Source organism: Desulfobacterales bacterium (assembly GCA_034520365.1).
In the GTDB taxonomy this organism is placed as follows: Bacteria; Desulfobacterota; Desulfobacteria; order Desulfobacterales; family Desulfosalsimonadaceae; genus M55B175.
Genome location: JAXHNP010000007.1, coordinates 57,672 through 173,014, shown reverse-complemented (window position 1 = coordinate 173,014; position 115,343 = coordinate 57,672). Strand labels below are relative to the sequence as shown.

Sequence of the window (115,343 nt, the reverse complement as noted above, 5' to 3'; positions counted from 1 at the left end):
ATGTACGTGCCGCCGGGAACAAACTATTTCAAATTTATAGCTAATTTCGAACAGGGCCGGGAGGTCGGGCTGGCGATTCGATTCCGGTCGCCGCTTAAAGAAGACTACTCCAGTGTCAAGGCATTTGACAGTTACGACTGGCAAAGTACGCCCTCGTCTCTATCCGGATTTGAAGAAAATGACGTTCTGTTGAAAAATGGGGATAACACCCTTTTGATGGGCGGGAGTTTTTTCCCTGCGATTTCAGAAGGTGGCTGGATATACTTCCGGATTTTGAATTGTGAGGGTACAGCTACAATTCCGATGTTTAATAAAACTTTTTATGTCAATACAGCTTCTTATATGGACTGGTTCAACAACGCAAATTTTGATGAAAACGGCAACCCCGAGGGCGGTTATGTGCCGACCGATGATTTTCTGGAGGAAAATGACCTGGACAATTCCGGCAGGATTGACATGCCGGATGTTGTTTTAAAGCTCAAGGACCTTGACGGTGACGGTGCAAGCAACCCAGATGTCAAACAGATGCTTGATATTCTGTCAGGACAGTAGATAGATAGCCGGGGTGTTTGGGCTCTCTGGTGGATTGCATTAACATTTGATTGCGTTTTGTTCACCGGCGGCGGAACTTGGACGCTGTAATCACACCCCACATGCTTACCGCTTAAGGCCGTTTTGGCCTGGGCGGTATAAAAAGCGGCACAGCCGCTTTTTTTTATATCTATACTGCGGATTGATCATATTCATGCGAAACGCTTTAAAATTGTTAATAATACCGTTTTTTTCCATCGGCAGTTATCGGCATCTGCTGAGCTCTTTTGTCGTCCGGGACATTAAGGGGCGGTTTGTCGGCTCTTACGCCGGCAACCTCTGGGTGCTGATTAATCCGCTGGCTACCATTGTTACTTACCTGTTTATTTTTTCAATCGTGCTAAGAGTTCAGGTGAGCCCCGGGGAAACCGGCACCGGCAATTTTACGATTTATTTTTTAAGCGGGTTTTTTCCCTGGTTTATGTTTGCCGAAAGTCTGTCGCGCTCGGTCGTTGTGCTGCTTGAAAACGCCAACCTGATCACCAAGGTCTTTTTTCCGGTGGAGCTTTTGCCTGTGGGGGTGGTGATTTCATCCTTTTTGATAAATGGCGTGGGGTATCTATGTTTTTTGATTGTACTGGCTTTTTTGGGATATCTCGGGGGAACCTGGTTGCATCTGCTGTTGCTGCTTTTTCTTCAGACCCTGTTTACATGGGGACTGGCCAACCTGTTATCCGGGCTGTGCGTATTTATCCGGGACATGAAAGAAATTCTGGCCATCCTGCTGATGGTATGGTTCTATGCGTGCCCGATAGTTTATCCGGCCTCCATGCTGCCGGATGTCTTTCGCTCCGCCATGCAGTTTAACCCCATGTGGGGCTTTGTTGACCTGTACCGCGATGTGCTTTTAAAGCACCAGATGGATATGGGGCAGTTAGTATATGTAACGGCGGTTTCCCTGATTGCCTATTCGATTGGCACAACCTTTTTCATGCGGGCCAAAAATGCCTTTGGCGACGTGCTTTGACGGGATATATAGAAATGGCTGTTACGGCTGTTGTTGTCAATTATAAAACCGAGCGGCTTGTCGGCCAATTAATACGGCACCTTTACGCGTTTCCTGAAATCAGGTCCATAATTGTGGTGGATAATAGCGGCGCCATTGACCTTGCGGAGAAGCGGGCTGGCCCGAAAAACATCGAACTGATCCGCAATTCAGCCAATCTTGGATTTGCCAAAGGCGTTAACCAGGGACTCAAGCATGTAGAAACGGATTGGGTACTGGTCATTAATCCGGATGTTCGTTTGGATAATGCCTGCCTGCGCCATTTGCTGGATGCGGCAAATACATATGATGCAGTTTTGACCGGTCCCAGATTTTACTGGGATGACGATTATCTGTTTCGTCTGCCCCCTTCAACCGGTGATTTTATGGGAATGTATGGAGCGCTTAATGCGGCGTCCCATTTTGAAATCGATGCCAAACTGGCCGATTTTTATTGGCAGATTCGCCATGAGCGGTTCTGGGCGGCTACTGAGCCGTTTTTCGAGCCGTTTCTTTCCGGTGCCTGCCTGCTGGTGCAAATGCCCTGGATTCTGGCCAAGGGCGGCGTGCTTTTTGATGAACGGTTTTTTTTATATTATGAAGATACCGACCTTTGCGCCCAGGCGCTTTTAAATGATGAATCCCCGATCTGCGTGCCGGCAGCCAAAGCCATCCATTATTATAACCAGTCGCCCGCACCACCGCAGACCAAGATGGCTGCCATTAATAAATCTGGCGAACAATTTTATGAAAAATATTATTCGCACTACCGTGTGCAAACCATCCATGGTCCACCATCCCGCCCGCTTCAAATTGAAGATTTAGGGAAGCAAAAGACCCCGCCGAGGTTTGGGTTCGGCAAAGATTGCGACTGTGGTTATGCCTATTTTGAAATCGCCCTGAATTCCTTGTTTGTGCCGTTTATCCAGTGTGATTTGGCTTCAGACGATTTTTGTCTGCCTGAAACCGTATGGCAGCGGCTCGCCCCGGGAACCTATTACAGCCGGGTTAGAAACCCCCAAAAAAATCAGAATAGAATCTGGAAATGGGAAAAAGTCAACGCATAGCGGACGGCCGCTTTATCATTCGCCCTTATCAGGAGGTTGATCAACCAGGGGTGCTGGCTCTCTGGCGCGAAGTGTTTGGTCAGGAAATGCCGGCCTCCCTGTGGCATTGGAAATACACGGCCAATCCATACGGCCGCCGCATTATGCTCTGTGTCCAGGATACCGGTGAAATTGTGGCATATTTCGGCGGGATTCCCTATTCGGCCAACTGCAATGGCCGGCGGGTTGAGATCGTTCAACTAATGGACATCATGTCGCATCCGCAATACAGGGGGGGCGGTTTTTTTGTCCAAACGGCCCAGGCGTTTACTGAAAATTGTATGGGAATTGAGAAATATGCTTTTTGTTATGGATTGCCGGGGAAGCAGCATTTTGATATCGGGGAAAAATACCTTCAATACAGGCGCTTGCCAGAGGGGATGGCCTATGTGACTGCGTCCACGGATGATGCAGAATTTTTCTCAACCTGCAAACAGGCATCAGCCCTGACGTACAGCCAAATCGATGGGGCATTCGACAGATTGTGGGAAAAATGCCGCCCCTATTATCCAATGGCGGTGGTGCGGAATCAGCAGTTTGTTAAATGGCGTTTCTGTGAAAATTGCTTGAAGGACTATGAAATATGGGGGTATTACAACACACCGCAGACTGTTATGGAAGGCTATGCCGTGATCTGTAACGAGGGTGATCGGGCTGTTATTGTGGACTGGCTCTCAATGCCGAAGCCTGAGACTGTCAAAAGTTTTCTATCCTGCCTCAAGCAGGCATATAAAACAAAGGGGGTTAAGCATATGGTTACCTGGTTGCCGGCCCATCATGCGCTTGCCGACATATTTCTTGGCGCTGGTTTCACCAATGAACCAGAACCGTTTGGATTTATTCCCGCAGCATGCTGTTTTGCCCCGGAGATCTCCCCTGACTGGGTATTAAACAATCTTTATTATACCATGGCCGATGGCGATCTCTTCTGATAATCGCCGGATAAAAAAATCATTTTGGCATTTCGATGTTAGACATAGACGCACAGAATATATCAAAACAATACCGGCTCTATGCCAAGCCCGTGGATCGCCTAAAAGAATTGATCCTAAGGCGTCCTTTTCATAAAGCCTTTCATGCGCTGGATCGTATTTCTTTCAGCATAGATCGCGGCGAAGCTTTCGGTATAATAGGAAATAACGGGGCGGGCAAGAGCACGTTGCTTAAGATTCTGGCCGGAACCCTGCAGCCCTCGGAGGGCAGCCTTTCCATTAATGGCCGGGTAGCCGCCCTCTTAGAGTTGGGGGCGGGGTTCCATCCCGAATTTTCGGGTCGTCAGAATATTTATTTGAACGCGACCCTGCTGGGCCTGGAACACGAAGAAATCCAAGCCATTGAGGATGAAATTATCAGCTTCGCCGGTCTTGAAGAATTTATCGATCAGCCGGTCAAAACCTATTCTTCCGGGATGTATGTTCGGTTGGCTTTCTCCATTGCTACCAGCGTGGACCCCGATATTTTGATCATTGATGAGGCGTTAAGCGTCGGCGACCAGAATTTTCAGAAAAAATGTGTGGATCGCATAATGAGCTTTCGGCGGAAAAATAAAACCATTATTTTTTGCAGCCATAGCATGTATTTTGTATCTGAATTATGTGATCGTACCATGTGGTTAAATAGTGGTAAAATTCAAAGGATGGGCTTCACCGATCAAGTTGTGATTGCCTATGAAAAATGGTGCCAGCAGCAGGAGGCGCAAAAACTCGAGCATCAGCATGATGCCACCGCGCCGGTAAAGATCGATCGGGTTGAAGTCCAGAATTACAATGGGGAGATTGTTCAGAAGACAGCATGCGGTAAAGATGTTTGCGTGTCTGTGACCATTTCCAGCTCACGGCAAGTGCAGTGCCATGTGGGTATTGGATTTGAAAACCCTTCGGGAGAAGGCCTTTTTGTTGTTACCACGAAAGGGGACGGTTATCCCCCTATTTGGATCAACAGTTTTACTCAAGTAAAAATGGCTTTTCCGGATATCAAATTAGTTAACGGCACATATAAGGCGGTGGTATATCTTCTGGATGAATATGCGATGCATATTTACGACCGCAAGCTTTCGGCCGAGCTTGAAATTTATAAACGGCCGGAGGTATATGGTTGCTTTTACATGGAGCATCAGTGGGATTTAAATATATAAAGAATTGCCCGGAGGCGCATCATGTTATCTGAAGATGTGCTGGTACCATACCAGGAAACCGATCTGACCGGTAAACGGGTGCTCGTTTTGGCCCCGCATCCGGATGATGAAACACTGGGGTGTGGCGGAAGCTTGATTCGTCATGTGAAAGCCGGCGATTCGGTGAAAGTGGTTTTTTTGACTGATGGGGCAAAGGGTGATTTTTCCGGGCAAGATGAACCTGAAGCATATATGGCGGTAAGGCGGCAGGAGGCTATAGCTGCATGCAGCCGGCTTGGAATCGGAGACCGTGAATTTTGGTCTTTTGCGGACCGCTCGCTGGCAGAGACGCCCCGGGCATTGGAAAAACTCTCTTCTCTGTTTGCGGCCTGGCGCCCCGAATTGGTATATGCCCCCTCGCCGTTTGAGTTCCATCCGGACCATCGTGCCGCCGCATTTTTAGTGTTTGCGCTTAGTCTATGCTGCCGCTTTGATTTTGATATAGCTTTTTATGAAGTTAATCAGCCGCTGAAAGTCAATTGCCTGGTAGATATTACGGCTGTAGCTGAGGCAAAGTACGAAGCGATTGGCGTATATGAATCTCAGCTGCGGGAAAAAAATTTTTTGGATTTGACCCAGGGCTTAAACAGATTCCGGAGTATGACGCTTTCTGAATCTGCCGTTTATGCGGAGGCCTTTTATTTGGTCAATTCTTCTAAAATAGATCAAAATGGCCTTTTTTCCGTCTATGAACATGAGAATCAAGGGCTGTACGCTGAATGGCAGGAATACCTTCAGAACCAGCACGACAAATTTCACTTAGAGAAAAAACATACGCCGGATACAAACCCGCAGGTTAGCGTCATCATCCCCACGTATAATCGACCGAATGACTTGTATTATGCCGTGGAGAGCGTTTTGGCGCAAACTTTTCAGGACTTTGAAATTATAGTGGTAAACGATGGCGGCGAGGATGTGGCGCCGGTCATTGATGCCCTCAATACGGATGGCAAGATTCGTTGTTTGACCCATGAGCAAAGAAAAGATGTGGCCGCCGCCAGAAATACGGGCCTACGGGCGTCGCGCGGGCTTTATATCGCATACCTGGATGATGATGATATTTATTATCCGCAGCATCTGGAAATATTAGTCCATGCCCTGCAATATTCCGACTATCAATTTGCTTATACAGATGCAAACCAGGTGGTGATGAACTGGATTACAGATCGATATGTCCCCACTGAAAAGCGGGTGCGGTACAGTTATGATTTTGATCGGGATAAGTTGCTGATTAGCAATTATATCCCCACGCTAAATATTCTTCACCGCCGGGATTTGCTTGATAAAATCGGATATTTTGATGAACGCTTAGCCGTTCATGAAGATTGGGATATGTGGATTCGGGCCTCACTTGACCATGATTTTCAGCATGTGGCCAAAACCACAGCCGAATTTCGGGTAAAAAAAGGGCCCCAGCAATCCAAGTCAGAACAGAAAATCGCGTTTTCCGATACAATCAAAGTGATTCACAAGCGGTATGCGCATCTCGTGAAATCCCCGTCTGTTTCAAAGGCCCAGAAGCAGGCGCAGCAGGACTTGGATTTGGAACTCAGGGATGCTGAGAAATTTCTGATTATCAGGGATTATCAACGCCAGCATTTTTATCAATTTGCCCGGTTTCTTTGTGACGGCGGAAATGTTTTGGATGTCACCTGCGGCGATGGCAGCGGCTGTTACTTACTGACTTCGGCAGCGCGTTATGTTGTCGGCACGGATCTGGATAGTCTTTGGGTCAGCCGGGCCGGGGCTATGTATGTAAAAGACAATTTAAGATTCGTTTCAACCTTTTTGGACTCCCCGAATGACCAAGAAAAGGACTTTTATCAGCTGATTGCCTGTTTTGATTTTAATCAGTTTTGGCAGCAAAGCGGTGCGGGGGGATTAGATAAGATCCAAAACCGGCTTGATAAAAATGGTGTTTTAATCCTTTCCGTTCATCCCCCGCAATCATTCAGTCAGCGGGCCGGCCCCCACCAGGAGTTGGATTTTAACGGATGGCGGACTTTGCTGGCAGAGCGTTTTAAAAATGTGCGCGTTTGGGAGGAAAATGTTTATCCGGTATCTGTTTTATCTGCGCTTTTTGAAGATGCATCGGAAATAACGCAGAATACCTGGAATGCCGATATAAAGCGGAGTGCAGAAATTTCGGGCACCCCTTTCCAGGCAGGCTTTTTTTTGGTTATGGCATCTAATGGACCGCTTCCCCAAGAACCCGACAGCTATTTTTTGGTGGATTCATCCGCGTCGCTGTTTCAATTTTGGGAAGGTTTTATAGATCGACTTGAGGTGGCTAATGTCCAAAAAGAGTCGGAAATTGAGAAGCTATCGGCCGCGGAGGCGGATCGGAAAAATCATGTAAAAAATCTCGAAGCATTTGCGACTGACCAACAGGAACATGCGGCCAATCTTGAAAAAGAACTGACGGATCAACGTGCGCACGCCGGCAATTTGGAGAGGGAATTGGAAGATCAGCGGGCGCGTGCAAACAATTTGGAAAAGGAATTGGAAGATGGGCGCGCCTGCACAGCCAGCCTGGAAAAAGAACAAAACATTCAAAATGAAAAAATTCAGACACTGACTGCGGATCAGGCATCCAAACAAAAAACCATTGATATTTTAAACCAAAGCCTGAATGAATTCAAGGCGACCGATACTTATCAGAAAAATGAAATCGACCGGTTGACGGCAGTTGCAGAGGACAGGAGGCATCGCATCATTAGTCTGGAAGATATGGCGGCTGAGAAGGATGCGATCCTCGGTGATATAGAGACTGAATTGGCTATAATTCGACACTCATTTGCCTGGCGGCTGGTGGAGGGCTTCCGGCGCTGGGCCAATATTATTTTTCCGGATACTTCGAGGCGTCGAAAAGTTTATTTAAAATTTATTTCAGCCGGAAAGATTTATTTGGATAAAGGGGTTTTCGGGGTAATCCGGCATATCAAGCGAAAATACGGCGGGCGCAAGCGCCATCATGACTCGTTTTTCACAAAAGACGTGAATTCCCCGGATAACCAGAAAAACCAGGCCCCAAAGTCCTTGAATGCAGACCAGGAAATTTCTCCGGTTTCCTCTAAACGACTGCCTGATCAGGCGGCGGACCATGATGCTGATATGCAGATGGTGAAAGAGAAGATAGCCAATATTAAGCAGGAGTTATTAAATGAGGTGCTAAAAAATGGCTGATGTGTTGTATCGCCGGCAATAAGTGAAGGAGTTAACTGTTCAATCATGGGGTTGGAGAAACAAATTTCAGTGGTCATTGTCAATTTTAATGGCCTCCAATACTTGGAACGATGTTTGCAATCTTTAAGGGATATGGATTCGGGGCCATTTAATGTGGACATTATCATGGTTGATAACTGTTCAACAGATAATTCAATGGATTTTGTCGGATCCCGTTTTCCGGAGGTCAAAATTATTAAGAACGACCGCAATAATTTCGCTAAAGCCTTAAATTTAGGGATTCAGAAGGCTGAAGGGGATTTTGTGGCCCTGCTTAATAATGACATGACGGTTGAAAAAAATTGGCTGTTATCTGCCATGGAAATGTTCCTGCCGGATGAACATATCGGCGCCGTGCAGAGCAAAATCCGTTTTATGGAAAACGGACGAATCAACAGTGCGGGGGTGGAGGAGGTCGAAGATTTCTATTTCCGGGATATCGGGTTTGATGAAAAGGATTCGGGCCAATACGATCAAGTGCGGGAGCTTCAATATTTCTCAGGTGGCGCTGTCTTTCTCAGGATGGCGTGCATAGCCGATGTCGGCGATTTTGATGAAGATTTTATCATGTACTGTGAGGATGTAGACTATAGCATTCGATGCCGGCAAAACGGATGGAAAATTTTTTATGCCCCCAAAAGCGAAGTTCTTCATAAATACCAGGGCTCTGCCAGTTCGGCTCTCTGCGAATATTTTTGTTCCAGGAATCGGCTCTTTTGCATGGCCAAGCATATCCCGGAAAAATTGCCTGCCGGTATACGCCAATCCCATATCTTTCTAAAGGGTGAGAAGAAAAACCTTTATCGGGTAGTGCTGCAGGCAGCAAGAAAGCTGGTTATCTCGAATAAAGCGGCCATTTCTAACAGGGTGCTCGATCGCCTTAAGCAAATTGTCCAAGAGGTATATGGTCCGCTTAAGGCCTATCATTTTTTTTCCCGCTTGGAACTGCTGCTTCAATTTCGCAGCATTCGTATTGGTATCTATGATCATGCTTTTCATTTTGCCGGCGGGGGACAAAGATATGTGGCGACTATGGCTGAAATGCTTCAGGATACATTTGATATTACCTATATTGCCAATAAAGATATAAGTCTTGAAAAATACCGGGAATGGTTTGGTCTTAATTTGTCCGGCTGCCGCCTGAAAGTGTTGAAAATTCCATTTTTTGAGGCACGGGGCCGTTATTTTATTGATGAAGGCATGGTTATCAATGAAGAAACCAATCCTTTTGAGATAATCAGCAAAGAAAGCGTCGATTACGATATATTTATAAACGCCAATATGCTGGGTAAGGTGCGGCCGCTCTCCCCGTTGAGCGTCTTTGTTTGTCATTTTCCGGACCGAGACAGGGAGGCTTTTTTTCAGGTCGATAAATATGATTTTTTAATTAGCAATGGGGATTACACGGGGCTTTGGCTAAAAAAGCGATGGGGGCTGGCGCCCACGCACCGCATATACCCCCCGGTTGATATGTATAATGGCGATGTTTGCGAAACGGAAAAGGAAAAAATCATTTTATCCGTCGCCCGTTTTGAGGTGGGTGGCAGCAAAAAACAGATTGAAATGATAAATGCGTTCCTCGATTTGAAGGCGAAAAATCCGGAATTGCTGGATGGCTGGCGGCTTTGTCTGGCAGGCGGGAATTTTCCGAAAAATTCATATTATCAAGAGATAAAGAATAAAGTCCGCCAGTGCAAAGATATTGAATTGATGCCGGATGTGAGTCATCAGGTATTGAAGGATTTATACGCCCGCGCCTCGATCTTTTGGCATGCATGCGGGCTGAATGAGACCAGCCCGCATTTGATTGAGCATTTTGGAATGACCACAGTGGAGGCGATGCAAAACAAATGCGTGCCGGTGGTGTTTGATGGCGGCGGACAAAAAGAAATTATAAGGCACGGCCAAAATGGGTTTCGATTTCAAAATATTTTCCAATTACAACAGTATACGTTAGAACTTATAAAAGATGGGAAAAAGTATGAAAATATGGCTGCTGCAGCTTATACGCGTAGCCATGATTTTAATGCCAATAGTTTTGGCCAACAAATAGAATCCTTTTTTTCCGAGCTGGAATATGAATTGTGTGGAGTGGACAGTCTATAATCTCACTTCGTCGGCATTGCAGATTTCAAGTAATGAATTGCAGCTTTTGCATCGTATCTTGCTGGATGAAACGTAGGGGGGGCAATATCAAAAAATGAACTTGTGGCAAAGCAATCAAAAGGTTGGTTGATATGAAAATACTTATTACAGGCGGTGCAGGGTTTATTGGCTCTCATTTGGCAGATAAGCTAATAGAGATGGGCCACGAAGTATATGTGGTTGATGATTTAAGTTCCGGAAGCATGAAAAATATTCGTCATCACCAGGACAATCCCAATTTTCATTTCAACGCGGATACAATTTTTAATCAATCGCTGATGGAGAAGCTTATTGCTGAATGCGATCATATATATCATATGGCGGCCGCTGTAGGCGTCAAGTTAATTATGAATCGGCCTGTTGAAACCCTTGAAACCAACGTCAAGGGAACTGAAATGGTGCTTTCGATTGCCAATAAATATAAAAAAACGGTCCTGATCGCTTCAACAAGCGAGGTTTATGGCAAAATTATGGAGGATAATGGGGGATGTGCGCTTCATGAGGAGGCGGACCGGTTGATGGGCGCAACCACCAAAAGACGCTGGGCTTATGCCTGCTCAAAGGCTTTTGACGAGTTTTTGGCTTTGGCTTATTATGAAGAGAAAAAATTGCCGGTGGTGATTGCCCGTTTGTTTAATACCGTTGGCCCCCGGCAGAGCGGACAATATGGTATGGTGCTTCCCAGTTTTGTCCAAAAGGCACTGATTGGAAAGCCGATTATTATTTACGGGGACGGCCAGCAATCAAGAAGCTTTATCCATGTTTCTGATGTTGCTGAGGTGTTAATACAATTAATGAATGAAAAGAAGGCGTTGGGCAATGTGTACAATATTGGCAGCCAGAAAGAAATTACCATAGAGGCGCTTGCCCACAAAGTCAAAGAATTGACCAACAGTTCGTCCGCCATCGAGTATTTATCTTATGACCGGGCTTACGGGTCAGGCTTTGAAGACATGCAGCGCCGCCTGCCGGATATCTCTAAAATCCATGCGCTGCTGGGATTTAGACCGGAAAAAGACCTGTGTGCCATTATTAACAGCGTGATTGAATATTGTATTTAGCGGGATTATGCAGTTATTTGGGTTACATAGCATTGCTTTTGCACTCTCCTTCGGCCTGTCCGTTGTATTCACTCCCGTTATCAGGTGCTTAGCTGTGAAAGCGAATTGCGTGGCGAGTCCCCGGATGGATCGGTGGCACACGAAAAAGACGGGGCTTTTTGGCGGTGTTGCTATTTTTGTAAGCATGATGGGGGCCTGGCTTTTTTCCAGCTTTTATTTTTTTGATTTTTATTCTGTCGTTCAGCCTGTAGCCCCGATTGCATTTGCTGGAAGCGGGATTTTTTTATTAGGGCTATTCGATGATATTTTTGAGATTAATCCACAGTATAAGCTGATCGGGCAGGTGGTCATTGCTTCCGTATTGGTGCTTTTCGGGTTCCAGGTGCAATGGTTTGAATCCATGACAGCCAATCAGCTGGTGAGTGTTTTCTGGGTTGTGGGCGTTACAAACGCCTTTAATTTAATGGACAATATGGATGGTCTGGCTGCGGGCATCGCCATGATTTCTGGCTGCTTTTTCTTGCTATGGCTGATTCTTGAGCCATCCTTGGTTGCTCATAAGCAGGCACAGCAATTGTTTATTTTAACTTATCTTGGCGGCATCGCGGGTTTTTTAATCTACAATTTTCATCCGGCATCTATTTTCATGGGAGATGCGGGGAGTCTGTTTATCGGGTTTATCCTATCCAGCATGATGATTACCATTCAGCCGGGGGAAGCTTATCACAGCAGCATTTTCAATCAATTATCCGTTATTTTCATTCCCATGCTTATTTTGTTTGTGCCTATTCTGGATACAGGATTTGTTAGCTTTATGCGCAAGCTGAAGGCGCGCTCAATTTTCCAGGGCGGAACGGATCATTCTTCCCACAGGATGGTTGCCATTGGTCTGTCCGAGCCCCGTGCCGTGCTTGTGCTATACCTTTTTGCCTTTCTCTCGGGTGTGATCGCCCTTCTTATTATTCCCCTGAACATTTTTATCAGTGTTTTTATTATTGCTCTTTATCTGCTGCTGGTGTTGCTTTTCTGGGTTTATCTGGGCCATGTGGATGTCTATAAACAGAGGCAGGTTGAACAGACAGCTGAACGCTTTTCCAATCCGGGGGTCGGCGATTATGGTAAGACGCTTTTAGTTATCGTATTTGACCTGCTGTTGATTACCATGGCGTATTATGCGGCCTATCTGCTGCGGTTTGAAGGGGATATCGGTCCGGATTTTAATTTTTTTCTAAAATCCTTGCCGATCATGTTCGCCTGCCAGATTTCGGCGTTTTATCTTTTTGGTCAGTATCAGAATATATGGAAAGGCGCCCGCCTTGGTGATATGGTAATATATTTGAAAGGGGTTACGGCGGGCACTGTGGCGGCTATTCTGGTGCTGCTGTTTCTATACCGGTTTCAGTACTTTTCCCGCGCTGTGTTTGTCATTTATTGGGGAATTATGATGATACTCCTTACCTTTTCCCGCTTTTTTTTCAAATTATTGGATGAACGCGTTTCCAAAGCCAATGGTAAGGGCAAACCCATCTTGATTTATGGCGCCGGCATAGGCGGTCAGATGGCTGTAAGGGAAATCGAAAACAATAGCGCATTAGGCTTAACGATTAAGGGGTTTATTGACGACAATCCAAAGCTTAAAGGGAAAAAAATATACGGCTATCCGGTATATGGCGATATCCGGCATTTTAAGCACCTTGTCAATCATATGGGCATCCAAGAGGTGATTATTTCATTTAAGACAAACCGAAATGAACAAAAAAAAGAAATTTTGAAAATTTGTGAAGAATTGGGATGCAATCCTGAAGTCAAGCACCTTGAGATAATCATGATATAGGTTGCCATTCAAAATTTGAATTTGATATAATGAAGAATAATAAGCACTGATGTGATTTTTATGAGGTTCGCATCAATGGCGTTTACAGAAACCACAAACTTAAAAAACGTTATAAAAAAGCTATATCCAGACATAATCGATGTAGCTAAAATACATAAACGGGAGAGCCTTATATGTTTTCCAAATATCGAACTGTTTTAATATATGCGGTATTAAGCTTGATGCTGATGGTGCCGGCAGCCGTGCTGGCTGCCCCCCAGCAGTTGACAGTGGGTGCCGGCTGCGGGGAGGTAAGTGATGAATTAACGATTCCTGTGACTGTGGATGATCCGGAATCGCTGGCTGGCGCTGCTTTTACGCTGGAATATCCAAGTGACCTGGATGTCCGGGTGGATACCCAATTTTTTGAGGTTATCCAGTCCCATAAAATCAGTTCCGGCCTGATGGTTGCCGCTGCGAGTGCCAATGGCGCGTCAGCCGCCGATTCAAAAACCATAATGACCCTTAGGGTGAGTTTGGCCTCCGGGGCGGCCGACGGTTCATATCCTATTTCCATTGCGCCCTCGGAAATCAGCAATGCCAGTGCCGGCTATGATACAGCCAAGCGCATTGATCTGTTAACAAGCGGCGAAGCCTCGCCCGGGACGCTGATATCCCCTGCCGACTATGATGCCGGGGGCGCGGTTGTTGGTGGTGAAGTCACGTTCTGTGACCCCGAAAAAGACAGCGATCAGGACGGCTATAGCGATCTTGATGAATGCAGAAACGGGACTGATCCGGATGATCCGGGCGATCCGGGTGACTCAGCACATGATGGCTATGATCCCTGTACGGATGCTCAAGTGGAAAAGCAGGTGGTGAAACTTTCCCCGGATTCCGCCGAGGTGAAAGTGGAAGAGACGTTTAATATCACCGTTGATTATATTGATGATTCTCAAACCGGCGGCATTGATCTTTTGGTCCACTATGATGGATCCTTGGTGACATACGCCGACGGGACAGAAAACCCCATTCGCTTGAGCTTTGATGCGGCGAATTCGAGGGAGCTTTCTTTTGCCGCCCAACAGACCGGCAGTGCTGATTTTGAAGTGGAACGGGCTGAAACCAGCGCAACAAGCGATATCCCTTTTTGCAGTTTTGATACCACGGTGACGGTGCGGCCGGATTGCATAGACCTTGACGTAGAAGATTTCAGTGCGTCTCCAAACACGGATATTGAATCCGGTGAGCCAGTAACCATTTCCTGGGATGTCAAAAACGCCGACAGCGTCTCCATTCGCGAGGGGAAAATGGTTTCTACAACAATTGTCAGTAATGGGTCACCTAAAGGCCAGACTACGGTATATCCGTCTCAGAGCACCTATTATATATTAGAAGCCACTGCCGTAGACCAATGCGCGCCAGCCGTCGCAGAAGAGTATGTTAGTGTTACGTCAACCTGCAGTTCTCCGAATATCAGTTTTTCCGCTGAGCCGAAATCCATTTCCCAGGGTGGCAGCGCCACCCTTTCCTGGCGGATAAGCAATGCCGTGTCCGCACAGATCATCGGACTGGGGTCTGTCAGCAGCTCGGGTGGTTCAAAATCTGTGAAACCGACGCAGACAACGCGCTATACGCTGACGGCAGAGAGCAGTTGTGGCGCCACATCAAGCAAAGCGGTGACTGTTTATGTAAGCGATGGCACCTGCGGAACCCCGGAAATTTCGGATTTTTCTTCAAAGCAGGAGAAGCCCGGCCAGGTTGTTCTTTCCTGGGAAACCACCGGCGCGGACAGTGTAAATATTATTATTAACCGAACATATAAACTTGACGCGGGGTTGCCGCCTAACGGCACGATTAAACACTCAATAACTGAAAAAACAGAATATCAATTAATTGCAGTAAACAGCTGCGGGAATCGGGCCGAAAAATATATTGTCGTAGAACCGGGGGCTGGGGGCTCAAACGACAATGTGCCGGGAATTAAGGAGTTTTTGGCCAATGGAGAGAAAACGACCAACATAGTCTATGGCGAACGGGTAAAACTTTCCTGGGAAGTCAACAATGCCAATCGTGTTGAGATCGATAACGGTGTGGGTGAAGTGGACCCGGAGAGCGGTTTTGTATGGGTGACGCCGAAGGAAGAAACGACGCGTTACCGGTTGACCGCCCATAACCAGAACGGGGATGCTGTAAACGGGGTAACCATCCACCTGAGCTATCAGGAGGTACCCGGGATAAAGGAATTTTTGGCCAATGGCAAGGAAACAATAGATATAAGCTATGGCGAGCGGGTGAAGCTCTCCTGGGAGGTGAGGCGCGCCACCCGGGTCGAGATCGATAACGGCGTGGGTGAAGTGGACCCGGAAAGCGGTTTTGTCTGGGTGACGCCGACTGAGGAAACGACGCGTTATCGGTTGACCGCCTATAATCCTTATGATTCGGCGGTAAACGCGGTGACGGTTCGAATGAGCTATAAAGCGGTCCCCGGGATAAAAGATTTTTCAGCCAATAAGCAGGAGATAGATTATGGCGGGCGGGTGAAGCTTTCCTGGGAGGTGAAGCGCGCCACCCGGGTCGAGATCGATAACGGCGTGGGTGAAGTGGACCCGGAAAGCGGTTTTGTCTGGGTGACGCCGACTGAGGAAACGATGCGTTATCGGCTGACCGCCCACAATAGTTGGGGCTATGCGGTCAATGCGGTGACAATTAATGCCATCTGCAATCCACCGGGAATTACTGATTTTTCAACGGATTCACATTCTATTCGTTATGGTGAAAGCGCAACCTTATACTGGGAGGTGATCGGCGCTGAACGGGTTGAAATAGATAACGGGGTAGGTCAGGTAGATGACCCGGAAAGTGGCTCTGCAGAGGTTTCCCCTGAGCAGACCACCACTTATCTGTTGACGGCCACAAAAGCATGCGGGAGTGTTGCGGTTAATGCGGTAAAGGTTTCTGTTACCGGTTCCAAAGACAACCTGCCGCCGGAGCCCCCCGCCCTTGAGTCGCCTGGAGATAAAGAATTAAATGTTCCCGTATCGCCGGTTCTGGAAACTTCTTCGTTCAGCGATGAAGACGGGGACGATCATGTGAAAACGCGCTGGCAGATTGCTGAAGGAGAGCCCATTTTTGATGATCAGTATATGGTCTATGACGAAATTACCCATCAATACTTAACCCGTATTATTGTGCCCACGGATATGATTCTGGAGCCAAATACCGCTTATTACTGGCGGGCCATGCATTATGACGGCAGTTTATGGTCTCCTGCTTCCGAGGTGCATTCTTTTGTCACAACTGCAGAGGGACCTGAATATGAAAATGGCATCAGAATTGAAAATATAGTAAAAAATGATAGAGACATCCCGCTGGGTGTGGATTTTGTTGATGGAAGCGGCAATCCTGTCAATGAGGAAAATATTAAGGTTCTCAAATATCAGGCCGTGAATGAAGCATTGATTGGTATCAAGGCCCCGGAAGGTACTTTAGTCCAGAAGTGCGGGGTTGTTGATCCGGCGCAATATGCATCTGGTCAAGCGTCCTCATCAATGGAGTTTTTATACGGATTGATTGAATTTGCTCTGGATCTGCCGAACAGGGGGGACGAAGTCTCCATAGAGCTTCATTTTTCAGAGCCAATCCCTGAAAATGTCTCCTGGTTTACGTTTGATCCGAATAGGGGCGAATACTATGATTATCAACAATCCGTCGAGCAGGACGTGGTTTTATTCAGTGAGGACCGCATGTCGGTTACATTGAAATTTAAAGACGGGGGATACGGCGATCTGATCGATGAACCGGATGGCCGGATAATTGATCCCGGCGGATTGTCGGCCGCCGTTTCCAATGGCGGAGACAGTGGCAGCGGCGGCGGTGGCAGCAGCGGATGTTTTATTCGGGCGCTGCTTGGCCGCTAATATCTGTTAAGGTTTAGTATATTATATGAAAGGGCGTTTGCCCTCCCTTTACAAAGGGCGGGCAGCGCCTTTTTTTTGAGACTGCCGGCCATGTTAAAAAGCGGTATTAGTAAAAATTTTTTATTTGACGGCGTTTTTCTCTTTGCCCTGGGGGCAGCGGTTTTTTTTTTCTGCTCTCATATATTGAAGTTTTGGTGGCTAGCGGATGATCCGGCCATACTAAAACATGCGGTGCAATATAGTTTTTTTGAATATTTTTTTAATCCATCGGTGTGGCGGGAGCTCTCCATCTCTAATCTCACCCCATGGCTTACCCTTGCTTATGACATTGACTGGCATCTTTTCGGTTTGAAGCCGGAATCCTTTTATTTGCATCATCTCAGCTCCATTGTTCTTGGAATATTTGTTTTGTATGTGGGCTTAAGGCATTTTTTCCCCCCGTTTTTGGCTTTTCTTGCTTCTCTGCTTTTTTTATGCAGCTTGCCATTTTTTGATGTTTCGCAGCATTTGTATAAGCGCCATTATTTGGATGGACTGATATTTAGTTGCATCTCATTTATCTTTTTTGTCCATGCAATCAAAAAGGATAAAATGGAACTGGGCCTTCTGGCCGCCTTTTTTTATGCCCTTGCGCTTACCGCAAAAGAAATATATGCCCCCTTATGTTTGTTTTTTCTGATGATTCCCGAGGTTGATTTAAAACGCCGCATTCGGCATTTATTTCCTGTTGCGGCGGTGGCTATTGTTTATATTATTTGGCGCCGTTTGATGTTAGGGGAATTTTTGGGCGGATATGGACAGGCCGTTAGCCTGCCGTCTCTGCATGAATTTTTTATGTTTTTTCAAAACATATTCCTTGATTTAAATTATACTGAAGCAGCACAGTATGTTATTTTTATCGCTTTGATGTCGGCCGGCGGCGCTTGTTTTTTGAAATGTTCGTTTCAGTGGAAGCTTTTCTGGATATGCTGGGCGCTAATTGTTTTGCTGCCTGTTGCCCCTGTATTATCTTTATGTCATTCGCATTATATGTTGCTCCCCTATCTTTTTACTTCAGTTGCCGCCATCTCTGTTACCTATTGGATCACCGTTACATATGCGGACTCGAAATCGGCGCTTATGATATATGCGCTGCCCCTCATGCTTGTTATTATAAATATTGGGCTGGTTGTACCGCAGGCAGCGGCTGAAAAAAAGAATGCAATGGAGCGGATTTATGCGGAAGGGGAATTTGTGCTAAAGCGCGGCGCCCGGACAGATATTCTGCTGTCGCCGGCAATGCCCTTCTGGCATCATCACGGCCTGCTGTGGTTAAGAGAGGAAGTGCTGGGATCAGGGGCTGGCCCTGAGATTTTCGCGGATGAATGCTTTTTAAACTACAGTGCCAAGAATACACTGGGATATAATAGAAAAATTTATAAATACGATAGGGGGCTGTCTGAAGTAGCGCCTGTAAAGAGACTCAAAAAATGTGATATACGAAAAGAGGCCGATCTCTATGTAAGGTTTGCGCATAATGACAGATATAAATATTTATGGCAATTGGGCCCCTATGACGCAGGGTCATACAAGTTTTTGATCCGCAATCAAAAAACAGGCAGATTGGAAATAGTTTATCCGGTTGCTCAATCAGGCAGGTTAAAAGCCAGCTTCAATGATGAGAGCGTATATGAACTTATTGTAAAATATGCATCGAATCAAGGCTGGATGACCTATTCGGATGCGATCCCATTTAATTCCGGGAAAGAATTTAGCATTGAATGGTCAAGGTGATCACTTATAAAAGCAATAAACACTCAAATGATTTATTAACTAACTGTTTTTGTCAGAGCCAAAGGGAGTAGATATGCCGGATGCCCCGAATTTACCTGCATTAGCTGTTGTTTCTCCTTGTTATAACGAATCCGAAGTCATCAAAGACACGGTGAAGCAATTATCTGAATATCTTGATCATCTGATCAATCTTAAAATTGTATCTAAGGACAGCTTCTGTTGTTTTGTAGATGACGGCAGCAAGGATAATACCTGGGATATTATAAAGCATGAAAGCCAAACATATCAAAATGTAAGCTGTATCAAGCTTGCCGGCAATGTCGGCCAGCAAAAGGCATTAATGGCCGGGTTGTCTTATGTTGCTGATAAAATAGATTGTGCTGTTACTATTGATGCAGATCTGCAGGATGATATAAGTGTCATTGAGCAGATGGTCGGCAGTTTTAAAAATGGCTATGATATTGTTTATGGAGTAAAGGATTCGAGGCATGCAGATTCAATTTCAAAACGATATACGGCTCAAGCATATTATAAATTGTTAAAACTATGTGGTGTTAATATTATTTATAATCATGCCGATTTCAGATTGTTGAGTGCGAAAGCCATTCAAGCACTTGAAAAATATGAAGAGAGCCACGTTTTTTTGAGAGGCATTATCCCATCGCTCGGTTTTTCGAGTACGAGCATAACATATTCGATTAAAGAGCGAGCTGGCGGAAGGTCCAAATATAACTTAAAAAGAATGCTGGCATTGGCATGGGATGGGATTACCTCTTTTAGTGTCACCCCCTTGCGTTTTGTTATGCTTATCGGCTTATTCATTGCCATTCTGTCAACAGGGGTCGGTATATGGATTGTTTCTCTGACAATTTTTGCTGAAGATATGATTGTCCCTGGCTGGGCCTCTACGCTGCTGCCAATATTTTTTTTAGGCGGGATTCAAATTCTGGCCATTGGTATCATCGGGGAATATCTGGGCAAGATATACCTTGAGGTAAAAAAACGCCCGCGTTTTATTGTGGAGGAGATTGTTGATAGAGAGAAAGAAACCTGAAGAGTTTGATCAATTTGCCGACACGTATAATGATTTACTGGAAAAGCAGCTTTCTGTTTTAAATCGCGATATCGGTTATTTTGCTGAATATAAGATCGCAAAGGTTTTTTCCAAAACCGAGGCTTTCCCCCGAAAAATACTGGATTTCGGGTGTGGTACGGGGCGCAGCATTCCCTACTTAAAAAAATATTTTCCTGACTCAAAGATTAGCGGCTGTGATGTATCTGTAAAAAGTTTGCGCGCCGCTTCGAAAAATTTTCCTTATGCGGATTTTTATTTGGTTTCGGAATTGGCACTTCAAAAAAACCAGCCGAAATTCGACCTTGTATTGGCCGCTGGGATTCTGCATCATATCCCGATCAATGAGAGGCACCAAACGCTAAAAAAAATAGCCAGCTTAATGGATTTCAATGCAGATTTATTTATTTTTGAGCAGAATCCGTTGAATCCGGTTACAAAATATTTCGTAAATACGTGCCCGTTTGACGAAAACGCCAGCCTGTTAAAACGAAAAGACGCGCTTGATGGTATCGAACAATCAGGTATGGAGGTAAAGAGTTCAGGTTATACGCTTTTTTTTCCTGGTTTTTTAAAACCGTTGCGCCGGTTTGAGCCTTATTTAGAGTGGCTGCCGTTGGGCGGTCAATATTACATTCACGCCGTTAATAAGCCCTTGAGGGCGTAACTGGTTTTGAAATAAAGATTTCTTTATTTTATATAGCCCAGTTCTTTTAACTGGTTTAAAGTTTTTTCATCCAAATTTTCAATATTTACGTCTCCCCCTGTGCCGGCCCTCTCGTTTTGATCTTGATATCTTTTCAATTTTTGCAGGTAATAGCCGGCTATCAGCGGCCGCTCATTGAAGCAGTTGTTTTGCTCGGCCGGATCTTTCTGTAAATCGAACAATTCGTTGCCGTCCGGGGCTATAATCAATTTATAATTCAAATCTCTGATGCCGATCTGCCCGGTTCTTGCCAATGTTTCAAGGTAAATATGGTCCATATGGCCCTTTGCCGATTCCTCAAACAATGTCGGCAGAAGGCTGGTGCCTTTAAGTCTGTCTGTTGCGCGGATGTTGAATATATCCAAAAGAGTCGGTTTGATATCCACAATGCTGGCGATGTTCGGGATATTTTTACGCTCTGTCTGGATTTTTTCCGGTGTTGAGATAATAAACGGTATATGGAGCATATCGTCATAAATTGAGTCATTATGCGTAGTAAAACCGTGTTCCATAAATGCCTCACCGTGATCTGAGGTGAAGAAAATAATCGTTTTTTCTTTTAATTGCCTGGATTCCAGAAAATCAACGATTTTTTGCGCAATGGCATCAGCGAATAATATATTTGCGTCATACATGGCTTTTATGTGTTCTAATTGGCTTTGGCTGGCCTCTATTTCCTTATCTTGAATTTTTTGAAGCGTTTCAGAGCTGACTGATATCGGTGTATGATTTTCCTGATGAAAAGTTTGATACTTTTCAGGCGGTTCGTAAGGGGCGTGTGGCGGCATCAGATGCAGATATATGAATTTTTGTGCTGTCTGATCATTAGCGGACTGATAAATTGTTTCCAGAGCGTTCCGGATTTCATTTGCCTGATTGTTATACTTAAGATCGAAAAAAACATCTGTAAATCCGCGTTGAAGCCCCCATGTTTCTTTAAAATAGGTGTGGCCAGTGATAAGATAGGATGCCACATCATGATCAGACAAAATTTCCGGCAATGTTTGAACCACTGGACTAAGCCGGTTTTGGTGACGAATCAAACCGTGCTCGTCACAATAGGTCGAGGTCAGTAGGGTTGCAGTGGATGCCAGGGTATATGGCTGATTGGCAAAAAAATGGTCAAATACAATGCCTCTTTTAGATAATTGGGCCAGGAAGGGGGTTGTATCCCTGTTGTATCCGTATATATTAGAGTGCTTCGCATTAAATGCGTCAAAAACAATATAGATGACATCCAGATTTCGGATGCTTTTTTTGAATTTATTTAGCGGGGCTGTTTTCGTCGGCGTCTGTTCATCCAGGTCGTTTTCTGCTTTGTCAATTTTTAGCTTAGACCATAATACACCATTTTTCAGAGTTGATTCCGTCGGGGTCTGGGGTTGAGATGCATCATCCGCTATGCAGAATGAAAATTTGACTATCTGGCCGGCAAACGGTTCAAGAGATATTTTTTTGGAAGCCGAATCATTTTTTTTAACCGCCAGATCAATGCGTTTCGTCTCTTTGTCTCCGGATGAAATAAGAATTTTGCCCGTAACAGGGTTTTTCAGAGGCGCCGCCGCTACCTCAAGGTTACTACCGGCGGGGACGCGATAATAATAATTCATTACCGTATGGGGAGATTGAAGGATCTGATCTTCATTTTTTTGTAGTATTGCCGAATGATCCGGTATGCTCGGTGTTTTCAGCCGAATTTCATCAAAAGCCACCGAAAGTTTTCTGTCGTCATTGGAGTCGGTATGATCTGAAGGCTTTTCGGCATATTTGTATTGAAATCGCAGTTTGTTTTTTCCGGTAGTGACAGAGTCTGAAGGCAGTGAAACATGATACTGGTGCTTTGAGGGTTTCAGGGGGAGTTCAAGCAGATAGTCGCCATTTAAAGATATCTTGATGGTCTGTTGGGGGGTTTTCCCGGGCATAAAAGGCCGGCAGGAGATTATTAGGTCCATGTCTGCTTTTATCGGCGAAAGAAAGGTCAGATCGCTCTTTAAGCCTTTGGCCCAGCGTGCCTGTTCTGGGTCAGATATATGATGCCAGCCCTTTTCCAGCTGTCTCGTATCAAAAGATTTCAGATTAATGGTTTGATGGGGCAAGAGTTTTTCGGATAGGGCAAAGGCATTAATTAAATTTGTGTATGAGGGGTCTGGAATAGATGATTTTTCTTTGCGGGTCGTCTTTGCCGCATCTCCGGCGGCATTAATGTTTATGTCATTGGTGGTATTGTTGTTTGAGGTGTCGGAGCATCCGCCCAGTATCAAAAAACCCAGCAGGATAACGCCCACATATGCATATTGTTTCATTATGCCATCCTTTTTTGTCGTCTTATATGTTAATGATTTTAATCGCTTGTTAAGATATAAATTTAAATTATAGTATTTTTAAAAATCAGGGTCAATTTAGTTTTCAAACATTCAAGCATCCTGAAGGGTGTTGGGGATGGATACAAAGGGTAGTGGCGGGCCACCGTGCCCGCCTGAAAAGCTTAAATGGGATGAAAGAGAGCAGCAGTGATGCGTCCAGCAAATCAATTCGCCGCTGATAAAGTGTTGGCAGCGGTCATTGCCCGGCAAGGGGAGGATACGATTCAACCCCTTTTAGATACCTGCCTGTCAAAAACTGGCATATCGGTGCTTTTGATTGATAATGCCTCGCATGATGCTACATGCGAAAAAGCGCACAAAGCCAATATCGAAAACCTTGAATGTCGGGCTTTACCGACCAATATTGGCGTAGCTGCTGCGGCCAATATGGCCTTGGCAGCGGCTCTTGAAAGAAGATCGTGTTGGCTCTGGATGCTGGATCAAGACAGCCGTTGCACGCCCGGTTGTCTCGCCCGTTTACTGGAAACCGCTGAAGCTCTGAACCGAACCGACTCGCCTGTAGGCGCTGTGGCAGCCTGTGCGCGGAGCGCTAAATACCCAGAGCACGTGCATTGGCCCTATCGCTGGAATGGGGTAAGTTTCGAGGAACCTGCAGATATCGGAGAGGCGCTGGTCCAGCAAACACCGTGGAAGGTGGATTCCAGCCTGAGCTCAGGCACGCTTTATGCCGTTGAAGCTCTCAACAGGGTCGGAGGATTTCGAAGCGACTATTTTATCGATTTTGTGGAGCATGAGCTGCACTTGCGCCTTCGCGATGCGGGCTATAGTTTTTACTGGGATCCCGGTGCTGTAATTTACCATCAACTCGGCCAGTACCAAAAGCTCACGCCGCAAGGGCTATGGCTGGAACATGCTCCCGAGCGTTATTATTACATGGCGCGCAACATGATGGACGGGCTTTACCGCGCCGGCGGCCGTCCCGCCCGGCGGCATTTTCTTCGGCACACCTTACCCGGTCATATATTCCTGCAATTTCGCTGGGGCCGTCACCCGATAAGGGCCACGGCCTATGCGCTAAAAGGGTTGTATCATGCCTGGAGAAAGGAGTTTAAGCCTTTGCCCGCATCAATCCGCAAAAAAAATATTGGCCGATAGCGGGTTATGCATATCAAATCACAACCCTGAAAAGGGGCTTGATGATTAAAGCAAACAGGAGTGTCAGGATAAAATATAGAACAATGGCATCCATGCTGATCCAGAGGAAGGAATAGGAAGCGCGCTTATAATCAACGGTGATTTCTTTTAGCGCCGTATTATCCGGCAAAAAACCTTCAGCCGGGTATAAAAAGGCGTTGAGCCCATTTGATTGCACGCTTTTTGGCAGGAAACGGCGGGGTGGGGGGGTGCTGGCAATGCTTTTTTGGCCCAGTTTGTTTTTCAATGTATAGAACGCCACCGCTTCATTTGATTCGGCACTGGGAATAAGTTTGGCCCGCCAATAGGCTGTGTTTTTATCCGGTATACGCAGGACGGGCGTCATCAACTCAATGCCGGCGGTTGGGCGGCATTGGATGGAGTCAAGGGCCTTTGGCTGGTTGATGCGGGCGGATATAATAAACTCATTTCCTTTTTGAAGGGGCGCATAGCCGCATCTTTGGTTGATCTGTATGGTGATAATCAGCAATGGAATAATGATGATCACAAGGGGGGGGAGGGTGTATCGGATATATAGCAAATTATGCTTGAAAATGCCGCCCATGCTCGAGAGGATCATTAAAAGCTGGTCCTTGTACAGCCGGATTTGAAATAAATGCCCGAGGATTTTTCCTTTTTCTTTTTTAATGGCTGTTTGGTCGGACATCTTTTTGAAAATGACCAGAAATACGGCCGCACTGATCAAACTTAGCAAGGCGATCGTCGCGTATCGTTGCCCATAAGTTTGATTCATGCTGATCAGATCAAAAATGCGGTTTATCAGGTGCATCAGACTTTCCATTGGATTTTACGAAATATAGCCGAGTCCTTTTAACCGATCCAGGACTTCCTGGTCGCTGGGTGCATTTTCATCACCGGCGTAATTGATTTCCCGCTCCAGCATGTGGGCGACAAATTCATCTGCCGATGCATAACCGGCTTTTTCGGCGAGATTTTTAACTTTTTGGTAGAGGGCATCATCAATTTTTATTTTGGCCATCATTCAATCTCCTGCTTAAAACGTTTCAATTTGAACGGGTTTCGTTTTTTCAGCCTTTAAAAAGGCTGGTGCCGGTCATGTCCGCACCCGGTTGAATAGCAAAACGGTCCAGTATGGTGGGGCCGATATCGCAGAGGCTTGGGGATGTCTTGGATAGTTTATGGTTGCTGATCAACAGGGCGGGCACAAAAGCCGGATCCATGCAATGGTCCCCGCTCCATTTGTCTGTATTGTCTTTGAATATTTCGGATTCAAAGCTGCCGAGTATACTTTTCCAGGAATTTCGGTAGCCTTCGTTCCAGCCCACAATAATATCCGGGGCATCCGGATGCCGCTGCTGCTCTTCCGGGGGGATGATGCGGATTCGGGAAACAGCGTTGTCTCCGGTTTCAGGATCACGCAGGGCTTTCAGGTCCTTGCTGAGCATTTTAAGCAGGCTGTTGGCCTGACCGTTTGTAACAATGCCGTTGGCCTCTCGTTGCTCCCTGTTTAAATAAATACAATTAATCCCCACATTGTAGGCGGCGGTTCGCTTCCAGTCAACTTTTTGGAAATAGCCATCTTTTCCGGCCACTTGGTTGATTCTGCCATTCAGTGAGAGATAGCCCTTTTCATGAAGCCAGGTGTTGAGATTGACCTGACGATTAAATGCGCCAAATCCATGATCGCTCATGATAAGCAGGGTCGTATCCGGATCCCGGGTGTCGATTTGATCCATGATTTTTTGAATGATACGATCCACCCTGAGATAGTAGGAAAGGATGGTGTCACCGTATTTTGCAGCCATTTCCTGGGAGTACAATGGATTGGCATCATCCATCATGCGCCAATACATATGGGTGTTTTGATCCAGGCTGGAAAAATAGAAAAAAAGCATGCCGCTGCGAATTTTTGAAAACCGGTCAAGTTCAAAATCCAGTAAGCGTTCCCGTTCATCAAAAACCTGATCAGCAAGTTCCAAATATTGATCTTCGGAAAGGATGCCGTCAGAAAGGGCCTTGGTATCCTCCGGAAAACCCTGGGTATAAAACATGCCCACCTGCCGGGTGAGTTTCTCGGCGTAGCTCTCTGGATATGCGATTGGCAGGGAAGGAGCTGCGGGGTTGATATTGATGGGCGAGATGTACATTGAAAAGTCCGGATGCACCTGCTTGATCAATATCTTGCAAATTCCTTTGACGCTGATTAGTTGCCCCATCATAGGGAATGCGATTTCCTGCCAGCCGCTCCATTCGCCTTGTTTGAGCACAAGTTCATTATCCTGAAGACGGATGCGGGCGACCGGATTATGTTTGTCCCGCCAGATGGTAAGGGGGACATGGCTTTCCGGGCTGCCGTCGCGCAAGCTGTTGGCAGGCCCCGGCAATCTGACATCCGCACGTCCCTGGCTGAATTGAATGGAGATGCGGCGGCCGCCTGAAAGATTATTTTTTTCAGCAGAAGTTGTTACTAAAGTGTAGCTGCCATATCCTCCCCTGAGATCCGGTGTTCCCATGCCAGAGACCATATTAACGGAGGTGTTTGATTGGCAGGGAAAGTTGGCCGGCATTTTAAAGATTGTTGTGGGGATTTCTCTTTGGCCTAGCGCCTCCCAGAAAGGTTTTCCTTTGCGAAGCAACCGCGTGTCTCCCGCCGAGAGCGGTATCCGGTAATCAGCGATATGCAGAACACGTTTGGGGGGCGTGACTTCTGATGTTGATAAATAAGGCGCCATAGTTTCCGGATCACGGTGTATAAAATCATAAATACCGTGCATGCCCGGGGGCGCTCCTGTTGTTACATTTGACCATGCTACGGGGCTTTGGGGCGGCATGCTTGTTTGCATAGGGGTCATCGCACCATTTTTAATGAGCTTTTGGATGTTCGGCAGCAGGCCTTTGCTTAAAAACTGCCGGGTCAAACGGACATCCATGCCGTCAATGCCAAGTACCATGACTTTGGGATGGCGTTTGGCGGCATATAAAGAACTGTGAAGGGGGAGTATGGCTGTCGCTCCCATTGCTGTGAGGTATTTTATAAATTGTCGTCGATTCATGGTCTTTGGCTTTTAAACGAAAGGTTTAATGTCCGTCCATCCTGATTTTTAAGTGGGGGAACGCCGAAAAGATCCTGAATGGTCGGCGCAATATCCAGGATGGAGGGGTTTTTTTCTTGAACTTTGCGATTGCAGAAAAAAATCCCCGGCACCAGTTCCGGATCTACGGAATGATCCCCGGACCAGCGCCGGGTATTGGGTTCGATAACGCAATCCGTGGCTTTCCCTACTGCACTGTTCCAGGAAGCGCGGTATCCTTTTTCATAGCCGATTAAAAGGTCCGGCGCATCGTCGACATAGGGGCCGCTGAGATTCATTTGGCAGAGCATCGCCCGGCGTATGGGGGCTATCCCGGTTTTTTCATCGATTAGGGACTCGAGTTTTTCTTTGAGTTCGAGTTGCAATTTAAATCGTTCATCCCCGTTTTTCACTATTCCCTGGCTTTCTCGGTGTTCAAGATTGATAAAAATTCCCGTTAATCCCATACCGTATGCTTTTGTATGACGCCAGTCAACGTTTTCAAACCAGCTTCCGCCGGGCTTCATATTGTCATGAAACACCAGATACCCGTTTTTCCAAAGCCAGGAATTGATATTAATCCCCCATTTAAATTGTGTAAAGCCGTGATCCGAAATAATCATCAGCACATCATTTTTCTTCAGCCGGCTCATTACTTCCCCGACCATTTGATCCATGCGTTGATACATTCCCTGTATGGCCAGCTTATGTTTAAGGTTGTCTTTGTCTGTATTGGCCGGGTGATCTGGATCGAGGTATCTGAAGAACATGTGCTGGATGCGGTCACTGGTGTCAAATACGGATACGATTAAGCCCTCTCTGTTTTTTTTAAGCGCATCAAAGAAATGTTTTTTTCGATCCTCATAGATATCATAGCTTTGATCAAGGAAGTCCTGTTCATCAATAACCCCCTCATTTAATGCCCAAGTGTCTTCGGAAAGCCCCAGAGTTGAAAATGGGCCATAAAGCTTCGATAAAACAACGGAATAATAGAAAGGATGGGAAACCGGCAAAACAGGTTTTTCCGGATCAATATTAATCGGGCTCATGTAAAGGCGCATGTCAGGCTCTATTTGTTTAAGCAGGAATCGGGCAATCCCGGTAACTTTTTTATGTACCCCGGTTTTAAAGGACAGCCGAATCCAGGGTGAATATTCGCCCGGCATCAGTCTATAAGAATTTTTGTGGATTTGGAGAATCAGCTGGTTTCGTTCTAAATCAAGCTTTCCTTGGACATGGATGGTCAATTCGGAATTTTGGCCAGGCATTCTGGGGCCGTATATTTGGGTTTGAAAGCAATTGTTCTGTATTTCAACAGGTACATAAGCCCCTTCTGAAATTCCCGATGTATGTTGTTCCGCCGCACTTGTATAGCATGTAAAAGCGCCCTGGCTGCCTCGCAAATCCGGTGTGCACATGGCGGAGAGGCTGGCGCCGTAAAATTTTTCCGGGGGAAAAGATATGGGGACCCGCAAAACCGATGAAAAGATACCGTTTTTTCCGATGGTCTGCCAGAAAGAGGTGGCTTTTCGCAGAAACCGGACAACAGTTTTATTTCTTTGCCATTTTAAGGGCCCTATCTTTATAGGTTTGGTGATAGTGGCGATTTCGGCAGAGGATAATACCGGGAGATAGGTGTTCGTATCCCGGGTATAGAAGTCAAAAATGCGATGCTTTCCCGGGTTGACGCCGGTGGCAAAAGATGACCAGGCCACCGGAGAAATGGACGGCTTGGTGGTGGAAAGCTTCGAGAACGTTCCTGACTGGCTCAGGTTTTTAAAGTGCGGCAGCAAATCGCTGTTCATATACTCATTGACAAGTCCGGGATCAAGTCCGTCAAACCCCAGTACAATCACGCGGCCGGCTTTTTTGTTTTTTCGGACCCGGGATTTTTTTAAATATAAAATTCCTGCCCGGAAAGGCCATAGCAGAATTGTAAAAACCGCCAGAAATCCCGTGGCCAAAAGGATAAAGAAGGATGATATCACCGCAAAACCCGCCCCCGGCCCTATATAGGCGAATGCGCAGGCCGGCATGACCAGCCAAAGGACAAAGATCAAAAGCAGGAAAATAATGGGCATGAACTTACTCATAGAGAATCTTTTTAGGATGTAATTTTGTTTCGGTATAAACGACTGTCCACAACATCTGCCATGGCCTGGATGTTACATGGGACCTGGATAAAAGCACTGATTTTTTCAGCGTATTCTTGAGGGGCATTTATAATATCCCTGTATTTTATAAAAAGGCATTCCATGTGAGCCTGTTTGGCTATCCACAATCGTATCGTATACAAATGATCTTTAAATTTTCGGGCCAGTTTGTCCTGATCCTCAAGACCCGCTGTGTCTCCCGTGCGTTCAAGCATTCGTGCTTGAGATAGCATGACCTCTTCAATGGGCCGCAGTACAAATAAAACTTTATAAGATTGCGTTCTGGGTAAATATGGCAACAAGTGAGAAATGACCTTTATCCCTTTCGCCTCAATATGATTAATCCATTCAGCATCTTCGGCCAGCTTTTTAATTGCTTCGTATTCGAAGTAGCCTTTCGGGTTGTCAACATCAGCCGTTCGGCGATAATCGGTCAAAATTTCAATGCCCCCGGCTTCAAGCATTTTCATGAGCATGGAGGTGCCGGAGCGCGGCAATCCGGATACAATATAAATCATTTTTTATACAGTCAAATTTAGGTGACGCATCCAATTTGCATTTAAGAAGTCTATATAGGCAAATTATAAATAATAACAAATTTGATTCAGTGGGCAAATAAATTTTTACCGGGACTCCAATTAAGTATGGGGTTAAGAGGCCTTTCAGGCGCTTGACATACATTAGAATTAATGTCATATCCCGATAAAAAAGAGCTGACATTAGACAGTAAGGATGCAAGGCAACTCTGGAATGTATGTGACCTCACGAAATTATATTATAAAGATTTCTTTTGCCCTCCTTATCATAATTCCTGCCCTGTTTGTATATGCCAATACCCTTGATGCGCCATTTCTTTTCGATGACTACAACTCGATTATCAAAAATAACCCAAACCTTCAAATCAGTGAATTAAGTATAGATTCCTTACTGGAAGTTGCCACTCAAGCTGAGGGGAAATATCGCCCCCTGGCAATCATAAGCCTGGCGGTTAATTATTATTTCGGCGGAACAGATACATTCAGCTATCACCTCTTCAATATCGCCATTCACTTGTTCACCGGGATTCTGCTGTTTTTTTTATTTCACGCGACACTGAATCTTTCCGTTACAAATACAGAAGGCAATGGGCGATATGCAAATTTTCAAACAGAGGCACAGCAGTCTTTATGGATTGCTTTTCTGGCTGCAATAATATGGGTGCTGCATCCCCTGCAGACCAATGCGGTCACGTATATCGTTCAGCGAATGACCAGCATGGCAACCATGTTTTTTGTCCTCTCTATGGTGTTTTATATTAGGTGCCGGCTGGCGATGCGCCGGGATCAGGCATTTGTGGCCATCGTTTTTCTCACTGGATGTGTGCTAAGCGGCGTGTTTGCTGTTTCAAGCAAGGAGAATGCCGCCACTTTGCCGATTTTTATTCTTTTATATGAATGGTTTTTTTTTCAGAATCTCCGCCCCGTCTATTCAAAATGGATGATCGCAGCCACGGTTATGGCTGTTTTGATATTTGGCTGTTTGGCCTTGATTTTTCTGGGCGACAACTCGATTGCACGAATAACAGCGGGATTTCGCTATTGGGATTTTACAATGGCGGAAAGGCTTCTAACCGAATTCCGGATTATTGGATTTTACCTCAGCCTTTTGTTTTTCCCGCATCCGTCACGTCTTACCCTGGATTATGATTATCCCCTGTCCTATTCTGCCCTTCATCCGTCAACCACTATACTCGCAATAATTATGGTGACGGCACTTTTTTTTCTGGCGGTTTATACGGCCAGAAAACATCGGGTGCTTGCGTTTTGTCTACTCTGGTTTCTGGGCAATTTGGTGATAGAATCCTCAGTAATTCCTATCGAGCTTATATATGAGCACCGACTGTACCTGCCATCCATTATGATCGCTATGCTGGTAGCGAATATTGTTTTTAAAACGTTAAAGCCACAATGGCTGTCGATAGCTGGCATGTTGGTCATTGCTGTGATTTTAGGCTTTTGGACTCATGAGAGAAATGTTTTATGGAGCGATGACGTTCAATTCTGGAAAGATGCTGGGCGCAAGGCGCCTGAGGATGCCAGGCCGCTTAAGAATTTGGCTTTTTCATTGCAGCAGAACGGACGATACAAAGAGGCGATTCCGTATTATAGAAGGTCTTTTGGGATGGCTGAACAGCCGGCGATTTTATATAATATAGGCCTGTGTTATAGTGCAATGGAATACCATGTAGAAGCTATCACCGCTTTCCGTAAAGGCATAGAAGAAAACTACAAGCCGGCAATGGCATACGCCAAATTGGGGTATGAATTGACCATGATAGGTGAGTTTAACACCGCTATCGAAAATTATCGCCAGGCGCTTGAAATTGATCCGGAGAACCAGGCGATTAAAGAGGACCTTCAACAGTTGATTCGGTTTTTAAGGCAATGCGGCGCCCCTGAAGCATGCGTTGAGGCCTTGATCGATCAATATCCTGAGAATCCGGCGCTCAAGTTTAAGATGGGGATAGTATATGAGGGGCAGGGAAAAACCAGGCAGGCTGCTTCAGCCTATGAAAAAGTGCTGTCAATGGTTTCAGCCAGGGAACGAGAGATATATATACTAGCCTTAAACCATCTGGCTACTTCCCATCTGCGCTTAGGTGCGGTTGACAAGGCCATGGCCTTGTTTTTAGAGGGTGCTGAGCTGTCCCCGGATGATTATAAGTTTGCCTATCAGCTGGCGGCCCTTCACGCTTACAAGGGCAATCCGGAAAAATCCTGTGAATGGCTTGAAAAGGCTGTTGACAGCGGTTTTGATGACCTGAATCGTCTGGAATCGGATACCCGCTTCAATGCTGTTCGGGATAATGAGTGGTTTTTGAGAATCCAAAAAAGAGTTAAGAAAAATCCGGCAGGGTCAAATTAATCATCCTTATCCATATTATTTTCATACAAGGCCAGCCGCTGGGCCAGGATTTTGATCTGCTGCTCGTGTTTGGAGCGGTGGATATCCATAAACAGAATTTTAATAAATATTAAGCAGATGGCGATGATCACGAACAGGATGGGCGGATAGTGAATCCCCAGCAGCCGGCCCACAAAGTCTGAAAGCTGCGGAATCAAGCCGGCAATGACAAGGCCCGCTGCCACAAATCCCCACCAGAGAGTATAATTCACCGAGAGCCGGTCCTTTCGCACAAGAAATAGTATCAGGGCGCCTGTGGCAAGCCCGATCAGTGCCGTAATAATGTTATAAACCGGCATCTGTACCTCCGCTGCATGTTTTTTCGCCGTTGTCTGTATGGCGGAATTTTGAAATGCACAGGGCGGTGCTCAAAAGCATGTACCGCATGACCTGCCACCAGTTGGAAAAAACCCGGGAGTGCCCGTTCATGCGTTTCTGCATGGGGACTGCCACTTCCTGAATTTTTAGGCCGAATCGCTGCATCAAAAGCAGCGCCCCCAGGTCCTGGTAGTCAAAAAGGTGCGCCCTGTCTTTGAGGAGCAGGTGCATGGCGCGATGGTTATAAGCCTTTAGCCCGGAGGTGAAATCCTCCAGGTCAATGGTGGTCAGCACGCGGAAAAAGGACCAGGAAAGCTGCCGGCATCGGGTGGCCCGATCCGGATTAGCGCCGATAATCACATCATTATCGGTGTTAAAAAGTGTGCCTAAAAGCAATGGTATGCTTTCGGCAAAATGCTGGCCGTCGGCATCCATGGTTATAACCGTATCGTATCCGTGGGCCAGCGCATAGCGAAACCCGGTCTGAATAGCGGTCCAGGCGCCCAGGTTCATGGATAGGCGAACCACTTCAGCCCCTGCCTGCCTGGCCAAAGCGCCGGTGCCGTCACTGCTCGCATCATCCACCACCAGGACTTTCAGGCCGGACAGTTCCCATACGGAACGGACCACATCCTGAATGCTTCCTGACTCGTTCCACGCCGGTATGACGACCAAAGTATTTTTGCCCGATTTTAGCGGCAGATCATGCCTGCTTGACATATGTTCTCGGTTATGGTGTGAATAGATGTTTAGTTTCTAAGTAATTTTGAGTTCAAGGTTCACGGTTCACAGTTCAAGTTTTAAAAAACTCAGTGCCTCTGACTTTGGCAAAGGTTTATAAAAATTGTAAAAGGTTTATAAAAAAAGGACCGAATCCTTTAACTCCCCCTTTTGAAAGGGGGATTTAGGGGGATTTTCATCATGGCCCATTATAAATCCCCCAAATCCCCGCTTTTTCAAAAAGGGGGGGCAGCATGTACTTTTATTCCAGACACTTCCGCTGCTGTCATTCCGAGAAGCGCAAGCGACGAGGAATCTTGTTTGTAAAAGATTTCTCGCTGGCGCTCGAAATGACAATGCGGACGCTTTTCTGGCAATGCGGACGCTTCTCAGGGTTACTTTCTGCAAAAATACCGCGGCGGCGGAATAAACCGCTTTTTACAAACCCATTAACATATTAAATCTTTACTGTCTAAGCAATAAATTGGGCCGCTTTTGAAAATCCTCCATATTTCCAAATTCTATCCGCCCGAGCCCGGCGGCATTGAGAGTTTTGTGTGTGATCTGGCCGAGGAGCAGGTCCGGCAGGGCCATGAGGTATGCGTCCTGGCCCATCAATCTGAATTTAATAAACCCACCTGCCGGGAACAAATTAATGGGGTAAAAGTGAGGCGGATCCGGACCTTCGGCCAGGCCGCCTATGCGCCGCTAACCCCTGAATTCCCGCTGCACCTTCTTTCATCCATACGAACGTTTAGGCCGGATGTGATTCACGCGCATCTGCCCAATATTTCTGCGTTTTGGCTGTTATTTATCAAAAAGCTGTGCCCGCTGGTGCTGCATTGGCACGCCGATGTGGTGGCCTCGCCGATCGATCGGAAAATGGGGCTCTTGTATAATTTTTACAAGCCCTGGGAGGCTTTGCTGCTCAAAAAAGCGGACCGCGTAATCGCGACGTCTAATGCCTATCTGCATGCCAGCCGGCCGCTTTCAGGATTTAAGGAAAAAATCCAGGTCGTTCCCCTGGGAATAAACCCGGCGCGACTGGAAGGCAGTCTTTCAGGCGGTAAGCCGTCAAAACCGGATTCGTCCTTCAAAGTGCTTAGCGTGGGCCGGTTTGCCTATTACAAGGGGTTTGAGTACCTGGTTGCAGCCGCGGAAAAAGTGCCGGATGCCAAATTCATTTTAGTGGGCGATGGCCCGCGCTATCTCAGTATTAAAAAACTGGTTTCGCAAAAAGGCCTGCAGGATCGGGTCGTTCTTCCGGGTCAGGTGGATACGGATCGTTTAAGGCAGCTCTTTTCAGACTGTGACCTGTTCTGCCTCCCCTCTATTGAACGCACAGAGGCGTTCGGCATGGTCCTCTTAGAGGCCATGAGCCTTGGCAAGCCGCTTTTGACAACTAAAATCGCCGGCTCCGGCGTAAACGAGGTGAACATAGACGGTGTTACCGGCATGCAGGTGCCGCCGGCAGATGCAGTTGCCTTGGCAGAAGCCATTAACACCATGCGCGGGCAAGTATCCGCCTGCCGGCAGATGGGCGAGGCGGCGCGCCGGCGATTTGAAAAATGTTTTCATATCAGCTCCGTTGCAGCACAAATTGAACGCCTCTATGAATGGGTCTATGAATGGGGTCGGACCTGTTTAAATCATTGAACTTATTTATTAAAGATCATTTACAAAGCCTTGAAACTGCCTTAGAATACCTATTTTGGCACTCAAAATGTCGAATTAAGGAGCCTATGCCCAGAGCTAACAGATATTTTTTGCCGGACCATGTGTGGCATATTACGCACCGATGCCATAAAAAGGAATTTTTGCTGAAATTTGCCACAGATCGCAGGGCCTGGATCAGATGGCTTTTTGAAGCCCGAAAACGCTACGGCCTGGAGGTCCTGAACTATACTGTGACTTCAAACCACATTCATCTTCTGGTGCACAGCAACCATGATCGTGAATCAATCCCCCGGGCCATGCAGCTTGTGGCAGGCCGAGTCGGACAGGAATATAATCAGCGGAAAAACAGGAAAGGGGCCTTTTGGGAAGACCGCTACCACGCGACTGCCGTGGATACAGATGAGCATCTTGTCCGATGTTTAATATATATAGATCTGAACATGGTCAGGGCGGGAGTTGTAGCGCATCCCCGAAAATGGAGGCACGGGGGATGGCATGAAATCGTTGACCCGCCCCGGCGATATAGAATAATAGCCCGGGATCGATTAAAGCAAGTGCTGGATGTAGATGAGAAAACACTGACTGACAGCTATGAACACTGGGTGGAGGATTATATCGAGGCGGGCACCAACCGGGAAAAGATCTGGAGCGAAGGCATAGCAGCAGGGTCTGCCGAATTTGTTGAGAATGTCAAGGCCAACCTTGGATTAAAGGCCAGGCATCGACAAATTCGCAGAAAAGAAAACGGTGCCGTGTACGCCTTACAGGAGTCACTTGCTGCTTACAGCGCTGATTTTGGGGGCGAAATTGAGACTCTAACCTGAGTTTACGATTTATCAAAAATCAAATACATAACATTTTGATATAATATATTATATATTACATCAAGCGTCCTCCCTAACTTGCCAAATACTTTTTCATTTCAAATAAATTGAAAAGCTCTTCTTGCACCTCATCCAGTTTGGAAACAACGGATTGGGCTTTCTGTTTATTCTTCTTTTTCGAAAATATATTCAACACTTCACGGATTCCGAAAAGCTTATCATGCAATTTGTTTATCGACATGGGGAGCCCGGATTCTTTGGCTTTTTTCATAATCAAGGCACGAAGCAGCAGCGATAATGAGCAATAAAACCCATGAACTCTTATCATATTATCGGTCCAATGATACATGGGCCACCAGGTGCCCGTGTTCCTGTCTTTCATCTGTTTGAAAACATCCTCTATAACGTACTGGCTCCGGTACGTCACAACGATATCTTCTGTCGTCCAGTTATGGTTGTCTGTGATAATAATGTTTTTGCCCAGATATGTATCGGCAAGCCTGGCATATTCATCCGTATTTATTTTATAGGATAGTGTCGGCATGCCATCGCGTTCACCGATCACTGTTTCTATCAGGTTTTTCATATGTTGCCCGGAAAGTGCTCTTGACACCTGGTTATGAATAGACTCTTTCGTCGGTTTTTTGCCTCTGGTTATTATACCCGCTGCTCGGTCGTCTAATTTGGCGGCGATAGCGTCGAGTTTGCCCATGCTTTTGTTGATTTCATTATTAATGGACTTCACCTGTGAAACATAAAGGTTGTCGTTGAATGTAACCACAACGGTAAGATCCTTTCCGTATATTCTTTTATGTGTACGAAAGGCCTTCACCTGATCAAGCCGCGGATGTGATAAGGGCTCAAAACGTTTATCGTTATTGGAGATTGTGGCCAGTTCTTTATGATCATCCGGTTTTACCGAACCCACAAAATGAAAACCGGAATCCCTGATAAATCTGTTCAAATTTTCGCTGGAGTTATTGCCCTTATCAAATACAATCGTCATGCCATCGCCTTTTGGGGCCCTGTTTTTAAAGGCTTGGAAAAAACGGTCAATCAAGACCTCAAACTCCTTTGAATCATGACGATTGCCTTCGAACACATCGAAATATAGTGGGAAGTGGTCTTTGCGTGTACAGAACAAGGCATAATTAATTTGCCTGAGATCACCGCGCCCCTGTTTGTTTTTCCCTCTTTTCGCAATTGCGCAACGCGTGTTAAAAGAACCGATGAATGTATAAAAATTGGTGCCATCGTATGAAGTGCATGACAAATCTAATTTTTCCCGGTCCAACACGGAATTGACAAGTTTCATCCAAGCGCATTTTATTTTATCTTCTGTAATCGCAGACATGTTGTCCCAAAACCGCTGCGAACTCAGAGAGGCCTTGTTGACTTCAGGAAACGCACGAAACAGAATTGTATCCTGGAACCAGGGCCACATCGATCGTTTACTCACTGCGTCAATTCCCCGATTTATCGCGGCCAGCGTCAAATAGAATCCAATTGATGGTCCTTGGTTCCGTTTAGGGAGGACACTGTCGAGGGTTTGTATCATCTTTATCTGTTCGGACGTATTTAAATAGGCTGCCGGGCCGCCGAGCTGGAAAATCTCTGCATAATCCGGCTTTAATGGTTCTCCCTCTACCGCTTCAATGATTTTGTGCAAAGGTCCTAAATATTTTTGCCATTTTCTTCGAGACTTGCCGTCTCGCCTCTCGCTTTCTTCCGCATAATAATAGGTGATGCCTTTAATCTTCTTCCTGGTAATATATGCCATAGCGCCCCCTTAAGTTAGTGGGTACAATAGCAATATATTGTGTCAATTGTCAAGTAAAACGTGAATATATTGTGCATAAAAAGTTAGGGGGCACAAAATATTTTATTAACGCATTGAAAATAAACGGCTTTTCGAATAAATTATTTATAATTCGTAAACTCAGGCTAAGGGATGAAAAGGGGCTTTTGTGGGACGTATTTGATGATATTTGAGTGGGTTACATAGGTCCGCCCCCATTAAAGAACCTTGCGTATTTTAGTTTACTGTTGTATTTTACTGTTAAGGGCCCAAGGCAAGGAAACACGTCAATTTTCCCTTGCTGCCAAAAATTCATGTTTGAGGATATATTGTCATGGAAACCAGAACTGTATGTTTTGACTTGCCGGTAGGGGCTTTTTCAGCCCTTCGCAAGACACCTGATGAACTTACACGGGACATGCGCCTTATAGCAGCCGTAAAGTGGTATGAAATGGGACAAGTCTCGCAGGAGAAAGCCGCAGAAATAGCCGGAATAACCCGTGAGGACTTTTTAATGGCACTGTCCAAACTAAACGTATCTCCATTTCAGTATACAGCCCGGGAAATACTTACAGAAGCCGGATATGAATAAAATTTTCGTCCTTAACGCCTCGCCGATTATTCTTCTTGGAAAAGCCGGCCTGCTGAAAACAGTCTCACCTCTTGCAGATTTATGGGTAGTACCTGAAAAAGTGGTCTCCGAGGTGGAAGTCAAAAAACCGGTTTCTGCTTATCTGTCGGATTTAAGTCATTATGAAATAGAATTTGCGGAACTGCTGAATCCAAACTTTTAAACCTGCCCCTGATAGGATCAATAGGTTTACTTGTAAAGGCAAAGCGCATCGGTTTGATTGACTCCGTCAGGCCGGAAATAGAAAAATTGCTCGAGGCGGGCCTTCGAATTGATGCAGAAACGTTGAATACCATATACTCAACCATTGGTGAATAAAGCCTTTGGGACCCGACCCCACAACTACCGACCCCACAACTATATAGCCCACGGAAAAGCAAGGTAGGGCTCGGGGCCAAGGAGCAAGGGCCAAGGAGCAAGGAACAAGGACACTTCGCCCTTGGCCCTTTCCCCTTGAACCTTGGCCCTTTCACCTTTCACCTTTCCCCTTGGCCCTCGGCCCTCGGCCCTTAGCCCACACAACCTTCATCCACGAAACATCCATCATCGACGACGGCGCACAGATCGGGTATATAATTATACAAGGGCGACAAATACAGTCGGAGGGCCGGCAAGGCAGTCCGGACTGAACAAAGAAGATTTTGAAACATAGGACTGAGGAGCCGGTTGCAATTTACACCCTGTTTTTAAGGGCAAAATTGAGGCTCTAAGGACTGAAAACAGGCTTTTGTGGAACGTATTTGATGACATTTGAGTTGGTTACATAGGTCCGACCCCATTCGGTCCGACCCCATTCGGAATCGGAATTCGAATTCGTCGAAAAAACTTGACAACCCCGCCCTTCGTATATATAAAAAGTATATACAGTAGAATTGTCCGGAGGGAAAAATGGAAAAAGCAAAATTGTTTCAAAACGGCAGCTCCCAGGCGGTCAGGCTGCCCCGGGAATTCCGGATGCCGGGCACCGAGGTCAAAATCTATAAAAAAGGCAGCCAGGTGATCCTCGAGCCCATGGAAACTACGTGGGATGCGGCGTTTGAGGCGCTGGAAGAATTTCCGGAGGATTTTATGGCCGATGGCCGCAGCCAGCCTGACATGCAGGAAAGATCCGCGTTTTGATGCGTTATCTGCTGGACACCGATATCTGTATTTACCTTATAAAAAACCATCCCCCGGAAGTCCTTGCGCAGTTTCGCAAGCACCCGCCCGAGGATGTGGCCATTTCGGCCATCACTCTTTTCGAACTCCAATACGGCGCCCAAAAAAGCCGATCTGCCCGGCAATCGGAAAAAGCGCTGGCAAAGTTTCTTCTGCCCCTGAGCATCATCGAACTGGACCGCTTCGGGGCCGAAGAAGCGGCTGCCATCCGTGCGCATCTGGAAAAAAAGGGGGAGCCAATCGGTCCTTATGATCTATTGATCGCGGGTATCGCCAGGTCCCGGCAGATGACCCTGGTGACCAACAACACAAAAGAATTTGAGAAAATCGACAACCTGCACCTCGAAAACTGGGTTCAAGCCACGGACTGAACCCATCACTTATCCAAAAATGATTTACGCAACACTGGTGCACTTCTTCCGGACCGTGTTCAGAGGCTGCTTATGCATTGAAAGAAGCAGCAGTCCCTTACAATGTCAATTTTGATTGCAAAAAGGCAATCCTAAGGGATGAAAACAGGCTTCTGTGGCAAATATTTTTTGATTTATGAGGAAGTTATGTAGGTCCGGCCCCATTCGCCCATTTCACTTGCTGCTTACAGCGCTGATTTTGGCGGCGAAATTGAGACTCTAACCTGAGTTTACGATTTATCAAAAATCAAATACATAACATTTTGATATAATATATTATATATTACATCAAGCGTCCTCCCTAACTTGCCAAATACTTTTTCATTTCAAATAAATTGAAAAGCTCTTCTTGCACCTCATCCAGTTTGGAAACAACGGATTGGGCTTTCTGTTTATTCTTCTTTTTCGAAAATATATTCAACACTTCACGGATTCCGAAAAGCTTATCATGCAATTTGTTTATCGACATGGGGAGCCCGGATTCTTTGGCTTTTTTCATAATCAAGGCACGAAGCAGCAGCGATAATGAGCAATAAAACCCATGAACTCTTATCATATTATCGGTCCAATGATACATGGGCCACCAGGTGCCCGTGTTCCTGTCTTTCATCTGTTTGAAAACATCCTCTATAACGTACTGGCTCCGGTACGTCACAACGATATCTTCTGTCGTCCAGTTATGGTTGTCTGTGATAATAATGTTTTTGCCCAGATATGTATCGGCAAGCCTGGCATATTCATCCGTATTTATTTTATAGGATAGTGTCGGCATGCCATCGCGTTCACCGATCACTGTTTCTATCAGGTTTTTCATATGTTGCCCGGAAAGTGCTCTTGACACCTGGTTATGAATAGACTCTTTCGTCGGTTTTTTGCCTCTGGTTATTATACCCGCTGCTCGGTCGTCTAATTTGGCGGCGATAGCGTCGAGTTTGCCCATGCTTTTGTTGATTTCATTATTAATGGACTTCACCTGTGAAACATAAAGGTTGTCGTTGAATGTAACCACAACGGTAAGATCCTTTCCGTATATTCTTTTATGTGTACGAAAGGCCTTCACCTGATCAAGCCGCGGATGTGATAAGGGCTCAAAACGTTTATCGTTATTGGAGATTGTGGCCAGTTCTTTATGATCATCCGGTTTTACCGAACCCACAAAATGAAAACCGGAATCCCTGATAAATCTGTTCAAATTTTCGCTGGAGTTATTGCCCTTATCAAATACAATCGTCATGCCATCGCCTTTTGGGGCCCTGTTTTTAAAGGCTTGGAAAAAACGGTCAATCAAGACCTCAAACTCCTTTGAATCATGACGATTGCCTTCGAACACATCGAAATATAGTGGGAAGTGGTCTTTGCGTGTACAGAACAAGGCATAATTAATTTGCCTGAGATCACCGCGCCCCTGTTTGTTTTTCCCTCTTTTCGCAATTGCGCAACGCGTGTTAAAAGAACCGATGAATGTATAAAAATTGGTGCCATCGTATGAAGTGCATGACAAATCTAATTTTTCCCGGTCCAACACGGAATTGACAAGTTTCATCCAAGCGCATTTTATTTTATCTTCTGTAATCGCAGACATGTTGTCCCAAAACCGCTGCGAACTCAGAGAGGCCTTGTTGACTTCAGGAAACGCACGAAACAGAATTGTATCCTGGAACCAGGGCCACATCGATCGTTTACTCACTGCGTCAATTCCCCGATTTATCGCGGCCAGCGTCAAATAGAATCCAATTGATGGTCCTTGGTTCCGTTTAGGGAGGACACTGTCGAGGGTTTGTATCATCTTTATCTGTTCGGACGTATTTAAATAGGCTGCCGGGCCGCCGAGCTGGAAAATCTCTGCATAATCCGGCTTTAATGGTTCTCCCTCTACCGCTTCAATGATTTTGTGCAAAGGTCCTAAATATTTTTGCCATTTTCTTCGAGACTTGCCGTCTCGCCTCTCGCTTTCTTCCGCATAATAATAGGTGATGCCTTTAATCTTCTTCCTGGTAATATATGCCATAGCGCCCCCTTAAGTTAGTGGGTACAATAGCAATATATTGTGTCAATTGTCAAGTAAAACGTGAATATATTGTGCATAAAAAGTTAGGGGGCACAAAATATTTTATTAACGCATTGAAAATAAACGGCTTTTCGAATAAATTATTTATAATTCGTAAACTCAGGCTAAGGGATGAAAAGGGGCTTTTGTGGGACGTATTTGATGATATTTGAGTTGGTTACATAGGTCCGACCCCATTATTCTTGCATTAATTCCAAAATTATTATAATTTATTTGGAATGAAATCCAAAAATTTTATATACAGAGATGTGATGGGCCGAATCCAGGAACGCCTTTTTCAGGGCAAGGCGGTTATTCTGCTCGGCCCCCGGCAATCCGGAAAAACCACCTTAATAGAGGCCGTTTTAGAACTCTCCGGCGAAAGCTATTTGATGTTAAACGCTGATGAGCCGGATGTGCGTGAACTGCTGCAGGATGCGACTTCCACCCGCCTGAAAACAATCATCAAAGGAAATCGAATCGTCTGTATTGATGAAGCGCAGCGGATTCCCAATATCGGCCTTACCCTGAAGCTGATGACCGATCAGATTCCGGAAGTGCAGACAATTGCCACCGGGTCTTCTTCTCTGGAACTTAATTCCAGCATAGCTGAACCCCTTACGGGCAGGAAGTTTGAATTTACCCTGCCGCCTCTCTCATTTAATGAGCTGGCTTCTCATCATGGCCTGCTTGAGGAGCGTCGTTTCCTGGAGCATCGCATGATTTACGGCAGTTACCCGGAAGTTGTGACATCTTCAGGCCGGGAAGAAGAATTGGTGAAGCTTCTGGCCGGCAGCTACCTGTTTAAGGATTTGCTCACGCTGGAGAACATCAAGAAACCGGCACTTTTGGAAAAAATCGTCAAGGCCCTTGCACTGCAGCTCGGCAGTGAGGTTTCATTTAATGAAATCGGGCAGCTTACAGGCGCGGACAGCCACACCGTGGAACGTTATATTGACCTGCTTGAAAAAGCATTTGTCATCTTCACACTCCCTGCATACAGCCGCAACATCCGCAATGAAATAAAAAAGAGCAGAAAAATCTATTTCCTGGATAATGGAATACGCAATGCAGTGATCGGCAACTTCCTTGCTCCGGCCAGCCGCACAGATACAGGGGCCTTGTGGGAAAATTACCTGGTCTCTGAGAGGCGGAAAATGACGGGCAATAAAGGTGTGAAGGCAGATGCCTTTTTCTGGCGCACCACCCAGCAGCAGGAAATCGACTATATCGAAGAGCAGGGAGAGCCTCTTTACGCCTGTGAATTCAAATGGAACCCGAAAAAAAAGGACGCCGGTTTTCCCAAAACCTTCTTAAAAGGATACCCCAGAGCGAAAACCCTGTTGCTAACCCCTGAGAACTACGACATGTTTCTGACAAACCCGATTCTTTCTTGATACCGGGCTAAGCCCCGGAATTCGAAACATGATCCGCCGTGGTTTTAAGTGATTACCTGATTTCGCATGGCCTTATTAAATAACACCTTATTGAATAACTGTTGCGCTAAGAGCTTAAGTGGATTAGACTAAAAAAGTAGACTAAGCTGGAGGGAGGGGTTCTGATGGAAATTATAAATATTCATGAAGCCAAAACACATTTTTCAAAACTCTTATCCCGCGTCCATGCGGGGGAGGAGATTGTTATTGCCAAAGCCGGCAAACCCTATGCCAAAATTGTACCTTTTAAAGAGTCCCAAGAAAGGATTCCGGGAATCGCATCAGGCAAAGTGACCGATGCATTTTTTGAACCGCTGCCTGAGGAGGAACTGCGCCGATGGGAATAGAAGCGATGCTTCTGGATACTCACATATTTTTATGGTGGCTGTTTGATGACGAGCGTTTGCCCAAAAAAATAAAAGCGTTTATTCAGGACATCAATAACCCGGTTTATGTGAGCGCAGCCTCGGTTTGGGAAATAACGACCAAGTTTCGATTGGGCAAACTTCCTGAAGCAGATGCAGTTGCCGTAAATGTGCCTTTATGGATTGATAAGGCGGGGTTTCAATCTTTGAATATCAAGCCTGAGCATGCGCAAATGGCCGGAAGCTGGAATGCTGATCATCGCGATCCTTTTGATCGCATGCTGGCAGCTCAGGCGTTGCTGGAAAAGATGGCGCTGGCAAGTGTAGACAAAGCCATGCAGGTTTTTGCAATCAAGATAATAAACGAGTGACCCCTTATGATACTCGAGGAAAGTCGCCGGATGAGATTTTCAGATTCCTTTAAGTCCCCCTTTTAAAGGGGGATTTAGGGGGATTTTTCATCATGGCCCATTATAAATCCCCCCAATCCCCCCTTTTTCAAAGGGGGGGCGACGAGAAATCTTTAAATATGTTTTCTATCCAGTCCTATCCAGACATAAAGTATTTTACTCTGAACCTAAATTGAGCGATTTTCAAGTTTGCCGCAGATACAAGGAAGATGCAGGCGAGCTATAGTGGACTATGCGAGGCTGCATCTGACGCAGTAGATGCGGTAAAATTGGAAATCCCGGAGGGTTTCAGATTGTTAAAATATAAATTGTTATAATCTTTTATAAAAGCATGTTTTTAAAAATCTGAAACGCTCAATTTAGGCTGAATTAAGATGAGTGATATTGAGGCCAAACAGAAAATTGAAATCGATTTCTGGCGGGATTCCAAAACCGAATCGCCTGAATCCGATTCGATTGTCAACATTATTAACAAAATGTCAGATGCCCGGGTGTTTCTGGATTGCCTGGACCGGCATCGGGACAAACTCCCCAAAACCGGTCGTGTGCTGGAAATCGGGGGAGGGCAGGGCTGGGCCGCCTGCATCTACAAACGGGTTTTTCCGCACGCACACGTGACAGCCACCGATATCAGCGAATATGCGGTCATATCGCTTCCCAAATGGGAGCGCGTTTTTGAGGTCAGCATAGATAATTCATATGCCTGCAAAAGCTATGAAATCCATGAAGACGACGCCTCGCTGGACCTGATCTTCTGCTTTGCTTCGGCCCATCATTTTCTGGCCCATAAACGGATGCTTCAGGAAATCGCGCGGGTGCTAAAGCCCGGGGGCAGGGCAATTTATTTTTACGAACCAGCTGCCACAAGATTCTTTTATCCTGTTTTGACGCGTCATATGAACCGGAAAAGGGCGGCTGTCCCCGAAGATGTGATGATTATTCCTGAGATTAAACGACTTGCCTTAAACGCCGGGCTCGAATTGTATATAGACTATTATCCGTGCCTGATCAAAAGGGGGCCCTTGGAAACCGTGTATTTTTATTTTCTTTCATGCCTGCCGTTTCTGCAGCGGATTCTGCCGAGCTCGGCCAACTTCATATTCACACGGCGATAAGATGAAGCAGCCAATAATTCACAATTCAAGGTTTGACACCCTGGTGGTGAATGCGGGGCCGCTGAAAAATATTGCGACGGGTATCGGCCGGTATATTCGGGAGCTTTACAGGCAAATCCAGGTCCGCTACCCGGAGCTGGTGATCCGGTATTTTGACGGCATCCGCCTTTGCGAGCAAATGCCGGTGCCGCCCGGCGGCAGAAGCCCCTGGACAGCTGCCGTTGATCTTGCCTGGCGGCTGCCGCCCGGTTTTGTCTACATGGCCAGGATGCTTGCCCATGAAATGAGCGCCCGCCGGTTTTACCGCGTTTCACGGGGATTTGACATCTATCATGAGGCCGGCTATTTCCCTTATAAGGCGGCAGGCAATGTAAAAACCGTGTTCACTATCCACGATCTGTCATTAAAAATAATGCCCCAATTTCATCCCAAAGACCGGGTCCGGTTTTTCAATAAATATTTTGAAAAATCCCTTAACCTGGCGGACGCTATCATCACGCCATCGGCATTTACCGGAAAAGAGTTCCAAAAAACCTATCCGGACATGCCTGCAAGGATCCATCCCATCCCGCTGGGCTGCGATAAATCGCTGTTTTATGATTATCCCCGGGAAAAAATAAACGCATTCAAAGCGCAAAAGCGCCTGCCGGAAAAATACGTCCTTTTTGCCGGTACTTCTGATCCGCGCAAAAACATCCGGGCCGTTTTCGATGCCCTGGCCCATCTGCCGGCACACGTAAAGCTGGTGTGCACGGGCTGGTCCGGCTGGGGAAAGGATGGGCAAGGCAGCCGGCACGCATCCGGTTTAAAAGACCGGATTATTTATACCGGCTATGTCTCGGACGCCGAGTTGGCCCTTTTGTATGCCGGCGCCCGCGTATTTGTCTATCCCAGTTTTTATGAAGGCTTCGGCCTGCCCGTGCTTGAGGCAATGGCCTGCGGCTGCCCCGTGGTGTGCGCAGATACCGCCAGTCTGCCCGAAGTCGCCGGAGACGCCGCCATCCTCTGCGATCCCGATGATTCGATCTGTCTGGCAGATGCAATCCAAAGGGTTTTTGACTCGGATGAACTTTATAGCCGCATGCGCCGGCAGGGGCTCAAACGGGCGGCAGGGTTTGACTGGTCAAAAACAGCGGGAAAAACGGTTGAGGTTTTTGAATATGTCTGCGTACAAACCTAAAACCGTTGTCATGGCATGTTCCCATCCCTATTGGTCGGTGCTGCAGGTAGGCAGCCAGCACCTGGCCCGGCAGTTTGCCCGCCATGGCTGGCAGGTGCATTATTTTTCCGCGCCCGTTACCCCGCTGCATCTCCTGAAACTTTCCACTCCCGAGGTGCTGCAAAGGTTCAAGCGCGTTTTTTACAATCCATCGATTCATGAAAACGGCATGATCCATTCGCATCTGCCTTTTTCCCTTATCGCCCCGGACGGACGTTTCCCGTTAAGAAGCAAACCGGTAACCCGCAGCTGGTATAAAACCCTAATGCCGTCATTGAAGCAAAGAATTCAAAAGGCGGGCATCAACCGGGTTTCACTGCTCTATATTGACAATATTTCTTATCATTTTTTGACAGAGCAGCTCTCTTTTGAAAAATCGCTCTTCAGGGTCATGGACATGCACGAGCGGTTTCCGGGATGGGAAGGCGAGGCACGGCCGCTGGCAGAAAAAATTGCCCGAAAGGCTGATATCACCGCATATTCAGCCAATGGGCTAAAATCCTATATTGATCGGCTCGGTCCCAATAAGGCGATACTGGTTCCCAACGGGGTCGATTTTGATCTGTTTGATTTCAAAAAGAATCGGCAGCACCGAAAAAGACCCGCATCGATTCAACATATACCCGATCCAATTGCACTCTACACCGGGATAATCGACTCCCGCATCGATTTCAACGTTATTAAAACCGCTGCAAAACAATTGCCCCGCGTTTCTTTCGTGCTGGCCGGACCGGCCGAGGCGGCCAACGGCTTGTCAGACTTGCCCGCCAATGTTTACCCCATCGGTCCGGTACCGCATCCTGCTTTGCCGGATTTGATGCGCTCTGCTGTGGCCGGCTTGATTCCTTTTGACGTAAACAACCAGATGGGTGCCATCAAAGGCATCCGCCCCCTGAAACTATTCGAGTACATGGCCGCCGGCCTGCCCGCAATCTCCGCCCGGTGGCCCGAGGTTGAAGAGATAGGCGGCCCGGTATGGTTCTATGACAATGCCCGGGAGTTTGTAAGCCTTGTGCAGAAAGCCATTCACCCGCAGGAATTCGATCCTGCCGCCGCCCGCCGCTTTGCCGGGCGGTTTGACTGGAAGAAAGTGTTTGAAGCGCTGATATCCAATGTTGATCCTCTGTAATTTTTCGCGGGAAGATTTCTCCTCGCTCGCATTCCTCGATCAAATGAAATGGCAATGAATGGTTTAATCAAAATTGATGCCCGCGGACAACTTTTGTCTGACACCGCACATATTCCCCGAACTGCACGAGCTTCAGTAAATACTCAAGAAAATACACCCCCATTTTTTGGGCAGGCCTGAGGTCTTTGCTGGCAAAAATCATGGATCCGCCCTTTACCGGCGGCTTGATCATGCAAAGACCGTGATAGAGGGCACTTAACGGGTTTTTCCGGATATCTGCTTCATTGACCCGGATATAGCCGCTGCACACCCGCCTGGCCTTTTCCATTAATTCAGGCATGGTGCTTCTTGCCGGATGCCGAACAACAGCATTTTCGCAGTAGCCGATGCTGAACCCGGCCGCATCCGCCCGTTTGCCCCACTCCAGATCCCCGCCGGATACCAGCGTTTCATCAAATCCCCCCACCGCGTCAAACACGCATCCCCACGCAAACATGTTCGCCGTGGTGGAGCTTCCATTTCTCGCATACTCGTCCTGCATGAAGGCAAAAATGCGTTCGTGCATTTCCGCCCAGGTGCGTTTTTCACTATCCCCGTATACCAGTTCAATCCTGCCCGCCATCCGAAAGCAGCCCGGATTCTCCACCAAAAACGCCACTGCCTTTTCGATCCAATCCGTATTCGGGATGCAGTCCGCATCGCAGAATCCCAGCACATCCCCCCGGCTCATCTGTATCGCGCGGTTTCGGGCCGCATAGGAGCCCTTCTTTGCCTCGCTGTCCAAACGCAGACCCGGCCGGTTTGCATATTCATCCGGAAAGGGATCGGCCGGGTCATTGTTTATCACGATGACTTCGAACCGCTCTCTTGGCCAGGTCTGCCGCTCAAGGGCGTCCAGGGCCAGGCTAAGCCGCTCCCAGTCATGGCAGACAGGGATAATAATGGATACAAATGGTCTTTTTTCAGGCATTCGGAAAAGAGCTACCCCTATCTGATGGTGTATTCTCTGGCTTGATTTTTATCTGTTTTTATGCAACCTGTTGGGATGTTAAATAAATTGTTTTTACCGGTTATGCGGATAAAAAACAAGTTTGTTGTCAAGTCAATGCCATTAACTTAAGCCTTAAAATGAGCGCGGCTGTCATTTCGAGCGGCAGCGAGAAATCTTTCAATTGCATGATTTTTTTAGATTTCTCGTCGCTATCGCTCCTCGAAATGACATTCGGGAGGAGCTAAGTTCATGACAGTGGTTGTCAAGTGGTTGCTTTGTCTTTAAGGCTTTCCGGGCAATAGAGGCATGAAACCATCTATCTATCTAAAAATTTTACAATTTTTTTTCGGGGTAATGGCATGAGTGAGCAGACCAATCCTGTTGTAATACTGGGCGCGTACCAAAGCGGGACTTCCGTTCTGGCTGGATGTCTGCGCCTGCTGGGCGTTAACCTCGGGCCGAGCCTGGGTGCCGCCGATGGATCTGAAGAAGCCCGTGATTATCCTGAAAACAGCAGCATCATCCTCATCCATGACATCCTCTTGCGGGATCTTAACTGCCGCTGGGACATGATCGGCACCCTGCCGGAGAACTGGCTTCAGAGCAGGGCGGCGGCCAATGCCCGGGAAAAAATCGAAAACCTTATTGAACGCGAATTTGCATCCAGCGCCCCCTGGGTGATCAGTGACCCCCGCCTGTGCAAATTCCTGCCCCTGTGGCTGGATATATTTTCAGAAAAGGGTCTAACGCCGCGTATTGTGTTCATGGTCCGACATCCCTACGAGGTGGCCGTCTCCCTGCAGAACCGGCACGGCTTTGACCTGTTAAAAGGTCATCTGCTGTGGCTCTCTTCCAATCGCCAGGCACTGTCGCGGCTGCGCGAATACGACCACGCCATTATTACCTATGACCGGCTTTTGGCTGATCCGGTTTCCTGCCTGGAAACCATCGGCCGCGAGCTAAACCTGAGCTTTCCCATCGGCTTGGCCGACGGATACCAGGACCTTATCGCTTATATCCGGCCGGAACTCAAGCACGCGCATAATTCCCATGCTGATACCGGCGAAAAGGGGAAAAATATTTTTGCCCATTACGCCTGGCTCTATGGTCAGTTTCGCCTCAATGAAACCCGGCACCTGGCATCCCCGGCGCAGACGCAGGCCTCAGATGAAGCTGTGTTTTCAGCTAAAACAGCCGTGCAGAACCTGGCCGTTTTTCCCCTGGTCCCGAAAGCCCCCAAAGCCCAGAAAACCGCCGTGGACACCTCACATGCGGCAGAAATGTTCGACAACCTGCTGGGCCTGATCCGCTCCTGATGAACAGGCCGAACTCAATACGGAAATCAAGCGGCAGCGGCTTCTGCTGGAAGCCGATCATCAGGAGCCGATGCTTTATGCACAAATCTGCCTTCCCTCGGCAGATAATGACCAAAATATGCACCCTTCCGAAAACACAAAAAAAATTCTTCTGGCCCCTGAAGAGTGGCAGAAGATTTCCATGGAGATCAATAATCCGGATGTACTGCGTCAAAACCGGCTCCGCTTTGACCCCCTGAACACAAGGGGCATGATCCGGATTCAATCCCTCGCCCTTATAAACGCGGCCACGGATCAGGCGGTCTGGTCTGCTCCGGATTCCGCCGGTTTTGATCAGTGCTCCGTTGAAGGCCAGGCGCTTGTGCTTGACCGCCAGGAGGGACTGGTTATGTGCGCGACAGGCAATACGCCACGGATTTTTCTCCCCGCCTTCCCCGATTTGCCGGATGCGCCGCTTCGTTTTGAAGTATGGCTGAAAGCCGGCCGGAATCTGGACCAAATAACAGATTTGTGGACCCAGAAAGACCAAACCATCAAGAAGCTGAAAACGGAGATCGAGGCAACCCAAAAACAGAAAGATGAGCTGGCACGACAGACCGAACAGTCCAAAACCGAGTGGGAACAGGAAAAACAGGCGTTAAGGGAAAAATTGACGGAAAAGGAAAGAATGATCCAGGTACGGGAAGAAAAGAAAAAGACGCTGGAGGCGGAAAAACAAAATTTTCAGCAGGACTTGCAGCAGCTTGAAGCTAAGTTGGCAAAAAAAGAGAGTGTTATTCAAAAGCAGGCTGAATTAGAAGCGGAAAAACAAAGCCTGGAACAATACCTCCAGGAAAAGGAGGAACATAAGCAGCAATTGGCCATTGAAGTAGAAGAAAAGGCTCAAGAAGCAGAGGAAAACGCTCGGAAAGCCAAAAGCCGGGCCGAGGAGGTAACTCGGCTTCAGGAAAAAATCGCTCGGCAGGACGAGGCGCTCGCCGGAAATGAACAGGAATTAAAGCATATCCGGGATAAAGTTACAGACAGAGAAAGCGATCTGGAAAGACTGCAGCAGGAATTGCAGAACCTTCAGGACAAGCTCGACAACCAGGAGGATCTTACCCGCCAGTACTTCACCGAGTTGTCAAAATCCGAAAGCCAGCTAGTGCATGTTCAGGACCGGCTGGCCGCCACTGAGGAGCGGGCCGACACGGCAGAATTACAAAACAAGGAAAACGGAAAGTTGATCAGCCAGCTGCGCAGGGACTATCAGGCCCTCATCTCCTCCGCCAGGTGGCGGTGGGGCAATTTCCTTGTTCGGCTGATTGAGATTCTGCTGTTTCGGAAAAAACAGCCCCTGGCTGTTGACCATATGAACGAGACGCTTAACCGGCTTGAACAAAAGGGGCATACAGCAGAAAAATTCAATATCCCGCTCGCCGCCCCATCTCCATTCCATGATTCTGAATCCATTAAAATGCTGAATAATTGGCTGCGCCAGTTGAACAACGACTATGAACTGCTCAAAAATTCAATGAGATGGAAGCTGGGAAATGCCCTGATCCGTTTTCTGGAACTTCTGGCCTTCAGGCGCAAAAAAACCATGGCCATTGATCACCTGGGGCAGATTTTTCAAGAATATCAAGATGAGTCAGCGGGAAGCCGGGTGCAAAATACCAAAAAACTGAAATCATGGCTCCGCCAGGCGAAAAACGATTTCCACGCCATCAGAAATTCCGTGCGATGGCGCACAGGCAACCGGCTTGTTTCAATTATCGACCTGTTGACTTTCAGGTGGAAAAAGAAAACCGCCATGGATCATGCCTTAAAGATTTCAGCAGCATACGAGGATTGGGCGAAGAACAACTAATGGATTCACAAGCGGATTTACAGGAGGGCCAGCCCAAAGCCTTTGAACTCGATTCCGCCCGGCGAGCGGAATATATCGCCGCTGGCATTGATGAGGCCGAAGGCGGCCATTTTGTATTTTTCAGGGGAGAATACAGACGGTTGCCCATCGCCCGCCTGTCGGCGGATCTGCTTTTCTACAGGCCGGAAAACGGCCGTCTGATTACCCAGCTTCAGGAGCTGGAGCGCACCCGGCAGCTGCCGCCGGGCTATTTTGCCGCCAACCAGGAAAGCCCGGAGGTCCAGGCAGAGCTCCACTCCCTGCTCCTGAAAATGTCCAAAGATCCCCGCGGCCCCATCTATCATGAGCTCTCCCGCCAGGCCCAGCAAACCGAACCCCTCCTGATAACCGCAGACGGTATCGTTGTCAACGGCAACCGCCGGCTGGCGGCCATGCGGGCCCTGCTTTCTGAAAATCCGGACCGTTACCGCAAATTTCAGGAGGTGCGGGTGGCGATCCTTCCGGATGACACCCGGCCCGAAGACATTGAATACATAGAAGCTGCCCTGCAGCTGGCCCCGGAGACCAAGCTGGCTTATAGCTGGATCAACCGGCGGCTCAAGCTCCGACGGCAGCGCTTTGAGCTCAAACTCCCCGTCTCCCGGATTCTGGAAAGTTACCGCCTGGAAAGCGCGGCCGACCTTGACCGTGAACTTGCAGAGCTCGCCCTGGCCGAAGAATATCTGGAAAACATGCTCGGGCAGCCCGGGCATTATAATTTGGTCGAGGACGCGGAAAAGCTGTTTGTCGGCCTGTGCGCCAACCTCCATCAATTACCGGAAAATGACCGCCGCCTGTGGCAACTGGCCGGGTTCGCCATGATCTCCGCCCGGGGAGAAATGGATGCGGACCTGTGCAGCTATTTTCCCTTTATCCCGCCCAAGCCGGCCCATTTACCGGTGCGCGCCCTTCAGCGCCTGGCCGCGGAAGAAGAATTGATAACCGAAAAACAACTCAAAGATGATCCTGACCTGCCCAAATCCACCCGAAAGGAGCTGGCCGCCGTTCTGTCCCGTACCTCGGATGCCGTCCGCCTGACCCGCACACTTTTGGATATCCTGGACCAGCTCCAAATCGAGCACCGGGAACAAAACGCCCCCAAGCGCACTTTAAAGCGCATCCAGCAGGCCCGCCAGTTAATCGAAAGCCTGGAGCCCCAAACCCTGACCGAAAGTCAGCGCGCCCGCATCGGCTCGGAACTCTCCGCCATCGCCTATCACGGCCGCAGGCTCCTTGAAGACGACCCGGCTGCACCCCCCATTATCGGCGGCTTTGCCGAGTGGGCAAAAGGCATGAACCCGGACAAGCCCAGCTTTACCGCCGGCCTGGCCCACGTCTTTCGCGCAATAATCGGCCGCCGTTTGTCCCGCCGCCTGGGGAGCCTGCTAAAAGGCGGCAAATAATGGCGTTTTGATTTTTCTTGCTGGAGATGCAGGTGCTATCGGTAAACATCCCGCCGGTGTCTGATCCTCAACACCAGCGCAGTGTCGCCAACAATTGAAAAGATCACGCGGTATTCACCGGCCCGAAACTTTCGCAGGCCGGCAAATTGACCGGTGAGTACGGGGAGCGTTTTTGCTTTTGAGGGCAGTTCCTGTTCAATTTTTTGCAGAATCCTTTCTGCCTGAGCCTTGTCGATTTTTTTCAGATCCCGGGCAACCGACTTTTTAAAGGCGATTTTACAGGTCAAGTTCCTGCCTTATGTCGTCAAGGGAAACAACCGCATCAGAAGGGTCCTGCAGCCGGTCAAGAGCCACCTGCAGATCCGCCATTTCAGCCAGGTAAGCTTCAATGGCTTTTTGGACATGAAATGATTTGGATCGCTGCGTTTCCACCGATATTTCATTCAATCTTGAAGCCAGTTCATCTGGAATCCGAACGGAAATGGCTTTGTTCATATGATTCTCCCATGTATTTAATTGTCATACATTATAGCCATTGTAAACAGGTATTGCAAGATTGAAGCACTCATTTAATTCTCACTGGTTAAAAGCCTCGTTGAAGCGGTTGATAAACGTTTGTATAAAATGATATGAAGTCATACAAAGTTTTATTGGTTTGTTATTTTTTTAGATTTTCTATAAGGACAAGAAAAAAGGATTACAATTGATTCCCAAATTAGCTGATTTGGTTGAGTGGCTTATTGTTAAAAGACTAACACCAGAGCAAAAAGAAATTATCTGGAATAAAATTCCCCCATACGGGCAAAGTGTTTTGCAGAAACTGCTTTCCCCAGGTGAGCAATATACGCTGCGCAGGGTAGAGCGCGCTAAACGTTGCCTACACCAATTGGGGTTCACAGATCGTCCGCTAATGGAATTGCATGAAATGCTTGAGGATAAATCTCAACCATTCCAGAAGAGGACGGCAGCATGGGAACTGGCTCTATGGGAAGCCAATCAATATACGCCTGCGAGCGCTTGGCGCTGCCTGAGCCTTCTCCCCATTGTGACAAAGGGCGAGAAAGATTCTGTTCGGCTGATCAGGGCAACAGTGCTCAAAGCGGAATGTCATGATATTTTGGCAGACAGAGCAGGAGGTTTTAAAACGGTTAAAAAACAACTTAACATGAGCCTTCATGCGGATCTTTACTTGGCTGCCGCAAATCTGGAAGACCAACTTGATAAGCGATTGGTATGGATTAATAAGGCCCTGGCGCTATATGAGCTTGCCCCCGTCACACTAGAAAAAGTTTCGGATATCCCGCCCTATGATCGTCTTGCACCGACAAAAGCCCTTCAGCCTTTAAAGACGAACGGCAACCCAAAGGTTACCGTTATTATTCCCGCATATAATTCGCAAGATACCATTGGAACTGCTCTTGATTCCATGCTTGCGCAGACATGGAGTAACCTGGAGATTCTGGTGGTAGATGATTGCAGTTCAGACCTTACAGCAGCAATCGTCAAAGAATATGCAGATAAAGACCCTAGAATTAAATTACTGAAAACAAATATAAACAGTGGTCCATATGTGGCTCGCAACATCGCGTTAAAAGAGGCTTGTGGTGACTTTGTGACCACGAATGATGCTGATGACTGGTCCCATCCGGTAAAAATAGAAAAGCAGGCGCAACATCTTTTGGAAAATCCTTTTATTGTTGCCAACATCTCGGAGCAGGCCCGAGCCACTAGCGACCTCAAGTTTTACCGGCGTGGTAATCCAGGTTTTTATATACATATTAACATGTCTTCAATGATGTTTCGCCGCCAGCTTTTACTTGATTCTTTGGGGGCTTGGGATTGTGTGCGCTTCGGGGCTGACGGGGAATTTGTGCGACGCGCGAGGCGAGCCTTTGGAGATGATTCCGTTATTCGGCTATCAACAGGTCCGCTTTCCTTTCAAAGGCAGTCTCCGAACTCACTGACCGGAGATCCGCATTTTGGGTATCATGGTTTTTTTATGGGGGCCCGTAAAGAATATTTTGAAGCCTCTAACTACTACCATGATATCGCGACTTGCCTGCGCTACGAGTTCCCGCAGAAATTCCGCCCCTTTCCTGTGCCCGAGCCCATGTGGCCCCAGCGGGAAGCCAGGCGATCGTCCACTCGGTATTTTGATGTGATTATTGCCTCTGAGTTTCGTCTGCCGGGGGGGACCACCATGTCCAACCTGGAAGAAATAAAAGTCCATAAAAAAATGGGGCTGCGAACCGGCCTGATCCAGATGTACCGGTATGACCTGGATACAGAAGGAACAATCAATTCAAAAATCAGAGAGATGTTGGATGGCAAAATGGTACAGATGCTGGTTTATGGCGAGAAAGTTTCATGTGATCTATTAATCTTGCGCCATCCACTTGTACTTCAGGACCGGCAACGGTTTCTTCCCGCGGTTAAAGCTAATGATGTCAGGGTTATTGTAAATCAGTCCCCCAAAAAAGATTATACCGGCGCCGGTTTGCGCTATTATGAGATTAAGCGCTGTTCCGAAAACCTTAAACATTATTTTGGCCGGTCCGGTATCTGGCATCCCATCGGTCCACAACTTCGCAAAATGCTTTATGACCATCACTTTGATGAACTGTCCTATGTCAATTTTTCAGACGAAGACTGGACAAATATCATTGATGCACAAAAATGGAGGCGAACCGATCGTCCGCCTCAAAGATCTAAAATTCGAATCGGCAGGCATTCGAGGGACCAATATGTCAAATGGCCTGCAGATCCTGGCACATTACTTTCCATTTATCCTGATGCCGGTCCATATGAAGTATATGTGCTTGGAGGCGCGCAAACACCGAAAAATATGCTTGGAAGCCTGCCTGACAACTGGATCGTATTTGAATTTGGAGCCATGCATCCCAAAGACTTTTTGGCTAAACTGGATGTTTTTGTTTATTATATTCATCCAGACTGTATTGAATCCTTTGGCCGTGTTATACTGGAAGCCATGGCCGTCGGCGTACCTGTTGTGATCCCTCCGAGCTATAGGGAGTTGTTCGCAGACGCTGCCATTTACGCGGAACCTTTAGAGGTAAGTCGGAAAATCGATGATCTTATGAGCAATCCTGAGCATTATAAGACACAGGTTAAGAAAGCATATGATTATGTTGAAAAGACTTTCGGCTATACCAGACATGCTTTAAGGGTGGAAAAAATTTCAAAAAGACAAAACCCGGATCAGAAGCGGCAAAAATCATTTTAATCGCCCTAGTCTATAGCCCTAGTCGTCTGTTTCCACCTCTTCATCAATCGTATCGTCATCCATACCCTGCGTAAGCCGCACCTCTTCTTTAACCAGTAAATTCAGTATCTTCTCCCGCTTCTCTTCAACCCATCGAGGCGAACCCAGAGCTAGTAGGTTGCCAGTGCATCCGGCTACCGCGCAGAGATCTTCGCCAAAGCGCTGACCCGGCGCATCAGCTTTCAAGCTGTCTTCGGAATAACTGATAACGGTCAGTGTTTTATGCTTTTTCAATTGAGCGAGTACCTCTTTGCGCTTTGCTTCGGGAATCTGGGCCAGCGTGTTTTGATCTATGATCACAACCTTAGCCTGGTTTAGCATCGCCGCCACAATGCCCAGCTCCACACGGTGGGCTAAATAAAGCTTCTCCCATTTGTCTTCCCCAATGTTTTTGTCTAAATTCGTACCGATATGTTTGTGCACTTCTTCATACACGTCCCTCGGCATGGCCTGCTCCAAGTCTTTTGGGGAAAATCCCTCCGGCAGATTGAGCATACTGCGCAAAGAACCGTCGCGTTGGGGCAGACCCTTGCACCCAATAAAAAAACACTCCCGGGGGGATACAAATATCCCGTTGTCAGCCTTGCTCCCGAGCCTCACCATGTAGGGGAAGGAATAACGCGAAAGGGGGACACCAGTCACCAGGGCCATGCGTACGGGTTCCCGGATTTCGATTTCAGCACTTTGCTCATAGATTCCATGGGCAGCCGTTTTTATCACTAGCCGATCTTCTTTATTCGGTTTGGATTCAGCGCTTTGCACAAAATGTTGGTACCGATGGATATATGGATAAAACCGCGAAAACTTGGTCAAAAAAGACATTATCCCTTTAAAAGAGTTCACCCCCAGCCGAAGAAATGTCAGGTATGCAACCAAGCTTGCCCAAGTGGTGGTGCCGCCTAAAGCCGCCGGCACCTGGATGACAATTACCAAGCTCACGCACATTCCCAGCAGTATGTTGCCCCATAAATCGGTTTTAGAGATAGAAAGAAAATAAACCGCCGTGGAATGCATTTTGTCTTTCAAGCCCCCCTTGTCAAAAGCCTTGTTGATAGCCTTGGTCTGTTTGGGAGAAATATACTGGAAGTCCTTGATATCTTCCATAAGCGACACAATTGTTTTTGTGGCCTCGCTGCCGGAGCGCTTGGCCATGAGATCGCTTTCATAGGCCATTATGTTTGCCTGATAAAAAAAAGGTAAAAACAATACCACCAGGCACATCAACCCCAGTGTCAGGCTGAGGTCAATATATACGAGAATGGGGAAAGCATACATCAGCATGACGATGTTCGGCAGCGTCGTTGCCATGAAACGCACCAGCATTGCTGATTTTTGCACATCCTTTATTATGGTTTTGGGTATCACTTGCAATGCATCAGACGCGCTTTTCGGGGTGGACGCGCCCGGCACCACCGTCCCGAACAAGGCAATGGCGCGTTTTAAAAGATAGATCTGGTATCTGGCAATCAGCCGGGAGGCAACTGCTCCGGCCATGTATAAGAGCCAGGCACTGAAAGATAAGAGTGCAAAAAAAGAAAAAGCTGCCAGAAAAAGCACTTCACCACTTCGGGCGGCAAAGTTTATGCCTGCCAGGGTGATCTCCACACTTCTTTCCAGGTAACTCACATACTTGAGGGCTGCAACCAGGGCAAAACCCTGCAGTGATGCGCCGATCATGGAAAAAGCGACAAGACTGATCATCGCCCGGGGAAAGGCCATACATATATCACGCAATAGCCATAACAGGGCATCGCGATACGCCGGGAAATGGTACAGGGCTTCTTTCAGCCGGTATAAAAACAAATTCAGTATATTAAATTTCATCAGACAAAAATCTTGCAAAAGATCTGGATTTTAGGCATATTTTTAATTTGTTGATACACCGAAACTCACGCTACACGATGTTATATTGTTTGTAAAGGTACAAGGTATTAATATTATGTCGTTAAAGTCAAACATGGCCTTATACCAGATATCAAATCTCAGTATATCCCTACGCCGGGAGCAATTATCCCCTTATTTTACCCCCATGACGGCATCCGTCCATTTTGCCAGCTGCATGCATCATCCATAACCAGAGAATAAGTTCATTATGCCCAAACTCATTCTCCACGCAGGCCTTCATAAAACCGGAACCACCGCCATACAGGCATTTGCGGCCAAAAATCGAAAAGCCCTGTTCAAGCAAGGGTTTTTATACCCCGATTACAGCCCGGCATTAAGCAAACCATATGAAGCCCATCATGATTTTGCCCACACCATTGCCGGCAAGGGCAAGCGCCTGAGCGAGGGGCAAGCCAGACAATTAGCAAGGCACTGGGCTAAAATAGCTGATAATGAAAACCTTACGCTGTTTTTAAGCTCAGAATCCATATCCCGCCACGTTGACGATAAAAGACCCGGAACCTGGCACGGCAAGCGAAAGGCCTATTTAAAAAACTTGGCAGGTGTGTTATCAGCATTTGATATCAAAGTGTTATTGGTGCTTCGCCGGCAGGATGATTATGTCAAGTCTTTGTTTCAAGAGCATGTCATGAAAAATGCGCCGGCGGGTCGGCAGCCGTTTTCAGCATTTTTGAAAAATTTTGAAAAAAGCGAAATTCAAAAAAGATTCTACCAGAACCTGCTTTTGTTTGAAGAGGTTTTTCCGGGTATAAAAGTGTTGATCTATGAGGATTTAATAAAAGACGGGCAATTGTGCACGAATTTTTTTTCAAGCTTGTGTGTCGATACTTGTAATATGGCCCAGGTCGGCATTGTGCGTAAAAGCCTAAGTGCCCCTGAAACCGTATTGAAAATTTTTCTAAACCGGGTGATCGACTCCAAAAAACAAAATCGTGAAGTTATAGACTGCATACATAGCCCTGAAGTACAAGGTCTGCTTGACAGTTACTACCCAAACAAAAAATATGATTTATGGGAAAACCACCGCGCCAGAGAGAAATTTCTTGCCCTTTTTGCAGAAGAAAACGAAAAGATTTGCAAACGTTATTTTCCCCAAAGGCAAGATCCGCTGTTTCCGTCGTTAAAGAACAACACAAATCCTAGGATACCAGAAATTCCGGAAGCGTTGAAAGCGGAGTTAGCGTTGAAAGGGCTTTATTTAAAGAAGTCCTTTTATGAATCCGGCAGGCTTGAAGGCAAAAATATCGATAAGATAATTCATTTTTTTAAAAAATTGGCAAGGAAAACATTTACAGCCAATAAATAATATCTCAACAGTCTAAAGTTTAAATGCCTTATGCCGCAAGCGGCATTTCGCAATCATTGGCCTTTTTGCTCTTTGACATAATTATTCGGTAAATCGCGCTATTCCTGAAAAAGCGAAAATTATGGTAGTATTCCATCTGGATGACGGCCTGCACCACTTCTTCCGATGGTATCGCCGAAGTGACGGTTCGCAGCCATCCTTGGTATTTCTTCCAGATCGATTGGTGGCAATTCAATGCCAGGATCTGAAGCATGCCGGTGGCGATACAGCCAAAATTAACAAAAGCTTCAAGCGCATCAATTGCTTCCCGAACCAAGCGTTTAGACCGAGGGTTGTCGATTGCCGACAAATCACTTTTGGTTTGCCTTCCGGCCCGCGGCCACACACTGGTCCAAAACCGATAATAAAAAGCACCGATCAGATGCTTGAGAACTTTAAAACTGACCTCGATCTTGAATCGATAGCTGTAGGCCCGGATGATATCGGCTGCCGGAAGCTCTAAATCCGAGCACATCAGAATAAATCGTTGGTCGCCATCGCAAACAAGCACAAATCGGACTTTCTCCTGAATGGGCCGCCAGATCAGGTCAAGGCATAAAACGGATATGATTTTGCTTTGCCCATATATCTCAAGGCGCACCTGCTCGAATACTTCGGTTTCGAACAAATCCACAAGCTTTCGCTTGGGGCCATATGTCCGGGGCCTGCCGCGTTTGCCGGTGCTTGGCGGCGGCGGCTCGTAGCCAACAACGTTACTTTTGGCCATGGTAATCACATGAAGCAGGCGGTGGCCATTGTCATCCACGAGTTGCCTCACGATCGAAAATACAGGACCCACGGCAAAATAGGCGTCCAGAACGATGATCGCTTTCTTGCCCATGCGCCTGGTTATATCGACGGCCATTTTGGCCATCAGGCTCGTCACACTGACCCTTGGCCGGCCATTGACCAGCGGCGCTGGTTTACTCTGGAACTCTCGGAGCTCTTCTACCCCTTCATGCAGCTCTGCACAAAGGGGGATGCAAAAGATTTTTTTTTACCCAGCCGGCCATGAGCCCGATGGCCCCATAATGATGGCCGTAAATATACGGGGCTTTGCCGGAGTTATCCGATTCCTGGTGCAGTTTTTTAATCCCCGGCATCTTTTCGGCCTCTTTGCTGATTTTGATGCCGTCGCCGGCAAGGAGCATGCGATCTTTGATATAGATCAACGGGCAATGCGAGAGAACAAGTTGCCACCATTTCTGTAAAATGTCGGTGAGCTTCCAGGAAGTGGCTCTGAAGAACGCCAGCATGGAGGTATAGAATGACGGTTTCAGTTGGAGCCACCGCACAAAGGAGCTCACGCCATAATGGTCGAGCCGGACCATGAAGCCGAAAATAACGACGACGAACCAGTTAAACGCCGCCTTTCGGGCAAAGCAGCTGCGAAAAGCAGATAACATATGGCTGATGACATCTATCATGATAGCCCTCCTGTTTCCTTGGAGGGCGCTTGTTTTACCGTAAATGTGTTGGGCCCGGTTTTAATAAACATTTTACCGGCTTTAATCTTTTTCAGGATAGCGGAGACCACCGAATCCCTTTCAAGTGTGACCTGGAACTGGGTTTCAGCCAGATCGATGATTTCAGAGACATGTAAGGGGCGATCGGCGGTGCTGAGTACGTGCCGAATGATTTCAATATTTGACGTACGTTTTTTGGGCTTCTCTTTAGCCCGCCCCTGAAATCGGTCAATGATTTTGAGTGTTGCTTCTGCAACCTCTTTTTGATACTTCAAATAATCGTCAAATTGGTCCATTTTGCATCCTCCTTTCGATTGTTGATGAATTGGAGGATACAGGGCAAAAAGACGTATGTCAATAATTTTTTACGTAAGTTTAAAACTTTTTAAAACTCCTTGAAACAAGCAATAATCAAAAAAATTTGAGTACGTATTATATAAAATACATAAATCGAACATTTTGCAACTTTAAACAGAACTTTGGACTGTCAAGATAATAGGCAGTTAATATGCGAGCCAAGTTATACATATGCATGGCCCCTCCGCGAAGCGGGCTTACGGCGCTTACCGGCTGTCTGAGTCTCTTGGGCATTGAACCACCTAATCATCAGCCGGATGCTGAAACAATAAATGCCCTGCTTTTTCAAGATTTGGGGCTTTCACCGCTTACGGCAGCCCCTTTATCCAAGGACTGGCTCACGACAGATGCAGCCCGAATCGCCGGGGTCCGTATTGAGAACCTTTTGGAAGAGCTATCAACGTCTGATAAAGATTATTTTATATTCGACCCTCTGCTCTGCAGGGTACTTCCGTTGTGGCAGAATGTTTGGAAGCAAATAGAAATTGATCCAGTATTCCTCCTTATGCTTCGTCATCCTTTTGAAACAGCGCGATCCCTTTCCGCTACTGAAAATCTAAACTTCACAAGGGCTCATCTCACTTGGATATCCTATACCCGCGATGCCCAGCGGGCCCTGGAAGGCGAAGACCACACCCTGATAACTTTTGACCAACTCTTGGCAGACCCAATATCAACCCTGAATGCCCTTAAACATAAAACCCACAACTTACAATCGACAACTTATAATCTACTCAAGTTTATTCAGTCTTCCCTGAAGCACCACCACGCAGGTGATATGAGCGAACAAAACAGGCAGACTTTCGAGCCATACGAACGCTTTTACCAGCAGATCCGTACAGCCAGTTACCAGAACACTGAACACAGCTTTTACACGGATACAAATACATTATTGCCGCTGGTGGACAGCCTTCTTGCAACGGCGGGACAACAGGAAAACCAAACAGACGTGCAGGCCCGAAAACCAGCCCCCTCTACTGAATCGCCCCTGCAGGCCAGCATCATTTTGGCTGCATCCGGTGGAGCTGAAGAGACGGTGGAAATTGTAGACTTGAAAGAAGAGCAGTGGCAAAAAATTGGTTTGGTGGTACCTGAATTTCCTTCTATCCAGTATTCTCAGATAATTTTAAGGCCCTTGAATACAAACGGGATCATATCCATTGCTTCTATAGCCATAGTCAATAAGGCCACAGCCCAAGTGCTTTGGAGTCTCGAGGGCCAATCTCTTATCGATGCTTTGCATATAAAGGGTCATGCTATAAAGCTTCCAGATGAGGCTAATCTAACATTGCTCATCACTGGAAGCGAGCCCCGGATTAGTTTCCCCAAGCCTCATTTTATTAGAGATTTTCCCCTGGATTTGATTATATGGATTAAGGCCAGCAGATCTCAGGAGCTAATAAGGAAATACTTAAATCTGCAAACCAAAGCCTTGGAATATATTTCTAACCGAATTTTACATGATAACTTTCCCAAGTTCGTCAATGATTATATCCCGGGAATGCCCGATTATTCTGAATTAACTGAGCAGTTTTTAAGCACTATTTCAAATAAACTGTTGAATGCGAGGTCTAAAGAACGCGAAGAAGCTTTGCATCAGGTTGAAGAGATTATCCAGAGTATCACAGGCAAATTTGATGATTTTAAATTGTCATTGAGTAAAATTAATAGCAGCCTGTGTTTGTTTTACTTGTTGCATGTGACAGACGATCATATTCCCAAAAATATTGTAAAATCCGGCTCATTCTATGAACTTGAATACCTCGAAATACTTAAAAATTTTTATCAAAAAGGTGAGTTCGTCATAGATTGCGGCGCTAACATCGGAAATCACGCAATATATTTTGCAAAAATTCTAGAGGCGAACGTATTGGCTTTTGAGCCCGAACCACATAATGCTGTGTGCCTTGTGGTCAATATAGCTATTAATAATATTCAGGATAAAGTTTACCCTATAAGGTACGGGCTTGGGAAAAATAACGGCTATGTAGATTTACAAATGATTATAGATAAAAATTTTGGATCATTCTCAGGAGATCCGGAACTAACGACTACCAACGAAGAATTAAAGGATTCTTTTAGTATAAGTAGCCCTGTTAAAACCATTGATCAATCCTTGGATGATTTGAAGATTACGAACCCTGTAGCAATTATAAAGATAGATGTAGAAGGCATGGAGACCGATGTCTTGGAGGGTGCGGTTCGCGTAATCTCGCAATCGCTTCCTGCGATCGGTGTAGAATGTAACGGGCGCTCTCAATTAGAGCGAGTTAAAAATATATTATTTAAGTTTAACTATTTCTATTTTGAAGTTACTAATTGGACGCCGACCTTTGTTTTTTTGTCTAGAGACAATCCTTTTCATATGAATAAACTTATTGAATATCTTGAAAAAAAAACAAAGGCAGCTGCTTTTAAAGAAAAATATTTCGAATAATAAATCAAGGGCGTCGTTTCTGAGACGAGTAATATTTAATTTAAACAAATCATGGGATTGAAAGATGTTTTCGGTAATTCTTCCTGTTCATGCTTCTATTAAAGATCTTGACAGTTTGTTATTTTCTTTTTTTGCATTGGAAATCGAATATCCTGTGGAGCTAATTATCATCGATTCCTATAATGCATTTGATAGGCACCAGATCATAGCCAAACACGTCACCAGGGGGCTTATACGCTACATCAAGATGCCCGTGAAAACTTCCTTTTTTCAGTATTGCAACTACGGTGCAGCCAGAGCCAAAAATCCATATTTATTTTTTCTGGTGCCTGAAGTTGATCACCCGGAGGGTCTTTTTTTAAAAGCCACGAAAAATATTCCTGCAGCAAACCAAGCTTTTGTATTTACGACCCATCAGGGTGAAAAAGAAATTAACCTTCTTCAAAAACCCTGGGAAACCCTTAAAAATTTTCTGTTTTGTAATAGCAGGGAAAGAAGTAATAATGCTGCTGAGGATATTTTTTTTGAGACTCAAGAAGGAGTGTGTCTGCTTTGCCGCAAAGATGATTTTAAGAAAATAGGTACCCCTGCATACGGTTATGATTATAAGGTTAAGGGCCTTGATTTTATACCGCAGATTAACAACCAACACGAGTTGAATATGGTAAAAAGTTCATTGCCATATGCTGATATTGATAGATCAATGGTAAATAAAGACATTGACAACAATTTTGAAACGCTTTGTGCCAAACAAAAGGATTTAGAGGTCATTTTTGAAGATTCTATTTCTTATAACAGCCTGGAAGATTGGAAAATCGGTGAGAATTTTGAAATGATAAAAGACGGCATTTTAAAATGCCGTAAAAGTGGGGTCTTACAATGTGCTGTAAAGCCGGAGATTAATATAAGCTCTGATAATTATTATAAGCTTCATTTTAAATATAAATCATTTACGAAAAAGGGCGAACTGTATTGGATAGTAAGGGATAACAGGATAGACGGTAAATTAAGTTATTATAAAGGAAGCATTGCCCCGGTTGTAATGCACGAGCCATGTTCAGAGACGTGGAAAGAGGCATCGATTGTTTTTCGAAGTTTTTGTCAAACCTCTAAAATTGACCTATATCTATTTTTGAGAAATGCCCAGGTGGATGATCAGATACACGTAAAGAATATTAAACTAAGCCGGCTTTTGCCGGAAGAGGCTTGCGTGAAACCCGATATTTTGGCTTCTGAAAAAGTCATTGCCTCATTGGCTTCGATTCCCAGCCGCAAAAAAGTTTTAGAGGATGTCGTTAGGAGCCTGTATTTTCAGGTTGATGAAATCAGGGTGTTTCTTAACGGGTACGAGTCGGTACCCTCGTTTCTGAAAAATGACCGCCGGATAAAAGTCGAAAGATCCCAGGTATGGGGAGATGACGGAGATACCGGCAAATTCTTCTGGGCAGATGATCCCCCACCTGGCTACAGGCTTATCTGTGATGACGATATTGTGTATCCGGCAGATTATGCTTACAGGATGATCCAGGAACTCCAAAAATACAATAATAAAGCGGTTGTCGGCATACACGGCATTTTATTAAAGCAGCCCCTGCAAAATTATTATGATAAAAATTCGCGACATGTCGCACATTACCGCCATCAAAATACCAGAGAATATGCCTGTCATGTGTTGGGAACAGGTGCCATAGCCCATCATACTGAGCACGTTAAACTTTCCCGGAATGATTTTCAGTTCCGAAACATGGCCGATATATGGTTGGCCAAAAAAGCCCAGGAAGAAAATATCCCACTCATATCCATCCCTCGGCCACATAACTGGATAATGCCCCAAGACCAAGTGGTTAAGCAAAGCATCTACAAACATTCTTTTGATAATATTTTGAGTAGTCTAAATACCCAAAGCATTCAGACTAGTGTCGTCCGGAGAATGCATCCCGTAACTCTGTTTCCGCCGCAGAGAGTTAAGCCGAAAGTGGTATTTGCCATAAAGACTTACAACCGAAAGGAATATCTTGCTGAATGTCTTGGATCTTTTCTTGCAACACGAAGCCTGGATTTTGAATGGGTGGTTATTGTTGCTGACGATGGCTCAACCGATGGCACCTTGGAATATCTGGAAAAGTTAACAATACCGCACGAGTTTCATATTATCAAAAATAATCGTCGCTACGCACCTGGGCAGACAAATACAATTTTTGGCCTTTGCAAAAAGATCGGTTTTGATTACGGGTTTAGTGTAGACGATGACATGTTTTTCACCAAGCACGGCTGGGACCAACTTTATATCAATGCTATCAAATCAAGTGGCTATAGCCATCTGGTCCACAGGCATTTAGTGCATGCGACGAATTTAAAGAAAAGAGACAATCCGGATTTCGAGCTGCCACCACCCGCTTATGATACTTCTCAAAAGTGTGTGGCATATGGTGACGCTTGGTTTGATTTGGGTACGGGTAGTTTGTTTACATTTACACCAGATACATTGAAGCGCGTCGGGTATTGCGATGAAAAAAACTTTCCGATCCGCGGGCAATGGCATGGTGACTATCATCTTCGATGCTGCCGGGCCGGCTGTAATGATATGAGCAACCTTTTTGACGCTATCGGAAGCAACGAATATATTGAAATTCAGAATTACAAAGCGGATTGTTACCGTTGCGCCCTTCCCTGGGGAGAGGAGTATAAAAAAACAAAAAATCCAGAGGAGTTGAACCGGCGGTTTGCTGTGATGCGAGATGAAAGCAGGATTTATGTCGCTCGACCGGCTTCGGCAAGATCTGAAAGTCGGGAGAGAGAGACGACACTGAATGCTTTTTTTGATAATATCTATGTCCTCAATCTCGACCGACGTCCTGATAGATGGGAGCGAGCGAAAAATAGTGCAGACAAGTTCGGTATCAACCTGGAGCGGTTTACGGCTATTGATGGCAGTAAGCCACCCCATGCTGATGAATACCAATTATATGCCCGGCAAGATTATATCAAAGTTCCAAAAGCCCTTGAGATAAGTACCAATTTTGAACTCTATCGAAAGTATCCCTGCGATATGAGTCGAGTAGCATATCTCGAAAAAAGAAATCGATCCAAGGCCATTGGCAGCCCAGGTGCATGGGGTTATTTACTGACCATGATCCATATTTTGGAGGATGCTCTGAAGAATGAGTATGAGCAGATTCTTGTGCTGGATGATGACGTCTTTTTTCATAAAGATTTACATTCGCTGTTTGCCAAAATTATTGAGCAGGTACCCAATGACTGGTTGATTATTCAGTTAGGAGCCCTACAATATCACTGGAGTGAGGATTGGATCAAGTGGTATTCCGAAAATCTTTATATGTGCAATGGTTCAAGTCTTGGATCTCATGCCGTGGGGATGCGCAAATCCGTCATTCCTTTAGTGTTAAATCATTGTCTGCGTTTTGATCTGCCATATGACGAGGGCCCACTGCATAAACCAAAGGCCATATACCCGGAAAAGTGCCTGACCTGTTATCCAAATCTATTGATTCAAGATGTCAGTGAAAGTGATATTTCTGATAAGACTGGTCAGAAAAAGGTCATGTCAGAAGAAAAAAATGTGTATAAGTGGAAAATGTATAATTACGATGTGGATTTTAATTAGAAAGTAACTGAACATGATAAAGACAGTGGAATTACCTTTAGTAAAGATTGAATTTATTGATAGTATAGATGATCTAAAACAATACTCTAATTACGACATATGTATTACAGGGCTTGATAAGAGAAGTGTCAAGTTAGGGAGAAAATTGAATAAAAATAATATTGATTTTGTATGTTTCGTTAGCCCTGAAAATGTAGCACTGACAGAGAAATCAAATGTCTATGCGCCTAATAATACATGTAAACTTAATAAAAATAATGTTTTAGTGGTAAACTTTCCTAATTGGATTAACTCATTGCATTATTATATTGAAATGGGTTTTAAGCATTTTGTTATCCTCAGGCTTTTTCAGTCTGACTCTTGGGAAAGAACTTGTATCGTTTCTCACATGAATAAAATTATCTTCTTGCCAAATTATAAGGTGCTGTACAGCTCAATCAGAGAATATTTTCGGAAAAATTATCCTGAATTTGAAAATGCCCCAAAGACAAGTGCGGGGTTGAACACTAGAATCGAAATGAAAGATCCGGCATTTGCTGATTATTTTAAATTTACTATAGTAAGAAATCCATGGGACAGGGTCGCTTCATTTTATCGTGACAAAATAGATAAAGGGAATAATCACCAAAATTATAGCAAATGGAGGCATCCATTTGCTGTTTTTCTTGACAAGGAAGATTTAAAAATAAGCGATGTAATTAGAATTATTTCTTCTGTTCCTGACAGTCATGCTGATAATCACTTTATCGCACAGTATCCAAAAATATATTCTAACACCAAATCCTTAGTTGATTATGTGGCTAAGTTTGAGACCTTACAGAAGGATATCTCTGCAATAAGAGATATATCCGGTTTAGACCTTCAGCAGCTAAAAAAATTTAATGTCACAAATTTCAAGAATAGATCATATAAAGACTATTATGATAGTAATGACGCAATTAATATGGTAGGAGAGCGATACAGCAATGATATTATTTCATTCAATTATGTTTTCTAAGTGATTTTAAGGATATAAGTATAGGAAACGATTGTATCGCCGAAGATGATTTTGCCGCGTGCGCTCCTAAAGGGAGATGCAAATGAATAGGGCATTTTACTTATTTTTTTGGCACTCATCGATAATCGGCGTTTTTTTCTACCAGCTATGTAATAAAAGCAATCCGGTATATACATTATTAAATTATTAAATTATTAAATAGAAAATAGGTTTTCAACAACTTGTTGGTAGTGACTTTCATGATTGGAGTCAAATTTTGACAATATTCCCAGATTTGAAAAGTAAATGATTTTTTGAGGCTATTAATGAGTAAAAAAAGTGTTGGATCCATATAGGGGCGCATAAAACAGCGTCCTCATATCTTCAGCGAAACTTAATGTATAACAAAAAGCGTCTTGGGGAGGAGAATATTCGTATTCTCTTGGCTAAAGAAAATTATAAGGAAGATTTTTTAAAGCCTTACAACAGAATGCTTCATAAATCATATCAAGTTGGCAGGTTGGTCGTGGAAGACGCGGATTGTATTGAAGCTGAGATTGCGCTTAAGAGCCGAATTATGGCGTTGAAAAATAATAACTTTATATACTCGGATGAGCGTTTATTGGGTTCGATATTAGGTTATACTTCAACCTTGTATCCAAAGGCCAGGTATGCATCTGAATTTTTAAGGAAGCTCCTTTTTGACTTGAATTATGAAACTACTATTATCCTATATATCCGCAATCAAGATGAGTTGGTAGAGTCTTCGTACCTTCAATATTTCCGTGAACAAGGCCCCAAGCATGACTTTGAGTCCTTTTATCAAGGCTTAAAATTGGAGCGTTTATCTTGGCGAAACGTCGTGGATCCCTTTGTTTCAGATTTTAGTGAAGATTGTGTGATTATCAAAAATTATGGTTTAATAAGAGAAAATTTGGATTATTTTATTCAAGATTTTTTTCAAATATTTAGCGACTTAAAAGATATCAAATTGTATGAGAAAACAATTAATCCCAGCTTTTCTGTCAAAGCGATGGAAATTTACGGCATTGTATTCCCATACTTGACTTCCCAAGAGCGGAATAAATTCCAAAAGGTGCTGAAAGAGTCCTTCCCACTGGATGAATATCCCGCCCCGTTTCTTTTAACAAGCGAGCAAAGGGAATCTTTAATTAGTAGATATAATAAAGAAAATAAAATGCTTGTGACAGATATGGCAAAAACTGAAACTTGTATGGAGAATAAAGATATAGATTAATTCAATTATGTTCTAGGGATAAAAACCAATCTTTGGATGGATAAAAGCTAAAAGTCTATTTTTCAATCGCCATTTTTTATCAATCCCAAAACAGCTTAAATTTTGCCATCTAATAATATCAAATCGGTTAAGGCCGCTACATTTTATAGTGTTAAAAAGAATGATCAATTTTGTGTTGCAGTGTAAAGAGGAGAAGGAGAGTAAATGAACATTTTTTTTGCTACAATGCCACGTTCAGGCAGTGAGTTCGTAATAAAATTAACTCGCTTGTTATTGAATGTAAATTATCAATCCCTCATTTCACTAACACCCGGCAGGATGCTGAACCGGGAAAATGAGAAATCAAAAATTTTTCAAGAAAAAATTAGTGAAGGCAAGGAAATTGACTATATCAAAGAAAACAGCTTTAAATACATTAAAGTGGAGTCCCCATCGGCGGATATTTTATCCTATGACCTTAGCGCTGCATTCCCAAGCTCTAAATGGATTACATCATTTCGCTCAATCGATGAAATTATAATCTCGCACTACAACTTAAAAACATGGGGGTGGACAGAGAGGAGAATATTGAATGCTTATGTTTGCGACTTGGTCTTTTATGAATTTTTAGATCGCCAAAAAAGACTATTCGCTGTAAATATTAATGAGCCGGAAATGTTTAACTTAGACAAGATGATCGATTTTTTGGAGAGTCCGGTAAATATAAGGGATCAAGCAATAAATTTTATTAATAACTGGTACGTGGTAAATCCTTTAGATCGTCAGCAGAAAAAAGCATCTGAAGAGGTTTTGGGAGAAAAAGACATACCCCCCAATCTTTCAAGCTTGAGAGATCGGCATCCGTGGCTCTTAAATATAGAGTTCCGTTATAGGCAGTTATGGAAAAATTTTATATAGTTATTCCGCTTTGATGCCCAGTCCTTCTTTGTAAGCTCCCAACCCGAAACCCCTCCCCAAAATTGGGGGAGGGGTCAAAAAAACAATTTACAGGCGCAGCTATCGCCGTGGCCGGGGGAATACTTCAAAAGTCATCTCAATTTGACTAATCGGGTGGTTATTAATAAGCTATTAGTTAACCATTCTTATTCTTGAAATGGTGGCACCATCATCTTCAATATATATTTCAACTTCTGCATTCATGGAATATGCTGTTAATAATGTCGCTAAGAGCTCTTTCCTGTTGGTGTTATCCAATTTAAACCACTGATTATCATATCCGGCGGTAGGGTTAGTTACAAAAACGAAGTTATAGTTAGCTGCTGCCCCAACTTTGTCAATAGTGCAGGTGCCATCAGCATATCCTGCAGCAAAAGATGAGCTGACAGGAACAAAAAGAAATAAAGCTGTTACGATAAAACTGCAAGCTAATAGTTTAAAAAAGTTAGATTTCATGAGAGCCTCCTTAAATTTAATTGTTTTGGATATTGGTCAGTTTATGTTGCACCATATCACCTTTCCGGGGGGATTTCCGCCGGAATAAGTTGATTAATTTGTTCCTGAGTTAAAGGTTTATGTTCTTTTTCCGGAATAAGTTGAGCCGTTTGTTCCGGGGTTAAAGGTTTGTGTTCTTTTTCCGGAATAAGTTGATCAATTTGTTCCTGAGTTAAAGGTTCGTGTTCTTTTTCCGGGATAAGCTGATCAATTTGTTCCTGAGTTAAAGGTTCGTGTTCTTTTTCCGGGATAAGCTGATCAATTTGTTCCTGGGTTAAGGGTTCTATGAATGTCAAATCTGATTGGGTTTCACTCTGAGAAGGTAAACCCGCTATATGGTAATACGATTCAAAAAGGTAAAGTGTAAGCGTTGCCTTTTCAGAATTGTATATGGCTGCATGGTTGCGAACATCGTAAAGTTTGAGGATTTTGCTTAAAGCCTCTTTCAAAGAAATTTCTGAAAAGGATATATCCTTGGTCACAGCGGGTTCGTTCCCCCTGGTTTTTATGTTTAAATTGGTTTGCTGGCCAATATCTTCAAGCACTTGGCCAAATGTTTGTTCTTTTTTGTCTATACATATGAAATTGTTTTGGTTTGAATTATTAATCTCCCGCAGCTTTTCATCTGGCGTTGCCGGACTCAATCCCGGCACAAAAAGCAATATCGCAAGGGTTATGATGAAAAATTTTTGCATGATGGAAAATCTTGGTGTGTGAATTTTTATTTACTATTATAATCCTTTAATCGTGAGGCCATGTCAAGCTGAAAACTCCGCAACAAGAAATTTTTTTTAATAAGGAGTTGATTTGATCTTAATGCCATTCACTTAAACCATTTTTACCCTCATCCCGACCTTCTCCCAGGGGGAGAAGGGGGGCAAGATGGAACCCGACCTTCTCCCAGGGGAGAAGGGGGTAAGATGGAACCCGGTCTTCTCCCAGGGGGAGAAGAGGGTAGATGGAATCTTTAAACGCATTGATTTAGTCTTCAAGCAGCAGCAGGTTAATTGCGGGCATGGCAGGCCCCTGCTCAATCAGTTTAAGCGTGTTATATGCATTAATTCTCCCACCGCTTTTTAACTTATCGCTCAATGATGCAATGCGGTCGACACCTCTGGTTATTGCGGATTTGATCTGTCTGTTGGTTAAGGGTTGGGTGTCGGGCATGGCCATGTTGTATGCCTTGGCAAGTGCGGCAAGTCCGGAAACATGCGGGGCGGCCATGGAAGTTCCGTTAGCAAATCTATACCCGGAATCAGCCGGATTAGGTGACCACGCTGTCATATTAAATGTGTCGACATAAAAGCCATCGCTATAACCGGAATAATCGCTTTCAAACTCACATTGGACATATAGATTGTCGTCTCCCTCGGCTTCAAGCCTTTTCATATCTATAACGCCTAAATGCCAGCCCTCTGTGAAGTAGCCAGAAAATCCATGCGCTATAGCATATGAACCTGAACCGACACGGACACGGAAAAAATCATATCCCGGTTCGGATATGCCAACAAAGTGATATTGCAGTTTTGTGCCTTCATAGGAAGTGAAGTTACTGTTTGCAAGAACCTGGACATAATGGTCGTCATTATTTCCGTAGTACGCCCAATCATCAAGTGTTGAACCGGGGCTGTCTGTCAAGGAGAAGCTGGGGGTTGTATAAACATAAGATGTAAGGCCAAACGGGCCGCCGCTTGAGCCCCCGGTTACCCAGGGAGCGAGAGTGCCGTCATCGAAATTATCGCTCCATATTGTTTGTCTTGCCGGGTGCCCGCTGTAGATGTTGACCCCGGGCGCGGCCACGTCCACTGTAGTGGCTCCGAAATTTGAGAATGAGGCGAGTTCGTCATTCTGGTCAGTGGCTGCTACTGAGATAATGTTTGGGCATTCATAATTGGACGGGTAATGAGGCGCACTATCATTATCTTTTCCAGAATTTCCAGCGGAACAGACAACAAGCGCCGAGCTTTCACATATGGCATCTTTATAACTTTGGGAATAACTTTCGCCCCCTGAACTTATATTGATTATGTCCGCATTGTTTGAACAAGCGTATTGGATGGCTGAAATAATATCGGCGTCAGATCCGGCACCCAATGTGCTGTGACTTCTGAGCGGCATTATGTTTGCCGTCCAGCATACACCGGTTATCCCTTCGCTGTTATTTCCTTTGGCCGCAATGGTGCCGGCGCAATGCGTGCCGTGATTATTGTAGTCCATCGGGTTATTGTCATCATCAACCCAATCCCATCCCATCACATCATCCACATAGCCGTTGCCGTCATCATCTATGCCGTTTTCTGATTCAGAAGGATTTGTCCATGTATTCTCAGCCAGGTCGGGGTGGTTATAATCCACGCCTGTGTCAATCACGGCAACAACAACGTCGTTGGATCCTGTGCATAGGTCCCAGGCTTCAGGGGCATCAATATCCGCATCCGCAGTACCTCCAGTCCCGTTCACATTTTGTCCGGTATTGTGCAAACCCCAGAGTCGGTTATCCAAATCATCGGGTGTCGTAGCATCAATCTTGCGGATGTAATTGGGTTCGGCGTATTCCACGGCCGGATCCTGTTCATAAATTTTAAGAGCTGCTTCAACAGGGAGATCCTCCGGGAGTTTTACGTGCTGTACCCCTATGGAACGAAATTTTTTTATTGGAACAATCCCATAATTCCTTCGATATTTTTCTTCAGTCGTGGTTTCATCGTTAACAAGGGTTTTATATTTTACCAGCAATTCGCGTGGTGCGTAATTTTTGGGTTCTGGATCTTCGATGAATTCCCCATCTTTTAAAATGCCGCGTTTTTCGAACTGGTTTTTATCCTGGGGGCTGGGTTTGGCCTTCGCTTCGGTTTCTTTTATAATTGAAGGGTCAAGTGCGGGGGCTGTATTGTCAGCAGCCAATGCCGAAGAAGAAATGATGACGCAAATGGCAATAAATAATATTGTAACTGATCTCATTCTGCTTCTCCTTTTTGAAAATTTTAATTTAATCCAAGGGGCGAAGCATTATTCGGCTGTTTGAGGCGGGGAGATCCTCTTTGGCTGATACCGGAAAAAACGCCGAAGAAGCTGCAAATTTAGAGTAATAGCAAGAAAGAAAATAGTAGATTTATACTCTTGTACTTCTAAGGGTAGCCCGAAAAAACTCAATGTCAAGAATAATTTTTTGATTTTTTTCAAATATTTTTTTCGAGCAGCCATGTTTTATGCGTTCACAGATCATCCTGTTCAATTGATAAAGGGTTTTGTTTAATAAGGCTGAATTCTGCTGTAAGCACGGCCGGTCGGCGCAGTGGCCGCCCCTACTTATCGGAGGGGCAGTCGGCGCGGTGGCTGACGAAAAAAAAGCGCGGTGTTGCCTTTTTAGAAGGGCAGGCCACCGCGCCGGCCTCAAAAATAAAACAAATTTACTCCGGCTAACCTTAATCCAGGAGCAGCATCATGACTCCAGGCAGAGCTTTCGGCCTGATGATTGCCGTAAGGTTTCTGTCTCTTTCTGCTGTGAAGGTATACACTTCTTCCGTGGAAACAACACAGCTTCCCTCAAATCCATCCCAGGTTTCGATCCAGTGGACAAAGGCATATCCGGAATCCGGGGAGGCGCTGACGGTTGCATCCGCGCCATGGCTGTAAGAGCCTGCTCCTGTCACGGATCCATAGTTCACGGGGCTTGCAGAGCAAGTGATGTCGTATTGGCTCTGCTCCTGGCTGAAGTTAGCCTGAAGGGTAACATCGTCGGTTGCTGGAAAAGAATACGAAGCGCTGCAGGCGGCGACCATGTTATCAACCGCCCAATGACTGAAAACATATCCGGGCTCGGCTGATGCAGTCACGGAAACGGTCGAGCCTGAAATATAAGTGCCCGTGCCGGATACTGTGCCGGCCCCTTCGGGATTGGTGACTGCTTCCACGGCATGCTCCACATAGAACTCATATGCGCCCATGTCGTAGCCGTCACCAAAAGGACGGGAAATATTATCCAGATCAGGCGAGAGGCCGGTGCTGCAGGTATCGATGGCCGGAGAATCGCCGAGCAGATGGAAATCGCCGCTGGCGGCATCCACGAAACGGGGATTACTGGCTGATCCGACATTTCCGCTCTGGTCGATGTTGCATGTTCCGGTGAGATTACCGCTGGTGATCCAGAAGCCACCCTCATCATTGCCCCAGGCGATGCTGTTTGCAGCATGCCCTTCGGTATTAGACTGTGAATATCCCGCCCCGTTGAAGTTGTCGGCCAGCGTGACATGGGTCAGGGTGAACTCGCCACCCTCGGTGCGGATACCTGCGCCAAATCCGGTAGTGGCAGTGTTGCTGTAAATCAGGCTGTTGGAAACCTCCGATGCCGAAGTCCCAGTTTGAAAGATGGCCCCGCCGCGCGCAGCACTGTTGCCGTGCAGGCGGGTGTATGCGACATTTAAAGTGCCCGCGTCCAGATAGATCGCCCCGCCGTGAGTGGCGGCGCTGTTGTCGAGCAGGGTGGCATCAGAGATGTTGATGGTTGGTGTATCGCCTGCCGCAATCGCCCCGCCATGGCCGTTTAGCGCGTGGTTGTCGGCAATGACGGAATCGTTTAGGACGTTTAGTGTGCTGGTTTGCCACAGACGCACGCCGCCGCCGGATTGACCGGCGGTGTTCGATACGACCTGGCTATTGTCAACCGTGACCGTACTGTCATTGATGTATATGCCAGCGCCCCGGCCGTCGGTTTCTGAAGGCGCCAGATGGTTTTCAATAGTGCTGTTGGTCAGCGTCAACAGGCTGCCGCTTGATACATACGCGCCGCCGCCATAGGCAAAGCCGGTGGTCTGAAAGGCGTTGCCGGAAACCACGGTGTTGTTGAGCGTCGCTTGGGTAGCGTTTGCAAAGTATAGACCCGCTCCCGTGTGTCCACCCGGTCCCAGTTGATTGGCCTGGCTTGCATCGGTTCCGCCCACGTTGACGTCGGTCAGATTGATTGTGCTGTCTTCTGCATAAATGCCGGCCCCTTGAATTGTCGCGATATTGTTGAAGATATTGCCGCCAAAGTCAACGGTGCTGCCGGAGGCGTAAATACCTGCGCCCATGGCGGCTTCGTTGCCATAGGGCAAAGTATCATTGCCGACTGTGGCGTTGGACGCGGACAGCGAACTATTGTTGGTTAGGTAAATGCCGCCGCCCCCATTTGACGCCGTATTCCCTCCGATGGTAACTTTTCCCAGGAATATCTCGGAATCGTCAGCATAAATGCCGGCCCCGTCGTAGGCCTGGTTCCCATTGTAAATCCAGACCCTCCCCGTCATCGTGGCGATCGCGCCTTCTTCCAATAAGATAGCGCCACCCCTGCCATCCGCGGCAGTGGCCTGGTTGCCGCTCATATCCGCATCAATAAGGTGCAGCTCTCCCCCCTTCACCGAAACACCGCCGCCGTGGGGCGCTGAATTATCATTGATATCCGATTTCGTGTCCTGACTGGTCAAGATTCCCCACACGCGCGCGCCGCCGCCGGCAATGGTGGCGGTATTATTGTCAATATTGCTGCCGTTTGTGAGGGTCACCTCGGCGGTGGAGCTGACATACAGCCCCGCGCCATAGGTACCGGTGTTGCCGAAGATGCGAACATTGTCCAAAGTGACTTGGCTGCTAGTTAAGGCACAAACCCCGCCACCTATACCATTACCATTGGTGATATAGAGATTGACCAACGTAACAGTGGATTTAGCTTCAATGGTTACTACCTTGTCGCTGCCGCCGCCATTGATGGTCGTTGGGTCTGACGAAGCACTGCCGCAGGCGGCGTGCCCGCCTTGCAGGGTCAGATTTTTGTTGATGATGAGATTTTCGGCAAATGTCACCCCGCCTTCGATCAGTAGTCTGTCCCCGGCACTCGCTGCATCAATGGCGGCGCTGATTGTGGAATAAGTACAGAAGCTGCCTACGGTGAGATCTGCTGCTTTGGCGTTGCAGGGATGAAGGGCACTCAAACCCATGATCATACAGACAATTAAAACCAAATTAAGCCATCGGAAATTTGTTTTCATCATGCCCTCCCTCCCTCCTTCATATAAGGATGGAATCAAGAATAAAAATTTCGATATGGTCAAGATGCAAAATAATGGGTGTGTTAAACTTTAAAATAGGGATTTATTTTTTGCAATAAAAAACAAAACTATTTTCAGAAAAATCAAGATTTTTTGAATGTACCAGGCTAACCTGTGCCCGTCTCAGGCCATAACCGTTATTCCCGCCCAGATGTTATAATCGCCGGCAATACAGCATAGATATCAGTCTCTTTTTCGCTGTGAGGTTAAAAAATCTTTTGACTTTTGTGTTCTGTTAACACATGGTCTAAAAGAGCCAAACCAATTGTGAGATTGGGACGGAAAGTCACGGGTCTTTTCGATGCCGATTTTTAATTTTGGTCTAATAGATAGCCGGACTGCAGGGGTGCTAGTCCGGCTTTTTTTATGGCAAGCAGCATGCCCAACCGTATTTCAGGTCTTACCTTTTAGGCAAAAACGGACGCACCAGAAGTATATGCGGATGTCAGCCCAAGAGCCGCAGTCTCTACTAATTTAACTCAGTAAAAATTGAAAAACTGGCGTAAAACGCCTTGATGCTGTCATTTCGAGTGGTAGAGAGAAGTCTTTGTTAGCGCAATTCCTTATCCCATTCTGAAAAAGGAGATATCAATGTTGCTTGGACCTGTTTGTCAGAAAAAAATAGAGTATTTAACGTATGGTGCATTAATAAAGATCGCTGCTTTTACGCTTATATTCGTTTTTATTTTATCATTTGGTTCGAGCGCTTTTGCAGCAACCTGGTTTGTACGTTCAGATCTTGCCGTATCCGGCGACGGAACCAGCTGGAGCGAGGCCTTTACTGGTATTGCCGAGGCAGTCAGCGCTGCAACAGCCGGCGATGACATTTGGGTTCAGGCGGGAACGTATTCTCCAGCATCGACCATATGGGTTACAAAGGCTGTTATCCTGCTGGGTGGCTTCGAAGGTTTTGAAACCGAGGCTTCTCAGCGCAATTTCGTGTCAAATGAAACCATTGTCGATGGCGGCGATGCCATTCGGATCATGAACGTGTCTGCATCGGCGACATTAGACGGTTTTACCTTTACCAACGGCAGCGATTCCAGGGCCGGAGCCATGGTAATTTCGGAAAGCGGGAGTGAGCCGAATATTTTGAACTGTAAGTTTACCCACAACGCGTCAACCGGAACCGGGGGAAGTGAAGGCTATTACGGCGGCGGGGCAGTTTGGTTGAGTTACGCCAAGCCTGTATTTAACAACTGTGTTTTTGCCCAGAATACAGCTTTGGACTACGGCGGCGCCATTAATGCGGGAAGCGGCTCGATGCTTCTTATTAACTGTACCTTTACCCGCAACACCGCCTATACGGGCGGCGCTGTATACATATTGGGCGATACGGACATTAAGCACAGGATCTACAATTCTATTCTCTGGGGGAACACCAACACGACGGGATCTGATTTGGAGGTACGATTTTCGTCAACTGACTGGCCTGATGGCAGCAATAATTGCTGCTCTAGTTATGTCGGCTCCGCTCAGGTTTATACAGACCCGCTTATCATTGATCCGGACAACGGCAACTACCACATCGCCCCCGGTTCCCCGTGTATTGACCAGGGAACATCTTCTGTCGGGCTGCTGCCTATAGATATTGACGGAGATCCGCGTCAGCTGGACGGCGATTCAAACGGATCGGTCATCGTCGATATCGGGGCTGATGAATTTGATCCGAGCCAGGATTATTATGCGGACCTGTATGTGGATGGAATCGACGGGGATGATTTGAATGACGGCACAACCTGGGCAGCCGCCAAGGCCAGCCTTCAGGCGGCCATTGGCGCGGCAGCTGAAAACAACGAAATCTGGGTTAGAGGGGGTAATTATGATTTAACTTCCCCGGTTAATGTCGATAAAGTGCTTTTTATTTACGGGGGGTTTGCCGGCACCGAGATCCAGCGAAACAGCCGCAACTGGCTGGCCAACCCCACTATCATCAACGGGCAGAGCACCTTTCAGTGCCTATACATTACTGGCGCTGCGAAAGTGGACGGATTCACCTTTACCAACGGAATTGCCGTCAATGGCGGAGGAATACTTGCTTCGGCAAGCGGCGCGACCATTGCAAACAGCATCATCCAGAACTGCAGCGCAGAGTATGGGGGTGGCATTTACTGCGGCCGAACCACATATTTAAACGACTGCTCCATTCTGAACAACTCAGCCGGCCAAAGCGGCGGCGGCATTTACACCATTTCCAGTAGCAGCACCACGGTCAGCAACTGTTTGATTGCAGGAAACACTGCGGATCGCAGCACAGACGGCGGCGGCGGGGGTATTTACAACGACGGGGGTTTTTCACCGCTGATTGAGAACTGCATTATTCGCGGCAATTCAACCGCCGGGCATGGCGGCGGCATCCACAATAATGAAAGAAATGAAGCCCGTATTTTTGCGTGCACCATTACCCTGAATGAGGCTTCGAACCGGGGCGGGGGGATTTACAGCGGGCAAAACGGCAGTACCAACTACTCCCGGCCTGATATTATCAATTGTGTGATTGCTAACAATCATGCGGTTTACGGCGGGGGGATCTACAGTGACGAAGCCAGCAATTCGGATATTTTCAACTGCACAATCGCCGGCAATACGGCCGCCACTTATGGCGCAGGTCTCTATTTGGCCTATCGGAATAGCTACGCCTATGTCATGAATTGCATTTTTATGGGCAATGTGCTGGATGGGGGCGGATATTCCGATATTTATTTTGTTTATTATGGGGGTCTGACCGGATCAAGTTTCAACAACTTGAGATTGCTTTACAATGATTTTTCGATGCTTGACGAAAGCTGGCACAATGCCGGTGCCCCCTATAAGACCGGGAACATGGGGGTCAGCCCCGATTTTGTCGATTACGATGGCCCGGATAATGATCCCCTTGCCGGCGGAGACAGCGATTACCATCTCAGCCCGTCCTCGCCGGTGATAGATGAAGGCATTGCATCTGATGCCACATTTAATTTGACAGCCCCGTCCGATGACCTTGATGGCACATCCCGTCCCCAGGGCATGGGTTATGATCTGGGCGCCTATGAATATCTGGTTACCACGCCAATTTACACATTGACGGCAAGTGTTATCAGCGGTTCAGGCACTGTATCTCCCACAAGCGGTGATTATTTCGAAGGCACAGTTGTTTCCCTGACGGCTGATCCGGATGCCGGCTACCAGGTGGCTTCCTGGAGCGGCACCGATGACGACAGCTCCACTGCCGGGAGCAATACGGTGACGATGACGGGTGATAAGAGCGTGAGCGTGTCATTTGAGACCATTCCAGTGACGCAGTACACGTTGACCGTAACGAAATCAGGCAGCGGCACAATCTCGCCGGCAGAGGGTTCTCATGTTTATGATGCCGGGATAGTGGTGGATCTGACGGCTGATCCGGATGCCGGCTACCAGGTGGCTTCCTGGAGCGGCACCGATGACGACAGCTCCACTGCCGGGAGCAATACGGTGACGATGACGGGTGATAAGAGCGTGAGCGTGTCATTTGAGACCATTCCAGTGACGCAGTACACGTTGACCGTAACGAAATCAGGCAGCGGCACAATATCGCCGGCAGAGGGTTCTCATGTTTATGATGCCGGGACAGTGGTGGATCTGACGGCTGATCCGGATGCCGGCTACCAGGTGGCTTCCTGGAGCGGCACCGATGACGACAGCTCCACTGCCGGGAGCAATACGGTGACGATGACGGGTGATAAGAGCGTGAGCGTGTCATTTGAGACCATTCCAGTGACGCAGTACACGTTGACCGTAACGAAATCAGGCAGCGGCACAATATCGCCGGCAGAGGGTTCTCATGTTTATGATGCCGGGATAGTGGTGGATCTGACGGCTGATCCGGATGCCGGCTATCAGGTGGCCGCCTGGAGCGGCACCGATGACGACAGCTCCACTGCCCAAACGAATACTGTCACGATGGACAGTAATAAAAGCGTTTCCGTTGCATTTAGGCCTGAGCAGCAAATAATGCCCGGGGTATTGTTACTGCTGCTGGAAGACACACCATTCTAATCGAATAACAGCATGAAAAGTCCGGGCAGGGCTTTAGCTTCCGAATAAATGAAGGTGTCTCCGCCGCGTACAGCCCGGACATAATAATTGTTTTCGTTGGTTTTAATACGGGGGGCAATAAATCCGTTAAGGAAATAAACGCTCCAGGCGCGGTCCATGCTGCCGGGATAGGTTGTCGACGACCAGTAATAACCGGAGATGGTATCATCGGCTAAAATGTCCAAAATTGCCGGATTGGATGTTGTGTCATCAATCAGGGTCTGCAGTTCATTAATGTCGGGCAGCCGCCAGTCGGTATGATTTGCCCACCTGAGGCTTTCAGCAGCAGCCAGGGCGTCCTGCCAGTTATAAGCGGTTGGCGTTCCGCTGCATTCGTTTGTTGCTTCATCCCATGTTTGCCCATGGCTGCATTTCTGCCACACAAGTCCTGTGTTGTGGTCTGTAACCGTGCCGTCTTGATTGTCTGTCAGATGAGGCAAAAACTCTGAGGGCCCTCCGCGGACCGCTCTGGCATGATAAACGACTGGCTTGTCAGCACCTCGCTTGTCAGCACCTCCCACAAGAGCATGAAAGAAATCAACGCGCCACGCGCCTACATTGTTCATGGCAAATGTATCACCCGTCCAGTAATTTGAAGCCCGGGTATGCGGAAACCATTGCGTATCAATAGACGGTGCATAATCATCCCTGTTTGCAAGTGAGGAAAGCTCTTGCCGCCCGGGCATCCGCCAGTCTGAACACCCTCCGAAAGATTGTTGATTAAGAGCCTGGATATAACTGTATGTATCACAATCGCTGCCGCTGCATTGGCCTCCGTTTTGTTCGCCCGCATCACCTTTGTTTATTTCAGGATCCGGGTCATACCAGGTGTAAGTGTTATTATTGTTTCTAAGACCGCTTTCTTCTGTTTTCACCTCCCAGATAAGCCCGGTTACATTGTCTCGGGTCATAATCCACGGGCCGCCATCGTCAACGTGGACTGCGTTGTCGGCCAACACCTCCCCGCCGTAACCAAGCTTTGTATAGGACTGGGGCACTCTGGGCTGGTAATGGGCATCCTGGCCGTAAAAAGGGCCTGAGTCGGGGCAGGTGATTTCTTCTGTGTTGTTGTAGCATTTGCTCTGACCGGTATCCGGGAAAGACTGATAAGCCCGGATAAAATCAGGCCACGACAGGCATATTATTATAGCTGTCAGAATCATGGCCGTCTTTTTCATTACACCCTCCCTGGGCTGGATTTGTCGATATAGATTATATCTGCAAATGTCTGAGCTGTCAGAAAAACCTGAAGGCAGATTATTAGCGGGAGCAGGCAGCATCTTTTGGCATGAAAGGGCAAAGAGCGGATCATATTTTTTCTCCTCGCATAGTAATATTGATTTTTTCCTAAGCCTCAACATTGAGCCCTCCAAAACAAAAAAAGCCGGACCGCTCCTGATAAATGGCAGTCCGGCTATCTAAAAACCGAATCAAAAAAAGCGCTACCGAAAAGACCCGTGACTTCCCGTCCCAACCTCAGGACTGGTTTGGCTTTATCATGTTTTTATAATGCATGGGTGGGAACTTAAAGTCAAATAATTTCCCGGAATTTCTGAAAAATAGTGCGGGCTTCAAAAGTGCAGCTCGGCTATCTTTACTCACCATTTGTTCCGGTTGATATGGTGAAGACAGTCAAACAGAAAAAACAGTAATGCCGGCCTTTGGTCCGCCACAGGTCACTACCACATATTGTATGCCCCATTATTACAGGATAGTTGACGGGTTCTTTTTACAATCCTTACTCGAGGTTGTAAGTCTTTAGGCAGGATATTTGGCAAGTATGCTGCACCCAACGACCTGCTCCCCTGACGATATGGAGCTAAAAAGGATCACCGATCAAAGTGAAGCTAAACGACCTTGTTCTGTCGATTATTGGCGCCAGGATAACTCTACGCTACCATGAAAAGAAAAGACAAGTTAAGCACGGCTGCCACAGGGGAAAAAATCCATACCTGACCAGCTTCCCTTTGGCCGCATACAAGATAAAGGGGCAATAAAGACTTTACACAAAAGTGGGATTTTTGATTTACAATTGAGCCTCAAAAGCAAAATCCTATTTTTTAAAGTGGGCTTTGGGGGTTTCAATATCCCTTGGATTCCCTTTTATCATATTTGCAAATCCGTTTTACTCATCGAGAATCAAGAGAACAGCCGGCATAAATCCCTTTTTAATTGATGTGTTCAGCCAGACCTTATCCGCTTCAACACGGTTGGTGGTAAATGCGTCCAGGTCGCCGTCTCCATCCACATCACCTAAGGCGACGCTCCGGGTATTGGAGTCACCCAACAGAAGAACGCTGCCTGCGTCATTGTTTAAATAGACAATATTTACACCGCTATCTGTATCGCTTTTGGCGACAAAGGCATCTACATTGCCGTCGCCGTCCACATCACCAAGGGCCACGTCTCTGCTCCCTCCGAGCCCCAGATTCTCACCACTCGTAAAAACGGCGGCCCCGTTATTCAGCCAGACTTTGTCGGCACTGTCTATGTTGGCAACATATGCATCCAGATCCCCGTCTCCATCGACATCTCCCAGGGCGACACATTCGCTTTTACTGCTTCCATAGCTTTGACCGCTGTCTTCGAAAACCCCGGATCCGTCGTTTATCCAGACCAGGTTGAAGCCCCAATTGACACAAAAGGCATCGAGATCGCCGTCGCCGTCCAGGTCCCCCAGGCTTGACCGTCTGCTGTCATATGACCCCAGTGTCTGGCCTGTGTCAGAAAAGTTGGCAAGACCGTCATTTAGCCATACCATATTGGCGGTGTCATTGGATACAAAGGCATCAAAATCCCCGTCACCATCCAGATCGCCAAGAGCCACACCATAGCTATGTGACGATCCGAGACTTTGTTCGCTGTCTGAGAACTGGCCCTGCCCGTCGTTCAGATACACTGAATTTGCGCCGTTATAGTTTATACTGAACAAATCCGGATCCCCATCACCATCCAGGTCTTCTAAAGCAGCCTGCCGCGCATAAACATTTAAAGGCGCAGAAGATGCCAGTGAAAAAACCCCTCGGCCGTTGTTCAGCCAAATCTTGTCGCGCCATCCGTCACTTTTGGTCACGTAGGCATCCAGATCCCCGTCTCCATTGAGATCAGAAAGGACAACGTGGGCGCTATACCCGGATGATCCCGAATCCTGAAGGGTCTGCCCGCTGTCAACAAAAAGGTCAGAAGCATAAATACATTCAAAGGGATGGACCAGAAGTACAAATAAGCCAATGAAAATAATAGCATTTGTTTTCATTTTACGTCTCCTGCTTTTAAGTTAAGGCACTCAACTTTCTGGGGCATTAGTTAAAGGAGCTAAAGGAATAAAGCATTGAAATTATTATTTTTGACGAACCTCGCTTTCTTTGACACTTTGATTGCAACCAAACAACACAAAGACAAAGAAAAGAAACCCATCATGAATGACCATAGCTTTGCTGCGAAACAAAATCAAACAGTAAATACTGAACGTCTTGGCATTCTTGCTGATTTCTTTTCTGAATGCAAAATTGGCAGCCTGCTCAATAAGGCAGGCATTTTCAAAGCCAAGGGATGGGGCACCTGAATTGCCGGTCAGCTATGGAAAGAATTGTTCAGCATGCAGGGGTTATGCGTTCGTAAAACCAATTTTGCTGTCTTTATCACCGACAGTTGGGATGCCGCGGCATGGGAAGACTGGAAAAGGAATTTTGAGAAAATAAGCATCAAGCACATATTGAAATATAGTTATTCTCAGAAAAAAATGTTTTTGAGGTTACAATTTAGAGTAGGTTAATAGCAGCCACATCAATCAATATCCACAATCTTCTAAATCAGCCCTTCATATATCATGTTCCTTTAATCGTCAGAGCCGGAACCCCAGCAATTGTCAATCCTATAAAACCAGAATAACACACCCCACCGACCAGCCAGCCCCATCCATAAAAAAAGAAAAGTCCCGGCAATCAGGGCCAAAGTTGACAAGCCGGGGCCTTTCCATAGGAAAAGCATTTTCTTATCTGAAAAAAACACCACATATTGTATGCCGCATTTTAACAGGATAGCTGCTGGAGCCTTTTTACAATGTTGATTTATGAGGCTGGCTCCGCTGATGAATGTATTGGCAAGTTGTCCGGAATCGTAATATTAAAAAAGTCTGGACTTGGCAGGGCGTTATGATACAAATAAAGACATATACCCAATCTTTGAAAGCCAACCCCATAACCAGGAGGCAAGATATGAAAAAGCTCGTTTTATCAATTACGCTCCTGTTTTTCTTTCTCTATGCGCTCCCTGTATCGGCAAGCGGCATCATCATCGGCTCCGGCGGAACAATTAAGCTAAACGGCCAGACAATTAAAATGAACTGCACCGACCTCACGGTTGAAGACGGCGGGAACCTCAACCTGGGGCAAGGCCTGATTGATTATTGCCGCCATTTTACGCTTGAAAAAGGTGCCGCATTCATTGACGGATCAGGTGAGATGACCTTGTGCGGCACATGGGAAAACAACAGTGCCTTTCAAAAAAGCAGCACCAGCACAATATCCTTTGTTCAGGGATGCGATGTCCAGCATTATGTCAGGGGCGCCGGTGACACAGATGGCGATGGCGTCTCGGATATGCAGGAAGGATTTCACGATGCCAACAGTGATGGCGTGCCGGATTTTCTGGACAGCACCCTTACGGCTGTCTATTGGGCGCCGCCTTCTGCCATACAGATGCTGCTGTTGCTGGACAATGATGAATAATCCCTGTTTTTTAAAATCGCTTCAAGCATTGCCTGTTGTTTTTTCATTTGCGCTTTGAGCGCCTTGTTCTCATCCTTGAGCTGCTCGATAGCTGCATTATTCTGACTTTTGAATTCATTATTCTCATTCTTGAGTTCCTTGACGGCCTCAACCAGCACCGCTGTCAGCTTAGCATAGGATAACGACTTATAGCCGTCTGCTCCGGTTTTTACCAGTTCAGGAACCACTTTTTCCACCTCCTGGGCGATCAGCCCGATTTGCCTTTTATTGGAAAAGCCCATACCGGAATACTCCTCTGTTTTCCAATCAAATGACACCCCTGCAAGCATTGAGACTTTATTAAGACAAGATTCAAGGGGCTGTATATCCTTTTTCATGCGCACATCTGATATTATCGAAAGGGATTCTGCCATTTCCAGGGTGCCGTGGATTTTGACCAGGTCATTGTCGAATTCACCGTAAATCAGAGGGGTAGCAGTTCCCATATTGTCGATATACAGCTTGTTTGAGCCGGTTTCGTTGTAACCTGCCCTGTAGCCAATAAAAACATTGGAAGCGCCTTCAGTGTTTTTGTAGCCGGCATAATTCCCGAGAAAGGTGTTGCGGGTGCCGGTGGTGTTGGCGTAGCCGGCATTGTACCCGAGAAAGGTGTTGTAGTAGCCGGTGGTGTTGGAGTAGCCGGCATAGTTCCCGAGAAAGGTGTTGTGGTAGCCTGCGGTGTTGGAACCGCCGGCGAAGTACCCGAGAAAGATGTTGTAGTAGCCGCTGGTGTTGTAGGAGCCGGCGGCGTACCCGAGAAAGGTGTTGGCGTAGCCAGTGGTGTTGGCGTAGCCGGCTCTAAAACCTATAAACGTGGCGGCCTGACTCGAATCTAAATTTGTTCCTGCGCCATCGCCGAAAAGTGTGTTGCTCGGCCCTTCTTCCCACCCTAAAACCTGGCCGGTAAACGAAACGCATATCCCCATCCATAGAATTAATATCACTGCTGTCTTTCTCATCGGATTTCCCTCCCTGTCTTTTGGTGTATCCCTATAGTTTCTTTTACCATTTTCCGCATTATGGCCTTGTTCAATAACCGTTTGCAGGGCCTGAAATCAATTTGAGCAAGCCCCCTGCAACAAAAAAAGCCGGACCACTAGATTTTGGCAGCCCGGCTGTCTTTGAACAGAATCGAGGGAAAAAACCAGTACCGAAAAGACCCGTGACTTTCCGTCCCAATCTCACCATTGGTTTGGCTTTATCATATTTTTACAATGCCGTGGCCAAAACTCAAAGTCAAATAATTTCCCGGAATTTCTATAAAATAGTGCGGGCTTCAAAAGTGCAGCTCGGCTATCTTTACTCACCATTTGTTCCGGTTGATATGGTGAAAACAGTCAAACAGAAAAGGCAGTAATGCCGGCCTTTGGTCCGCCGCAGGTCGACCACAGGTCCTTTGGCGACTTGTTCCGGATTTGCAATAATGAGCTAGAAAATCTCAAATTTATCGATGCCTTGCAAAGAATCATCCAGATGGCCGGGGCCATGATACAAAAAACCCGGCCGATGTCGAAAAAGGTAGTCCAGGGTATTAATGATAATCAGACTCATTTTGGTGGTTATCTTGCATATTTGCTTGAACATGGCGCTTCAGCGGACGCAAAAAAGCCGTTCCGCTTAGCTGTTGAAAAGACATTCTCCTTGACATGTACATGTATTGGATGTACAATCTGTCAATGAAATTCGAATGGAATTCTGACAAAAATGAATGGTTGAAAAAAAATCGCGACATCTCATTTGAGCAAATAATTTTTCATTTGGGGCAAGGGGATATTTGGGGAACATCAGATCATCCAAATCAAGATAAATATCCTGGCCAAAAGCTATATTTTGTTATCATTGACAACTATATTTATATTGTTCCCCATGTTCTCCAAAATAACTACATATTTCTCAAAACAATCATCCCAAGCAGAAAGGCAACCAATGAATATTTGGGAGAAAAGGAAGGGCTATCATGAATTACGATAAAGAAGAAAATGATATATTGGAAGCCTATGACTCTGGTCAAATCAAATTATCAAAGCCTTCCAAAAAAGAAATTGAGGCTGTAAAGACTGCTGCTGAAAGCACCTTTAAAAAAGACAAGCGTGTAACTATTCGCTTGTATGATCACGACTATAAAGGCATCCAAAAAAAAGCACTTCAAATGGGTGTACCATACCAAACGCTTATTTCCGGCATTATTCATCGTTATATTGAAGGAGATTTAAAGTCAAAAAACAGCTAACGACCGCCTCATCTCGGACTGGCAATTCCGCTGCGCTCCAGTGTGCCAGCCGGTTATGCGGAACGATATCCAGGACCGGATATTTCACCCGGATTCCTGCGGATATTGCCCCGGCAAGTCTGCGCATCAGGTTTTATCCAAAGCCAGGAAACGCTGCCGGCCGCGGCCGTGGGTGGTTGGATATGGATCTCAAGGCTTTCTTTGATACCATGGAACATGATTTGCTCATGAGGGTGCCGCCGACTATCCGTTGCCAATGCATGCAAGGCGCTGTTTGCAAATGGAGCAATCCCGAAACAAATCCTTGATTTTCCGGCCCATGACCAAAGTTCAGCGCAAAGACGGGGGTGTATAACGCTTTGCAAAAGCCCCGGCACGAACCAGGTGACCGTCTGTGCCGGTCGAAAGCAAACTGGTCCGTGCCTTTGTGGCGAAGTTGCGAACGCTTAGTCCAGCAGCAGCAGCAAGCCTGGAAGGGCATTGATTTTTCGGAAATGGGCGGCCACGCTGCGATCGGCGGTGACGTAAAATTCATAGATGGCACCGGCGCCTTCTATTTTCTGTCCGTTTTCCGTCCAGTGGCTGAAGGCGTAGCCCGGTTCTGGACGGGCGCTAAGGGTTGCCCGGGCGTTGTGAACATAAGTGGATGACCCTTCCACAGTGCCGTTCGCATCGGCCGTAGTGGCCGAAACCTGGTATTCGGTGCTGTTTTCGGTGTATTCCACTGTATAGGCGTTGAGCGCCTCTGCATGGACAAGATAGCTCTCATCGCCTCTGGTGTTCCAACCTGGCACTCTACTGAAGATGACATTGTATTCTCCATGCGGCAGCTCGGAGAGGGTATGTCCGGAAGTATACCACGTATCTTCTCCTTCCAGCCGCCATTGGCCCTCGGCCGGATTTATGTTGAGCTGCAGATCGCCGGTTTTGAGCGCAAATGTCGCCTCCACCGTGCAGTCTGCGCTGACCGGGCCGGTGGTGTAGGTGGTGCCGTTAAGCGTTCCGCCGCAGCCGGTCACCGAGTCAATGCTGTAGCCGTCATCCGGGGTGACAGTGTAGCTCGTGGTGCTGCCTTCGCCCACGGTCTGCGGGGTGTCCGGGTCGATGCTGCCGCCGGCTCCGGCCAAAGGGGTGACAGTGTAGGCCCAGGCGAAGCTGGCGGTGACGCTGAGATCGGCTGCCACGCCGGTCTCGGTCCGGCTGGCCGTGGCGACACCGTCGCTCCAGCCGGTGAAGGCGTAGTCGGCATTGGGCACGGCGGTCACCTCGGTGCCGTCCCCGCCGGCGAGGACGGTCTGGTCCAGGGCGCCGGTGACGGTGCCGTTTTCGCCGGCGGCATAGCTCAGCGCATACTCGGGCCGGATGAGCGCCACGCGCTCCGCCGGTTGCCCACCGGCGGTGTCGAAGGTACCCCCGGCGTGGATCACGCCGTTGGCGTCCCGCGCCAGGGCGTAGACCTTGTCATTGACGCCGTCGCCGAGGGGTGACCAGGTGGTGCCGTCCCAGTGGGCGATGCGGTTGGCTGGCTCGCCGCCGGCGGTGGTGAATTCTCCCCCGGCGTAGACCCCGCCATTGCCGTCCGGCGCCAGGGCTTCGACCTCTCCAGTATTTACGTCGTCGGTCCCGCTGCCCAGGGCGGACCAGGCGCTGCCGTTCCAGTGGGCGACGTCGATTGCGGACACGCTGCCGGCGGTGTTGAATTTACCCCCGGCGTAGAGCCCGCCATTGCCGTCTAGCGCCAGGGCTTTGACGTACGCATCTGTACTGTTTGTGTCTTGTACGCCGTTGCCCTGGTCGTCGCCGAGCGCCGACCAGGTGGCGGTATTCGGGTCCCAGTGGGCGATGCGGTTGGCGGACGCGCCGCCGGCGGCGGTGAAGTCTCCCCCGGCGTAGACCCCGCCGTTGCCGTCCGCCAGCAGGGCCTCGACGTCATCATCCAAGCCGCTTCCGAGGGGCGACCAGGTGGCGGTATCCGGGTCCCAGTGGGCGATGTAGCTGGCGGACGCGCCGCCGGCGGCGGTGAACCACCCCCCGGCATAGAGCCCGCCGTTGCCGTCCGATGCCAGAGCCCGGACCATGCCATTGACGCCGCTGCCGAGCGCTGACCAGGTGGCGGTATTCGGGTCCCAGTGGGCGATGTTGTGGGCAGTCTCGCCGTCGGCAGTATCGAAGTACCCCCCGGCGTAGACCCCGCCATTGCCGTCCACCAGCAGGGCGTGGACGGGGCCTCTGGAGCTGTCTATCAGCACGCCCTCGCCGAGCGCTGACCAGGCACTGCCGTCCCGGTGGGCGATGTGGTTGGCGGGCGCGCCGCCGGCGGTGGTGAACCACCCCCCGGCGTAGATCCCGCCGTTGCCGTCCGGCGCCAGGTCGAAGACGGAGCTGCCCACGCCGCCGCCGAAGATTGACCAGGCGCTGCCGTCCCAGTGGGCGATGGCGTTGGCGGGCGCGCCGCCGGCGGTATCGAAGTACCCCCCGGCGTAGACCCCGCCGCTGCCGTCCGCCAGCAGGGCCTCGACTGTGTCATTGACGCCGTCGCCGAGCACCGACCAGGTGGCGGTATCCGGGTCCCAGTGGGCGATATAGTTGGTGCCGTAGCGCCCCCCGGCGTAGAGTCCGCCGCTGCCGTCCGGGGCCAGGGCATAGACGCGCCAGTCCACGCCGTCGCCGAGCGCCGACCAGGTGCTGCCGTCCCAGTGGGCGATGTAGTCGGCGGGCGCGCCGTTGGCGATGCTGAAGGTGCCCCCGACGTAGACCCCGCCGCTGCCGTCCGCCAGCAGGGCTCTAACATGCTGGGAGCCATGATCCCATTCGTCGCCGAGCGGTGACCAGGTGGTGCCGTCCCAGTGGGCGATGTAGCTGGCGGGCGCGCCGTAGGTGGTGGTGAAGGTGCCCCCGGCATAGACCCCGCCGCTGCCGTCCAATGCCAGGGCGTTGACATCTGGAAACGTGCCTGTGCCGGTGCCGTCGCCGAGCGCCGACCAGGTGCTGCCGTCCCAGTGGGCAATGTTGTTGGCGGACACGCCGCCGGCGGTGTCGAACCGCCCCCCGGCGTAGAGCCCGCCGTTGCCGTCCGCCAGCAGGGCAGAGATTCCGCCGCCGCCCACGCCGTCGCCGAGCGCTGACCAGGTGGCGGTATTCGGGTCCCAGTGGGCGATGGAGTTCACCGTCTCGCCGCCGGCGGTGTCGAAGCTCCCCCCGGCATAGACCCCGCCGTTGCCGTCCGCCAGCAGGGCCAGGACGTTGCGATCCAGGCCCCCGCCGAGCGCTGACCAGTCGTTGCCGTCCCAGTGGGCGATGCGCGTGAACCCGGGCTTACCGTTGGCTTCTTCGAAGCCCCCCCCAACATAGACTCCGCCATTGCCGTCCGGCGCCAGGGCGAAGACAACAGCATCCACCCCGCCGCCGTGCGGGAAACCGCGCCAGTTCTCGTTGCTGAAGGTGGGATCGATGCGGATCGGCCAGGCTGCGCCGGCATCCGCCACCGTGATGGCGAGGCCGCCGCTGTCGGTTACGACCATGCTCGCCGGCAGTGCGCGACCATGGGCATCTGACACCTCGAGGCGTTGGTAGGCCAGCGTGCGGCCACTGCCTTCGATTTTCAGCCGCGCCCCGGCGCCGGCGGGCTCGGCGCGCACGCCTTCCAGCGCCAGCTCCAGCACCAGTTCGCCATCGCCGGCCGGCCGCTGATGGAGCACGAAGTCCTGACGCACGCCGTCCACGCTCACGAAGTACTCCTCTGTCACCCCCGGGCGCAGCCAGCGCACCCGATCCCCGTCAACCTCCACGGCCCCTTCGGATGCGAACGCAACGGTGGCAGCGGTCATTCGCCCGAGCGACGCGGCACGCACGGCAAAGTCCGCGCCCTCGGCGCCGGACTGGAGCCGCAGGCCCCGCGCCGTCACCTCCCCGCGCAGTTGCTGGTAGTCAGTGCGCAGGCTTGCGCCCTCCGGCGTGGCGGTGACCTCCAGCGCATCGCCATGCCCGGAGAGGCCGGCGGCGTGCTCGCCGAGCTCCGACCAGGGGATGGGTTCACCGGCGGTTGCGGCCGTGCCATCGTCGTCGGCAAACTCCCCTCCAGCCGCCAGGGCCATGCCCGGAAGCAGGGTGAGTAGTAAAAAAATCAGGGCGGTTATACCCGCCAGTGAGCCCCACCGGCGATGCGAGCCCGGCCACCGTGCATTGCTATCGTGTCTCGTTTTCATGCTGCTCCCCTTTTTATCGTTTCCGCCTTTCTACTGTTCCACTGGGAAAAACCGGCACTTACCCGTTTATGAATTTGCCCGGGGTGTTTTGCCTTTGGAAGTATTCCCCCCGGGCCGTGCGCCCGGGACCGAGCCTATAAATAACTTTAAAGGCACTGAAACACGGTAAATTTGTTCTATCTATTTTTCAGGCGGGCACGGTGGCCCGCCCTACGAATGGGGAAAAACCCGATTCATCGTAGTATGGTCGGCCACCGTGCGACCATAAATTCTTGATTCCATTAACCTAATACCTAATACCCAAAACCTAATACCCGTGAAGTTACTTAGAAGGTCAGGATGCGCGATGATGCTTTCCCCCTGCATCATTGCTGAATTGATACACCTATAATTTTATTGCAGCATACAAAAAAAAGAAACCCGTCAAAAGGAAGTTTACAGAAATTGCATTGCAAAATCAAGTAAGAAGCGTTGAAAAAATGGGCAAATTTGTTCTGTCTTTTCTTAGGCAGGCACGGTGGCCTGCCCTACGGCCACATGCGTCGTAGAGTCGGCCACCGTGCCGACTAATTGTCCGTTAACAGGACCGTGGTTATGGGTTTTGCGGTTAGAACAAATTAGCCGTGCGTTGAAAAATGGGGCTGATCTTTAACAGTTGACATCCGATTTTAGCCCTCTGCGACGCATAAGTGCCTGTATTTCTATGAATTGAAATTTTCTGTGCCCCCAAAAGGTAGTGCCAAATAAATAAAAATACTATAACGATAAATCAATATCCTATGTTCGATAATGTGAGTGTTTATAAGAAAGGCTTCCATGTTCGCCAGAGTGAAAAAAAACCGACAAGTATCAATCTCTACAAATTGTTGAAAACAGCAAGGTGAAGACTGTCAAACAGAAAAGACAGTAATGCCGGCCTTTGGTCCGCCGCAGGTTACTATCACATATTGTATGCCCCATTTTTACAGGATAGCTGACGGATTCTTTTTACATTCCTTACTGATAAGCAGGCAATATTGGTCAAGAATGTTATCGTTATTCCCACCACTAAAACTTTCTATAATACTGAATGTTTGGCAACCTCTTCATATTAAAATGCCATAGCCATATTCTGGTGGGAAAAATATTTGGTTGAAAATATATCACTAAGTGCTATATTAAGATTAATGAAAAAACTAATGACAAAACATTTTTCAAGATGGGCAGCCAAACAGAAAATTCCGAAGCAAGAACTTGCCAATGCATTGACAGAGGTTATTGCCGGGAACTTCGAAGCAAATCTTGGCGGTTACCTTTATAAAAAAAGAATCCGTTTTGCGGGTCAAGGCAAAAGCAGTGGCGGACGAACCATTATTTGTTATAAAAAAGGCGATCGGGCAATTTTTATTCATGGTTTTGCTAAAAATGAAAAATCAAATTTATCAAAAAAGGAACTTATTGCTTTCAAAGAATTATCAAAAATTTTGCTGAGGCTAACACCTGAAGAGATAACAATAGCCATAGACAATAAAGACTTAATTGAGGTGAAATCATGAGAAAATCCATCGCAAAATCAATTACAAATACTGTAAAAGACCTACATAAAAGTGGTTTAGTAGATGATATTACAATGAAAAATATCGAAAATCTTTGTGTACCTGCATATTCCGGATGATTTCGGCCACCAATTCCGATTCATCTCGGCCACCAATTCCGGATGATTCCGGCCAGTGATTCCGATTGATTTCGGCCACCGATTCCGACGGAAGTCGGCCGGTGATTCCGATCCATTTCGGCCACCCATCACAAGTAATTTTTTGAGCAAAGCTTCGCTGGTGAACAAAAATTATTAGCGGTAAGTTGTGCCTCTTTTAATCATTCAAAGGAGGTGCAAATGCCAGCGGAGCGAATCACCATGCGAAAAATCAAAGAAGTTTTACGTCTCAAGTTCGAATGCAAACTCAGTAACCGAAAGATTGCCAACAGTACTTCCATCGCCCGTAGCACGGTAGGCGATTATATCCAGCGGGTCAAGGCTGCGGGCCTTGGCTGGCCGCTTCCGGAGGATATGGATGATGCGCAATTAGAAAAGATCCTGTTTGACCAGGTGCCCTGCACGTCCAAGGATCACCGGCCGCCTTTAAATTTCTCCTATGTCCACCAGGAGCTCAAACGCAAGGGCGTGACCCTCATGCTGTTATGGCATGAATATAAAGCCCAAAACCCCCAAGGCTATCAATACAGCCAGTTCTGTCATCTCTATCGCCAATGGCGCGATAAACTGGACCCGGTCATGCGCCAGGACCACCGGGCAGGAGAAAAGCTCTTTGTCGACTACAGCGGCATGACCGTGCCGATTACCGATTCCGGAAGCGGCACCACCTCCGAGGCCCAGATCTTTATCGCCTGTATGGGCGCTTCCAATTACACCTACGCCGAAGCAAGCTTGAGTCAAAACCTGTCGGACTGGATTGATTCCCATGTCCGGGTATTTGAATTTTTAGGCGGTGTGCCGGAGCTGGTCATCCCCGATAATCTCAAAAGCGGTGTGAACAAGGCCTGTCGATATGAGCCGGATCTAAACCCCACGTATCTGGATATGGCCAATCATTATGACACCGCTGTTATCCCGGCCCGGGTCCGGGCACCCAAGGATAAAGCCAAGGCTGAGGTCAGCGTCCAGATTGTGGAACGCTGGATTTTGGCTAGGCTTCGCAACCGGACGTTCTTCAGTGTCACCGAGTTAAACCGGGCGATCGATGAGCTTTTGGTTGAGCTAAACAACAAGTCCTTCCAGAAATTGCCGGGAACCCGAAAAAGCGTGTTTGAGTCCATGGACAAGCCGGCTTTAAAACCGCTGCCCATGGCACGGTATCAGTTTGCCCAATGGAAAAAAGCCCGGGTGCATGTTGATTATCATGTGGAAGTCGACGGCCATTATTACAGTGTGCCTTACCAGCTTATGAAAAAGCAGCTCGACGTCAGGATAACCGCCAATACCGTGGAATGCTTTTATAAGGGCAAAAGGGTGGCCAGTCATGCCTCAAGCGACCGGATGGGCCGGCATACCACGCTCAAGGAACATATGCCCAAAAAGCACCAGCAATATGCGGAATGGACGCCTGAGCGCCTGGTGCGCTGGGCTGGTAAAATCGGCCCCCATACGGCTGAGTTGATCGAAAAAGTGATGGCTGTTCGTATCCATCCTCAGCAGGGCTTTCGCAGCTGTCTGGGCATTCTTCGGCTGGGCAAAAGCTATGGGGAGGAGCGGCTTGAAGCCGCTGCCTGTCGGGCCAATCAAATCGGCGGCAAAAGCTATAAAAGCGTGGAGTCCATCCTGAAGAACGGGCTGGATCGCAAGCCCCTGGCCGAGGAAGAGTCTTCGGGGAAGCCGATTGACCACGCCAACATCAGGGGCGGGAAATATTACGAGTAAAAGGTATGGATCTGATCTTAATTGGGGGCGCTGCCCCCAAACCCCGGGGGTTAACGCATTATGGACCAAAGTATGAGAGATGGGCCGCACGCAGGGTACGGCCCTCATACTTCGGTCACCCTGGCCGGCGCTCGGGTCGCTCCCCAGCGTTGCCCTATCCTCCGGCAAAGGCGGATATCAATATAGCCTATTCATTAAACTTTGAAAAGATAAAAAAGGAAAATATATCATGTTGACCCATCCGATTATGGACAAATTACAGGCAATGAAGTTCTACGGCATGCGAAAGGCATTTGAAGAGCAACTGCAGACGGCTGATATCGAAAAGTTCTCCTTTGAAGAACGCTTGGGTCTGCTTGTGGATCGAGAACATACAGAAAGGCAGGATAGACAGCTAAAGACCCGGCTGAAAAAAGCCAAGCTGCGGCATCAGACCAGTATGGAGGACATAGATTATACCTATCCCCGGGGGCTGGATAAGCAGTTCATATTATCGCTTGCCGCCTGCGAATGGTTAAAAGCCCGTCACAATGTATTTATCACCGGGCCGACCGGGATCGGAAAATCGTATTTGGCCTGCGCACTTGCCCACAAGGCCTGTCTGGAAGGATACAGTGCGTTGTATCTGCGGGTGCCGAAATTGTTCTCCGAGCTGAGTCTGGCCAAAGGCGACGGCCGTTACGGCAAACTTTTGGCCGGCTTTGCCAAAACGCACTTATTAATCCTCGATGACTGGGGCTTATCAAACCTTACCAAGGAGCAGCAGCGGGATTTTCTTGAAATCATAGAGGATCGCTGTGAGATCCACTCAACAGTAATCACCAGCCAGCTGCCGGTATCGCATTGGCACGAGGTCATCGATGATCCGACCCTGGCCGATGCCATCCTCGACCGCCTGGTTCACAATGCATACAAAATCAATCTGAAAGGAGACTCTATGCGGAAGAAAAAAAGAAAGTTGACTTAAAGCGAGTAATTTGTGAAGGAAAAGACAGCGTCGCTTTGCTCCGAAAAAGTGGCCGACATCATCCGGAACGAGTGGCCGGAATCAATCGGAACAGGTGGCCGACTTCGTCCGGAACAGGCGGCCGAAATCGCCCGGAATGAGTGGCCGACTTCGCCGGAATACGCATGTACCTGAAGTACAGGAATATACCCCTGAAAGAATTATTTCCATACGGAAAAAATTCCGGTTAAGCCAAGCGGCGCTTGCCAGTCTTTTTAATATTAGCCCTTCAACCGTTCAAAAATGGGAACAGGGCAGCAAAAAACCAGCGGGTGCATCCAAAAAACTATTGGATATTATGGAAAGAAAAGGAATAAGCGCACTAATATAATCTGATCGCACTTAAGCCAGTACGCTGCATTGAACCTTCAGTTATATTGGCACCTGCGCCGCTCAGCACTCTCAAACAAAATCCTGATTTTTCAGATTTGATTTTTCAGATTTAAGGCCGACCCCCATATATTAAGGTCAGCTCTATATTGAGAATATACACCCTCCTGACTCGAAGATTCCTATATCAGGCGGGATTTGATGCACCCCCCGGTGTCGGACAGGTGTCCAACCCCCCACGCATAAATAACCGCCACCCCCTTAATCCCTGTCACAAGATTCGCCTGGGTGGCGCAGGTGGCACATAGTTCTGACATGGATATAAACCGTTTTTTTCTTGTAACTGGGGGAGATGGGGGTAGGGTGTATAGAGTTATAAAAAGTTATAATTAGCGCCACCTGTGCCACCCAAAAATGAAACCGTTAAACAAAAGGAGCTTTTGCAATGACAGACAGATTATTGAGGGGCAAAGAAGTCCTGGCAATAATTCCCATTTCAAGAAGCTCATGGTATAAAGGAGTTAAGGAGGGTCGTTACCCCCAGCCCATCAAGCTCGGCCCTCGTACCACCTGCTGGCGTGAATCTGATATTAATAAGCTGATTGAAAACGGAACTGAAAGGTTAAAATGGCCAGAGGCAATGAGTTAATTAACATGGGCTGACTTCAATCCGGAAACATGGCGGTAGGGGGCATCCCGGAGGAGGCAGAAAATGAAAAGGGGTGGCCTTATGGTTTGGGTTAGGTACCATGGTTAAGTTCATTCCAACTTTTCGGCCTGCCTTTCAAAACAAATCAACCGTGACCTTTCGAACGTGACCTCATGGAGAAAACTGGCAGAAGCATGTCGGTCAACAATCTCTTTCATCAGTTTCGGTCAATTGGCACCAATCTTAGATGCATCAGAGTGTCGACTGAACAGACCATTCTGAATACATCGATTGAAATTTGCTTTCGATAAAACTTCAGTTGCCAACAAACGGAACCTCTGTTGGTTTACCTGAAGAATTCAGGTATCACTTATGCTATTGTTTTCCGGTGTATTTTGTTTCTTGAATTATAAAAGTGCTTTGGATAAACTGAATTCCTCCAGTAACTAATGGTCAACACTGAGAAACTATAAGTATAACCCCCTCAAAAAAATGATGAAAGGAAAGACTCATGAAGACAAAAAAACTTATCTTTGGCTTACTGTTGTCTGTATTTCTGATGTTCACTGTCGTATCCATTTCAACTGCAGCCCAATATTTGGGAGAGACCACTTGGACTATCTCTATTACTAAAAATGATGAAGGTGATACTTCCGAAAGTGCGACAATGAATGGGTCCATTACCCACATGGGTGGAGCATATTATACAATGCAAGCATACATACCTCTGGCCGACGATGGAGATGTCATATTTGCCGGGGGTGGTGTCTTGATTGGAGATACGCTTTACCTGTCAATGTCGGGAACCCAGAAACATTCGGATGGAAGTGGCAATCGAGATACTGATGTTATCCATATGGAGATTAATAAAGATACGCTAAACGGCACTTTTCATGCGGTAGGCAATGATTTCAATGTTAATTCGCTCGAATACGGCGAGCATTTCTCTGCTGGCACGATTACTTTGACCGGGAGCTTTATTGATATCGATGCGCATGCTACGGCTGCTCTACCAGCAACCAATACACTACTGCTGGAAGATAAGGATTAGCTGAATTGTTTTGGTCGTGTATAGTTATAGTAACTGAAAATTAGCGCTAACTGTGCCACCCATATGATGGTTGTGGCTATTGTTAAGCGGTTTCTGGGGCAGCTACCGTCCCCTCCCTGTGACCTCCAAAAAATGGCTGTGGCCGGCGCCTTGAAGCGGTGCGGGGTTTGCAGGATTTCGCGGGGTTTGAATAACCCCACAAAATATAAAGCGCCTATTAACTTATAGAGAGTGACAGAAACCCCGCCAAACCCCGCAAACATCGCAGGGAACCCTCTCGAGAATATTGCCGTCCGCAATCCCTGGATTCCTGGGAATTATTGTAGCACTTAGTTTGACCGGTGTCCGGGAAAGGTTGGTTGCATTGGGCAAGGCCAGCCGCAGGTTAAATAATTTTTGTAGCTTCGTTCAGGCCCTAATTATTTTCAAGTTGATTTTTCAGTCATTTGATTCTATGATTTTTTGAAAAATCGGTTTCTTGCAACAGGATCGCAGATTCCAGGGGCTTTCTATCTTTCTCTTCTGGCAGTGCAACTGCAATGCTGGCTAACCTGTTTGGAGCCGCACTTTACAGTAAACAAAGAAAAATTAAAAATTATATATATATCAAATTGTTATATCATCGTCAGGTGGTTTGATGATAAACGGGAGGGGTGCCCCGCATGCATGGAAGCTGTGATCAGAAAATTTAGCAAAGTATGGGAGATATGCGCATGATTTTGTTTTTTCGACGTATTCGGGTTCTGGCGGTGTCTGTTCTGATGATGGCTGCTTTTGGATTTATTCAGCCGGTTTGTGGTCAAAATGCGGATCACATGATGTTTTTAAACCCATTGCCTGTTGGCAATACTATCAATGATGCATGGAGCCCTGACGGGGACAATTTTTATTTCGCAGGAGACGGCGGGACCATTATCTTTTTTGATGGCTCGGATTTCACGATAATGCCCACTCCCACTGATCACGCCCTGTATGGGATTCACGGGACATCCATAAATGATATCTGGGCGGTTGGCGGCAATTATTACTCAGAAGTTCAGGCGGCAGGCCGTTCAGTGATCCTGCATTATGATGGCTCTGAATGGACAGCTCAAACCCCGCCCGCAGATACCTGGGACCAGTATTTTGTGTTCAGCGATGTCTGGTGTGACGGCGGCGGGACAATCTGGGCGGTGACTAGATCCACTACCGCAATTGCCCGGACGGTTGGCGGGGCATGGGAATACGTGGATACCGGCGTCTATTCTGATTATGGATTTCATGCCGTCTATGGATTTTCTGCCACGGATTTTTATGCAGCGGGCGAATGCGGGCACATTCTGCATTATGATAATGGCGACTGGAGCCTGGAGCGGGAAGAAGAAGATGGTGGATGCGATTTTAGCTCTAATGATCTTCTCTATGACGTGTGGGGGCCGGATGCCGACAATGTATTTGTTACGGGAAATGCCAGCCAGGTATTGAATAGAAAGTCAGACGGTGCCTGGGAGACAGTTTATAGCGGCAGTATTTTTTATGATGCATCCAAATACAGTATTTCCGGTTCATCCGAAACCAATATGTATTTTGCAGGCGCAGGAGGAGAACTTGATCACTGGAACGGATCGACTTACACGCGTTTGTTTGATTCCGGTTCTGACAATTCCCAGAATATTATCGTAAGCGATGGTATCGGCGGATATTATATCGGCATGGATTATGGAAAAATATCCGGATTTGACGGGGCTGAGCGAACCCCGCTGACAGTTGATATCGCCTCCGGAAAAAACTGGCAATTTGCCCAGCGCGCCCAGCGAATCTGGCTTTGTCCCGGCGAAATGGATACCGGTGATAAAATTTATGCCTGGAACGGTTCAAAGCTCTCTGCAATTGATCCGGGGTGGATATGCAGCTAAGGATCACCTGCTTTAAGGTTTTTGGGGAAAACGATATCTTTTTGGCCGGACATCAACTGGGTGGTCCTCAATATTTTGCCAAACGCTATAACGGCTCTGCCTGGACAAATGTGACATCCGGTGGCAGCCTTGTCGACTTTCTGGATGTGGCTGTGTCCGGTACTGATGTTTATGTCATTTCCGATCGGATATGGGATGACGACATGGAATCTTATCTCGGATATCCCGGCATCATCGGGGGCGACACGTATACGGGTGGGGGCAAAAATTTCAAGGCTGTTGCACTGGCAGATGACGGAAAGGTATATGCAGTCGGAAAGGCAGGCGCCATTGTATCCTATTCAGGCGGCTCTTGGAGTGCTGAAAACTCACACACGACCAAGGATCTCACGTGCGTGGCGGCAGGCGGCGGATGGGTTTGCGCAGCCGGCCGGGACCGGACCGTGGTATGTAAAAATGACGGCAGCACCTGGCAGGCAGTGACCAATCTCTCTGAAAAGGCGGAAAATAAATTTGTCGGGATCGCCTGGTCCGGCGGAGAAACATTTGTGGCCATTCATAATACCGGAAACGATGGCGAGCAATCATATATTGGGGCAGACAAGGGTACTATCTATAAAATAGAGGCCGGGGCAGCTTCCCTGCTGCGCACCGGAATGTCTTCATCTCTGGGCGGTATCGGCTCGGATAGCGAGGGAAAAGTGGCCATCGGCGGGAGCGGGGGCATTGTCTATGGCAATGCGCTGCCCCTTTCAGAGGAAAACAAAGGCATTCATCCCGGCATCTACATGTTGCTGCTGGACTGAAATGTGATTGATTTGTAATGCATTGGAGAGTTTTTATTACAGCACCGACCGGGGAGAAAACTGGCAGGGGGGTGCCGGCCGAACATCGCCTGACAAACCGCTCTATCCTTCCTGGTTAAAGGGCAACCCGATTGTATTTGAACCTCGAGGGGTTTATGAATTTGATATGCAGCAGCAGTCATGGTCCCTTTTGTGGATGCGCACAGCGCCTGACAGATATTCGCTCCTTGATCTGGGAGGCAACCAACTGCTTTTGGGCAGCCAAAGCCGGGGTGTCTGGCGAAGTGCTGACAACGGGGCAACCTGGACTTACTCTTCTGAGGGCATGAGCAGCTACGGATATGTTCGAAGCATCGGCGTTGCTTTGGCTCAACCTGAAACGCTTTATGCTGGTCTTTATGGACACGGAGTATGGCGGACCCTGGATGACGGCAAGACCTGGGAGGAAATCAATCAGGGATTTGACGTGGATGAGAACCGCGGTATTTCGATTCGAACACTGGCAGTCGATCCTTTTGATTCCAATCACCTGATTGCAGGGACCGAAACCACGGGCGGAGAAGCGTCGTTTCTGTATTATACGGTCAACAGCGGACAAAACTGGACAAAAATCGACCAAGGCCCCGAGGCCACGGTTGACAGCATTTTGTTTGTTTCTGGAGCGCCCGGTATAATCCTGGCGGGCACACTAGGGGATGCCATATGGCGAAGTTCAGACAACGGCCTTTCATTTAGCCGGGTGGCGGATCCGGATACGTTCCGTAATATTAAGGCCTTTGGACAGGAAAAAGGGGGAAGAATTTTTGCAGGGCTGATCGCCGGATTTGAGCGCATAAACGGCTATGCTTACAGTGATGATTACGGCGCGACCTGGAATCCTGTGGAGGGTGAACCCGGTGCGGCCTCCGCCCTTGCCGCAGACCCCCACAAAGCTGGACATATTATGTTCGGCAGCGGCAGTGCCTGGATGGACAGCGGCGCAGGAGTGTTTTTTTCTAATAATGATGGATCTTCATGGGATCCTGTGAACGAGGGCATCCCCTATGGCTCCATTTATTCACCGACCTATGACGCTGTTGATCGAATCATTGCCCATCCGCAAACCTCTGGCACTTATTATCTGCTGATGGATTCTGTGGGTGTTTTCAAAACGTTTAATGACGGCGCATCATGGCAGCAGGCGGGCGCCTGGGAGGGAAACGCCAGAGGCAGTGCGCTTGAATTTTCCCCACGAAAAGGCGGAACCTTGTTTCTGGGTACCAGTTCTTCCGGCGTCTTTTTTATGAATGAATCCGCTCTTCTTCCGGGGGTACTGATGCTTCTGCTGGATGAATAAACAAGCCTCGGACCGCCTCGGGTGACGTGACACTTCACCTCCAGTTCCGTCTGGAATCCGTATCCGAGGAGTACTTCTCGCATTTCACGGACGAGGAAAAACCAATCCGTATAAGCGGTCCGGGTATTCCAAACGAAAATATGGACCGGCCTGTATCAGGGGCCGGTTCTATGGAAGGCGGAGAAGAGTATTGGGTGGAGTTTGCCGCAACCATCAATATGTCTGGCTGGTTCCTTTTGAAAGATATGCTCAGAATTCACTTTAAATGCAATTGGGCTCAATCTTTTCTCAATTTACAAACCAATAAGATTTTGTTGATGTTGTCTTTGTCCCCTGGCTTTAAATGTTTCCAACAATATTTTTCCAAAGTTCGCAAGCCATTTAATCCTATTCTTATTTAGCGGCATTTTTCTTTTTTATGGAGGAGGGAGGGTTATGAAATTGAAGCGGTTAAAAGTGTCGGTTTTTTTATCGGTTCTGTTAGCTGGGTTTCTATCTATGTCCAATTTTGCGTTTGCTGGTTGGGAATGGCAAAATCCGCTGCCTCAAGGTAATCGTCTTAATGATGTATGGGGCACCTCAGCGAATAATGTTTTCGCTGCTGGTTGTTGTGGTACAATCCTCCATTATGACGGCAGCAGCTGGAGTGCAATGGATACTGGGGCCACCCATTATCTCAGGGCCGTCTGGGGCAGTTCGGCCGATAATGTCTTTGCGGTTGGTAATAAAGGCACGATTTGGAATAAAAATCGCACGATCTTGCATTATGACGGCAGTAGTTGGAGTGAAATGGTAAGTGAAAGTTCAGGCATCTCTTATTTTGGCGTCTGGGGAAGTGCTGCCAATGATGTGTTTGCGGTTGGTGACAATGGTGCGATCAAGCATTTCGATGGCAGCAATTGGATGGAAATGGTTAGCGGAACTTCAGCTGATCTTTACGGCGTTTGGGGCAGCTCGGGTAGTGACGTATTTGCTGTCGGTGAAGGCGGCACAATCCTCCATTATGACGGCAGCAATTGGAGCGAAATGAGTAGCGGCACAACAGTTTGGCTCTCCGAAGTCTGGGGCAGTTCGGGCAATGATGTCTTTGCTGTTGGTCGTGAAAGCACAATACTCCATTATGATGGCAGCAACTGGAGTGAAATGACAAATGATGGGAATGATAGCTTTTCTCTGAATGATGTGTGGGGAACCTCTGGCAGTGATGTTTTTGCGGTTGCCAGCTATGGATGGCTATATCACTATGACGGTAATAGCTGGAGCTCTTCAGATACTGCGGCTTCAGGTGAACTTTTTGGGATCTGGGGAAGCTCGGGCAGTAATGTCTTTGCTGTTGGTGCGTGCGGCACCATCCTGAATTATGATGGAAGTAACTGGAGTCAAATGAACAATGGAGCGACAGTATACTTTAATGACGTCGGGGGCAGTTCCGAAGCGGATGTCTTTGCTGTCGGCAGGCGTGGCAATATCCAACATTATGATGGTAATAACTGTAGTTTTATGAATAGTGGAACCACAGAAACGCTAAACGGCGTTTGGTGCATTTCAGGAAATGATATTTATGCCGTTGGTGCCGATGGTACAATTCTGCATTATGACGGCAGCAGCTGGAGCCCCATGATTAGTGGTACAACGGAACGGCTTCAAAGCGTCTGGGGCATCTCTGCCAATAATGTCTTTGCTGTTGGCGACAATGGCACGATCCTGCATTACGATGGCAGCAACTGGAGTGCCATGAGCAGTGGAACGACCAATTACCTTTATGGAGTGTGGGGAAGCTCCAGTACTGACGTATTTGCTGTTGGTGAAGGAGGCACAATCATTCATTATGACGGCAGCAATTGGAGTGCCATGATTAGTGGAATCACAAATTATCTTGTGGGCGTTTGGGGCACCTCTGGCAGTGATGTCTTTGTAGTGAGTAACACTTCTAGGATACTGCACTATGATGGCAGCAGCTGGAATTCCATGTATCATCCTTATCAGGTGTCACTTAGAGATATTTGGGGGAGTTCAGGATCTGACGTATACGCTGTCGGCATTTGTACGATTCTACATTATGATGGCAGTTCGTGGACTGAGAAACCTGACAGAACGGCTTATTTAGAAGGTGTCTGGGGTAGCTCGGACAGCGATGTGTTTGCTGTTGGTGCTTGCGGAACAATACTGCATTATACCCCAGAAGATACCGACGGCGACGGCCTCCCTGATACACTCGAAAATATCTATTGCACAGATGTAGATGATGCGGATTCTGATGAGGACGGAATAAGCGATGGAGATGAAGATAAAAATCATAATGGCATTGTAGATCCTGGCGAAACCGATCCATGTAATGCCGACACAGACGGCGACGGCATTCAGGATGGAACCGAACTTGGCTATACATTAGATGATATAGGTGCAGATACCGATACCAATATTTTTCAACCCGACCTCGATCCCCCAACCACAACAGATCCATTAAATCCGGACACAGACGGCGACGGTCTCACCGATGGGGAGGAAGATACCAATTATAACGGTCGTGTTGATGAAGGCGAAACAGATCCAAATCCCAGAAGAGCCATGCCCTGGATTCCGCTGCTTCTGTCGGATTGAGGTGTGCTGAAATTTAATTCAAGAAGGCAGAGCCTTCACGGTTCTGCCTTTTCTCATCAAAAGTGAACATACGGCTATTCAATATTCATAAGCTTTGTGATTGTCTTTCCTATAAAAAAATAAACACGTTTAAGGAGCTGCAATCATGAAACTATCACCACTCCAACAGCAAACCCTGCGCCTAGCGCTGGCGAACAGGGGCCAGCTTTCCAATCGCCAGGCGCTCCATGAAATATACGGCTTCCCGACATCCGACCGCCTCCTCCCGGGCGTCTTCTGCCTTGCGGAGATCGGCATCAAGCGCTACCACGCCGCCACCGCGGCTGTGGTCAAATCGTTTAATCGGCTGGCCGAGCGTGGTCTGGCCGACCGGGTGTATAATTACGGAATCTGGGTATGCACTTGTCTAAGGCACCCACTATATGAAGTGTAAGGGCATGGAAAATTACCCGCGGACGAGTGGTTTTGTCTGCCCTGTATATAACTGGATATGTCGCTAATTCCGGCGGGAAGGTGTGCAACGAAAGCTATTCTGTAATCACAATATGTAGTGTTTACCTTAGTCACGTGCATATGCAGTTACGGAATACATCTCACAAAATAAGGGATCCAACGAGCAACCCGATTAAAACAGTAGCAGGGAATTGACTCAGAAAAAAGCAGTGCGAAGTTTTTGTGTTCAATGTGCGGGTTCAGCAGATCAGGTCCGCGACTGTGGCGGCCACAAAATGCTGGGCGATCAGGGGAATCCCGAAACGGGCCAGTGCTGGTTTTAAGACTGCCGGGAAGGGGGGGCGGCCTTCGGGCAAAATTATTCGTGAACAATGCCTCGAATGTGTGGGCGGCAACAGGAAGGAGGTAAGGGGCTGTCTGAGCTATACATTCCCACTTCATGATTTCTGGATGGGTACCAACCCGAATAGAATCCAGAAAAAGGATAAAATTCCCGTCGAGGAGACAGTTTGAGAAGGGGTTTTTGTTTCAAATTTGGACGGAAGCGACTTCAGGCGAAGGCCCTGCCTTTTTTATTTTCAGGGTTTGTGAGAAAAACAAACTTTAAAATCATCTCTACCCAGCACTCAGCCCCTGAAGCTAATGAAATTAAGATCTATCATCATATCTTTCTGTTTCAGCTTTATTTTTTAATTTACAGGCACCGCATTACATTTTATAGAAGAAAAAACTCAGTCGTGATTGTAGACGGGAAGTCAATAACACATTTTTCCAGGAGGAGAGGGTTGAAAAATGAAATACACGTACAATAAGATTTTTTGTTTGACGATGGGAATTTTAACAATATTGGCTGCGGTTTTTTTAATAAATTCTCGAGTTGCTGCCGAAGGAATGACGATTACAAAAATAGGCGAATGGGGAACCGGTGTTTATGAGGATGTTTTTGTTGAAAGTGGTTATGCCTATTGCGCTGCCGCAGGAGCAGGACTCGACATAATTGATATCAGAGAACCGTCAAACCCAAAAAAAATCGGAAATTGTGACACTTCTGAATATGCAGACAACGTTTACGTTGATGGCAAATATGCATTTGTTACCTCCCTTTCAGGAGACCTAAATGTTATCAATATCAGTAATCCAGAAAGTCCTTCTTTGGAAGGCTACCTTCAAACAGTTAATTTTATTAGTGATGTGGCAGCTTCCGGCGGATATGCTTATCTTGCGCATGACTATAAAGGCCTTTATATTATTTCAGTACAAGACCCGACACAACCGCTGTTAGTGTATCAGTTTGATGTCTCGGCAAATGGAATAAGGGGAGTTTGTGTGGAGGGTGATTACGCTTACTTAACGGACGACCAAAATCAAATTTTGCGAGTGCTCGATATCAAAGATCCGAACAGTCCAGTAGAGGTCGGGGCATTTGAATTAGCCGAAGTACCTTTAAAAGTGCATGTCTCTTGCGGATATGCCTATTTGCTGCTCTCCGACGGTATCCATCGAAAAGTAAAAATTTTTGATATCAGTGATCCTGCAACCCCTGATTTAGTGGAAACATATGAAGTCTCTGACAATGCCAGTCGATTAACAAGCGCCGCTAACTATTTATATATCGCGTCAGGCGAGTCTGGATTGCAAATTATAAATGTTAGTGATCCGGCCAATCCCTCTTTGACAGGAACCTATGATACGGCAGATTCTGTAAGGTCAGTTGGATTAAGCACAGGCTATGCATTTTTAGCGGATGGTTTCGGTGGGTTGAAAGCTATTGATATCAGTAATCCGTCAACACCTGCTTTGACAGGTGTTTACGACACATCAGGAGACGCAGTAGATGTCTATTCAAGCGATGGCTATGCTTACTTGGTGAACAGGGAAGGATTAAAAATTATTAATGTTATAAATCCGTCCAATCCTATTTTAGCGGGGACCTATGAGACGCCGGGGGATGCGGTTGGGATCTTTATCGACGGGGATTACGCTTATATTGCAGATGCTCAAAATGGATTACAAATATTGGATATTTCAGATCCGACAACTCCAATTTCGGTTGGAAAGATGGAACCACTAACGGCACTTGATGTTTATATAATGGATGGATATGCCTTCATCGCTTGTGGCACTGACGGATTAAAGGTTGTTGATGTCAAAGATCCTTCATCTCTAAAATTGGTTGACGACTATTCTATTTACAATCGGGCCCTCGATGTCTATGTAACAGGTAATTACGCGTATGTAGCAAGTTATACTCAAGACCTTAAAGTTTTTAATGTAAGTAATCCTGCTAATCTCTCATATGTTGGAGGATATACCACAAGTAATTTTGTTGAAAGCGTCTATGTGGACGGCGACCATGCCTATGTTGTTGAGAGAGGGCCAGTCAGCACTCGCGGATATTTGCGGAACTTTGATGTCTCCATTCCAGGTAGTCCTACCGGAATTTCATATCTGGAAGTGAATGGTGCGGCTTCTGTTTTTATGGAAGGCAACTTTGCATATGTGGCCGCCAGAGAATATGGCTTGCAGATTGTTGATGTAAGCAACCCGAATGAAATGGTGCTTTTCAAGAATTATGACACGCCAGGTTATGCTATGGCAACGCATGTAAAGGATCAATATACCTATGTGGCCGACGGTTATAGCGGTAAGTTGATAATTTTTCCTGCTGCGGGTTCCAGTTCTGATACAGACAGTGACGGACTCCCCGATGAGCTGGAACAGCAAGTCTGCACCGATCCAAATGACGCGGACACGGATAATGACGGCATCATTGATGGCGATGAAGATGTTAATCACAATGGCGTGGTTGATGCTGGGGAAACGGATCCCTGCGATCTCGACACAGATGGTGACGGAATCCAGGATGGCACCGAACAGGGCATTACCACAGGACATGCGGATACGGATTCCGGCGTGTTTCAACCAGATGGGGATGCTGGTTCCACGACCACTGATCCACTAAATCCGGACTCCGATTATGATGGTCTGACCGACGGTCAGGAGGATGTCAATTTTAATGGTGCCGTGGACGCCGGGGAGCGGGACCCCAATATTAAGGATCATACATTTGACGCTAATTCAGCAACATTTACCAATCCATTGATGCCTTCCGGTGCCGATACAATAGGTGGAAAACTGGAATATGAAGGATTTGGGACACTGGCGGGTTATGAGCGTTACATAGAAACAGTTGGCAAGGAAATTGTGGACGGAGTCGAATGCGTAAAAGTCATGGTCCGCGGTTTTGGCAATGATCCGGATCCAGATGTAGACACGGAGTGGTATTATACGTGGTTGGCTGAAGACACAGATCAATGCATTTGGAGCCTTAAAGGGTACAATGGCATGTATGAAGTCGCTGTAACGCATGGGGCCGCCGGGGCTTATTTGACCATGCCAGCCGACCCAGTTGCAGGACAAGTTTTTTATCCTTTCGAACATGATGTGGACTCTAAAGAAGTGCTTGGAACCGACCTCACGGTTCCTTCGTTGGGAACTGGTAGCGGCCCATTTTCAGGTGTTGTTAAATTAAATGTTTCCAAATTAGGCGGAACCGTTTTTGAACAGGAATATTATGCACCTGGGAGTTGGATCGTAAAACATGAGATGAATGGCGGAGCAAGTGGATGGGAGTTGAAAACTGATATTAATACAAAAGCCTTGCCAGCTCTAATGTTGCTTTTATCAGATTAATATATAGTAAATCTCGTTTAAGGCAGGGCTCTCACCATCCTGCCTTTTTATATCAAAAGTGAACCTTCGGTCAAAAACGATCACGGTGAATTTGTTCTGGCGAACAACACAATAACCATGGGGTTGTTCGCATGTAAGGTCGGCACGGTGGCCGACCCTATCAAAATGTCGGCATTGTCGCGTAGGGCGGGCCACCGTGCCCGCCTGAAAAATAGATAGAACAAATTTACCGTGCAAAAACGATATTTATGCAAGCATCTACGCCGCTCCGGACAGTCAAACAGAAAAGACAGTAATCCGGGACCCTGGCCCTCCTAAAACCACCACCACATCTTGTGCTTCTCCTTTTAATTGGATAACTGACAGGGCCTTTTTAAAGTGCTTACCATGAACTTCAAATTCTGAGGGCAGGATAAGGTTTTTTGTTCAGTCAAATATTTAAATTTTTATCTTTCCGATTTTTTTCTTTATTTATTCTAAAATTTTTGCTTTAATTGTTTTTCATTTTATCAATCCGTTTTTCAATGGCAACTACATGTTATTTGAACTTTTCTCAAATACATTTGAGTCAAAGATGATGCAAACTCCTGTCATTTATTCTACTCATAGTATCAATCTTACCCAAAAAAGTCTTTTTATAATCATATCCCGGAAGCGTTAGTTTTGTTTAAACTTTAACTTAGCATTCAAGGAAGGTATGGGAGGGCAAAAGGATGAGGAGTCTCAAACCATTTGTATTTATCTTTTTATTTTTGTTTTTATCTGTTGGACTGGCACATGCTGACTTAAATAATGGTTTAGTTGCCTATTGGCCATTTAATGGCAATGCCAATGATGCAAGCGGGAACGGTAATCATGGGACCTTAAATGGTGCTACTTTAGCAACTGATAGGCATGGAAATCCAAACAGTGCTTATAATTTAGATGGTATTGATGACTACATTGACATTGGCAATAATGTAAAACCTCAATTTCCTGCGACGATTAGCCTTTGGGTAAAATTGGACCAAATAAATGATAATGCTTCAGTTTTCAGAAATGATCAGAACGACAGCGGCAGTTATCGCTATGGCTTATCTATTGGGATTCATAAAACCGGAGAAATTGGAATTGGCTATACGGAGGGATATTCCGCGCCTTCCAATCGTCAAAACTATCAGACCTTTGATTCAGTTATTAGAATCAATCGTTGGTACCATATCGTTGCAAAATTTAATGCGCATAAGAATATGCAAATATTTGTAAACGGAACCGAGATGGCTGGATTTATGATTGATAGCGGGACGGGTTCGGGCTTGAGTTATTCAAGTGCAAATGGAGCTATTGGGAATTACAAGACAAATGTGCCATCACTCCGTTGGATTTTTACCGATGGAAAAGTAGATGATGTGAGAGTATATAATCGCTCGCTTTCAAACCAAGAAATCCGAACCCTTTATAATGAAAACGATTTTGACGATGACGGCGATGGCTACACTGAAAGCGAAGGTGATTGCAATGATAATGATCGGTATATAAATCCAGGAGCCATTGAGCTTTGCGACGGGAAAGACAATAATTGTAATGGTGTAATCGACGAGGGCTGTTCAAATCTTCCCACTTCTGGGCTTGTTGCCTATTGGCCATTTAATGGCAATGCCAATGATGCAAGCGGGAACGGTAATCATGGGACCTTAAATGGTGCTACTTTAGCAACTGATAGGCATGGAAATCCAAACAGTGCTTATAATTTAGATGGTATTGATGACTACATTGACATTGGCAATAATGTAAAACCTCAATTTCCTGCGACGATTAGCCTTTGGGTAAAATTGGACCAAATAAATGATAATGCTTCAGTTTTCAGAAATGATCAGAACGACAGCGGCAGTTATCGCTATGGCTTATCTATTGGGATTCATAAAACCGGAGAAATTGGAATTGGCTATACGGAGGGATATTCCGCGCCTTCCAATCGTCAAAACTATCAGACCTTTGATTCAGTTATTAGAATCAATCGTTGGTACCATATCGTTGCAAAATTTAATGCGCATAAGAATATGCAAATATTTGTAAACGGAACCGAGATGGCTGGATTTATGATTGATAGCGGGACGGGTTCGGGCTTGAGTTATTCAAGTGCAAATGGAGCTATTGGGAATTACAAGACAAATGTGCCATCACTCCGTTGGATTTTTACCGATGGAAAAGTAGATGATGTGAGAGTATACAATCGCTCCCTTTCAAATCAAGAAATTCAATCTCTTTATTTGGAAGATAGCCCTGACAATGATGGAGATGGATATACCGTTAGTCAGGGAGACTGCAATGACAATGATCCCTATGTCAATCCAGCAGCCATTGAACTCTGTTACGATGGAATAGACAATGACTGTGACGGCGATATTGACTGCAATGATATTGACTGTGGTTGTTTTCCGAAGAGAACGGTCTATCGCTTCTATAAACCCTTAAAGGGAGTGCATTTTTATACTGCCAGTGAAACAGAAAGAGATCATGTTAAAACGCTACCACATTTTAAATATGAGGGCCCGGCATTTAAAGTGCCAAGGCATAAGTCAGAAATATCGAAACCCGTTTATCGGTTTTTCAAAAAGACAACAGGAGTGCATTTTTATACGGTATCGGAAAATGAAAAGAATAATGTGAAAGAGATGGAAAGGTTCAAATATGAGGGGATTGCGTATTATGCTTTTCCCGAAAGAGCCGATGGCACGATACCTTTATATCGATTTTTTAAAAAATCGATAGGTTTTCATTTCTATACAGTGAGTGAGGCTGAGAAAAACAATATAATAGAAAATTTGCCTGCATATAAGTATGAAGGCATAGCGTATTATGTCTATCCGAAATAATAATTGGTTTTCTTAATCTAAATAAAGATATAGCCCTGGCTCCCAACCGGGGCTCTTCTTTTGAAAACCTGATTTTTTTGGCATTACGGCTAATAGGTATATGAACACTTCCCCTACCTGCTGAGCACTATCAAGCAGAAAAGACAGTAATGCCGGCCCTTGGTCCGCCACAGGTCACTACCACATATTGTATGCCCCATCTTTACAGGATAGCTGACAGGTCCTTTTTACATTCTTCACTCACCTATTGAAATTATTGATCAACATTATGGCAAGCATGTTGAGAATTTCAACACCCCTAAAATGCGCGCAATGCTATGAATTCTTGATTTAAATTAAATCAAAGTCCATGGCGTAATCCCTTCCACTATATATTGTGCCGATTACCGAGTTGTAAAAGGGCATGATGTTATCGATATTCTCCATCCTTAAAAAATTTGGAATACTGTCGTTTTAGTCACTATTGTGCAATGGGTTGGCAGTTTTTTGGGGTTAGATAGATCGTAGCAGTGGAATCGAGGGTGCCCGCTAAATTCCGGAAATCCGCGTAGTTTTTACCGATTTTGGCGGCACCGGTCGTCCCGTTGGCGCCGTGATACAAAATCCGGGACGACTAGGGTGATTTATCAGTCCAAGAATGACGACTCATCCAAAACCTTTGACGCGCTGGACTGGCTGGCGCAACTGACCACCCATATTCCAAACCGGGGGGAGCAGATGTGCCAGTACTATGGTTACTATTCAAACAAATCCCGGGGCATGAGAAAGAAATCCGGGGCGGATGATGCGTTGCCAACATTGATGGAACCGGTTCTGACATCCTGCGACATTCGGAAAAGCTATTTCCGGCTGATTCAGAAGGTGTATCATGTGGACCCGCTAAAGTGCCCGAAGTGTCAGGGAACTATGAAGACCATCGCCTTTATCGAGGAGTCGGACACCATCCGGAAAATTCTGGTGCATCTGGACCTCTGGGATATCCGTAACCATGATCCGCCGGTCAAAAAAATCTGAGCATATTCCGGAGTTGACGTATGATGATTCCTGTTTTCAACTCCCGTTTTCCGATGCCTGGATGCAATAATAGAAATTGAGGCATGCAGGATCGGTGCATTCAAAATCGGTGAAAACGGCATAGATTTTCACAATTTTTCGGACATCATCGATTCATCCAACATAATCTGCCGACCATTCAAAATCGACCCTCGCACCTACCACAAAATGAAGCGCCTGTTAAAACTTGACATATAAGACGATTTCTGAGATGGTTGAATCATGAAAAGCAATGCCTTATTCTTCCTCCTTAAATCCCTCATTTTGGTCCTTCATCAGCATGATACTGCGGATGGGCATTGCCCTGGCCGGATTTAAGCTTTCGCGGGTGCGGATTGGGAACAGCTGCTGGTGTGCCTCCTCGGATTTGTTATTGTACGTTGGATCGTAAAGCTGCGATCCACCCCAGTGCTTGCATCTCATAAAGACCAGGCGAATGGGCTGATCAAATGAACAGAAATTTAATGTATTCGACATAACAAACACTTTTTAACCAATCTGGACGTAGTATTAAAATTAAAGGAAGAGGGGAAACGAAAAAATGAATAGAATACTTCTGAGAATAAGTCTTGTTATTGCCATTATTTTAACATCATTTAGTGTAAGCACTGCGACTACTATCGTTCTTGGGGATGACTTTTATGTGATAGGAAGTCCTAATGTAGTGCCCAACAATCCGCTGGCGCCAACCCTGGGTGAAGTTGATCGTTTCGTCATCCTCGCCTCCCAGGCCATCACCACCACGAGCGGTTCTGCCATCGTCAATGGAGATTTGGGTATTTTCGACCAGGCGCGTTCTTATTACGCGGGATTCACCCCCGGGGCCAGCCCAGGCGAATTTGATGAACTGACCAATGGTTTGTCCTATGCGCACGATGATACAGATCCCGCCCTGATCCCTGCAGGGTATGCCTCGACCATCGCCTTTCTCGATCAGTCGAGAACCGACCTGGGGAACGCATATAATTTCCTGGCGGCTGACCCCAATCCGAACGCCGCAACCCAGGTCTGCCCCAGTGAACTCGGCAATCTGACCATGACCCGTGGCGTTTATAAAACAGCATCCAACGTCACCATCACGACCGGCGATCTCACTCTCGATGCTCAGGGCGTCCCTGATTCCGTCTTTATTTTCACCACCGACGGCAATCTGACCACCGACGCCCCAGGGGGCGACATTGTCCTTATCAATGGAGCGCAAGCCAAGAATGTTTATTGGAGAACGGCTGGAACCACAATCCTCGGGACGGGGACGAGCTTTTTCGGCAATATCTTCGCATGGCCAGAGGTCAATGTATTGACCGACGCCAGCGTCACCGGTCGACTTCTTTCCGTCACAGAACAGGTCACCCTCCAATCCAATGCCGTCACCAAGGCGCCGTAAAGCGAAGTAAATACATCGGTACCGGGTCTTGAATTGTGAATAAAAATCAACATTAGGCAACAGTGTTCATCTTCAAAACCCAGCACTCCATTGAAGCATACAATAGCTTTTCGGCACTTCCGGAGAGCATTGCGCTGCCACAAGATATGGTGCTCTGGATTTTTTTCAAAATAGTATGTGTGAAAGCCGGATCAGTGGAGAATGTTTTTTTCAATCGTCATTCAACGATCTTTCACCATGCGGCTATAAAACTTCAGTTATACTGGACTATACGCCGCTCCGGACTGTCAAACAGAAA

General features: G+C 47.0%; 84 protein-coding genes and 3 riboswitches (1 of these 87 only partly in view). Of the genes, 58 read left to right on the top strand and 26 right to left on the bottom strand.

What is annotated here, in order from left to right:
• The 13 genes from U5L07_15005 to U5L07_14945 form a co-directional block, all read left to right on the top strand.
• Positions 1–552: the 3' portion of a hypothetical protein gene (locus tag U5L07_15005; protein ID MDZ7833055.1), read on the top strand. It extends 372 nt beyond the left edge of the window; the window shows 552 of its 924 coding nt (coding positions 373–924); the start codon falls outside the window, past its left edge; its stop codon occupies positions 550–552.
• Positions 553–745: 193 nt separating this feature from the next.
• The gene (locus U5L07_15000) at positions 746–1,558 is read left to right on the top strand and encodes an ABC transporter permease (GenBank protein MDZ7833054.1); all 813 of its coding nucleotides are present in this window, start codon (positions 746–748) and stop codon (positions 1,556–1,558) included.
• Entirely contained in the window at positions 1,555–2,643 is a 1,089-nt protein-coding gene (locus U5L07_14995) for a glycosyltransferase family 2 protein (GenBank protein MDZ7833053.1), read from the top strand. Before U5L07_15000 ends, U5L07_14995 begins: the two co-directional genes overlap by 4 nt.
• Positions 2,622–3,614 carry a GNAT family N-acetyltransferase gene (locus tag U5L07_14990; protein MDZ7833052.1) on the top strand — a complete coding sequence of 331 codons (993 nt, stop codon included), beginning with the start codon at positions 2,622–2,624 and terminating at the stop codon, positions 3,612–3,614. The genes U5L07_14995 and U5L07_14990 overlap by 22 nt, the downstream gene beginning before the upstream one ends.
• Before the next feature lie 35 nt (positions 3,615–3,649).
• Positions 3,650–4,816, top strand: coding sequence for an ABC transporter ATP-binding protein (locus U5L07_14985; protein ID MDZ7833051.1), 1,167 nt, complete (start codon positions 3,650–3,652; stop codon positions 4,814–4,816).
• Positions 4,817–4,837: 21 nt separating this feature from the next.
• Positions 4,838–8,041 (top strand): glycosyltransferase, encoded by a 3,204-nt coding sequence (locus U5L07_14980; protein ID MDZ7833050.1) that lies wholly within the window; start codon positions 4,838–4,840, stop codon positions 8,039–8,041.
• Positions 8,042–8,086: 45 nt separating this feature from the next.
• A complete protein-coding gene (locus tag U5L07_14975; protein MDZ7833049.1) occupies positions 8,087–10,186 on the top strand; it encodes a glycosyltransferase in 2,100 nt (699 codons plus the stop codon).
• 131 nt (positions 10,187–10,317) lie between these two features.
• The gene (locus U5L07_14970) at positions 10,318–11,286 is read left to right on the top strand and encodes a GDP-mannose 4,6-dehydratase (protein MDZ7833048.1); all 969 of its coding nucleotides are present in this window, start codon (positions 10,318–10,320) and stop codon (positions 11,284–11,286) included.
• Positions 11,270–13,120 (top strand): hypothetical protein, encoded by a 1,851-nt coding sequence (locus tag U5L07_14965; protein ID MDZ7833047.1) that lies wholly within the window; start codon positions 11,270–11,272, stop codon positions 13,118–13,120. The genes U5L07_14970 and U5L07_14965 overlap by 17 nt, the downstream gene beginning before the upstream one ends.
• Positions 13,121–13,293: 173 nt before the next feature.
• Positions 13,294–17,019 (top strand): choice-of-anchor U domain-containing protein, encoded by a 3,726-nt coding sequence (locus U5L07_14960; protein MDZ7833046.1) that lies wholly within the window; start codon positions 13,294–13,296, stop codon positions 17,017–17,019.
• Between the two features lie 90 nt (positions 17,020–17,109).
• Entirely contained in the window at positions 17,110–18,792 is a 1,683-nt protein-coding gene (locus U5L07_14955; protein MDZ7833045.1) for a hypothetical protein, read from the top strand.
• 73 nt (positions 18,793–18,865) lie between these two features.
• Positions 18,866–19,846 carry a glycosyltransferase family 2 protein gene (locus tag U5L07_14950; protein ID MDZ7833044.1) on the top strand — a complete coding sequence of 327 codons (981 nt, stop codon included), beginning with the start codon at positions 18,866–18,868 and terminating at the stop codon, positions 19,844–19,846.
• Positions 19,824–20,531 carry a class I SAM-dependent methyltransferase gene (locus U5L07_14945; protein ID MDZ7833043.1) on the top strand — a complete coding sequence of 236 codons (708 nt, stop codon included), beginning with the start codon at positions 19,824–19,826 and terminating at the stop codon, positions 20,529–20,531. Before U5L07_14950 ends, U5L07_14945 begins: the two co-directional genes overlap by 23 nt.
• 23 nt (positions 20,532–20,554) lie before the next feature.
• On the opposite strand, the gene U5L07_14940 is transcribed toward U5L07_14945, so the two are convergent.
• On the bottom strand, positions 20,555–22,282 hold the full coding sequence (locus U5L07_14940; protein MDZ7833042.1) for a sulfatase: 1,728 nt from the start codon (positions 22,280–22,282) through the stop codon (positions 20,555–20,557).
• 801 nt (positions 22,283–23,083) lie between these two features.
• On the opposite strand from U5L07_14940, the gene U5L07_14935 reads away from it, so the two are divergent.
• Positions 23,084–24,049 (top strand): glycosyltransferase, encoded by a 966-nt coding sequence (locus tag U5L07_14935; GenBank protein MDZ7833041.1) that lies wholly within the window; start codon positions 23,084–23,086, stop codon positions 24,047–24,049.
• 13 nt (positions 24,050–24,062) lie between these two features.
• Here U5L07_14935 and U5L07_14930 read toward each other — a convergent pair whose 3' ends face one another.
• From U5L07_14930 to U5L07_14910, 5 genes are read right to left on the bottom strand one after another with little or no spacing between them, the layout of a single operon-like run.
• Positions 24,063–24,878, bottom strand: a complete 816-nt coding sequence (locus tag U5L07_14930; GenBank protein MDZ7833040.1) for a hypothetical protein — start codon at positions 24,876–24,878, stop codon at positions 24,063–24,065.
• A gap of 18 nt (positions 24,879–24,896) precedes the next feature.
• Entirely contained in the window at positions 24,897–25,088 is a 192-nt protein-coding gene (locus U5L07_14925; GenBank protein MDZ7833039.1) for a hypothetical protein, read from the bottom strand.
• Between the two features lie 49 nt (positions 25,089–25,137).
• Positions 25,138–27,123, bottom strand: coding sequence for an alkaline phosphatase family protein (locus U5L07_14920; protein ID MDZ7833038.1), 1,986 nt, complete (start codon positions 27,121–27,123; stop codon positions 25,138–25,140).
• The gene (locus tag U5L07_14915; protein MDZ7833037.1) at positions 27,120–29,222 is read right to left on the bottom strand and encodes an alkaline phosphatase family protein; all 2,103 of its coding nucleotides are present in this window, start codon (positions 29,220–29,222) and stop codon (positions 27,120–27,122) included. The genes U5L07_14920 and U5L07_14915 overlap by 4 nt, the downstream gene beginning before the upstream one ends.
• A 23-nt stretch (positions 29,223–29,245) precedes the next feature.
• The gene (locus U5L07_14910) at positions 29,246–29,812 is read right to left on the bottom strand and encodes a sulfotransferase domain-containing protein (GenBank protein ID MDZ7833036.1); all 567 of its coding nucleotides are present in this window, start codon (positions 29,810–29,812) and stop codon (positions 29,246–29,248) included.
• A gap of 1,006 nt (positions 29,813–30,818) precedes the next feature.
• Here U5L07_14910 and U5L07_14905 point away from each other — a divergent pair.
• Positions 30,819–32,198: a tetratricopeptide repeat protein gene (locus tag U5L07_14905; protein ID MDZ7833035.1), complete on the top strand. Its 1,380-nt coding sequence runs from the start codon at positions 30,819–30,821 to the stop codon at positions 32,196–32,198.
• Here U5L07_14905 and U5L07_14900 read toward each other — a convergent pair.
• A complete protein-coding gene (locus U5L07_14900) occupies positions 32,195–32,536 on the bottom strand; it encodes a DUF2304 domain-containing protein (GenBank protein MDZ7833034.1) in 342 nt (113 codons plus the stop codon). The genes U5L07_14905 and U5L07_14900 overlap by 4 nt on opposite strands.
• Positions 32,523–33,275 carry a glycosyltransferase family 2 protein gene (locus U5L07_14895; GenBank protein ID MDZ7833033.1) on the bottom strand — a complete coding sequence of 251 codons (753 nt, stop codon included), beginning with the start codon at positions 33,273–33,275 and terminating at the stop codon, positions 32,523–32,525. The genes U5L07_14900 and U5L07_14895 overlap by 14 nt, the downstream gene beginning before the upstream one ends.
• A 495-nt stretch (positions 33,276–33,770) precedes the next feature.
• Between U5L07_14895 and U5L07_14890 the strand changes: the two genes are divergently transcribed.
• Positions 33,771–34,931 (top strand): glycosyltransferase, encoded by a 1,161-nt coding sequence (locus U5L07_14890; GenBank protein ID MDZ7833032.1) that lies wholly within the window; start codon positions 33,771–33,773, stop codon positions 34,929–34,931.
• An 86-nt stretch (positions 34,932–35,017) separates the two neighbouring features.
• Entirely contained in the window at positions 35,018–35,776 is a 759-nt protein-coding gene (locus tag U5L07_14885; GenBank protein MDZ7833031.1) for a transposase, read from the top strand.
• Positions 35,777–35,849: 73 nt separating this feature from the next.
• Here U5L07_14885 and U5L07_14880 read toward each other — a convergent pair whose 3' ends face one another.
• Complete coding sequence (locus U5L07_14880) at positions 35,850–37,556, bottom strand: IS1634 family transposase (GenBank protein ID MDZ7833030.1); 1,707 nt, start codon at positions 37,554–37,556, stop codon at positions 35,850–35,852.
• Positions 37,557–37,908: 352 nt separating this feature from the next.
• Between U5L07_14880 and U5L07_14875 the strand changes: the two genes are divergently transcribed.
• From U5L07_14875 to U5L07_14860, 4 genes are all read left to right on the top strand, one after another.
• Positions 37,909–38,166: a UPF0175 family protein gene (locus U5L07_14875; GenBank protein MDZ7833029.1), complete on the top strand. Its 258-nt coding sequence runs from the start codon at positions 37,909–37,911 to the stop codon at positions 38,164–38,166.
• Positions 38,159–38,368, top strand: a complete 210-nt coding sequence (locus U5L07_14870) for a hypothetical protein (protein MDZ7833028.1) — start codon at positions 38,159–38,161, stop codon at positions 38,366–38,368. Before U5L07_14875 ends, U5L07_14870 begins: the two co-directional genes overlap by 8 nt.
• Before the next feature lie 725 nt (positions 38,369–39,093).
• A complete protein-coding gene (vapB, locus tag U5L07_14865; protein ID MDZ7833027.1) occupies positions 39,094–39,324 on the top strand; it encodes a type II toxin-antitoxin system VapB family antitoxin in 231 nt (76 codons plus the stop codon).
• Positions 39,324–39,734: a type II toxin-antitoxin system VapC family toxin gene (locus U5L07_14860; protein ID MDZ7833026.1), complete on the top strand. Its 411-nt coding sequence runs from the start codon at positions 39,324–39,326 to the stop codon at positions 39,732–39,734. The genes vapB and U5L07_14860 overlap by 1 nt, the downstream gene beginning before the upstream one ends.
• A 340-nt stretch (positions 39,735–40,074) precedes the next feature.
• Here U5L07_14860 and U5L07_14855 read toward each other — a convergent pair whose 3' ends face one another.
• Positions 40,075–41,781, bottom strand: a complete 1,707-nt coding sequence (locus tag U5L07_14855) for an IS1634 family transposase (GenBank protein MDZ7833025.1) — start codon at positions 41,779–41,781, stop codon at positions 40,075–40,077.
• A 311-nt stretch (positions 41,782–42,092) separates the two neighbouring features.
• Here U5L07_14855 and U5L07_14850 point away from each other — a divergent pair, with 311 nt between their 5' ends.
• From U5L07_14850 to U5L07_14825, 6 genes are all read left to right on the top strand, one after another.
• Positions 42,093–43,217 carry an ATP-binding protein gene (locus tag U5L07_14850; protein ID MDZ7833024.1) on the top strand — a complete coding sequence of 375 codons (1,125 nt, stop codon included), beginning with the start codon at positions 42,093–42,095 and terminating at the stop codon, positions 43,215–43,217.
• 164 nt (positions 43,218–43,381) lie between these two features.
• Complete coding sequence (locus U5L07_14845; GenBank protein MDZ7833023.1) at positions 43,382–43,603, top strand: type II toxin-antitoxin system Phd/YefM family antitoxin; 222 nt, start codon at positions 43,382–43,384, stop codon at positions 43,601–43,603.
• Positions 43,594–43,992, top strand: a complete 399-nt coding sequence (locus U5L07_14840) for a type II toxin-antitoxin system VapC family toxin (protein ID MDZ7833022.1) — start codon at positions 43,594–43,596, stop codon at positions 43,990–43,992. The genes U5L07_14845 and U5L07_14840 overlap by 10 nt, the downstream gene beginning before the upstream one ends.
• Positions 43,993–44,405: 413 nt before the next feature.
• The gene (locus U5L07_14835) at positions 44,406–45,146 is read left to right on the top strand and encodes a class I SAM-dependent methyltransferase (GenBank protein MDZ7833021.1); all 741 of its coding nucleotides are present in this window, start codon (positions 44,406–44,408) and stop codon (positions 45,144–45,146) included.
• Between the two features lies 1 nt (position 45,147).
• A complete protein-coding gene (locus U5L07_14830) occupies positions 45,148–46,326 on the top strand; it encodes a glycosyltransferase family 1 protein (protein ID MDZ7833020.1) in 1,179 nt (392 codons plus the stop codon).
• Positions 46,307–47,494 carry a glycosyltransferase gene (locus U5L07_14825; protein ID MDZ7833019.1) on the top strand — a complete coding sequence of 396 codons (1,188 nt, stop codon included), beginning with the start codon at positions 46,307–46,309 and terminating at the stop codon, positions 47,492–47,494. Before U5L07_14830 ends, U5L07_14825 begins: the two co-directional genes overlap by 20 nt.
• 67 nt (positions 47,495–47,561) lie before the next feature.
• Here the strand turns inward: U5L07_14825 and U5L07_14820 are convergent, their stop codons facing one another.
• Entirely contained in the window at positions 47,562–48,464 is a 903-nt protein-coding gene (locus tag U5L07_14820) for a glycosyltransferase (protein MDZ7833018.1), read from the bottom strand.
• A 380-nt stretch (positions 48,465–48,844) separates the two neighbouring features.
• On the opposite strand from U5L07_14820, the gene U5L07_14815 reads away from it, so the two are divergent.
• The 3 genes from U5L07_14815 to U5L07_14805 all read left to right on the top strand — a co-directional run bounded on the left by U5L07_14815 (position 48,845) and on the right by U5L07_14805 (position 53,092).
• Positions 48,845–49,801 carry a hypothetical protein gene (locus tag U5L07_14815; protein MDZ7833017.1) on the top strand — a complete coding sequence of 319 codons (957 nt, stop codon included), beginning with the start codon at positions 48,845–48,847 and terminating at the stop codon, positions 49,799–49,801.
• 118 nt (positions 49,802–49,919) lie between these two features.
• A complete protein-coding gene (locus U5L07_14810) occupies positions 49,920–51,650 on the top strand; it encodes a hypothetical protein (GenBank protein ID MDZ7833016.1) in 1,731 nt (576 codons plus the stop codon).
• Positions 51,650–53,092, top strand: a complete 1,443-nt coding sequence (locus U5L07_14805; protein MDZ7833015.1) for a hypothetical protein — start codon at positions 51,650–51,652, stop codon at positions 53,090–53,092. Before U5L07_14810 ends, U5L07_14805 begins: the two co-directional genes overlap by 1 nt.
• A 35-nt stretch (positions 53,093–53,127) precedes the next feature.
• Here the strand turns inward: U5L07_14805 and U5L07_14800 are convergent, their stop codons facing one another.
• Together U5L07_14800 and U5L07_14795 are read right to left on the bottom strand one after the other, a co-directional pair.
• Positions 53,128–53,379 carry a type II toxin-antitoxin system RelE/ParE family toxin gene (locus tag U5L07_14800; GenBank protein MDZ7833014.1) on the bottom strand — a complete coding sequence of 84 codons (252 nt, stop codon included), beginning with the start codon at positions 53,377–53,379 and terminating at the stop codon, positions 53,128–53,130.
• Positions 53,369–53,587, bottom strand: a complete 219-nt coding sequence (locus U5L07_14795; GenBank protein MDZ7833013.1) for a ribbon-helix-helix protein, CopG family — start codon at positions 53,585–53,587, stop codon at positions 53,369–53,371. Before U5L07_14795 ends, U5L07_14800 begins: the two co-directional genes overlap by 11 nt.
• Positions 53,588–53,795: 208 nt before the next feature.
• On the opposite strand from U5L07_14795, the gene U5L07_14790 reads away from it, so the two are divergent.
• Positions 53,796–56,336 carry a glycosyltransferase gene (locus tag U5L07_14790; GenBank protein ID MDZ7833012.1) on the top strand — a complete coding sequence of 847 codons (2,541 nt, stop codon included), beginning with the start codon at positions 53,796–53,798 and terminating at the stop codon, positions 56,334–56,336.
• A gap of 18 nt (positions 56,337–56,354) precedes the next feature.
• On the opposite strand, the gene U5L07_14785 is transcribed toward U5L07_14790, so the two are convergent.
• Positions 56,355–57,980, bottom strand: a complete 1,626-nt coding sequence (locus U5L07_14785) for a hypothetical protein (protein ID MDZ7833011.1) — start codon at positions 57,978–57,980, stop codon at positions 56,355–56,357.
• A 487-nt stretch (positions 57,981–58,467) separates the two neighbouring features.
• On the opposite strand from U5L07_14785, the gene U5L07_14780 reads away from it, so the two are divergent.
• On the top strand, positions 58,468–59,586 hold the full coding sequence (locus U5L07_14780) for a hypothetical protein (protein ID MDZ7833010.1): 1,119 nt from the start codon (positions 58,468–58,470) through the stop codon (positions 59,584–59,586).
• A 28-nt stretch (positions 59,587–59,614) separates the two neighbouring features.
• Here U5L07_14780 and U5L07_14775 read toward each other — a convergent pair whose 3' ends face one another.
• The 3 genes from U5L07_14775 to U5L07_14765 all read right to left on the bottom strand — a co-directional run bounded on the left by U5L07_14775 (position 59,615) and on the right by U5L07_14765 (position 61,387).
• Positions 59,615–60,490, bottom strand: a complete 876-nt coding sequence (locus U5L07_14775) for a hypothetical protein (GenBank protein MDZ7833009.1) — start codon at positions 60,488–60,490, stop codon at positions 59,615–59,617.
• Positions 60,491–60,581: 91 nt separating this feature from the next.
• On the bottom strand, positions 60,582–61,052 hold the full coding sequence (locus U5L07_14770; protein MDZ7833008.1) for a hypothetical protein: 471 nt from the start codon (positions 61,050–61,052) through the stop codon (positions 60,582–60,584).
• Complete coding sequence (locus U5L07_14765) at positions 61,049–61,387, bottom strand: HTH domain-containing protein (GenBank protein ID MDZ7833007.1); 339 nt, start codon at positions 61,385–61,387, stop codon at positions 61,049–61,051. The genes U5L07_14770 and U5L07_14765 overlap by 4 nt, the downstream gene beginning before the upstream one ends.
• Positions 61,388–61,599: 212 nt before the next feature.
• On the opposite strand from U5L07_14765, the gene U5L07_14760 reads away from it, so the two are divergent.
• From U5L07_14760 to U5L07_14740, 5 genes are all read left to right on the top strand, one after another.
• Positions 61,600–63,885 carry an FkbM family methyltransferase gene (locus U5L07_14760; protein ID MDZ7833006.1) on the top strand — a complete coding sequence of 762 codons (2,286 nt, stop codon included), beginning with the start codon at positions 61,600–61,602 and terminating at the stop codon, positions 63,883–63,885.
• A 64-nt stretch (positions 63,886–63,949) separates the two neighbouring features.
• On the top strand, positions 63,950–67,510 hold the full coding sequence (locus U5L07_14755; GenBank protein MDZ7833005.1) for a glycosyltransferase: 3,561 nt from the start codon (positions 63,950–63,952) through the stop codon (positions 67,508–67,510).
• Positions 67,511–67,523: 13 nt separating this feature from the next.
• Positions 67,524–68,507 carry a sulfotransferase family 2 domain-containing protein gene (locus U5L07_14750; protein MDZ7833004.1) on the top strand — a complete coding sequence of 328 codons (984 nt, stop codon included), beginning with the start codon at positions 67,524–67,526 and terminating at the stop codon, positions 68,505–68,507.
• 376 nt (positions 68,508–68,883) lie between these two features.
• Positions 68,884–69,744, top strand: coding sequence for a hypothetical protein (locus U5L07_14745; protein ID MDZ7833003.1), 861 nt, complete (start codon positions 68,884–68,886; stop codon positions 69,742–69,744).
• A 204-nt stretch (positions 69,745–69,948) separates the two neighbouring features.
• A complete protein-coding gene (locus tag U5L07_14740) occupies positions 69,949–70,641 on the top strand; it encodes a hypothetical protein (GenBank protein ID MDZ7833002.1) in 693 nt (230 codons plus the stop codon).
• 171 nt (positions 70,642–70,812) lie between these two features.
• On the opposite strand, the gene U5L07_14735 is transcribed toward U5L07_14740, so the two are convergent.
• The 4 genes from U5L07_14735 to U5L07_14720 form a co-directional block, all read right to left on the bottom strand.
• Entirely contained in the window at positions 70,813–71,136 is a 324-nt protein-coding gene (locus tag U5L07_14735; GenBank protein MDZ7833001.1) for a hypothetical protein, read from the bottom strand.
• Between the two features lie 56 nt (positions 71,137–71,192).
• The gene (locus tag U5L07_14730) at positions 71,193–71,870 is read right to left on the bottom strand and encodes a hypothetical protein (protein MDZ7833000.1); all 678 of its coding nucleotides are present in this window, start codon (positions 71,868–71,870) and stop codon (positions 71,193–71,195) included.
• Between the two features lie 286 nt (positions 71,871–72,156).
• The gene (locus U5L07_14725; GenBank protein ID MDZ7832999.1) at positions 72,157–74,136 is read right to left on the bottom strand and encodes a S8 family peptidase; all 1,980 of its coding nucleotides are present in this window, start codon (positions 74,134–74,136) and stop codon (positions 72,157–72,159) included.
• 464 nt (positions 74,137–74,600) lie between these two features.
• Entirely contained in the window at positions 74,601–77,201 is a 2,601-nt protein-coding gene (locus tag U5L07_14720) for a choice-of-anchor Q domain-containing protein (protein ID MDZ7832998.1), read from the bottom strand.
• A 302-nt stretch (positions 77,202–77,503) separates the two neighbouring features.
• Positions 77,504–77,604, top strand: a riboswitch (cyclic di-GMP riboswitch).
• A 245-nt stretch (positions 77,605–77,849) separates the two neighbouring features.
• Here U5L07_14720 and U5L07_14715 point away from each other — a divergent pair.
• On the top strand, positions 77,850–81,275 hold the full coding sequence (locus tag U5L07_14715; protein ID MDZ7832997.1) for a right-handed parallel beta-helix repeat-containing protein: 3,426 nt from the start codon (positions 77,850–77,852) through the stop codon (positions 81,273–81,275).
• Here U5L07_14715 and U5L07_14710 read toward each other — a convergent pair.
• Both U5L07_14710 and U5L07_14705 read right to left on the bottom strand, forming a co-directional pair.
• Positions 81,272–82,492, bottom strand: a complete 1,221-nt coding sequence (locus tag U5L07_14710; GenBank protein MDZ7832996.1) for a DUF1566 domain-containing protein — start codon at positions 82,490–82,492, stop codon at positions 81,272–81,274. The two genes, U5L07_14715 and U5L07_14710, sit on opposite strands and share 4 nt — an antisense overlap.
• 223 nt (positions 82,493–82,715) lie before the next feature.
• Positions 82,716–82,816: riboswitch (cyclic di-GMP riboswitch) on the bottom strand.
• Positions 82,817–83,439: 623 nt separating this feature from the next.
• Positions 83,440–84,570: an FG-GAP-like repeat-containing protein gene (locus U5L07_14705; GenBank protein MDZ7832995.1), complete on the bottom strand. Its 1,131-nt coding sequence runs from the start codon at positions 84,568–84,570 to the stop codon at positions 83,440–83,442.
• 75 nt (positions 84,571–84,645) lie between these two features.
• On the opposite strand from U5L07_14705, the gene U5L07_14700 reads away from it, so the two are divergent.
• Positions 84,646–84,879, top strand: coding sequence for a hypothetical protein (locus U5L07_14700; GenBank protein ID MDZ7832994.1), 234 nt, complete (start codon positions 84,646–84,648; stop codon positions 84,877–84,879).
• A 652-nt stretch (positions 84,880–85,531) separates the two neighbouring features.
• Positions 85,532–86,044 carry a hypothetical protein gene (locus U5L07_14695; protein MDZ7832993.1) on the top strand — a complete coding sequence of 171 codons (513 nt, stop codon included), beginning with the start codon at positions 85,532–85,534 and terminating at the stop codon, positions 86,042–86,044.
• Here U5L07_14695 and U5L07_14690 read toward each other — a convergent pair.
• Positions 85,987–87,042, bottom strand: coding sequence for a tail fiber domain-containing protein (locus U5L07_14690; protein MDZ7832992.1), 1,056 nt, complete (start codon positions 87,040–87,042; stop codon positions 85,987–85,989). The genes U5L07_14695 and U5L07_14690 overlap by 58 nt on opposite strands.
• 143 nt (positions 87,043–87,185) lie before the next feature.
• Positions 87,186–87,290: riboswitch (cyclic di-GMP riboswitch) on the bottom strand.
• Positions 87,291–87,759: 469 nt separating this feature from the next.
• Here U5L07_14690 and U5L07_14685 point away from each other — a divergent pair.
• Together U5L07_14685 and U5L07_14680 are read left to right on the top strand one after the other, a co-directional pair.
• Complete coding sequence (locus U5L07_14685) at positions 87,760–88,044, top strand: toxin (GenBank protein ID MDZ7832991.1); 285 nt, start codon at positions 87,760–87,762, stop codon at positions 88,042–88,044.
• Positions 88,041–88,313, top strand: coding sequence for an antitoxin (locus tag U5L07_14680; GenBank protein MDZ7832990.1), 273 nt, complete (start codon positions 88,041–88,043; stop codon positions 88,311–88,313). Before U5L07_14685 ends, U5L07_14680 begins: the two co-directional genes overlap by 4 nt.
• Before the next feature lie 446 nt (positions 88,314–88,759).
• On the opposite strand, the gene U5L07_14675 is transcribed toward U5L07_14680, so the two are convergent.
• Positions 88,760–92,518, bottom strand: coding sequence for a hypothetical protein (locus U5L07_14675; GenBank protein MDZ7832989.1), 3,759 nt, complete (start codon positions 92,516–92,518; stop codon positions 88,760–88,762).
• A gap of 1,178 nt (positions 92,519–93,696) precedes the next feature.
• Here U5L07_14675 and U5L07_14670 point away from each other — a divergent pair.
• The 12 genes from U5L07_14670 (at position 93,697) to U5L07_14615 (ending at position 105,607) form a co-directional block, all read left to right on the top strand.
• A complete protein-coding gene (locus U5L07_14670; GenBank protein ID MDZ7832988.1) occupies positions 93,697–94,053 on the top strand; it encodes a type II toxin-antitoxin system RelE/ParE family toxin in 357 nt (118 codons plus the stop codon).
• Positions 94,054–94,412: 359 nt separating this feature from the next.
• Entirely contained in the window at positions 94,413–95,933 is a 1,521-nt protein-coding gene (gene istA / locus U5L07_14665) for an IS21 family transposase (GenBank protein ID MDZ7832987.1), read from the top strand.
• Positions 95,934–96,162: 229 nt separating this feature from the next.
• On the top strand, positions 96,163–96,900 hold the full coding sequence (istB, locus tag U5L07_14660; GenBank protein ID MDZ7832986.1) for an IS21-like element helper ATPase IstB: 738 nt from the start codon (positions 96,163–96,165) through the stop codon (positions 96,898–96,900).
• A gap of 12 nt (positions 96,901–96,912) precedes the next feature.
• The gene (locus U5L07_14655) at positions 96,913–97,074 is read left to right on the top strand and encodes a hypothetical protein (protein MDZ7832985.1); all 162 of its coding nucleotides are present in this window, start codon (positions 96,913–96,915) and stop codon (positions 97,072–97,074) included.
• Entirely contained in the window at positions 97,037–97,270 is a 234-nt protein-coding gene (locus U5L07_14650; protein MDZ7832984.1) for a helix-turn-helix domain-containing protein, read from the top strand. The genes U5L07_14655 and U5L07_14650 overlap by 38 nt, the downstream gene beginning before the upstream one ends.
• Positions 97,271–97,714: 444 nt before the next feature.
• A complete protein-coding gene (locus U5L07_14645; GenBank protein MDZ7832983.1) occupies positions 97,715–97,918 on the top strand; it encodes an AlpA family phage regulatory protein in 204 nt (67 codons plus the stop codon).
• 511 nt (positions 97,919–98,429) lie between these two features.
• Positions 98,430–98,969, top strand: coding sequence for a hypothetical protein (locus U5L07_14640; GenBank protein ID MDZ7832982.1), 540 nt, complete (start codon positions 98,430–98,432; stop codon positions 98,967–98,969).
• 713 nt (positions 98,970–99,682) lie between these two features.
• Complete coding sequence (locus U5L07_14635) at positions 99,683–100,864, top strand: hypothetical protein (GenBank protein ID MDZ7832981.1); 1,182 nt, start codon at positions 99,683–99,685, stop codon at positions 100,862–100,864.
• Positions 100,855–101,670, top strand: coding sequence for a hypothetical protein (locus tag U5L07_14630; GenBank protein ID MDZ7832980.1), 816 nt, complete (start codon positions 100,855–100,857; stop codon positions 101,668–101,670). Before U5L07_14635 ends, U5L07_14630 begins: the two co-directional genes overlap by 10 nt.
• Before the next feature lie 166 nt (positions 101,671–101,836).
• On the top strand, positions 101,837–103,006 hold the full coding sequence (locus tag U5L07_14625) for a hypothetical protein (protein MDZ7832979.1): 1,170 nt from the start codon (positions 101,837–101,839) through the stop codon (positions 103,004–103,006).
• 170 nt (positions 103,007–103,176) lie between these two features.
• The gene (locus U5L07_14620) at positions 103,177–103,407 is read left to right on the top strand and encodes a hypothetical protein (protein ID MDZ7832978.1); all 231 of its coding nucleotides are present in this window, start codon (positions 103,177–103,179) and stop codon (positions 103,405–103,407) included.
• Positions 103,408–103,441: 34 nt separating this feature from the next.
• Positions 103,442–105,607 (top strand): hypothetical protein, encoded by a 2,166-nt coding sequence (locus U5L07_14615; protein MDZ7832977.1) that lies wholly within the window; start codon positions 103,442–103,444, stop codon positions 105,605–105,607.
• A gap of 181 nt (positions 105,608–105,788) precedes the next feature.
• Here U5L07_14615 and U5L07_14610 read toward each other — a convergent pair whose 3' ends face one another.
• Positions 105,789–105,917, bottom strand: coding sequence for a hypothetical protein (locus tag U5L07_14610; protein ID MDZ7832976.1), 129 nt, complete (start codon positions 105,915–105,917; stop codon positions 105,789–105,791).
• Positions 105,918–106,852: 935 nt separating this feature from the next.
• Between U5L07_14610 and U5L07_14605 the strand changes: the two genes are divergently transcribed.
• From U5L07_14605 to U5L07_14590, 4 genes are all read left to right on the top strand, one after another.
• On the top strand, positions 106,853–109,753 hold the full coding sequence (locus tag U5L07_14605; GenBank protein ID MDZ7832975.1) for a hypothetical protein: 2,901 nt from the start codon (positions 106,853–106,855) through the stop codon (positions 109,751–109,753).
• A 713-nt stretch (positions 109,754–110,466) separates the two neighbouring features.
• Positions 110,467–112,608, top strand: a complete 2,142-nt coding sequence (locus tag U5L07_14600) for a LamG-like jellyroll fold domain-containing protein (GenBank protein MDZ7832974.1) — start codon at positions 110,467–110,469, stop codon at positions 112,606–112,608.
• A gap of 618 nt (positions 112,609–113,226) precedes the next feature.
• Complete coding sequence (locus tag U5L07_14595) at positions 113,227–113,622, top strand: hypothetical protein (GenBank protein ID MDZ7832973.1); 396 nt, start codon at positions 113,227–113,229, stop codon at positions 113,620–113,622.
• 580 nt (positions 113,623–114,202) lie between these two features.
• Entirely contained in the window at positions 114,203–115,045 is an 843-nt protein-coding gene (locus U5L07_14590; protein ID MDZ7832972.1) for an ice-binding family protein, read from the top strand.
• Positions 115,046–115,343: the final 298 nt, after the last annotated feature.

What these genes read in the sequence shown, in the direction of transcription:
- U5L07_14815 (MDZ7833017.1), top strand. Translation starts at nt 48,845, where the DNA reads ATGAGTGAGCAGACCAATCCTGTTGTAATACTGGGCGCGTACCAAAGC.
- U5L07_14820 (MDZ7833018.1), bottom strand. Translation starts at nt 48,464, where the DNA reads ATGCCTGAAAAAAGACCATTTGTATCCATTATTATCCCTGTCTGCCAT.
- U5L07_14770 (MDZ7833008.1), bottom strand. Translation starts at nt 61,052, where the DNA reads ATGATAGATGTCATCAGCCATATGTTATCTGCTTTTCGCAGCTGCTTT.
- U5L07_14910 (MDZ7833036.1), bottom strand. Translation starts at nt 29,812, where the DNA reads ATGATTTATATTGTATCCGGATTGCCGCGCTCCGGCACCTCCATGCTC.
- U5L07_14695 (MDZ7832993.1), top strand. Translation starts at nt 85,532, where the DNA reads ATGAAAAAGCTCGTTTTATCAATTACGCTCCTGTTTTTCTTTCTCTAT.
- U5L07_14810 (MDZ7833016.1), top strand. Translation starts at nt 49,920, where the DNA reads ATGCACCCTTCCGAAAACACAAAAAAAATTCTTCTGGCCCCTGAAGAG.
- U5L07_14600 (MDZ7832974.1), top strand. Translation starts at nt 110,467, where the DNA reads ATGAGGAGTCTCAAACCATTTGTATTTATCTTTTTATTTTTGTTTTTA.
- U5L07_14805 (MDZ7833015.1), top strand. Translation starts at nt 51,650, where the DNA reads ATGGATTCACAAGCGGATTTACAGGAGGGCCAGCCCAAAGCCTTTGAA.
- U5L07_14720 (MDZ7832998.1), bottom strand. Translation starts at nt 77,201, where the DNA reads ATGATGAAAACAAATTTCCGATGGCTTAATTTGGTTTTAATTGTCTGT.
- U5L07_14880 (MDZ7833030.1), bottom strand. Translation starts at nt 37,556, where the DNA reads ATGGCATATATTACCAGGAAGAAGATTAAAGGCATCACCTATTATTAT.
- U5L07_14650 (MDZ7832984.1), top strand. Translation starts at nt 97,037, where the DNA reads ATGAGTGGCCGACTTCGCCGGAATACGCATGTACCTGAAGTACAGGAA.
- U5L07_14775 (MDZ7833009.1), bottom strand. Translation starts at nt 60,490, where the DNA reads ATGGCCGTCGATATAACCAGGCGCATGGGCAAGAAAGCGATCATCGTT.
- U5L07_14835 (MDZ7833021.1), top strand. Translation starts at nt 44,406, where the DNA reads ATGAGTGATATTGAGGCCAAACAGAAAATTGAAATCGATTTCTGGCGG.
- U5L07_14935 (MDZ7833041.1), top strand. Translation starts at nt 23,084, where the DNA reads ATGCGTCCAGCAAATCAATTCGCCGCTGATAAAGTGTTGGCAGCGGTC.
- U5L07_14705 (MDZ7832995.1), bottom strand. Translation starts at nt 84,570, where the DNA reads ATGAAAACAAATGCTATTATTTTCATTGGCTTATTTGTACTTCTGGTC.
- U5L07_14750 (MDZ7833004.1), top strand. Translation starts at nt 67,524, where the DNA reads ATGATAAAGACAGTGGAATTACCTTTAGTAAAGATTGAATTTATTGAT.
- U5L07_14970 (MDZ7833048.1), top strand. Translation starts at nt 10,318, where the DNA reads ATGAAAATACTTATTACAGGCGGTGCAGGGTTTATTGGCTCTCATTTG.
- U5L07_14590 (MDZ7832972.1), top strand. Translation starts at nt 114,203, where the DNA reads ATGAATAGAATACTTCTGAGAATAAGTCTTGTTATTGCCATTATTTTA.
- U5L07_14960 (MDZ7833046.1), top strand. Translation starts at nt 13,294, where the DNA reads ATGTTTTCCAAATATCGAACTGTTTTAATATATGCGGTATTAAGCTTG.
- U5L07_14735 (MDZ7833001.1), bottom strand. Translation starts at nt 71,136, where the DNA reads ATGAAATCTAACTTTTTTAAACTATTAGCTTGCAGTTTTATCGTAACA.
- U5L07_14870 (MDZ7833028.1), top strand. Translation starts at nt 38,159, where the DNA reads ATGAATAAAATTTTCGTCCTTAACGCCTCGCCGATTATTCTTCTTGGA.
- U5L07_14755 (MDZ7833005.1), top strand. Translation starts at nt 63,950, where the DNA reads ATGTTTTCGGTAATTCTTCCTGTTCATGCTTCTATTAAAGATCTTGAC.
- U5L07_14875 (MDZ7833029.1), top strand. Translation starts at nt 37,909, where the DNA reads ATGGAAACCAGAACTGTATGTTTTGACTTGCCGGTAGGGGCTTTTTCA.
- U5L07_15000 (MDZ7833054.1), top strand. Translation starts at nt 746, where the DNA reads ATGCGAAACGCTTTAAAATTGTTAATAATACCGTTTTTTTCCATCGGC.
- U5L07_14830 (MDZ7833020.1), top strand. Translation starts at nt 45,148, where the DNA reads ATGAAGCAGCCAATAATTCACAATTCAAGGTTTGACACCCTGGTGGTG.
- U5L07_14920 (MDZ7833038.1), bottom strand. Translation starts at nt 27,123, where the DNA reads ATGAATCGACGACAATTTATAAAATACCTCACAGCAATGGGAGCGACA.
- U5L07_14925 (MDZ7833039.1), bottom strand. Translation starts at nt 25,088, where the DNA reads ATGGCCAAAATAAAAATTGATGATGCCCTCTACCAAAAAGTTAAAAAT.
- U5L07_14605 (MDZ7832975.1), top strand. Translation starts at nt 106,853, where the DNA reads ATGAAATACACGTACAATAAGATTTTTTGTTTGACGATGGGAATTTTA.
- U5L07_14840 (MDZ7833022.1), top strand. Translation starts at nt 43,594, where the DNA reads ATGGGAATAGAAGCGATGCTTCTGGATACTCACATATTTTTATGGTGG.
- U5L07_14675 (MDZ7832989.1), bottom strand. Translation starts at nt 92,518, where the DNA reads ATGAAAACGAGACACGATAGCAATGCACGGTGGCCGGGCTCGCATCGC.
- U5L07_14710 (MDZ7832996.1), bottom strand. Translation starts at nt 82,492, where the DNA reads ATGAAAAAGACGGCCATGATTCTGACAGCTATAATAATATGCCTGTCG.
- U5L07_14685 (MDZ7832991.1), top strand. Translation starts at nt 87,760, where the DNA reads ATGAAATTCGAATGGAATTCTGACAAAAATGAATGGTTGAAAAAAAAT.
- U5L07_14760 (MDZ7833006.1), top strand. Translation starts at nt 61,600, where the DNA reads ATGCGAGCCAAGTTATACATATGCATGGCCCCTCCGCGAAGCGGGCTT.
- U5L07_14795 (MDZ7833013.1), bottom strand. Translation starts at nt 53,587, where the DNA reads ATGAACAAAGCCATTTCCGTTCGGATTCCAGATGAACTGGCTTCAAGA.
- U5L07_14725 (MDZ7832999.1), bottom strand. Translation starts at nt 74,136, where the DNA reads ATGAGATCAGTTACAATATTATTTATTGCCATTTGCGTCATCATTTCT.
- U5L07_14670 (MDZ7832988.1), top strand. Translation starts at nt 93,697, where the DNA reads ATGACAAAACATTTTTCAAGATGGGCAGCCAAACAGAAAATTCCGAAG.
- U5L07_14625 (MDZ7832979.1), top strand. Translation starts at nt 101,837, where the DNA reads ATGCAGCAGCAGTCATGGTCCCTTTTGTGGATGCGCACAGCGCCTGAC.
- U5L07_14855 (MDZ7833025.1), bottom strand. Translation starts at nt 41,781, where the DNA reads ATGGCATATATTACCAGGAAGAAGATTAAAGGCATCACCTATTATTAT.
- U5L07_14980 (MDZ7833050.1), top strand. Translation starts at nt 4,838, where the DNA reads ATGTTATCTGAAGATGTGCTGGTACCATACCAGGAAACCGATCTGACC.
- U5L07_14850 (MDZ7833024.1), top strand. Translation starts at nt 42,093, where the DNA reads ATGGGCCGAATCCAGGAACGCCTTTTTCAGGGCAAGGCGGTTATTCTG.
- U5L07_14780 (MDZ7833010.1), top strand. Translation starts at nt 58,468, where the DNA reads ATGCCCAAACTCATTCTCCACGCAGGCCTTCATAAAACCGGAACCACC.
- U5L07_14955 (MDZ7833045.1), top strand. Translation starts at nt 17,110, where the DNA reads ATGTTAAAAAGCGGTATTAGTAAAAATTTTTTATTTGACGGCGTTTTT.
- U5L07_14825 (MDZ7833019.1), top strand. Translation starts at nt 46,307, where the DNA reads ATGTCTGCGTACAAACCTAAAACCGTTGTCATGGCATGTTCCCATCCC.
- vapB (MDZ7833027.1), top strand. Translation starts at nt 39,094, where the DNA reads ATGGAAAAAGCAAAATTGTTTCAAAACGGCAGCTCCCAGGCGGTCAGG.
- U5L07_14915 (MDZ7833037.1), bottom strand. Translation starts at nt 29,222, where the DNA reads ATGCCCATTATTTTCCTGCTTTTGATCTTTGTCCTTTGGCTGGTCATG.
- U5L07_14950 (MDZ7833044.1), top strand. Translation starts at nt 18,866, where the DNA reads ATGCCGGATGCCCCGAATTTACCTGCATTAGCTGTTGTTTCTCCTTGT.
- U5L07_14745 (MDZ7833003.1), top strand. Translation starts at nt 68,884, where the DNA reads ATGTATAACAAAAAGCGTCTTGGGGAGGAGAATATTCGTATTCTCTTG.
- U5L07_14730 (MDZ7833000.1), bottom strand. Translation starts at nt 71,870, where the DNA reads ATGCAAAAATTTTTCATCATAACCCTTGCGATATTGCTTTTTGTGCCG.
- U5L07_14895 (MDZ7833033.1), bottom strand. Translation starts at nt 33,275, where the DNA reads ATGTCAAGCAGGCATGATCTGCCGCTAAAATCGGGCAAAAATACTTTG.
- U5L07_14975 (MDZ7833049.1), top strand. Translation starts at nt 8,087, where the DNA reads ATGGGGTTGGAGAAACAAATTTCAGTGGTCATTGTCAATTTTAATGGC.
- U5L07_14765 (MDZ7833007.1), bottom strand. Translation starts at nt 61,387, where the DNA reads ATGGACCAATTTGACGATTATTTGAAGTATCAAAAAGAGGTTGCAGAA.
- U5L07_14690 (MDZ7832992.1), bottom strand. Translation starts at nt 87,042, where the DNA reads ATGAGAAAGACAGCAGTGATATTAATTCTATGGATGGGGATATGCGTT.
- U5L07_14715 (MDZ7832997.1), top strand. Translation starts at nt 77,850, where the DNA reads ATGTTGCTTGGACCTGTTTGTCAGAAAAAAATAGAGTATTTAACGTAT.
- U5L07_14990 (MDZ7833052.1), top strand. Translation starts at nt 2,622, where the DNA reads ATGGGAAAAAGTCAACGCATAGCGGACGGCCGCTTTATCATTCGCCCT.
- U5L07_14680 (MDZ7832990.1), top strand. Translation starts at nt 88,041, where the DNA reads ATGAATTACGATAAAGAAGAAAATGATATATTGGAAGCCTATGACTCT.
- U5L07_14860 (MDZ7833026.1), top strand. Translation starts at nt 39,324, where the DNA reads ATGCGTTATCTGCTGGACACCGATATCTGTATTTACCTTATAAAAAAC.
- U5L07_14845 (MDZ7833023.1), top strand. Translation starts at nt 43,382, where the DNA reads ATGGAAATTATAAATATTCATGAAGCCAAAACACATTTTTCAAAACTC.
- U5L07_14635 (MDZ7832981.1), top strand. Translation starts at nt 99,683, where the DNA reads ATGATTTTGTTTTTTCGACGTATTCGGGTTCTGGCGGTGTCTGTTCTG.
- U5L07_14885 (MDZ7833031.1), top strand. Translation starts at nt 35,018, where the DNA reads ATGCCCAGAGCTAACAGATATTTTTTGCCGGACCATGTGTGGCATATT.
- U5L07_14930 (MDZ7833040.1), bottom strand. Translation starts at nt 24,878, where the DNA reads ATGCACCTGATAAACCGCATTTTTGATCTGATCAGCATGAATCAAACT.
- U5L07_14630 (MDZ7832980.1), top strand. Translation starts at nt 100,855, where the DNA reads ATGCAGCTAAGGATCACCTGCTTTAAGGTTTTTGGGGAAAACGATATC.
- U5L07_14645 (MDZ7832983.1), top strand. Translation starts at nt 97,715, where the DNA reads ATGACAGACAGATTATTGAGGGGCAAAGAAGTCCTGGCAATAATTCCC.
- U5L07_14740 (MDZ7833002.1), top strand. Translation starts at nt 69,949, where the DNA reads ATGAACATTTTTTTTGCTACAATGCCACGTTCAGGCAGTGAGTTCGTA.
- istA (MDZ7832987.1), top strand. Translation starts at nt 94,413, where the DNA reads ATGCGAAAAATCAAAGAAGTTTTACGTCTCAAGTTCGAATGCAAACTC.
- U5L07_14640 (MDZ7832982.1), top strand. Translation starts at nt 98,430, where the DNA reads ATGAAGACAAAAAAACTTATCTTTGGCTTACTGTTGTCTGTATTTCTG.
- istB (MDZ7832986.1), top strand. Translation starts at nt 96,163, where the DNA reads ATGTTGACCCATCCGATTATGGACAAATTACAGGCAATGAAGTTCTAC.
- U5L07_14615 (MDZ7832977.1), top strand. Translation starts at nt 103,442, where the DNA reads ATGAAATTGAAGCGGTTAAAAGTGTCGGTTTTTTTATCGGTTCTGTTA.
- U5L07_14985 (MDZ7833051.1), top strand. Translation starts at nt 3,650, where the DNA reads ATGTTAGACATAGACGCACAGAATATATCAAAACAATACCGGCTCTAT.
- U5L07_14900 (MDZ7833034.1), bottom strand. Translation starts at nt 32,536, where the DNA reads ATGCCGGTTTATAACATTATTACGGCACTGATCGGGCTTGCCACAGGC.
- U5L07_14620 (MDZ7832978.1), top strand. Translation starts at nt 103,177, where the DNA reads ATGGAAGGCGGAGAAGAGTATTGGGTGGAGTTTGCCGCAACCATCAAT.